This window comes from Pyrobaculum islandicum DSM 4184, assembly GCF_000015205.1.
Taxonomy (GTDB): domain Archaea; phylum Thermoproteota; class Thermoprotei; order Thermoproteales; family Thermoproteaceae; genus Pyrobaculum; species Pyrobaculum islandicum.
Genome location: NC_008701.1, coordinates 779,508 through 893,059 on the forward strand (window position 1 = coordinate 779,508; position 113,552 = coordinate 893,059).

Sequence of the window (113,552 nt, forward strand, 5' to 3'; positions counted from 1 at the left end):
ATATGGCTATTATGTGCCTTCTCGTTATTTTGTATTAGCTAAGGCGATGTATAAAGCCATAGTAGAGGCTGGGGGTTCAACAGCTATTAAATCAGTTGAATACATACAGTCGATAATTGACATAGAGACTACATCTATTAGACGTATGGCAAGGCTATCTTCTGCATATTTCGCCTTATTTATTGTGGCAGTAATAATTCTCTCTATGGCTGTGTCATCTGCTGTAAAACACTTGGCAAGTATAGACGTAAGTTACAACCCGTTTTTCCTCCCACCCCCCTACGACGAAGTAAGACAAGTATTGACAACTGCAATGTCTCTCATTGCCGCCAGCTACATCTCTGTGTTCTTACTGCCTCTTGGTATACACTATTCGACAATGTTGGGAGGCGCTGTAGGCGTCGTATTACAACATATCATAGCTCTCTTAATCTAAAGTTTTTCCACTATTGTCGCAAAGGTCTTTATGCAAGCTAGAGGACTTACGACCGTTGAGTCTCTGCTTATCGCAGCCGCGTTTATAATCGTCGGCGTCATAGGCGTGTTGACATTTCAAGGTATAGGCAAATCTGCTGCCGAGTCGTTAAGAGCAAATGCCATTGTTACGGCAGACAGAGGGGGGTTTGACGTAACAGTAGAAGTTCTTAACGGCAAAGTGTCTGCAGTATACGTTAGATATGGGCCCTCGGGCGGACAATTAAGCGCGCCTATCGTCGGCTCTTGTATTGTTGCACAAAACAGCCAAATACAAACAAATGTCCCCTCTACCAATTTGCTCCTAGTCGCAGGCCAATCGGCTACTTGTAGATTTACAGCTACGTTACAGTCAGGTGTCCAATATACATACGTGGTCTATGCAATAGATGCAAATAGCGGAAAATCTATCCAAATAGCTAAGGGAGTTGTAACAGTAGGAATATCCTAAGGTTTTTCCACTAACTTCCTCTCTTTTTTCATGGACAAGATCTACATACTCTTGTTATTGACGGTAGCGACGTGGGGTCAGATAGTGAGTTGGCTTCCGCCTTATGCACAATTAAGCCAAGCCTATGTTTACAACGCTACACACTTTCTAGTGTATTTAGATGGAGACACTATATATGTGACACAGATCGGCGTAGTTTTTAATGGCACTAGCGCCGAGAGTAAAGCGGCTTATCAATACCTAATTGAACAGTGTAAATATATTGCTTTAGATGTAAGAAACGTCACTGCAAATGGAAAGCTATGGCTAGCCGATGTCTATTGTTCTAAAGATGGCACTCTGTGGATGTGGCTAGGGTGGCTCCCACTGAGGTTTATGGCGTATAGAGGCTATGTCGAATTTATGAATGCAGATAATATCACTGTTATAACGCCGGTTGGAACGTACGCCGGCTACATCCCGGCTGGGTGGTATTTAGATAGGAGGACGAAGACCGTTTTCAAATTCCCCAGCTTCAACTTAACGTTAATTGAGGAGATATACAGACTTGACAAGATAATAGAGGAGATGAAAATACAACTTAGTCAATACTCAGTAAAATATAACAAAACGAGTACTCTACTAGCTCAACTTGAGAACCAGATAGATGTATTAAGTATACAAAAACAAAAACTAGAGGAGTTGCTTAGACAGAGAGAAAACATGGTAACAGCCCTATCTACAAATTTACAGATGTGTATTTCTGAAAATGAGATATTAAAGAGAAAATTGGCAGAACTAGAGGAGTTAAATAAAGCTCTTTCATTAAAACTAACAAACTTAAGTAAAGCGTATCTTCAACTAAGTCAGAACACTCTAGAAAAACAAGAAGGGGGGAACTCCACAATCTATCTGCTTGTAATCGCGCTTACGGCAATAGTGATATTTCTCTTCATCTATAGGCGTCGTTTAGAGGGTTAAGACTATGGAAGATTTTATTGCCGCATACGTCTTTGTAATTGCCCTCTCTATATTAGTCGTGTATACGGCAGCGGTGCTAAAGCCGTTTATATTTACAAATGTCGTCGAAGTGCCAATAGCGCCGTCAAAAGAATTGCCGACGAGACATATCTACGTTTATAGCTCAGTCTCTGGACTATATGCGGTAGAGTATGAGGGGCTGGATGTAGAGGAATTTAGAAAAGCCATGGGTGTACCCGGCGCTCTAGTTGCAATATTTGAAGTATATCCTGGTGGATATCGTTGCGTAAATTATGCCAACTATACGGTTAAGCTTGGCCCAGACCCATATACGGGGCTTTGGTGTCCACCGCCTTTTAAAACAGAGACAAAGCCCTATTGTATACCAATAGGAATCACCTCACGCGGACGTTGGCTATTGGTACAATACCGTTGTCCATAACATGCATTTTGTAAGAGATGTCTTGGTTTTTGTAGGTCTTGCCGTCTTAACTACGGCAGTTATCTCGTCTCTCCTCCCTTTAAGAGAGGGCGTTGTTACACTACCTGCCTGTTCTAGTTGTGAATTAAAGCTAAGGGGCGGGTATGTAATAGTTCAGGAGAATGACTCAGCTGTACTTTACTTAGGCACTAAAGCTGTTGTAAAATTTGGATGGGCTTATTACAGAGGAGAGCCTCTTGAAGTAGGACAAAAGATTGTGTGTGACCCAATGTATATCTATGTAGTGGGAGGAATTGTCTACGTAAGTTGTGACGACGAAATGCCAAAGATAGGCAAGTGGTGATATGTGGTCAACAGCTTTTGGAATAATTACGTCGGCTTTTGTGGTTTTTGCTATTGTATATGCCACGCTACATGTGCCACATATATCTAATATAGATGTTATAGATCAACTATATAATGTAAAACTTTACCTCAATCAAAGCCTTAATTCATTAAATTATACCCAAAATATAGAAATATTTAGAGAGTATGTAAATATTACAAGAGTTAGAGTAGTAAATATAACAGTTAGCTACAACGGGTCTGTTGTCAAATATCCATTGTTGTTTCCACTTGGCCATAAGGTGTTAGGACGGGAGAGAAATGTGGTCTACCAACTATATGTAGATATCAAATGGTGTAGACCTACTCTCTTGCCAAGTGGCACATTGGCGTATCTGTACGAAATTAAAATAAGACATTCGATAGACATATTGCCTTGGCTAGAGACTAAGGCGCTTGTGCCAATTAGTGATAGTCTCTTCCGGCATTATTATGACGTGTGGAAATCTACTAACAAACCGCCTGTGTTAGGTCTCTCTCCGCCCCCAAATACGACATATGTTAGAGTAGCAAAGGCGTTAATTTACAGCACTAGAGAGGACGATGTAAAGCTCTACGTAGTAGCGCCATCTCCAGTGATATATATCATTGATTATCCGCTCGAACTCCCACTGGCTTGTCCCAACGCATTTTCCCAAAACTAAAGTTTTTCCTATCTTCGATATTGTTTACTATGCGTATTGTAATATTACTACTCCTCTCTATATTAGTATATTCGCAAGTTGTAACTTCTGTAACATGTAAGAAAGAGTTTGAATTTCAACTAGACACTTCCTCAGTTGTTACAATTTCTTTTTCATTTAGTGCGTTAGCTCCGCTTGGAATGGGAGGTCAGACTGTAGTTTTTACAGAGGGTCAACAATGGGTTGAAGTATGGGGAGAGAGGTTTCTCAACTTATCTAAGTTATTAGTCGCATCTACTGCCACATCTGGACTATGGGATAGAGATCTGACCTACTCTCTCACTCTAGAATACTTTAAGCCGGGAGACAGTTGGGTTATTGGAGAGTACTTCTGTAAAGCTAGGTATGACAACGGCTTGGAGGTTATACAGATTTACTACAAGGTAGAGAAAGAGCCGGCGCGTGAAGTTAGACAAATATCATTCGTCGTGTTGCAGACACAAGTTCTATATAGAACAGAGGAGAGAATTTATGTCTCTCTACGCCCAGATGTCTACTACTCATGGCTTACGTCCCTTTGTAAAGAACTGCCAGACAGTCTGACGTGGCCCCGGTGTACGCCCTACACGAGGGATAACTACGTAGTCAGCGCCTCCTCGCCTAGGGTTTGGAAGGCGTTAGAAATAAATAGTAAGAAGCCTGGCGAGATAGTCGTATTGAGAAATGTCTACGCCGTTGTTCCAAACCCGTGGCTGTATGGAGAGTGTTATCTAGGGAGATGCTCAGCGTCTATATCTACAGACAGGGGGATTGTTGTCTATATAGGCGATGTATATAACATACCGTTTTCTAAGAGAGTAGACATCTCTATAATTGCAGCGCCTATTGGATGGGGCGAAATTGAGGTTAGGCCGCCGAGACAAATTCCGCTGTATGTCTCACGTGTAGTACAAATGGGGGGTTTTTCATGCAGACCGCCCGACTGCTTTGTAGTAGATGAAGTTGGCAATGCAACATGGATAGGCAAAAATTGGGTTTGGAACTGGACGTTGGCGTCTATCGCAGTTAAAACGCCGCACATCTTGGTGCCATATGTAGCCGTGGGACTTGTCCAAGATGGACAATATTCTGCGATAGGTAGAGGCGTGTCGGTGTATATGCCTTTAGGCTCAGTCGCCGTTTTAAAAACTACAGTATTATGGCGTTTAGAGATGGGAAATAAGTCTGTTTGGATAGGCTCAACTCCTGGCACATACCTCCGCGTAGTAGATGATAGAGGCAATATCGTAGATTATGAAGAAGCTGCCTCGCGTGGCAAATTAGAATATCGTGTGACGAATATGCCGCTTTCCAATACCAAATGGGCTGTCTTTGAGACTGCTGTAGATGAGACATTTCGGAAAGTCTATACTGCATGGTATTCGCCACCAAATCCATGTAGCCAATGGCCTAGGCAGTTGCTCAACTGTGTACACCTACAACATGTATATACAAAAGTAAATGGCACTTTCCTAAGTTACACCAGGGTCGGGACAACAAATAAATGGCCGGTCACACACCTAGCGCTTATCGATTGGCTAATTCCAAAAATCCCACGTATATGCGGACGTGACAGGTTTAGCGACTTTATGAGCTTAGTTGTAGGAGATCCAGCTCTGTACTTCTGGCATACATACCGACTTAGGACTTACGAATTTAACCCGTCGACTGGTGATTGGGATATACCAAGAGAGTGTGAGTACCCACCGCCGCATCAAGTATCTATGTTAAGTTCAGTTTACAACACGGCCTCCTACCGTAACACAACACGTGGATTTGAGAAGTTGTACTTCGAAACAGCTGAAGGAAACGGTACATTTTACAACTATGTTTTTGAAGGCGTAAATGGGTATGAATACCCGGCGGGCTGGACCGACGTGTTGCCACTGGGGATACCGTCTATGACAACAAATACGACAAGTCCCTGGCTTGTGTTTCTAGTGCCAACTACGGCGTGCAGATCTATCATATGTACAAGCCTAGATGTAACTCTCTGGGGGCCTACGCCGGGGCCTACTCCAGATCTAGCTCTCCCTGGTGCTGGTTACTCTTTTCTAATTATATATACAGGCACTATTAAAAATATAACTATACGTATATTTATAGAAAAAGGATTTGTAGCATATATACAGAAAGGTGTGATATATAAACCAGTGGAAAACTATATGTTAACAGAGGTTAAAAAACTCTGGAAACCCTTGGACGGCGTATACGTAGGTCCAGGCTGGTGGACAGAGTATAAACCTCTTGTTTCATGTCAATACTTATCGTTAGGTGAAAAGTCGATATATGTCACTCCAACAGATTGGGCGGGTCCCCTGATCTTGACGATTGAGGAGTTTTCAGAGGGCGCGTCTAAACGCTATAGTTACGTCTTCTTCATTTCTAACAACGTCTCGTATAGAATAGACGTAACTTCGACAACGCCGCAAAACTTCACCACGTTATACCTCAACGTGTCGTTATCGCTATACGTAAACAGAATTCCCTATTTCCACGGCTATGTTGTAATAGGAGAGGGAGGGAGAGTCAGGCCATATATTTGTAAAACTGTAGATATATTGTCACATTCGTTTTTTGGCGGCGTTGGACAAACTTCGCAACTTACAACAAATGGTGAATTCTGGGGAGAAGTTGATATAGTGGACAGAATTAGGTTAGTCGATAAATTTGTTATACCGAGCTTTGAAATAGTATATTTTTCAAGAGGAGTTGTAAAAATAAACGCAGAGGGACCTGTCATAGGTTTTGCGTTCTACTTAATGCGTAATGGTATATGGACAAAAGTAGGAGAGGCGCTGGGGTCGTGCGTATTAATTAACGCTACTTTAATATATCCCTGGGATCCACTACTCGTATTGCCTATAGTTAAATACCACATAGAGGCACGGGCTGGAGATGTTGTAGTGCTATGGCGTCCAAAACCGTCGCTTTTCTTTAAAACTTGGGCTGACTCAATGGGATATTCTATTGGCGTGTCTAGTACATTAGAAGTACTAGGCAAATGTTAACGCTTAGGTATTTACTATCGCTTATAGCAGCTGTATTAGCCACAGCTATTGTGTCTCTTGTGGCGGCGTATGCGCTACAACATGCAGACCCCTTGATAAAGAGCGTTGCAACGTCGTTGGCAAGCGGGAAGTCTGCCAAGTCGGAAATTCCTATTTCGCTACGTAAATATAAGGTGGACTATACATATAGTGAAGGCCGCTGGGTTTTAACAAATAGAGGCGGCATACCGCTCTATGCAGTTGGCGTAGGCGTATGTCCAGACTCTATAAATGTCTTCTTTAACAAAACTTACAGCTCTACTAATAACACAGTACATATATCTAAGTGTTCTATTATCTTGCCGTCTATCGAAATGATACATAACTCAGTTGTATTTACACATGTAGTACCTCTCTGTCTCACAGGCACAGATTTTAAGACAGAGGTTGTAGAACAGAAATACATCTATGCGAATTTCACAATTAGGGTCAGAGCCGTTGTGGTAAATTGCTAAAGTTTTTCCCGAGAGATAGAGACGGCTATATGCGGCTTGAATTAGCGTTAATCCCTATCATATTTGCCTTGGCAACGGCCGCTCTGACATTTCTAAAACCTGTAGAATTTCACTCAATAGACTTGACATCGATATTTGTCTACTGGCCGGAGTCTCTATACTATGCAGAGAGGGGAGATCCAACAGCTATATATCGTATTACAGGGCTTGTTACATGTCTCTCTAAAGGCGTAATCGAGGCGCCTCCCGGCATTTCCTTTAAAGTACTCAAGCTTATCTGCCGCTTTAACACATGGTAGAAGATATTCTAGAGGTTATAGCAGTTAACACTCTTGCCCTATTTACTCTAGCAATATTTTTAACACTCTATACATACTCTACGCCTAACGTATGTCAAGTAGCTGAGACAGTGTTAAAATTTCCCGGTTCTGAAATTCACGTCTATGGGCGTTTTAAGGTGTGGAACGATACAAAACACGTCTATTTATCGTGCGGCTTGGCGTTGTCTCGAGATAAAGTTCTCCAGATAAACAGAACAGAAGGCTTACTAAGAATAGGTAGTACGGCAGAAGGTAAGTTATATATATCTTAGATGTCAATAAGCTCTGGAAGTAATTCTTATGGTGTCTTTCTTTGGGATGTCATTTCTATCCCAACCTCTCAAGTGGTAGTAGTTGAGCAAGGAGTTGACGGGACAAGAAGAACTCAAAGCTCACGACTGAAGAACTCAACGCTCTATCGACTAGAGACAAGCGGGGGTTGGTGCACGAGGTAATCGAGGAGACATTTTAGAGATATTAATGTGTATGGGGACGACGTCTTGATGGCGTGGGTGTGGGAGAGGTGTCGAGAGTTGGTAGAGAAGGTGTGACAAGCCGCCTCTCCGGCGGCCTCTCTACTACACATAAACGACGTCCAGCCCCCTAAGGCGGCAGACAGAGATAAAACAATCAGACGTCCAACCCCACACAAGCCCCACCCCAAGACAGACCCCCAAACCCCCCAAAAAGAGGCCAAGAAAGAGATAGGGGGACGTACCTAGAGTCTGTGTATTAGCTCTCTCTACTGTTTATGGTATTACGTTCTCAAGAGCTTGAGCTAAGTCGTTGATTATATCATTCACATCTTCAAGTCCTACGGAAAGTCTGACTAGATCTTCTGTTATCCCTAGGATTTTTCTATCTTCTTCGGGAATAGGCGAGGCCGCGCTTGCCACAGGGTATGTGGCAATACTTTCCACGCCCCCAAGACTCGGGCCTGGCGTTATTAATCTTAACGACTTAAAGAATTTAATAACTGTCTCCTTGCCGCCCTTTACCCTAAAGGAAACTACGGCGCCAAATTTATCGCCAAAAAGTTTTTTTGCGATAGCATGATCTGGATGGCTGGACAAGCCTGGGTATATAACTTCGCTTACCTTGCTATGCTCAGATAAAAACTCTGCGACTGCCTTTGCGGATCTACATTGCTGTTCAAATCTTACAAATAGCGTTTTAAGACCGCGTAGCGTGAGAAATGCCTCAAACGGCTGCATAATGCCGCCAAGCATAGCTCTCCAGACCCACAACTCCTCAAGTAGCTCTCGTTTAGATACCACAGCCACACCGCCTATTACATCGTTATGGCCAGCGATATATTTAGACGTAGAATGTACAACAAAGTCCGCGCCGTGAGATATAGGCTGTATTAATACAGGCGTTGCAAAAGTGTTGTCAACAACTACGGTAGCCCCCAGATCTTTTGCTGCTTTAATAACTTCTGGAGTGTCTAAAACTCTCAACGTAGGATTTGTAATTGTTTCAAAAAATACAACATTCGGTCTGCTCTCCTTTAGAAATTCAATATATACGTCTGTGCTTGGATACGCCTTTTGCATCTTTACGCCAAATTTACTTAGAGAACTTAAAAGCCGTAATGTCGCGCCGTAGGCCTCCATCGTTACTAATATTTTTGCGTCTGAACGCAGTAGAGATAAAAACACAGAAGATAGGGCAGCCATGCCGCTATTAAAAGCAAGTGAGTCTACGCCTCCTTCAAGAGAAGCTAAAGCCTCTTCAAGAGGACGTAGAGTGGGATTTTCTTCTCTGCTATATTTGAGGTCAAATCCCCTGTCTGACTTCTGGGCCTCTCCCTCCATTCTAAATAATGCAGTCTGATAAATAGGAGGCTGAAGCGAGCCGTAAGGGTCGGAGTTTCTGTAACCCCTTACGGCTATAGTCGCCCTGCGCATTCTGTCTCTTTATCAATTTGCTATATAAATTTTTATAGCTCTATATCATCATTTTCAATGATCATATATAAAAACTAAGTATTTTCTTTTAGAATTCTATTGTAAGGACACTTAGATTGTTTATTGTTATTATACATATGTACTTAGGCTTAAAATCTATAAACCTTGTGTCATCAAGGTCATGTGGTTAAAGAGGCATTAATACTAGATAGCAATGACGACTTAGGCCCTCAATTAGCTAGAGTACTTGTAGAAAATGGGTATATAGTGAGAGTACTAGCGACACCAGAGCGAGGGAAAGCCTATGAGAGAGAACCGGTTTATATACACAACTTGACAGAAAACTACGAGAAAATAATCAGAGAGTTAGATTTTTCTCGTGTCGAAATAGCGATTTTTCCATCTCCAAATGATATGTTTAACCTAACATTTGCAAAAGTAGCTAAGTCCCAGGGAGTGCCTATCGTTGTTATAACCACTAGAAGTGACGCCATTGCAACAACAGCGGAAGAGGAGGGTATAATTGCCATTGTTACATACCACTGCGTGTTATCTAGGCTATTTAGACTACTCAATCTAAAATTTGTAAGATTGCTACAAATCAGAGGAGATGTTGCTATGTTAGAGATCTTAGTTACGTCAGATTCCAAGCTACTTGGAAAAACAATAGGCGAAATAGAAGAAGATACAGGGGCCAAGGTAGCGGTTATACGAGATGGCGAGTTTGTAGTTGCAAAAGATGCAGAGATACAAGAGGGTGATTATCTCATCGCAATAGGCCCGCGGGCGTATTTACAAGAACTCACAGAATAGAAAATTGCATCGTAAATATCAACGTAGGCCTAACTCTGTATACACTCTATCTAGTATTGCATACTTTAGTTCATCCTCTTGTCGCGGATCTCTCAAAAGTCCTCGTACAACTAAAACTATGCCCTTCACGCCTATTTTTTCGACATCTACACTCAGTCGCTCTAGTCCATACTCTTTAGCAACTTCGTTTACAAGTTCTCTAACTCTTTTCAACTCCTGCCGACGGGGTATAAATAGTCTTATTCTAACTTCATGACCCTCAGGAGCTTTTACACGTCTAAATGGCGTCTGTAATAACACTGTATATGGTATGTAGACATACTCTCTTCGTGGATCTCTCAAAACTATATACACATCTTCAAGTGCAGTTATGTAACCGCGTATATTGTCGAGTTCTATATAGTCTCCGATATGAAGATCTAATACTTTGGCAATAAACAGCCCTGTAAGATATTGTTCTAATATACGCCTAGTTCCAAGAGTTAAAACTCCCATGGCAACTATAAAAACAACTAACACTAAGTAGAAAAGATAGTGTAATTGTGTCATTGGGGAAACAATTGCGAGAAAAAGCGAAATAGAAAATAAAACTATTAGAAATTTAACTAAATAAAACTGTTCACTTGAAATAACTTTTAGAAATAATCTCCTTATAGAATATAAAAGTAAGAAGAATGACAAAATAGTGACAATAGTTGCAGTCAATAAGGTAGTAATAGTAATTGAGAAATCCATGAGATAGAAAGCCGTTAATTATTTAAGCGTTGAAAAAGAAGCCATTGTTTTTATTTGTAATCCTAGTTGCTCACTAGTGATGATAAATACGTGGGGCCTACGAAAGATGAGTAAGGTCTGGAGCTCTGAAGATTACGTTACTTTACTCTGCAACTCTAGAACTTTCCTCCTTAGTCACCATATATAGTCTTGCGTTTGGAACCGCGTCTTTTATCACATCTGCAAAATCGCCAGACTGTGTAGCTACTACGATCTGATAACGTGAAGAAAGAGATCTAACTAATTCTGCGAAAGCTCTCCTGATATTTACATCAACATATGGAATAGGTTCGTCAAATATTATAAAGCCAATTTGTATATTGGATATTTCCCTAAGCGCGAGAGCTAGGGCTAGAGCTATCGAAAGTCTTTGTCCATCGCTTAGCTTTGAAATACCGTATCTCTCGCCAGTGGGAGATATCGCATAGAAGTCGTAGTAGCCCTTACGTTGTTCTAGATCTACATTTACTTTTGAAATATCGCCATATCTATAGAGCGTTAGAAATACTTCGTTAAAGCGAGATTTTGCAATCTCCACTAACCGAGCTCTCGCGTTGACTTTGACAAGTTCAAACTTTGCCTTAACTTCTTGTAGCTTGCTATAGGCATAAAGCGTGTTATCTAGTGCCTTTTTCAAATTTTCCGCATCTCCCCCCACTTCTCTTACAATCTCTTCTAATACAGCCTTCTCTCTGTATAATTCTGCTAAACGGCTAGAAGTTCTCTCTAGCTCTTCGGTAATCTCCCTCCAGCGCATTTCCACATCTAAGATTTCTCTAACGACGCCGGCTTTGTTTAACATTTCCTCAAGCTCTTTAAGGCGGCGTTTTAGCTCTCGAACTCTAAGCATCTTTCCATATTTAGAAAGCGCATCTAAAATCGTGCGTTTGTCAACCCTAGTTATCAAAGAGTGTAATTTTTCAACACGTCTCTCTAGTTGTTTAAGTGCTTTTTCAGCCTGTATCATTTTCTTAATGATTTCTTCTCTCTCAAGTTTTAACTCCTCTAGTCTATTCTTTGTGGATAAATACTCTGCAACCTCGCCGCTTAATATTTCCATTTCGTCTACAGCTTTTTCATACTCTCTAATCCTCTCCTTTAGATTTTCTACTTCGTGTATTAACTCGCCAAATTTGCTCTCTACCTCTCTAGCTATGTTTAACGCAACCTCCCGACTTATGGGAGAGCCGCATATAGGACATCTATTGACGCCTATTTCCGCAATATAGAGAGATACCGTCTTAAGAGCCGAAATATATGCCATAGATTTCTCAGTTTCTTCGAGCCTCCTCTTCAACTCGTTGAGGGCAGCTTTAGCCGTTTCTAGAGATTGAAACGACTTCTGAAGCTCTTTAAACCGTATATATGACCTTTCAAGTCTCCTCAGTTTAGTCTCAACTTCTTTAATTTCGTCTTCAAGCTTCTTCACCCTAGCTAGATACTGTTCGTATGTCTTTCGTACTTCAGAAATCTGACTCTCTAAATCTTTTGATAATCTAACAAGGGCCTCATAAGCTTCAACCATGGCAGCCGATAAAGATTCTAGGTCTCTAGTTGTGAGTTTTTCAAGAAGCTCATGCCCCAGTATATGTTCATACTCCTCTAAGGCCTCTTGCAGAGCGTCTCTAATTTTCTCAACGGCGTCTAAACCAACATCTTCGCCTGTAGTTGATTCCAAGATCTCTAATTCAGATCTCGTTTTGTAATACTCCAATAAAATGTTCTCGTTCTCTCTGATTTTCTCCAAATAGCCGGCTCTTCTCTTGGCTAACTCTTCTACTGTTTTAGTAAGATTTACCTCGCGCTCTTTTAACGCCGCCAGCTCACCTTCTATAGTCTCTAACCTAGTTACAACGCCTTTATAGCCACCATATTTCTTAATTATATCTCTATATTTTTCATATGTAGAAAGTCTTTTTCTCAAATTTTCGGCTTTCTCCAACAGATATTTCTCTATAGATGACACAACTCTTAAAATGTTGTCAATTATGTCAATACCAAATAGACGGTCTACTGAAAGCGTTCTCTTTTGTGCTGTGCCGTATATAAAACCCTCTAGAGTCCTATGCGAAATATATACAAGTCGTTCATATATGTCTTCGTCGGCTCCTATGAGTTCAACTAGTCTTTCTTCAGCATCTCTATCTCTTAGTTTAATGCCGTTATAAAGTACAACAAGCTTCTCAGATCCCCGCCGCCCTAGTCTTCTTTCTATACGAAGTTTGTCGTTGCCTCTGCGTAATTCTAGCGCTACATTGGCTTCCTGAGCGTCTACATTAATCAGATCTACAAGTTTTGCTACTCTCTCTCTTACCTCAAGCTGTTTTCCAAAGAGGGCATATTCTATGGCATATAGGAGAGAGGTCTTCCCAGCCCCGATTCTTCCCAATAAAATTGTAACATCCCCTAGGCTTACCTCATGTCTCCCCTTGTATGACCTGAAATTTTCTAGTTCAATCTTTTCTATCCTCCACATCGATGCCTAATCTCCTGAGATATTCTACTAACGTGTTTTTAGCAGCTTTTACGCCGCCCTGCCTATACGCAACTATTAGAGACTCCGCAAGTCTCCCCTCTTCTGTATTTCCAAATACTCTTCTAACTTCTTCAAGCAGTACATCCACAGTATATAATGCTATAAAGACACTTATATTATTAACTCCCACTCTTTCCTCTAGACCTTAAAATTCTAACCCACTCGTTCTCCACCACAGAACCTGGTGTAACTTGGGTCTCTCTAGGAGGTTGTCCACCGGTCTGTCGTCTTACTTCTTCGATTCTCTGATCTATATACCTCTTTAATTTTTCATAAAGCGTTTCCTCTAGTTTTTTCAATTGAGAATTTATATACTCAAGCATAGTCGACTTTAGAATTTCGAACTTGTTAGTATCAGCCACAGTAGTAGCTGTTAATCGCGGTTTTGCAAATATCTTAATCTCGACGCCCTCAAGCCCTCTAGATGGATCAACTACAACCACCCCAACTCCTTGGTTTTTAAAGTACCGTGGATCTATAAATAGAGTAGCCTCTGGCAGAATAGCAAGATATATCTTTGAGACCTCTTTTGTCAATAATTCGCCCACCCGCTTATATATCTCGGCCTCCTCATAGATCTCAGAGAAATAGACCCCTACTGCCACTTTATTTAGTCCTTCTTCAAAAAGAAGAATCCACCCGCTTTCCCCAATATATTTCATCCCAAGAGTTTCAGAAAAGTATCTAATAACTAATAGTTTTGGAAACTCCACACCTACTTAATAAAGTACCAACCCTCTTTTGTTGAATCAGACCATTCAAGCGAGAGAGGCAGGGCATAGCCATATATTACAGCGCCTCTCCAGACAGAATATTGTGGCTCTAAAACAAGGCGCACGTTTACTCGAGACGCCAACACCGGGTTCTTCTCCTCCAGCGCTATTTTCACCCTGGTGACACTATCTACAGCCACATCTTCTAAACCTGGAGGTACACGCCAGCTAAAGGCACCTCCGCTGAGAATTATCTGAGAGGCCACTCTATCCTGTATCTCTACAGAGACGTTTCTAAGTGAAGCGATAATCGCTGTTGCTACATCCATCTCTCCATAGAGAGTAACATCGCCTATAACTGCGTTTTCTATATGGAGACGTGACTGCTCAATGTAGCTCTTTATCTCCTCGTGGTTGGGGTCAAAGACTATTTCGCCAATTAAGAACCTCGTCCATGCGTATTCTTTTGGAAACTCCACTTCTACAACAGGAGACAGTCTGACCTTAGTCACAAATCTATCTGGGTCAGACTTTGCCGTTTTAATAGCTTCTTTTAAATTCCTAGGGACTAGGCCAACAGCCCTCTTCACTACTTCAACCGCATATTCTTCTCTAGCGATGTCACTGTAGCCTATATCTTTTAAAATCTCCCTAGTTATCGCGTTGGCCTCCGCTCCTCCTCTGTTCAACGCCACAAGCCCCTCTCTAATGAGCGCGAAGCTAATTGGCGCTATTTGTATATTGCCATGCCCCCCCTCTACAATTATGCAGTTAACAGCGTTTTCTGCAATAGCGACTGCCAATGGTTGAGGTAATATCGTCACCGCATATATTTTAAATTCGTTTGCAAGCTCTGTATATATGTCAAAAAAAGATTTATACATATAATCGGGCGCTAGGGCGGATAGTGCAATAGAGATAAGCCAACCTCTGAATTCTGGATCAGATACTGGAAACTGCGCCAGAGTATACCTTGCAAGCTCTTTTAAAACTCTCCAAGCGTCTTCATCATCTCTCCTAGCTATGCCGTCTTTTAGAGGATACTTAAGATTACGCTGTACATCTCTAACACTAGAGAGGTACTTACGTACTTCTTCATCTCCAACTACAAGACCCCTCGACAATACTTCTGGGGGTATCCGCATTTTTACAGACTCTGGAAGATCTCTAAGAAAGAGACCTCTCGTCTGTGTAATCTTCGGTTCGTTAAGTGTAATTGGGCCATATTTAATATAACTAGTACCATAGTCAACGCCGAAGGTATATTTGAGCCTATACGCGTCTGAAATCACAGAAGAAGCCCTATATAGCTATTTTAACTTTCTGGCTTTATCCTAATTTCCCCACCCTCTATAATTATTAAAACTATATCGCCGACATCAACATCTCCAAACATCTCAGCTTCATCATCTGCTAACCACAGCGTAACTCTCGGGACAGCAATTTTACCTCCGCCAAACGGGAGTGATCGCACTATCTGCGTTACAAGAGGCATGACCTCTCGCATCAACTGCGCCGTTTGTTCGTCTTGTGTGGAAAAAGCCGCAACAGGCCCTGGTAGTTCTTTCTCTTCTATAATATCGATTTTTATATACCTTGCACCAGTGGGGTCATAGACAAGTTGTTTAGAAATAACTACGCCCTTAATTGTGGCCATATCGCCTAGACCTATCCTATATATAAAAACTTTCAGATAAAGTCAAGTTCTTTAAGAAGCGTTTCTAATGTTGTACCACGGCTATCGAAATATCCGCCTCTCCCTGCATATTTAATCAATAGTCTTAGCCAATTGCCGCTCTTTGAGACTCTTGACATCTCTGTAAAAGCATTTTTTAACTCTGCCTCTGTATATCTCCTGTATTCATTTAGGTGAAACAACATGTCTAGTGGTAGACGAGGCCGCGGTGGTGGGTATTCGTCAGGAACGCCAATTACAAGCCCAAAGAGAGGATAGGTGAGTTTAGGTAAATTCAGAATTTTTATAAGCTCACGTGGTGCATTCTGTACAGCGCCGATGAAACAAGAGCCATATCCAAGCGCTGTCGCTGCTAAAGCCATGTTTTCAGCTGCTAACGCAGCGTCTATAGCGGCGAAGACGAACAACGCAAGTCTATGTTCAACTATGTCGTTGCCTCGATACCTCAGAAGCTCCCCTAAGCGGTATAGATCCGCTAGAAATACGAAAAATTCCGCACCTTCCTCAACATGTGGCTGCTCTATTAAACGGGCTATCTCGGCCCTCTTTGTCTCATCTACTACCCTTATGGCGCTCCAGAGGTGGAGAGTGGCATCGGTAGGCGCGGCTCTACCGGCCTCCATGATTTTTACAACGTCTTCTTCTGGTATCTTAACCCTCTTAAACCTCCTAATTGATCTTCTCCTTTGGACAACTTCGAAAAAGTCCACGTCTTCTAAAGAAAATTATATATAAGGCTATCAACTCGGAGACTATGGTCGCTCAAGAATTTCCCGAAGATTGGGAATATTCAGGAGGTGAACTTGAAAAGACTCTGAAAGTGAGAGTGACATGTCCATATTGTAAACACAAGTTTGAGATAGAGATAGGAGAGAGTTGGTATAATATCGGCTTTAGTATTACATGTCCCAAATGCGGCCGTTCATTTCCGGTCAACGCGTACGGCGAAGTAATCGGCGTGGTGCAACCAAAATAATTCGGATAATACTAGGCTCTGTTTTTTAGCTAGGTGCGTTATTAATTTATGGAGCCTGTCAAAAAAATCGAAGAGGGACTAAAAGAGTTATACGATACTAACGTCGGCAAAGTGGAGAGACAACCTGATGTAGACATATACGACTTAGGAGACAACATCGTCATATATGTCGATTTACCTGGGGTGAAGAAAGAAAACATAAAGGTGAGGATATATGATAGAGCAGTAGAAATAGTAGCCTCTCCGACACAAGACGGGGGAGGGAAGCCTGTAAGAAGAGAAAGAATTTCTAACTTTCCAGTATCTAGAAAAATAGAGCTACCCTACAGACTAAGGGTAGACAGCGCGCGGGCCATCTACCGGGAGGGCGTTTTACAAATAGTAGTGACAAAAGCGGGAGAATACGGAGTAGCAGAATTAAAAATAGACTAATTATTCGGGCGGCGGCAGGCTTATCGACAGCAATTTTGCATGTTCTGAGGTAATATCAACCTCTCTATATTTTTCTAACTTTGCAACGTTACCCTCAATCTTCACCCTGTGGAAAAAGAACTTGCGGTTTGGAACGTCGGCTGTGAAGAGTCGTATCTCCTTTAGCGATGCGAGATAGTCTGCAAGCTTCTTATCTGCCAACACGGCGGACAATTGCTTGGTAGCTAGCCACACTCTCACGTGGATACCTATGGCGCCCTTATAGCCGGCTTGCGATAGAGCTGATAGAATCTTCTTCGTGATCTCGGCGACGTAGCTGAGCTTCTGCTCGCCTCCGAAAGATAGATATACTATATCCGGCTTGTAGTCTATTACCTTCTTAGCCACTTCAGCCTCCTTTCCGTCTTCGTATGTGAGGACGATTGCAACCTCGTCTCTGTAATTGTCTTTTGCAACATAAGACGTAATGAGTGCGGCAGCCATCGCGCTACATATCCTATCTGGATATGTTATCACTGCCACTCTCCTATACCCTTCCAACATATGTTGACCAACTAGATATCCTGTTAGAGACCTTAGGTATATTTCTTGTTCTAGTGCCGCTCTACTTGCCGTTATCATGAACCAATTTCGAATTCCACTTTTAAAGTTTAGCCCAAGAGAAACCAAGTAGCACTACTTCTCCAGTTTGTTTAGACACTGTTGCTAGAGTAAAGGTCTTTTTAACACTATGGCTCAGCCTGCCCCCTCTTGTTATATCGGTGGCAGAAATCCCTCTGTCAGGTTCTAGAAACACTACAACCATAGGAGCGTGGTCTATGCCTGGGCCTCTCTCGTAGACGGAAAAGAGAGCGCCGAATTTAAGTCCACTTTTAACAACATATCCAAGATCTCGGAAATACTTATAGATCTTGTATATATCATCAAAATTTTTTATCTTCTCTCTGCCTAATTCTATTAATTTTTCCGGCAGTACTTCTGTGCCGTTTTTTGACACTACCTTTAGCTTACCTCTCTCAGCTAGATAAAGAGCTTCATACAGCGCCAATATCAAAGGAGCGGATATCTTGTCAACTTCCTCTCTTCTTACTTTATCATAACCTAAGAACCTGCCGTAGAAACCTTCTTTGTATAATTTCCTAGCAAATTCTACATCTTCTACTACTACTGCAAGCCCCTTTAGCACGCCCTTCATTTCTTCCTTATAGTTACCACAGTGCCATCGGCAACGCCAAGTGTCCTAAGAACGTCTATAGATATATGAACCTCGCCCTTTGGCACTTTTTCGTCGTGAACAACTTTGAAAACTCTCTTTTTTTCATGTGCAGAACCCCCGGGCGCCACGATTTCAACCTCTTCTGGCCTGCCAAGCTCCTCGTATACATCAGTAGGTAATTTAGCCACACCCTCCTCTACGCCCTCTGCCGCCTTTACTCTAACTCTACGTTCTCCCTTTTTCTGTTCCTTTTTCTCTTGTTGCGGCGTCAAATAAGGCGGTATAAGTAACCTCCTCCCTCTCTCTATATCTTTATTCTCTGCCATAATAATAACTGTTTATAGCCTTTAAAACTCTTAATACCAGAAGTCTTATCTCTTAGACAGAGATATAGGGATAACGGCTACAATAAGCCGTCTGTCCCTAGGCTATTGCGCCTAGGGACTTTCTCCTCGTCTGCACCTTCACCGGCGTCTAAGATACCTCGGATGTGGGGCCGGGTGGCCATCCTTGAGTGCCCGCCTTTCGATGTTTATGACGGCCGCCACGTCTCTCCCCCCACTCCCGCCCGCAGCGTGAGCACCGGCGGAGCCTCGGGGCGTTGCCCCTCACGAGTTTCTTCTCGCACCGTGGGCAGGGGGTGCCCCTCGGATTCACCTTCACAACCAGAACGCCGTGTATTGGTCAACAGCTTTAACGGCGGCTTTTTTATGATACGATTGATATTTGGCATGATTGTCGCGTTAGCCCTCTTCACGGCCCTCGGCATTACTACGATGAAATCCGTTGTAGCGTCAGCGCTAGTTCTGGCGTCTATTTCTGCCTTAGGGCTGATGATTTCATAGAGATGTCAAAATCGCCGTGTTGGTTTAGCCATCATAGCTGCCGACCTGCTGAAGAAGGCCGTCGCATGCGATTTAACGCCAATCGTGTGGCTTGGCATCTATATCACAACGTTTACTATCGTTATGCCTGGCTTTCTAGCCGAAAGCCCCGCCCTATGGGGCGGGCGGACGTCTCCCAACAGACGCTGTGAGGAAAATGGATTGAATACAGACGCGTTTTGCGAATTGGAGTCTCAGGGGGCCGGGCTGTCAGTGAAAGCACAAGCAGGGAAAGACTTCGTCTCTAAGGGCGGCGCGTAAGTAGGCTTTAGTTATGCTTCTTCAAAATATCAACCTGCTTAATACCAAGCTGTTATACTGGGTGTGCTCCCAGCGTCTCTGCAACATCTTGAAATGTCATACCTCTTTTAACCATTGCGACAAAAGTGGGAACTTTCTCCAATTTTATTCTTACTTGTCTCTTGGTATCGCGGTCGCGAATTGTAACTGTCTCATCAACTGGAGTTTTTTCATCTATAGTAACAGCCAAGGGGGTACCAATTTCATCACAATAGGCGTATCTACTGCCTATCGTACCCTCGTCTTCATATATGACTGTAAACCCCTCGTCTCCCAATCTCCGCATTAGCCTCCTCCCTATTTCAACATAGTCTGCCCTCTTTACAATGGGCAAGATACATACAGCCACTGGCGCTATGTCGGGAGGTAGCCTTAGATATACTCTTCCATTTTCTATAGCTACGGCGTGTTCTAAAACTACGTAGAGAATTCTGTCAAGACCAAAGGATGGCTCTACGACGTGTGGTACGAATTTCTCTATATCTGTCTTTCTCTTCTCAATCTTTATGAAGACCATGTCACGTGTAATCACATACTGACCTAGGACAACCTCTTGTCTTCCTGTTCTAAAAGCCTCTAATACCATATTTTCATTTTCTTTTAACGCTTTGATTACCTCGCCGGTCTTTTCACCATATTTCTCTCTTATTGCTACTGGATTTGGATAGAGCCGGGCTACTTCTACTTCTCTCGGCGTTGGAAGCCGTCTCTCCAAGACTAGCTCCTGTCCGCTGTATTTACTATGGCCAGAGAGGTCGTAGTCTGTACGGTAGGCGTGTCCTGACACTTCTATCCAGCCGAATCTCTCTGTGAGAACCATCTGGTCGTAAGACTTGGCTGAGTAGTGGGCTCGCTCGTGGGGTAGCTTGCCTAAGAACTTCTGTCTCTCTACCGGGACGCCTAATTCTTTTAGAAACTTTGTTGCAAGAGCCATGAAAAAGGCCATCCACTCGTTAGCGTAGCCGCGTTCTACTATCTGTTTTGCTGTGAGATATAGAGGCTCTGTACGGCCCTTAGCTACAAACTCCTCTGGAACAATTGGTACTTCTAGGTTTTCCACATCTGAAAAATAGGGACATTTAGGATTTTGTGGATCAAAGAATAGCTCTATCTCCATCTGTGTAAATTCTCTTAGTCTCACTAAGCCGCCTCTTGGCGATATTTCGTTTCTCGCCACTCTACCAATTTGTGCAACTCCAAACGGGTGTCTACGACCAACGTATTCAGCCAGGCGTGGGAAAGCCACGAAAATTCCTTGTGCAGTCTCCGGCCTTAAATATCCGACGTTTTCACTATAGGGACCTATAGTGGTTTTAAACAATAGGTTAAATCTCTCCACATGGCCTAGCGGCCCTCCACATGCCGGACACACGATCCTATACTCCTCTATTAGACGTTGTAGCTCGGGCGTAGAGAGGCCCTCGGTAGATATCTTTATTCCCTTTTTCGCCAGCTCCTCCTCTACTAAATGGTCAGCTCTATACTTCCTGCCACATTTTGTACACGTCACTACATAGTCTGTAAAATGGTCTAAGTGTCCAGACGCCTTAAAAACAAGCTCGGGCATTATAATTGGCGTCTCTACTTCTATAATAAGGTCCTGATAAGGAGTGACAAAAGTCCTTCTCCACTTATCAATAATGTTACGTCTAAGTTGAACTGCGAGAGGGCCGTAGTCGTAAAATCCGCTGACGCCTCCATAGATTTCAGACGACGGCCAGTATAAAAGCCGCCTTTTTACTATTTCCTCTAGTATCTCAGCGTTGCGCATTAACAAGAGAAAAATCCGGTATTTTTAACTAGATTGGCGTTTAGACACAAGCAGGTGCCACATATATTAACACTCTCTGTAAAAACTTTGTGAGACCTTCCGTAAGGCTGTGGCTTGCATCTCTTTACCTCTTTATCATGGGCACCATCTCGTTGGCGTATACACTAGTGGAGTTGCTACTTGGCATAATGTACAGCAGTCTTTTAGTCACTAGCGACGCTTTCCACGGCTTTATAGATGCCGCTATAGCATATGTTTCTGGCTTTGGACTTTACTACGCATCAAAAAGAGGAAGATCTTTCCCCTGGGAGATCTACCGGCTGGAAAGCTTGCTTACTCTACTCTCTGCGTTTGTAGTACTCGGCTTTTATACATATATGTTAGTCACCTCGATAAGATTCGACAGCGAGCCGACGCCGCTGTGGATGACCACCTTATTACTAATTGGGGGAGCTCTTACATACCTCATGTATCTATGGGAGAGGCGCAACTATGACATGCTCAAACTTGAAATACTCCGGGCAGATGCGCTTCACGCCAAAATAGATGCCGCGTTGTCTATTGCGTCAACTATAGCTGTAGTTATAAGCAATATGTTCCACCTCATAGTTGCTGAAGTTATAGCAATTATTGTGATATATGGATATGTGATCTATGAACTTGCTAGACTTTCAAAAGAGGCAATGTATGGAATCTTAGGCGCGTTGTATAGAGACCCAGTCCTTGAGGAAAAAATCAGAGAAATACTCATAGAGTTGGGGAAGCCTCTCGTTGTAAAAATTAGGAGGGCAGGCAGTTTTCTCGTTGTATATTCACTAGTTGCAGTAAGTTCTGACATGACTGTGGGGAAACTCCACATGTTGAGAACCAGAGCTATTAAGGCAATCTCGAGAACGCATCCGCTTATTGTCCATGTGGATGTAAAAATCGTGCCGAGGAGATATAAACGTATTGAGAAGAGTCGGTATGCTTAAAAACGTCTGTACGCCACGCGACGTTAAGCTATTTGGCGCACCTATGGAAGATACCGTAAGCTTTAGACCTGGAACGCGGTTTGCTCCCCAGAAAATACGTGTGATAATGCCATATCTAGAATACACCACAGTTTTTGGAAATATGGCAAAACCTATATGTGACTTAGGTGACGTGGAATTACTCCAGGGGGCCCCTGCGGAAAATATAGCGAGGATAGAACAGTTTATACAGAAGGTGGAGCCTCCGTTTATTATGCTCGGCGGAGAGCACACAGCCACGCTGGCTGTATTAAACGTAATAAGACCAGACACCTATGTCCATGTCGATGCACATTTTGATCTTAGAGACGAGTGGCCACCCGGCCAAAAGCTGTCGCACGCTACGTTTGTAAGAAGAGCACATGAGAAATTGGGTTTCTACGCTATATATATAGGCGTCCGGGCATATGACGACGAAGAGTATAAATACGCTGAAGAGACTCAGTCGTTTATAATAGAGGGGTCTGATTTTACTAGAAGCGACGTGGCTAATGCAATATCTACAGCCTCTGGCAGAGTATACCTCAGCCTTGACATAGATGTATTAGATCCTTCCGAAGCGCCAGGCGTGGGAACTCCCGAGGCCGGGGGGTTGAGTTTTCGAAAACTCGAATATTTACTAGCCGACCTTATACTTACGTTAAAACCTGTGGCTGTCGACATAATGGAGTACTCTCCTCCCTATGATGTTTCAGATGTCACCGCGGTTAAAGTTATACGACTTCTCATGCATATAGCAACGCTTTTGGGAAGAGAATAAAAATCAGCCAGTATGCCTCTCCTCATACTCAGCCGCGAGCTACTACATCACACACTCATAGAAACCACAGATTAAAAAACAAATCTTCTCTTAGCTATGAGAGCTCTCTTCATAGGACGTTTTCAGCCGCTACACTGGGGGCATGTAAAAGTAGTAGAGTGGCTTTTGACACATTATGATGAAGTTATTGTGGCGGTTGGCTCGGCAGACAAGGCGTTTACCCAAGATAATCCATTTACGCCAGGGGAGAGACTTGAAATGTTTAGGAGACACTTCGGCGCAAATTGTAGACTCCTCTACTGTACAGTGCCAGACACCGGAGGTTCTTCCAGCCTGTGGGGGGCCTACTTACGCCACTGGTGTCCTCCGCACCATGTGGTATATTCAAACAACCCTTGGGTTGTCGCAACGCTAAAACACTGGAATATCGACGTCAGAAGCCACCCCCAGTTTGGGAATTACTCAGCTACTGTAGTTCGCCAGTTGATGTCTCAGGGAGATAAAAAGTGGAGAGATCTCGTCCCCCCAGCTGTGGCCGAGTATATAGATGAGATAGGTGGAGTTGAAAGAGTACAGCTTCTATATGGCAAAGTTTATAAAGATGGTCGTTAAAAACGCCGTGGCTGAAGAAAGAAAGATATACGTTTGTATGAGATGCGGCAGAGTGTTTTCTAAGTCTGAAATGGAGATCCTCCCTGGAATTAGATGCCCCTATTGCAACTTCAAAATTATCATGAAGGTCAGGAGCCCAATGGTTAAGAGAATCCCCGCTATCTGATGGCGACGGACTTCTCACAGGCGGCAGAGCAGTTTAGAAAATCAAAGCTTGCAGAAGCGTTAAGAGTAGATGTAGTCGGAAATAGACTCATAGTCGACGTGGAGACAGGCAGAGTAAGAGGCTATATAATTGCCGTAAGAAAGGGGAGGGTAAGAATGAGGGTAGATGGCTATACCGTCGTGTGGGACCCCGAGACAGACACCGTTACGTGGGCCGGGGGTAGAGGGCTATAGCTCTGCTCCCCATTTCCCCACACGTCGGTATTTACTCAACGCAGATCTAGCCGCATAGATAGAAGACATATAAAATGTCGCAGTAATTAAAACGCCTACTAAAAGCATAAGAATCGGATCTAAAAGCCAAATCCCCGTGGCGGAGTATACAAGTGGCGCAACCACGTAGTGAAATGGAGAGTACAAGAACCAACGGGCGACCTCGGGAGACATCGCTGTGGGCGGGATCATGCCGCCAGAAAGCGGAATGCCCCACTGGATGACGTTAGCCGCCACAACTGGGTTTCTCAACTTAATAAAAAACAGAATTGATAGCGACGTTATACATGCTGAGGCGAATATAAAGACGGCGAGAGATACGGCAAAATACATAGGTTGCGCAGGCAGTGGTATTTCTCCAAATACAAGGTAGTATACGGCATATTGAACTGTTATGCCAGGCGCCGCCGCGGCCGCCATAGCTACCGACGTCGAAATTAAAAAAACGTGAAGTCTCTCTGGGGTGACAGCCACGTAGTCCATAATCCCGCTTCTGACATAGTTACTAAACATAGCCGCTCCCCATGTCTGTGTTGAAAACATCATCAATGCCAGAGACCCCCAGAACAAGAGACGTGCTGTCTCAACTATACTCCCCCCGTACCAAGCCACAGCTAGTATAACAACCAGGAACCACATTGCATCTGCCACGGCGTTTGTGGCAAGGAAAAGCGGCGATTTAAAATTGAAAAGGAAAACGCGCCAAAGTTCGTGTATTAAGCTACCAAACATGGTAACGCCCAGACCTCTGAAGACTTCTGACGTAGAAGTTCCACACGACGACTCCTAGTGCAAAGTAGGCCATATAGCCTAACAATGGGCCGAGGAGACGTATAGGCAATTCAAGGGCCAGCGCTAAAGATCTAACGGCCTCGGCCCAAGTGGCGAAGGGAAGTAGATGAGATATAGCTTGGAGCGCCCCCGGGAGGATAGACGCTGGATATAACGCGCCGCCGAAAAACATCACAGCGGCATTCAAAACTGAAGAGAGGGGGCCAGGGTTCCGTACATATGGCAGTAGATACGTCAGCGCTAAGGCGATCCCGAGAAGTGGCAGTGAGAAGATTGCTGCTGTCAACACTGCAAGAGTCATGGCGGCGGCGTATACAGGCCCTTTAATCACAGCCAAAACAACAGCTGCAGTTACTGCAACCCCCAGCCCAAAAAACATAAACTGTGTGACATAGAAGGCCATTAACACCGCCAGAGGATAGGATGGCGAAGCTATTAAATACTCCAGTTGGCCGCCGGACATAAAGATATACAAATCCCAAAGCGCTTCACTTGTGGCTATCTGTGCAATTACCGCTATCACAACGCCGACAAGCTGATACACGAACTTCTCAATGTCCGCCTTCCCCCTTGACACTACCCAGCCTGCGGCGTAGAATAACAAGGCGAAAAAAGGCATAAGCAGAGAAACTGAGAGAGACAGCGCGTAGAGACGGAGGTAGAGCCTAACCGCTAGATATAAGCCGGCTCTCATGCCCCACCCAATGTCTTTACCAAGACCTCCTCTAGAGGAGGCTCATGAACTCTTGCCTCTACTACTTCGCAACCTTCATCGAGAACCTCCCTTATGAGGATCCCAAGCTCTCTTCCGCCAGCGCTGTCTCTAATGAAAATTCTCTCTTCGCCGTTGCAAATCGCCTTTACGACAGCTACAGGTCGGAAGCCCAAGCGGCTTTTAAGTTCTATGGGAGTCCCCCTGGCTATTATTCGACCGTCTACAATCACAGCAACTTCGTCAGAAAGCTCTTCGACCTCGTAGAGGTTGTGTGAAGTGAGTAACACAGCCCTTCCCTCATTCTTCAAGCTCTTTATCACCTCTCTTATCTTCCTAGCGCCTACGGGGTCTATGCCCACCGTGGGCTCATCAAGTAGTAGGAACTCTGGGTTATTTATAAGCGCCTTTGCAAGACCTAGCCTCGCCTTCATCCCGGCGCTATACTCCTCGTAAGGCCTATCCCGCGCTTCCCAAAGACCCACTAGTTCAATAAGCTCAAGAGCGCGGCGGCGCGCCTCTCTTCTACTAAAGCCATACAACATTCCGTAGTACACTAGATTCTCCAAGCCGGACAGTCTGCCAAAGAAGCCCTTGTCTGGATAAAGCATTAGTCCTATAATCCGTCTTACCCTATGGGCATCTTTAACTACATCATAACCGCCTATATACACCTCACCTCTGTCAGGCACTAACAAAGTCGCAAATATACGAACCAACGTGGTTTTGCCAGCGCCGTTCGGCCCCACTAAAGAAAGAAGTCGCCCCCTATCTACAGCTATATCCACCCCTCTCAAGGCCTCTACTATCCTCCGTCTACTTCTAAGGAGGCCAAGACGTTCTCTTGTAATAAACCTTTTATATATGCCGACGCCAATAGCGAAGCTCATGGCTAGCTCTTCGGCGTTAGATAAAAGTCTTCTTGTCAAACTCTCTATATATAAAGGGTGAACTTTGTAAAGTCTATTTTACATGGCGTCAAGTTTTTAAAACCCTTCTAAAAAGATGTGAGAGGGCCCGTAGTCTAGCGGTATGATGCCCGCCTTACAAGGCACACCCGCAACAGCCTAGGAGCGCGGGTGGTCCCGTCAACCCCCCGCCGGGGGGTTGGGATAAGGTTCGAATCCCGGCGGGCCCACCAAATCTTTCGTCTATGTAAAATAGCGGAACCTCCCTAGAAAGCTTAAATATAGTGTCTAATAGTGGAAGTAGGGGCCGTAGTCTAGCCTGGTAGGATTGGGTCTCGCCCCCTGAGGCGTGGCTTGGGACCGATGTCGGCGAGAGCCCACGTGATCCCGGGTTCGCGGCGGAGCCGGCCTAAAAATCCCGGCGGCCCCACCATTAGTTTTTAAAATCCACACCTTTACAACAACATGTATGTATTTGACCTAGATGGGACGTTAGTTGAATCTGTCAACGCTCACATAGCCGCTTGGTTAGAAGCTCTTAAACTCCTTGGAGTTGAGAAGAGATATGAAGAGGTTAGGCCTCTGATGGGGTTGCCGGCGCGAGATATCGCCACCGCGCTTTTACCAAATCGCGCATTTGAGCTCGTGGCGTTAAAAAACAAACTCTTCTTGGAAAAGTATCTGTCTCTAGTGCGCCCTTACGACGATGTATACATTCTGGAGAAGTTGCCTAGACCTATAGCGATTGTTACTTCGTCAAGCGGCTATGTGGCACGACGAGTGATAGAAGTAGTAGGTCTAGCACGTCTCATAGATTTTGTCCTAGGCGGCGATGAAGTTCCAAGAGGAAAACCCGCGCCAGATCCCCTCTATGTTATAAGTCGGCGTTTTTCTGTCGACACCAGAGATATAATCGTTATAGGAGACTCCGATTACGATATGGAGATGGCTAGGAGGGCAGGCGCCTATGGGGTCTGTATAGCAAGATATAATGTTTGCAACGGCGCAAGGAAAGTCATATACAGTCTTTACGAACTTCTTACACCTCTATCACTATAAGACGATAGTGGCGGGCCCGGTGGGATTCGAACCCACGACCTACGGGTTAAAAGCCTCGGCAGACCTAGCCGGGTCCTCCGCCGCTCTAACCGGGCTGAGCTACGGGCCCCGCAATGTTCTATGGCCAACTTTTTAAATTTTTTGCCGTTGATACAACAAGCGTTTAAACTCTACGGCGTCTTCATACATATATACATTGTTAAACATTATGTATACGCTCTCTCCGCTTAAACGTCTCACTATGGTAGCGAGTCTCTCTAGATCTTCAGAACTGTATTTATACCGGTAATTAACCTCGCCCTTGCCGAGCCCATGTAGCCGAAAATAGTAAAAATGTCCATGTATAGGATCTCTCTTTAGGGGATCTACTGCAATTACAACTCCTAATTCTGCTATTTTTTGTATAAGCGCTAGGTCTTTATAGGTCTCTCCCCTAGGCTCCCATGCAATTTTCCACTTGCCAACTATAGAGGCGAAGAAATCGTAGATATACGGCTCCGGTTTTAAACTCGGTGGCGTTTGAACAACAAGTACCTCTGGCCTAAGCGGCGCTATAGCGTCTACAAACTGTTGCCACAGCTCTAGGTTTTCTTTCGTGGGTTTTAAAACGCCATGTTTATCAGTGGGTTTAAACCCCCTCGTTCTCTTAAAAGTTGGGCTATTTGGGGGATGCGTAATACCTTGGAACACCTTAGCTGTAAAGTGAAACTCGGGCGCCTCTTCCCGTAACTTCGCCATTTTCTCAGGGTCTGGCATATTGTAGAAAGTATCTTGTAGTTCTACCGCATCTAATGTGTTGTATATGTATCGTCTAGATTTTGGAAATCCGCAAGTACCGACGAAAAATTGCATGTAATGAAGTTATAAGTCTATTAAAAATTGAGACTGTGGAGAAGAGATCGATATATTCAGGGCCGCAGAGCTGTTATGCTATTGCCGAGGGAATCTACGTAGAAGGCGGCAGAATGGATTTAGCGAAAGCCGCCGCGCACCTATACCTACATATGAGAGACTTGGAAAGGGGGTTCACCTACGATCACGAATGTAGACGTATAAAGATGACACCGGAGCTTTTTGAGGCGAGATCTAAGTTTCTAGTTAAACTCTGTAGAGAGCAAGGCGGCTCCGACTGTGACGAAATAGAGAAGTTGGTAAATTACGTATTGAAAAACTACGAACTACCGACGTGGGCGCTTGAACAAGCTAGAAGAAAAATCGTTAAAGTAACTCGTCTAATGTAGTATAAACCTTTATATACTACGTCTCTAAGGCTGTAATGGACGGAAAAGAGGAAAAGAGACAGGGCGTCGAAGAGCTTCTCCGCAGACTGCCTGTGGATTATAGAGAGGAGGAGGGCGAAATAGTGGTAAAAGTAGGCAAAGGTAAGAGGTTGCCGGAGTCGCAGTTTAGAGAGACTATAAATGAGTTAAAGAAGATGGGATTTAAGTTTGATCCCGATACAAAAACCTGGAGGAAGAAGGTCTAGAGGTCTACATAAATTTCACCTGGTTTTCCCCAGCCTCTCGCCATCGCCCTCGTATTATATGCATACGCTGGGTTGCCTCTAGCGTCTATCCCAATGATTCCCACAGTGCCAGAGCCGTAGATTTCGGTGGTTTGTTTTACAACATTCTCTACGGCCTTTGTTATATCGCCTGTTTTTATAAGCTCGTCTCGCGCTCTGAGACAAAGATGCGACATTATAATTACCTCGCCTATCCCCGTGGCGCTAAATGCCCCAACGCCGTTTTCAGCCCAATAACCAGCCCCAGGTATAGGGCTGTCTCCCACCCTGCCCGGCCACTTAAGCCATACGCCACCTGTAGACGTCGCTGCCGCTAGATTGCCGTCTCTATCAAGTGCAACAGCGCCTACAGTATCGCCAAGAAGACTAAGTACTTTTTTATAAGGCCACCTCCCCTGTCTAGCCTCGTTGATAACCTCTAGAAACCTTTTGTTTTTCTCCTCTGTATAGAACTTGTGCCGCGCCTCTAGTAGGCCCACTCTCGCTGCGAGAAGTCTAGCGCCCTCTCCTGCCAAAATTATGTGGTCAGTAAGCTCCATCACATAACGAGCTAATCTCACGGCACTTTTAACGCCTTCAACTGCAGCAACGGCGCCGGCGCGTTTTGTCTTTCCGTCCATCACGCCAGCGTCTAAATATATACCTCCATCTATCGCATATGCGGCCCCATAGCCTGCATTAAAAACACCGCTACTCTCCATATATTCCACTGATACAATTACTGCATCTAGTGCAGAGCCTCTCTGCGCAGCGAGGATACCCTCCTCGATAGCCCCCCTGAGTGTCTTTTTTACTCTCTCTTTCTCGTCTTCGCCTATTTTCCAGAGACCGGCGCCGCCGTGTACTGCGACAATCACTCTATTAACGTAATTTTGTCTTCTAAATCTCGTGGAACTAAAAACCCAGGGGAGGTGACCCTCCTCCCGGCTACAGCCACATGGCCATGCACTACTAGTTGTCTTGCGTGATAGATAGATTTCGCAAGCCCCTTTCTATATACGATTGTTTGAAGTCTCCTCTCTAGTATTGCCCTTACGTCTAGTGAAAGTATTCTATCAAGTGGGACGTTGGGATCCTCTATAAAGCCCATTTTGTATAGTTTCTCCTTAAATGGCAATTCTAAAGGAGCTCTCTCTTCTGGCGTCATCGAAAGCAATGAACGCGCGCGTCTAACTATCCACTTGAGATGGGCCCTGGCGAGCCAGAGCTCTTTCTTATTTCTCAAGCCGTATTCGCCCACAAGCTGTAGCTCTTCAAGCAACAATTGCTTATTCCAGATTTTCTTCGGTTTGCCCTCTAGGTACTTCTTCTTAGGCTTTTTTAAACCGCCCATACCGTCGCTTTATATATACCGCTTTTTAAATTTTTACTTACCGCCGGCTGCCGCCTTCTTTTTAGTGACGCCAGCCACAGGGCCGAGTCTACCCGTAGTCACAGTCCTCTGGCCTCTGACTTTAAGACCTAGCGAGTGTCTTACGCCTTTCCAACTCTTTAACTTCTTCATAAGATCTACATCTCTTTTAGCCGCTAGTACTAACTCTGCGCCAATCAAGTGTAAGTCTTTACCTGTCTCTGGATCTTTCCTTCTGTTTAAAAACCAAGCGGGGGCCAGCTCGTGTAGATTTCTAACAGCCCAGTCAAGTTTATTTATCTGCTCCTCGCTTAAAGCGCCTAATATGGCGTGTGGATCTATGCCAAGTTTTCTACAAATGGCGTAAGCCGTGGCGATGCCTATGCCTCTTATCTTAGTCAATGAATAAGCTACTTGTTTATTACCATCTAAATCCGTATCCCCTATACGTACTATAGCGCGTATCTCTTGAGACACGAATGCTTAAAAGAGACGCTTTTTAAATTTACTGTCTCTTAAGCCTCGGGTTTACAAGCGGCTCAAGAGCAAAAAACACAAGAACAAAGCCCACCGCTGTTAAAACAATAAGAAAGCCCGGCGGAAGAATCCACCACCAGGCGAAGTTTTGTAAAGCGCCGTTATCAAACGCCTGTTGTAATATCTGACCCCACGTGGGGATCGAGGGGTCTCCTAACCCAAGAAAACTTAGGCCAGCTTCAGACAAAATGGCGCCTGGAATGTTAAATATTATTAAAGCAAATGAATAGGGAAGTACTGGTGGCAGTATATGTTTTCTCATTATCCATAGTCTCCCTGCGCCAGCTAATTTAGCGGCTTCAACAAATTGACTACTCTTTATACTTAAGACCATAGATCTTACTATTATAGTAACACCCGCCCAACCAAATAAGACAAGCACAAAAATTATATTAAAGAGACTCCTCCCCAACACAAAGACAAACAGTATCAAGAGGGGGAGTGTCGGCAAATTATTCATAACATCTGCAAATCTTTGAACAGCTTCATCTACTCTACCACCTATATACCCACTTACTATCCCAAGAGTTACGCCTATTAAAGTAGCCAACATAGCTACGACACCTCCTATAAAAAGCGCGACTGGAAAGCCAAAAAGTAAACCTTGGGCCAAATCGCGGCCTAGGTAATCTGTGCCCATTGCGCCATATACAGCACCTTGTATAACAAGTCTAACGAGCCCTATGTTGTCTCTCTTATCACCGACCAACTCGACCTCGAAGACGTATATGCCCCTAAGCGGCTTAAAAGACTCAGCGACGCATTTATTAGACACAGCTCTCCCAAATATTATATATGGGAGTAGGCCGGCATCTCTTACATCTGAAGTTGTACAATTAACACCTAGGGTATTGGCAAACGCTGTGACTTTTCTAATGACTTGTGGCTCGGCTCCTAACACTATAGTTCTCGGGCTTTCTACAAATCTAACATAAGGCGGTTGTTCGCCGGAGCGAGGAGGCGGTATCCCGCCGTCGTAATCCATTAACACAATCTCTACGCCATCTGGCCTCTTTACTTTTAAAGAGATAATTGGAATATCTCTATAGAAGGTCAAGTTTACATATTTAAGGATTATTCCAGTTGGGAACTTATCTGCATCAAAATTGTATATAAAGACCCATTTCTTTATATTCTCTACTTCTTCACTAGGTTTATCTAAGTCATTTACATAATGCCGCGGTAATTTATAAGGCACAAAATAGTTGAACCACTCCGGCGGCACCAACTTTGGGTAATCCTCCCAATATTTAGGATTGGACCAATATCTAGTTCCATAATCAAGTGGGAAACTAATTATTACATAAACTGAGACTAGAGAGAATACCAAAAGGATTAGAGTCCCGGCAAGGCCTGCGGGGCTTCTTATAAATTCTTTAAACATCATGTCAACCTAATTCTTGGATCTACAATCACGTACAGAATCTCTAGTATAAATCTAGCAATGATATAAACCAGTGTAAATATATAGGTCAAGGCAAAAATAACTGGCTCGTCTAACGCAGTAATTGCAGAATAATAAAGCGAACCCATGCCGGGCCAGTTAAAAACTCTCTCAGTTATGATATAGCCAGAGATAGAAAAAGCCAAGCTAAGAATTAAATTTGTCAAAATAGGCGGCAACGAGGGGCGGAGGATATAGCGTCTCCTCACCAAACCCTCAGGCAAGCCCTTAGCTCTTGCAAAAGCGACAAAGTCCTCTTGTGAAACACTGAGCACAATATTTCTAGTGCCATATGCCCAACTCCCAAAAAACACGATGAAAGATGCCAACAGAGGCAATGAAAGATGCCATAATACGTCTAATACATAAGCCAGGGGGTCTGAGGGGGGCGGCGTGGAGACCATACCCCCTGGCGGAAATATTTGGATACCCCAGAGGATCTTTGGCGCGTATGCCAAAACGAGGATTAATACTAGGCTCACAAACCAAAGAGGTAAGGCGTATGAGGCAGCTGAGAGTATTGAGATTATTCTATCTGCCCTACTGCCCACATTAGATCCTATATAAAGCCCTAGCCATATCCCCACGAGAGCTGTAAGAGAGATCCCTGTCGTCGTTAGAATTATCGTATTAGGCAGACGGTCTAGAATGAGGTCTGAGATTCTGTTTGACCCCCAAGAAGATTGTAGAGTTCTCGACGTACCGAGATCTAGAAGTAACAAACGCTGTATTAACTGAGGTAGTCTAACAAACCAAGGTTTGTCAAGCCCAAGCGCCTCCGCCCTTGTTTTGTTATACTCTGCAACAGCCTTCTCTATGTACGCAGGGTCGAAGCCTTGTCTAATAAGCTGTTGCTTATACTCCTGTACCTCGGCGACGAGTATAGACTTTAATAATTTATCCGAGAGGCCAGTCGCTCCGAGAATCACTGCCAGTAGCACCAATACCCCAATTAGGACTATTACAAGAGTTATAGCTTTGACAATAAGCGTTTTTACAAGAGAGGCCATAGAAAGATAAAAAACAGTATTTAAAAAGACTTTTGACGTCTTTATATAGCTATCTATAGACTTTAGTCTCTTGCTTAGTCTCGCCGCTCTTCTTCCTCAAGGCGAAGGCCAACGCAACGAGTACAGCCAATATGCCTACAATAGCCGCCGCCAAAGCCTCGGTGGTGCCTGTGGCTGGCGCAGTTGTAGTCACTACAGTGGGTTGGGGCGGTGTTGGCGTAGTTGCTGGAGGTGGCGTAGTTGGAGTTGGCGTTGGAGTCGTAGCTGGGGCGGCGGCCTTCGGTATGAATACTTGCGTAGCCTCTGATACTATGGGCACATTCTCAGCATATGTGAGAACCCAGAACTTATACGCCCTATTTGCAGTTAGTTTTGAAGACACATCAGCTGGTACATTTATGTTAATTGGCGCGGCGGCTGTCGTACCTTCCTCAGACATATAGAGAAATCTGCCAGTGGTGGGATCTACGATACCCCACTTATAGTATATTCTGCCAGCGCCGCTGGGCACCTCTAGAGAGACTGAAATCGTGGCCGGCTGGCCCACGACAACGGTAGGCACGTTTATTGCTTTCACAGACACTGGCGTAGCTACACCAAAGTAGAATGCGCCTGGCTTATATGGATAGCTCGGATCTCTGTAGGCGCGTAGCTCTATATACTGTTTAGCCGTATCTATCGCATATAGGTAGAACGGTCCTTGCGATATTATCATATGGCTGTACTTATTAAACCAATCGACGGCCGCTCTATATCTTGCCAAAGCCTCGTCCTTTGTCAATAACGTTTTATCCCCTATCTTAAACCAACTCTCTGGGTATATGCCTTTGTTTAAAGCGTCTTGGAGCACGTCAGCGGCTGCTTTGGCGTGATCCTTCAGTATTAGTGACAGCCAGGGCACGTTATATTTCGTTGCAGATGCTCTAGAAGCGGCATATGTCTGTTTTACATAGACAAGTTGATCCACTGCGTAATAGACCTCCCATGGCATGTCTGGTGTTGTCACAGCCATAGCCGCAATGTAGTTAGGGTCGAAATGCCAGTAGTCTATGTACACCTCTATGGATGTGTCATTTATAATACGTATACCCTTGATTAAGTTCATGGTAGAGTTGACATACGACGCAACACCAGACTCGCGGGCAACCTTCTGCGGATCATTTGCAATGTCCCATAGGAATGCGTAAATGAACAACACGTCAGCTAGCTTGATAGGCTGGCCGTGGTGCCACTTGGCGCCTATATACTTGGCGTAGTTAAACACTACTTTTGACTTCGCCTTGGCTCCCCCGGCGCTCACCCAAGCCTTCTGTTTGGCGTCCCACCTATATGCGTCTGCAGGAACATCGAAGTAGCCAGCTGGGCCTTTGGTTTCTACGACATATGTCGCTCTAAATGGCATGGGCTCGCCGGTGAATGGGTGATTCCACACGGCGGGGTCGTACATCATTCTGAACCAGTCAACAGAGTAGACATCTGTAAAACCGCCTTGTGGCACGGGGTTCCATGCGCTGGAGGCTGTCCAGACCCATAGGTGTCCTACGTTTACCACGTCTTTACCTGGGACATACCAATTGCGCGCGTTATAGACAGAAGCTCTCAAGCCAGCGCCTAAGTCGACAGTGACTCCCTTAAGCTGTGGAGATGCCACAAACGCGTTGAGGTTTGTATTAACAAAGACTCTCACAGACTCCTGTATACACATCAAGGTGGCCTTTCTATATAGCTCTATATATTCCTGGAACGAGGCATATTTGCCTTTGTATAATTTATCTGTTATCTCGTCAATTGTCGCATTTGCAAAATTATACCAGCCCGTAGTGCCCCAGCCCGGCATATAGCCGAACCAAGAGGCACAGTACTGCGCTATGGAGCTTGTATCCCATCTGTCGATACCGCTCTTGCCCCAGCCCTCTGTGTAGAAGTGCCACTGGAACTGGGCTGGGTCTGTGCCGTAGACCGTCTGGATAGCTACGTCGAATGTTACATATTTCCTGTCTACAGTAAAGCCCAGTTGCTCAAGCGCAGAGGCGAAGGCGTCGCCGATGTCCTTACGCTCGTCTTCTACACGGATTAGGCCTATTACTGTAACAAGTTTGCCCTTACAGTACCATTTGCCATCTGGACCCTTAGTGGCGCCGAGCTTAGGCATCTCGCTCTCCACTATTGTCTTTGCGTAGTCTAGGTCGTATCTAATGCCGAGTTGCGAAATAATGTCCGCAACTATCGAGTAGGTAGGGTCATACTGGGAGAGCCATATGTACATAGGGACGGCAAAGCCTTTGAAAATCTCATTTGCGACGTAGTCTCTGTCTATTACGAACTGCATCGCGTATCTAATCGCCCGGCTTGAGAACGGATTAGCACAAGGCGGATTTGAAGGCGCTGGGTTTAGGATTATGTCGTTAAAACCAGCCGCAGCCGTGTAGAGAACTACCGAGGGGTCTCCCTTGAGGGGGGCCGCTTGAGCTGCTCTCATACCGAATATATAGACGTCTATATCGCCTGCCTTAGCTGCCGCTCCCGCTTGTGCTATGGGGACTGACTTGCCAACTATTCTATCAGTTGCAGGACCTGGGTTTGTATGAGGCGGGGTATATTGGGCAAATAGGACTATCCCCAATAGCATTGCTAATAGAACTGTTCTGAGTCTCATACGTTAAATATTCTGCCTCCTTTTTAAATTTTCCTCTATTTTTACATTTATAAAGAGCGTGACCGAGTAGAATAAGACTGTAGCACCTGCTATTAATAGTAGAAGTGCCACTAGAACTAACAAAGGATCTAGACACCTGCCCTCAATACAATGGGCTTGTACATAAGATTGTTGCAAAGCTATAGAAAAAGAGAGAGCCAGTAAGAAAAAGCCTAGGGCGATTAATTTTTTACTTACGTCTAGCGGCTGCAAGAGCTCCCACTATCCCCGCGAGCACTCCTATCCCAAGGACGACATAGCTCATGGGATCAACATACGGCACATAAATTTGTTGTGTTTGTGTAACATAAGAAGTCGCCGTTGTTGTCACGTATTTTGTCGCAGTTACTGTCTCTGTTACAGTTAGGGTGTCTGTTTTTGTGACTGTCACTGGGATCATTCTATTGACTGTCGATGTAGTGTAGGCTAGCGGGAAGTTGCCCCAGCTTAATGCCTGCGGTTCTAAAGTTGTCGGCGAGTCTTTTGAAAACGCCCTTAACTGGGCGTTAGAACCTAAGACGTCGAGAACTCTAGGCAATGTGCCAGCTAGAATAGCCGAGGCGTTGGCAGCGCCGACGCCAACAGTCCACTCTTGCGCCAACGGCCCAAATGGCCTTATTCTACCTGGCCCAAAGCCGTCGTAAGACGTGACTAACACGTAATATCTCCACGTAGGTTGTGGAAAGTCACTCATAAGTCTCGTAGTTGGCGGTATTAGCTTTCTGGGTACCACGGCTATGATAGAGTTGCCTTGGGCATATACACGTGGCAGTGGAGATACGCTTATCGTGCCGCCTGTGACGTCGGCCACGGCGACAAAATTGACAGTTTCGTTACCCCACTTTGGCCCTATGAAGATTGCTACATCCCAGGGAGCAGAGCTTGAGAATTTAACCCCCGGCGTGTATTTAAACTGAGTTAGATTTGCCGGATCTGGGCAGAAGAAGCGCGTAGCCGTATCAAAAAAGGCGTTGCCCACTGCGGGGTTGCCGTCGTCTGGCCTTAGTATACTACAAGATACTGTGCCCCAGGGATTGCCGGGGAACCCTCTGCTGATGTATATCTGCACATACTGGAGCGAAAAGCCTGTCTCAGAATTCCAGGGATTTCCCCCTAGATCTGCAAAAGTCACTCTAAATATAAGGGCGTCTGCCGTAGCGTTATAAAGAACTTCAAACTTTGTGAGATCAAACACGGTGCCGTTTTTAAACACTGGGTTTTGTGGCAGGACGTACCAACCAGGGCCTTTGAAATCTCCTGCAAGGTCTGTAGCTGTTTGGACAGTAAATATCCCTTGTGCATATATTAATACAGCCAATATAACTGTCAGAACTACGTGTTTGGAATTCATAAATAAATAGAAAATAGTTCTATTTATAGATTACTCTTCGCCTTAGTTAATGCACAGATGTTGAGAATGGTTACGGAAGAGAAAGAATCTAAACCCACGGCAGAGGAGATAGACGCCTACCGACTGGAGATTGGAGAGAGTCTGCTGTTATTAGAGAGGCGTTTCCTAAGTGTGGTTTGGCGGTTTATGTATGTCAAGTGCCTCTCTGATGATAAGAAAACTGACGTGGCTGTAAAATTATTTGAGTATAGTTGTGTATTTTCTCATATGTCTGTATTACTCAAGTTTTGGAAGTACGCCTTTAGCAAATAGTCTAACAAGTGTTGTTTTGTTTACTTTATACACCGCAGTGGCCACTTCGGCTATTAATTTGTCAGATGGTTTACACTTTTGAAAGCCGAGTTTTAGGCAATATGCATATTTCTGTATTTTTAGGTCTTCAGGGCTTCTTATTTTGCCAAGAGCTATATCTTCGGCTATTTTATACGCGCTGTAAAATGCTGCATAGTTGATAAGACGTTCGGAGAGCTCTGGATATGCTATTTCATATGTCTTTATAGCTTTTACAAGCAACATCTCTGGGTAATACCCAAGAATCGTTCCCGTAAATACCAGCCGTAAAACTCTAAATACTTTATCTTCCCACGACTTGCCCTTTATGTCTTCTGTCTTTTTCCTAAGCAACTCTTTCAACTCTGGAGACAGAATCTCTGTGACAGACTTTACTATCTCTAATGCTTCCATAGATCTGTTCTCGATGTAGAATATATTATCGAAATCCCCTGGCGAGAGAACTCCCACGCCGTGGACTCCTACTAGATATACAGTAGCTATCTCTTTGTCATAAATCCCTTCTCTGGAGAGACCGCGGAATGGTTCAATACCTCTTTCTCTATATAGTGTCTGTAGCTCGGCTACTAGGTCAGAGCGGGAGGTTATAACGCCTGTGAGAACCCGCTCAAGTAGGACTAGGGCTGTCTCAATTCTACTTTTGTGTAAATGTTTTACCACCTCCATCGTCCTTAGTCTCTATAACTATGCGTGTTGGCAACGGTAATTTAGAAGCGGCGCGTCTCAAAGCCTCTTTTATATGGGCTATATGCTCCGGCCTAAATTCTGCATAAAATATCACCTGCCCTGGCTCTACTCTTGCGGCCCTCCCTGCGGGAGAGCCAAAGGCTAGTCTCATCCCCTCCTGTAGACGGTCGGCGCCGGCCATGGCCAACATTCTGTTTTCTCTTAGCACATGGTGTGGAACTACATTGAGCCTGAGGTAGTAATTGGCGTCTCCAACATACTTAGAGAGGTATTTATATGCCATCTGTCTAGCAGCCTCTAATGCCTGCATTCTGATCTGCCCCCTCTCCTCTACTACCAGTTTTGCAACCATTGAAAACGCCGCCCTGGCGGCCGCGCTTGTGACACCCATATCGAACTTAGGTATCTGGATCATTGGGGCACCATGTATATACTCCTCCCTCGTATAGGGGGGTCCCTTTATCCGCCTATAACAACGTGCAGGTCTAACTGGCATGCCGTAAAAATAGAGGTGTATTATAAATTTAGCCCTTGTTCTATCTAGATTTTATTAACCTCCCGTTTTTTAGAGAGGAGTTTCATCGTTGCTTGTACTAAATCGCCTTTTGTCTCAATTAGCGCCTTTATCACTTCTTCACGGGATGCGCCAGTCTGTTCCATAACTAGTGAGATATCCTCTTCGTTTGGTTGATATCCGGCTGGCTGTTGTTGAGACGTGGGTTGTATTCTCTCCACAGCACCCTCAGAAGCTTGTATCTGATACAACAGGATCTTATTAGGCATTTTCATAAGGGCCACGGTTGGGCTGTTTATCCTAATCACATCGCCGTTTTTCAACCTCAATTCTACATATGCCACATCTATCTCTTCAACTTTTATGCCCATCCTCTTCAAGATTTTCTCTAGCTCTCTGATATTTGTAGGAATCATGACAACGCCTTCTTTAAAGCCTCTTTTAAAGTCTGTATATCGCCCTTGTAAAGACCTTGAGCAAAAGTCTTAGAGCCGCCGCCTCTAAACCCCGCCTCTCTTAGCGTTTTAACTACCGGCGTAACGTCCACGCCTCCTGTATATATAGTCACGCGGTCGCCGCCGACAAAAACTAGCACGAGGTCTTTGTCGCGACGTGTAGCCGCTAGGGCTATATGTTTAGCCAACTCGTCATCGTTAAGCTCCACAACGGCCACTCTGTATTTCCCTATTTGCTCTGCCCTTAGATTTTCGGCTACTACCGCAGCGTAAAGCTCTGCATAGTGTTTAGCCCTTCTCTCTGCCTCTTCGGCTCTCTGAAGAAGTTTTTTCACAGATTCCACGAACTCCTCCCGGCTACCGCCTATTATATGGGCGGCTTCGGCTAGTTTGCGCTCTAGTTCTTGTATATAGGCAAGGGCGTGCATCCCTGTTGTAAACACAAACCGTACTACGCCGTCTGCAATACGCTCGACCTTTTGGATTTTTATAAGGCCTATTTCCCCCGTAGATCTCAAATGTGTCCCTCCGCACGCCTGTATGTCGAAGGGTTCTTCGTCAGGTCCGATCTGCAATACTCTAATTTCTCTTGTTGGCACAACGCCTCCCTGGTATAGTATAAAGCCGTATTTAGCCTCAGCCTCATTCCTAGGCATAATTTTGACATAAACCGGCAGATTTTCCTGAACTACTTTATTGGCTAACTCTTCAATCTTGGCAATTTCCTCAGCTGTCGGCAATTTGTAATGCGTTACATCTAGCCTGCTGGAGGGTATATCCTTTTGAGCACCTGCTTGCCATATGTGAGGGCCGAGCACCCTCCTTATGCTCTGTATCAAGACGTGAGTTCCCGTGTGCATCTTCATCAAGCTGTATCTCCTCTCCCAGTCTATTTCTCCGACGACCTCAGCCCCCTCGGGAGGCAACTGCCCCTCCACCACGTGTACAACGACGTGGCCGACCCTCTGCACGTCGACTACCTTGGCCTCGCCGCCTTGGAACTTCAAGACGCCTCTGTCCGCCGGTTGGCCGCCGCCCTCTGGATAAAACGCCGTCTGGTCCAGAACCACATATCTCCCGTCTATGACCCGGAGCACCCTGGCCTTGAAGCTCCTCATGTAGGAGTCCTCGTAGAAGAGCTCCCGCGTCCTGGGGAGGTCAGCCACCTTGCTCATCTCCACCAAGGGGGACTCCGGCTTCTTCTCCCTCTTGGCGTGTCTCGCCGCGAGCTTGGTGTAGAAGTCGTCGGGCACCTTCACCTCTGCCCCCAGCGACTTGGCCACCTCGGCCACGATCTCAGGCGGTATGCCTTGGCTGTCGTAAAGCGCCACGAGGTCATCTGTGTCTAACCCAGCGCGGCCGCGGCGTCTGGCCTCCTCCAGGGCCTTCTTCACCGCCGCGGGGGCGGACTTGAGGACCTCTCTGTACTTCTTCTCCTCTAGGTCTACAAGCTCTAGAATTAGGTCTCTGGCAGCCCAGATCTCGGGATATTCCCTCTTGAGCTCGGCTAGGTGCATGTCGAAGAGCTCCACAAGGGGGGCGTCTATCCCGACCACTCTGAGGTTTTTGAGTATCCTCCGTATCAACAGCCTCGCCAGGTAGCCGGCGCCTGTGTTAGAGGGGATCACCCCATCTGCGATCATCCAGGAGACCGTCCTGCTGTGGTCCGCCAGAACATAGAGCGCTTCTTGGGGTCTCACCACCTCTCTCAACCATTTGGGGTCTACGCCTATTTTCTCTGCAATAATGTCATAGGCCTTATCTAAGCCTATAACCTCGGGATCCATCTGACCAAAATATATAGAGGCTCTACCCATTATGTCCGCCGGCGGCTCTGGAATACCTACTTTTTGTCTTACTTTGGCAAGGTAGTGGCTAAAGACTGCATCGTATATAGTTGGCGTTCCTTTTAAAAGCCAGTATATTCTCTCAAGTCCATATCCCGTATCTACGATCTTTAGCGGTAACTCGACGTATTTTCCGTCTTTTACCTCGTAGTGCATAAAGACTAACGTAGCCACTTCTAGACCTCTTACCAATACTTCAAAACACTCTCCAGCATTGCCGCCGCCTTCCCACATAGACTCCTTAAAAGTTATCTCGTCTTGGGGGATCCCCAACTCCTTTGTGAAAAACTCGTAGGCATATTGAGTGGTCTCGTCTATCCAATACACATATTTGTCTGGGTAGTTGAATGCATGGTGGGCCATCATTTCAAAACCGGTTAAATGGCGTCCACTACGGCCAACTTTATCAACGTCTGTTAACCTAATGGAGGGTTGAGAAATGACAAGAGGATTGGCAGGCGGAGGTACTGCGCCACTGGTAACCCACGGTTGGAAGTCGTATATTGAGGCGCCGACGAGATATACGTCATCACGCCATCTCGCCACTACGGGATACCGCTTTATTCTAACATGGCCGTTTCTCTCAAAAAATCTTAGGAATCTCTCCCGTAGCTCCGCCGGCGATTCTATCGACGTCTTAGTCGGCGGATTACCTATGAAGCCGTAAGGAACACAAGGTTGATCTCCGCAATATATTTGGTCTGCCCGGCGAGTCCAGAAATAGGATTTGCAGAGGGGGCATTGCTTCCTTAGGAAGTTCGAATTGAGTAGAACTTTGGCAGACAGCATCTCCTAGCGTTGTTGTTTTATTTATAAGTTTGTTCATCACCGTATGGAATTAGAAGATGCCATATTCTTGCTTAATGAAAAACTTAGAAGCAAGTCATTCCGCAAAGCCGTAGGCATTAGAGTTGTTGAAGCAATAGAGACGTTAGTAAAGGCGTTCCAATGTGGCTCTTGTATCTCAGAACGAGAGGCTAAAGAGATGTTAAATAATTACTATATCTTTGAGTCCAGACTTAGACGTCTTATCGAACTCTATGATAAAATCAGTAGAGGGTCTCTGAGGGCTGTGATTAGAGAAGTTCTGGGAGAAGATCTTCCAGCAGAGCCGTTGGAATACGACTTATTAATGAGAGAGCTAGAGCTCTATAGGAAATACGTTTTTTCTATTGCTGAGCGTGTTTTACGGTGTCACTCTTCGACGAGTTCTAAGGCGTAGATCCCTGGCTTGTCAATGCCTAGTCTCTTCGCTATGCAAGACTTTGCCGGGTCTATGACTGCTATCATACCTCGCCATTTGTATACAAACTCTTCCGAGCCGCAGTTGGGACATTGTTTTGCATCTTCTGGCACTACAAACTTACACTGTTTACAGGCCTTGTACCCCGCAAGCGTTCTCTTTCTCGTACTCATGTCTTTTTGACAGCCGGTTTTTTCTCCTTAATCCATTCCATCTTGCCAAGCCCCGGCATGCGCATTGTTAATGTAACACGGAGAAGTAGGTCTGTCCCCTCTCTAGGCGTTGTAAAGCTAACACCAGTGATACGCGCCCTTACTATGTCGCCAACACTTATCTTTCTTTTACTCCTCTCTCCGATGTAGCTCTTTGTACTTGCGTCAAAGAAAATGTTAGGTTCGTCCATGACATGTATTTTGTTTATAAAACCAAGAATAGGCCCTATCCTCACTAACATCCCCATCTCTCTGACGTTTTCTACGACACCCTCTATAATTTCGCCATCTAGGGGCATATATGCAAGCATTGTAAAAACGGCCCTATGGTAGGTTCCCCCATCGCCAAATACTATCCTTCCCTCGCGGCCTACTTTTGCCGTGAGAACCGCTACGACATAACCCACCTCTCTTAATACCCTCCCCTCGTACTTACTCCTTAGCTGTTGTAATGCAATATCTTCCAGAGGTTTGCCAAATTCTGTCGGCGGAATTCTAACATAGTCCTCAGCCTCAACTAATCTAAATGGCACGATGTTTGGCATATTGCAGTTTATATACTTTACCTAATAGACGACTAGCTGACCTTTGTGAAATTTTGCCACAGGAATACCAAGAGCTCTCGCCTTTTTTACAAGTGCAGAATCTCCCGTCACTAAAACTGCCCCAAGCTCTTGGGCTGTTTCTAACACAGCTCTGTCGGCAGGTCTCTCTTTGTTATATCGCTTTGGCCTAAGAAGCTGTAGAAGTTCTAAGGCGACACGCGCTTTTCTATTTCTAGTTGCTAAAAGCCTTAGCTCCTCTTCAACAGCTGTCGGTATATAGACTTCGTGTTCTAGTAGCTGTTCTACATCAATTCTTTGTTCTATTATGTATATTAGGGCGGAGGTATCAAGTACAAGTTTCACAGAGCTGTCGTTTGAACGCCAAGCTTATGCGCAATTTTTGCAAAGGCTGGATCTCTGGCTGCCATAACTAACTGGAGTTTTCGTTTCTTAGCTATCTCTAGCACTGTAGATACTAAAGGCTCGGCTTTATCACTGGGAACTGCCAAATCTATATCGTCGATAAACACAACGGAGCCTTCGTTTGCTAAAATTAACTGGAGGAGAATTGGAAACACTGCCTTGGTATAATTTCCAGCGTTGTAGACATTTGTCCAAAGACCGCCCTTTTTTACATACATAGCTATTCTCCCGCTTTTTACAAGCCCAACTCGTACATCTTCTACATCTGCAATATGTAGATAAGTATAAAGCTCTTCTCTAGTTCTCTCATAGGACGATTGCGTCAAAATACGAGATATATGGTGTGGAGTAAACTGACCCTCCGGACCAACGCTTGTAGCCGGCATCAAGTCTACATGTGTTTCATATGTATACTTCCACGCCGCCAGTCTCCTCCCACTGATAAAGTAGAACTTGTCTTTTACCCCTATCCGGAGACTTAAGAGCGCTCTTTCAGCCGCACGGACGCGCTCGTCCTCCACGGCGCCACATGTGATTAATACGTCTTCGTTCATAACGGCATATGGCGCTGTACAAAGATCTATCTCTACAGGATATAAGAGAGCGCCTCTTTCACCTTTTTTTGCCATCTTAGCCAAAAGTTTATTGTCTCTGCCAACCCACTGTTCTACATAATTTGTTGCCGTGGCGTATTTATAACCGTAAATTATATCGCCTTCTTCTAATCCGACAGTAATCTCTATAACAAAGGGAATCCTTAAATCGCCGCCGTGGTGTATATCCTCGGGCTCATGGATAATTAAGAGGGGGCCCTCTAACGCTAGCCACTGTTCTCCACGGCTTTGTAGTAAAAGCGCTACGGCTTCCATAAATGTAGTCTTGCCAGAGTTGGGAGGGCCAAAGAGTAAAGTGTATTGCCCCAATTCGATGCATTTGTTGACTACGGCGCGGAATTTTTCTAAACATATACGCTTAATCATAACGTCTCTCTCAACTCTCTAGTAAGTTTAACAAGAGCCTGAGATAGCTCCTCAACCTCCACCATCTTATCTCGGGGGATTATGTGGAGGTGTAGATGGCCCTCTAACCCAGCGCCTGCTGCTCTGCCGATGTTTAGCCCAATTATAAAGTCTCTAGCCCCTACGACTTTTCTCAGGGCGTGCACCAATTTCTTCGCCATCTGAATCATCTCAACCCACTCGTTGTAGTCCAGTTCTTCAAATTGTGAAATATGTCTATACGGCGCCACCATCACATGGCCCCAAGTGTAGGGGTATTTATTGAGTATAGCAAAGACGTGTCTCCCTCTCGCTGGTACTAAATTTTCGTCGTCTCTTTCGATTTCTTTAGCCGCTTTACATAGGAAACATTCGTCCCTTCCTAAATTCTGTATGTACCTATAGCGCCAGGGAGCGTATATCACCTGGAAATCCACACAGTAAAGCTCCAAAGGTTATTTTAATGATTTATCCTACGTATCAGAATTTTTCCTGACACCGCATGGTATACCGCCTCTATATCTTCCATGTTTTGTACGAGCGTTATCTTATCTATCCAAGACATTTCAACGCCAATAGATTCTAATATTTTATCCAAGTCCACTGGCTCTTCTCCCACTTTAGAGGCTACTAGTTTAGCCAGCACACGGATATCCACAGACATATAAGCAGTTACATATATCAAACCAACGTGCAAAATCCCCGCCGCGAGATACGAGATATGTTAAAATTTTAGTCGTGATATGGGGCCGTGGCCACATTTAATACGCCTTGTGTAGTGGCTCTAGGAATATCTTCAGGAAAGGCAATTTACCTAGAGGTAGAAAGTGGAAAGAGAGTAGAGGAGTATGTAGGCGTTTCCATAGATTCTGTTGAGCCAGGAGTACATGGCGAATTCCTAAGCGGCCACATGGCATTTGCCTCTTTTTCTACAACTATCGTTAAAGCCGTAGCCATAGGCAAACCTGCCTATGTGCTTGACTTAAGCGGATTTAAGCCTCTTCCACAAAAAGTTGTTACACTTAACAGCATTAAGTCTAGAGAGTTCGGAAAGTGGGAGTCCGTATGGAATAAACCGATATACCTCTCCACCTCTGGGCTAACTGTAGCAATTGGCGCGTCAAGAGCCGGATCGCTACTCCATATAAATGCGGTTCCTTCAGACGTAGAGCTAGCTAAGAAGGTGTTGGCAACTGCCGGCGTTCTCCAAAGAGCTGGAGAGTTAAGTATGAGCTGTACTTGTAGATTGGGGCTTATGCCATATGAAATTTTTGTGACAAAAGGAAATAGGTATATTGTGGCAAAGTTTTACCTAAACGCTACATCTGACCGTAGTAAGAAGGTTTTCTTCATAGCTGGCGAAGGGGGGAATGTCATACGCCGTAGAGAGGCCGAAGTAGCTGAGGCGGAAATCGTGGCCTATGAATTTATAAGATCGTTGTAATTTCTACGTGGCTGAGAGTGGCATTATTTTAGCCGGTGGTTTTGCCACTAGATTGAGACCGCTCAGTTATACAAAGCCTAAACCGCTTTTCCCCGTCCTGGGGAGGCCCGTGCTTGACTGGGTAATTGAGAAAGTTGCCGAAGTTACAGAGCCTGTGATATCTGCAAGATATCTGTCTAACATAATCAAAAACTACGTGGCCGCCAGATGGGGAGATAGAGTGAGAGTTATAGAGGAGGATAAGCCGTTGGGCGATGGCGGTGCTGTTATAAATGTAGTTAAAAGTCTCGGCTTAAGAGGCCCTATTATTGTGGCTAATGGCGATGTTTTTACAGACCTCTCTGTAAAAAGCCTATGGGAATATCATAAGAGGTCTGGCGCCGCGGTGACTATAGCACTAATTGAGGTACCTCCCGATGAAATAAGCAGATTTGGCATAGCGGTATTAGATGAGAGAGGCCACATCAAGAGATTTGTAGAGAAGCCCAGAGAGCCTATTGGAAGCAACTTAGCTAATGCCGGCTTTTACATCTTCGAGCCCGAGGCAGTGAAAGAATTTCCCGAGTCAAACTCCGGAGAGGTGAAAATAGCCAAACACATAATTCCACGCCTCATGGAAAAATTCGACATATATGGTTATATACACCGGGGGTTGTGGTTTGACATTGGAACTTACAACGACTATCTAAAGGCTAATTTCGCAGCGCTTGACAATTGTAAATTCTGTAGTCCAGAGGTGCCCGGTGTGAAAATTATACCGCCTGTCTATATGGGAGAAGGCGTTGTAATAGGGCCTGGAAGCGTGATAGGGCCTTACGCAGTTATTGGAGCCAGGAGTAAGTTAGGGCCCTATGTCCGTGTTAAGGAAAGTGTTCTAATGGAGGGGGTTGTGGCCGAAGCGGGGGCGTATATCTACCGCTCTATTGTAGGTGAAGGCGTTGTTTTAGGCAAGTGGGTGCGCTTAATAGAGGCTGTAGTAGCGGACGGCGTTTATGTCAAAGACGAAGTATATGTAGGCCGGGGCGCTGCGGTGGGGCCGAATAGAGAGGTAGAACAGGATGTAAAAGATGGAGAGATTTTACCCTAGCAATAGCGGTCTCTTAGGTTTTAGTACCGCCCTGGCGTTCTGAACAAACTTTTTGGCCTTCTCTAGATCCACCTCCTTCCCCTCTTTTAGACAAGTCCCCACTATTGCTCCATCTACAATTTTCAATAGGGCTAATGTATTAAAACAGATGCCGCTACCAGCTAACACTGGAAGGTCGGTGTAAGCTCTTGCAGTCGCAAGCTCCACAGGGTCTGGCGGTTCGCCTGTTTTTCTGCCAGTTATTACAATAGCGTCAGGCTTCGCTCTTGTCGACGCTACTTCTACGGCTTCTGCTAGTGTCGGAGGATACAGCGACACGCCGTGTTTTACGTGTACATCAGCCAGCGTTTTTACTCCTTTAACATAAGGGGCCTCTGGGAGTAATATGCCAGATTCGGAGAGAACTATGTCTGTATAGGCGTTGCAACGTATAAAGCGGGCACCTGTGTATCTAGCTATAACCGCTGCCTTGCGACAAGCGTTTCTCAGAAGATTCACCCCGACGGGGACTGATACCGTATGTATCACATCTCTTATAGCTACTGTCACAGCAATAGCGGTTTTGAAGTCTGCCTTGGGTTTAAATGGGGCGTCATAGAAATTTTCAACTAATATGGCGTCTACCCCAGCCTCCTCTAACCTCCTGGCGTTTCTAACTGCGTGATCTAAATAATTGGGGTCGTCTACTGGAAGTAGGTGTAAGACTCCTATTAGCATATTAATCTTTTTAAACCAAGTTTAATTTTCCTCGCCTATGGTATATCCGCCAAAGACTTTAATGATAGGTAGGTGTTCTAGATGCGGAAAAAGACTTTATCTATTTGAGGATAGGTACATCTGTAGAAGAGGCAATTATGTATTTTGTGAAGTTTGTGCAAGAAAACTCCAGTATAAATGTCCCGACGGCGTGACTCCCCTTGAACGCGTCTAAACTTCTGCTCTCTATCACAGCAAGTCCGGGGGTAAAAGCTCTTACAATTACTGCAGGAGATAAAGCCCTCGCAGTACATATGTATGCAAAGTCTTCTTACGTCGCCGTGGTGACGCGTAATACCGAATGTAAGATTGATGATGAGACATTGAGAAAAGTCGCATGGCTACTTGTCAAGCTTATGGATAGAGTTGGTAAAGCTGTGAAATCTAGGTATTATACATACACAGGGCCTCTTGAGATAAAGGGCGACGTAATTAAGTACACACCCTATATCTCTCCCACCTCTACTGCAGAGATTGTAATGAGTGGAGGTAGGGCAATTGTGATAGTCGGCGAGTTTAGAAAAAAGTATAGAACGGGGGTGGAGGTGGCTGAGATATTAAAAAAATATATAGAATATCTTGAAATGTGCTAGATGACGAGACCAGGCTGGGTGAGCAGTGAGCGAGGTTAATAGCGCTGAAAACAAGCGTAGTCTAGAATCTTCGCAATGTACTTTATCAGCGTTCTGAAGGATTTTAATCGCCAACCTATACTTTTGGCTTGATGTATATTTCGCCATTTCTAAGCTCTATCTGTGCCACATCTGTTCCTAATAAATAAGATATGACTTTATTTGGGTCGTACCCTTCTTTTTTAAGTCTCTCTAGGTATTCTGATAGTTTCTCCGGCTGTTGCGGCGCCTCTATGTAAAGACCCGGCTCTAGTCTCAGATCTGTCTTAATCAATAAGTCCAGCTCTGAATATACACTGTATATTTTCTCCAGTATATTAACCACAACTGTCAACTGTCTATAGAGGTCGGCTACTAGAGATCTAAGATCTTCATCTCCACATTTCTGAGAAACTCTTTCCAACTGCTCTATTGTCCTAACGAGTCTAGTTAGGAAGCGCATTTAACTTCCTAATTCTATCTATCGTAAGAGGGTGTGTCCTAGCTAGAAGTGTCAATCGAGCCGCAAGTGGGTTAATTACAGATTCAACAATTCCATTCCAGTCTAGTTTTACCAACGCGGCAATTAGGCGGTTCCTATCTTTCATGGCTGCATGTCTATCTGCTTCAAATTCAAAAGCTTGTAATAATGCGGTAAATAAAAATGTTGCGCCTATCATATGGACAGCTAATAAAAGAATTGAGTATTTAGCATATACTAAATGTACCAAGGGGAGTCTTAGAGTGTACTCAGCTGCTAAAAAAGCCAGTAACTTATATGTATGTTTATACTTTATATGTCCCATTTCATGTTCCAGCACCGCTTGAAGCTCCTCTGGCTCGAGTCTTGCAAAAAGGCCAGTGGTAAAATACATAATCGGCCCTCCTGGGCCATCTAAAGTGAAGGCGTTTGCCTTTTTATCACGTGTTACACATACATTTGGCCGCACGTAGTATATCTCATAATCGTCTGACAACAGAGAGGGGTTTTCTAATATCTCTAGCTTATTTCTCCGAAGATACTCTACATCTCCATGGTTAGTCTTCAAAACTCTAACTTCATCAGGTACAAAACAGCCTCTCCTTAGGTATATATATAGAGCTAAATACGTCAGGATTATGATAGTAATGCCTGCGATCCACTGCGATATTATCTCTTTTGTTAGGAAAATTGGAAATATTGACAATGCCAACGGGACAAACAACAAGTATGCATCTGTTCTCAACAAGGGAGGGTCAACATATCTACCCTCTTTATAAGTGCCTACCAGTGCTGTCTTAAAGCTACTGCTTTTATACTTGTTACGCAGGAAGTACAGTATTTCAACCGCATCCACTTTGAAAAGTCTTTGAGACAATATAAAGGTAGTAATTATGCTATATCTAACTTTTCCGATTCGATAAGTTCTAGAATTTTCTCGGGCTCATAAACCATTAACACATCCCAGAACTTGTTATTTTTATAAAGGCCGTATACTTTTCCTCTGGCACTCCGTTTTATTATTGTAATGTAACCTCTCTGAACTAAGTCGTCAAGAAAAGCTCTGATTAGGACAGTTTTTGCACGGAGGTCTTGTCTATCATATATGTGAAGGTCTTGTGCAACTTTGGAAGGTCTAAATGTGATTAGGTTTCCTCTTGCATTTTGTACCTGTTCTCTAAGGAATTTTATTGTTATTAACTTGATACGGACAGAATCGATTTTATCGCTATAAGTACGTGAGAGAGTTCGGATATCAGCCATACATTTACAGAAAGACTAGCTATTTATTCGTTTCTTTGATGTTTGAGAACATCTCTCTTCTAGGTATTCCAATTTATTTTTTATATCAAAAATTTCTCTTTCAATATTTGCAATATATTGCATAAAGTAGTTTATGTAAATATCGCAATTAGTTATCTCATCTATTTTTAAACCTAAAATCTTTAGTATCTTTTCTATGCTATTCCGTTTATCCATATCCGACCCCTGTTGTATAAGTATCTGTAGCATACAGAAGCAATCACATTTACAACTACTAAATATAACCGCCTTAAGGCCGAAGAGTTTGCGAAAGATACCGAGGAAGTAGATGTTTGTATTTAATATATCTATCGTCTATAAAGAGAATGTATTTTCTCTCTCTGTTTAAATCTCTTAATACCCTCCCAACTGCTTGTACTATGTGGTTTACCGCAGTGAATAATATGCCATATTTATACCCATTAAAACCAAGTCGGTATAGTATTTTTATCTTTAACCACAATTCTCTAGACTTAATATTAGGTATTGGGAAACCAACAAAAACACCAGCCTTGACATTTAGATTTATACCTTCTGAAATTGGGCTACCGTAATATGTTACTATGACGTGGTTTATATCGCCAAGAGGTTGGTCAGACACTGGCAAGTCGCTCATTTTTGAAAGATAATACATGGCGAGTTCTTTATTAGGGAAAAATACGATAACTTGACCATATTCCTGATATACACGTTTCACCTCTCTTGTCACTAATTCTACGTATCTGCTCTTTGTTCTTGTGTTATAACGTATTTTAGCTGGTATAAGGTCTATCTCTAAGTTTTCAATACCTGGAATTTTTTCTATTTCAACAAAGCGTGCATTGAGAAAATATGTAAAAATTTGAGAAAAGTGCCGTAGAACTGAAGCACTGGCAGCTAATAGACTTTTAGTCTTTTTTACAAGTTCGCCTATTAAAGGCAAGACAAGACATATTGGTGTCTCGTCAGCTACACAATACTGCTTTGAATACAGTTCGTCGTCTTGTACAGACACTGTTGTAAGTAAATTATGCACTTCATCGAGAGCTACGAAGTCTACCTCTTCGAATAAATCGCTTATAGCTACAATATTAGAGATCTTCGAAATATAGGCAATGGGAAGGATAATTACGTTATTGTGTCTACCTGAGACATGTAAAACCTCATAGGGACATGCCCCCTGTTTATAAATTTCGTCTATGTCAAAAGCTGGTTTTTCAAGTCTCCGCGACTTAGCCCTACATACGCCCACCTCTCTTAGTTTTAAACATTGCAGTAGGTTCTCAGCCCCAAATGGACAAAGAGTCTTTCTGCCAAATAGTAGCCCAGCACTACCGCCGTATTCTTCGACATATCTAGCCATCTGGAGCCCTTCTAGATGGCTTCTAACAAATATCAAGGCCCGCCGTTTCTGCGCTGCAATTTTCGCTATAGCTCTAGATTTGCCGTAGCCAGGCGGCGCATTGAGAAGTATCCTCACTTATGAAAAAGTAGTTATAAGCTCCTTAACAACTCCTCTAAGTACTCTTTAATCTTTGAATTTGTTATCTCATCAAGTTCTAGACAATTCTCTACTATTTTCTTTACAAAAGATTTTAATAATGCAGGATCGCGGTCTTTTAAAATCTTTAGTTTCTCTGGGAGATCTACTCTTAGCACCTTTATAATAGATTCCAAAGATGTGAAATACTTCTCTAAGTCTCTTATCTGATTTACAACATCGTCAAAAACGTTTAGCACCTCTGCCGGAATCCCCTGTAGATCCATTGTAGCGTATGCTCTATTAACGCAGTATCTGGTAAATTTGTACCTCATTACTTTTACTACATCCACACGGCACTATAGCTAGCAGTATATTTGTTTTGCTCCTATCTTAGTTCCAAGTTCTCTCCCAAAGTTTCCCACATCCGCAACACCTGATTCCGAAATCCCCAGTACTGTCACTCCTCTTTCAACATAGAAGTAGTATGCGTCTGTATCTGGCTCAAAACTCTCAGAACGCGGACCCCAACGCCAATAGAACCTCTCCCCCCTGGGATCTATTCCTTCGTAAAGCTTTTCTTTATAGACTGTCCTTGCTATTTTTCTAACGCAGTATAGCCCGCCTCTCCACTTGCTAGGTATGTTTATACTTATTGCCAGCACATCTCTTGGTATTAAAGCCGATGTCTCTACCATTTCTACAGCAACTTTTGTGGCAAATTTAACATCGCCACCCAATTCCATTGAAATAGCTAGTGAGCGTACGCCGAGCACACCCCCTTGTATAGCCGCCCCCACTGTGCCACTGCCATATGTTGCCTCTATTCCTATATTTTCACCAGTATTTATACCGGAGAGTATTAGATCTGCGTCAGGAGTTATAAGTTTAAGTGCGAGAAATACGGCGTCTGCAGGAAAGCCATTGACTACATAGTAGTTGCCAAATTTTCTAACCCTAAGAGGCTTGTGGTATGTCCTGGCTAAACCGGCAGCAGACCTAGGCCGCTCTGGCACTACTACAACAACAGAATGTCCAGCTGATTTTAATGCCTCTACTAACAACTCTAGGAGAGAGGTATTAGGTCCGTCGTCATTTGTAACCACGATTTTCACAGAAAGAGACACAGCTGATTATTTAACTTATTGGCCGCCTTGAATCTCACTACAGCAGGGCTATGCACAGCGTTCTTGCCGTCTAGCCTAGTGAGGTACACGTAGTACCCTCTGTCTCAAGTCGGCCGCCGCGTTGAGCGACATCATTCCTATGATTGAGGTGTCCAGTTGGTACTTTGCTATTTCCTCTACCGGCGTTTGCTTCTGTCCGGTACCACCACCTCTGTCCCCGGCAAGATGGAGACGATTAACTCTGCGGTTTGTTTGTGGTTTGTGTATATTATTACTTTTGGAGTTTGGCTCATGAGTTAGTGTCAATGTTGGGAAGAAGAGCGTGTTGGTTCCGAGGTGGCGCCCGTCGCATTTTCTAACAGTGACATCGTTGGCGTTGTCAACAATCGCCATAGAGATATCTAGTGAAACTTCGCTTCCACTTGCCGCTCCAGTATTTGAATCCAAGCGTCGCGAGTTGTCTACTAAGCGACAGGAACTCCTCTCTGCTGAGTCACCTCGCCGGCTTGACTACGACAGTGTAGTAGAGCAACGCCGGCGCGAAGCCCCTCGCGCCTCTCTTCACAGAGACACTCACGCCGTCTAGCATCTTTACGGCGAATAACGTTTTCAGCGTACTGTCTCATGACTTCGCGCTCTCCCCGCCGCCTCTCTACACCGTTGAATCTTGTTCTCTAGAACGGCTTCTGCCACGGGCGCCAACTCAACTACGTCGCGGACGTAGCGCATGAGACGGCGGAAAGACGCAAGCAGAAGACGCCCCGCCGCGCCTCTTCAACTCTCTGATTCGCCTCTTCAATTCCTTCTTGCCTAAAGACAGAAGTTCAACGACGGCTTCGCCCATGGAGGAGGGTGCAGACGGGGAGAAATACGTGGAAAAGGTTATTTCCATATCGCATCAACGGTAATGGCGACTAATGGGATCGCGAATAGAAACGCGGCGTGTGACGTCAACAGCGGTGTGTCTACGGCGCCGAGGAGGTGGAGCACGTTGTTGACGGCGGCGAGAGCGCGCGCCGAAGCGGCGATCAGCAGAGTTGCGGCGAGGTGGCGCACAACAGCGTGTAATTAGTGTATGTATCTCTCCGCTATGTGGACCAGGGCGACGACCAACACAACGTTAAACGCTATGCCGAGCCACGGCGCGCCGGCAAAGAGCGGGTTCAACTCGACAAAGCCCATGGTTAGTCCAACCGCCGTTGTCAAAACGTCGAGAGCGGCCGACGCGGCGAAGACATATGCCATCGTCTTAATCCGCCACACGCCCCATGGGTTCAGAGCACGAAAAGCGAGAAACACATCACACTTGCCTTACGGCGCCGCCGTAAGGCAGGTGTGTCGAGGGAGTAGAAAGAAAGTCGAGATATGTCTTCTCAGCTAGTTTTTCTCCCCCACGCCATATGCGCCCATGAGCCAAACGTGCAGGACGTTGAAGATCACGATCCCATGGCGTCTTGTGGAGAAGCGTCCAGACGTCCTCGACCTCGTCACGAGGATGCACTCGGCGGTGGAGGAGTACGTCAAAAGGCTGTTGAAAGAATTGACAGGAAAGGAGGAGTCCAAGCTGACTGCGGAGGAGCTAGACGCTCTGTTGATGCCAGACAAGCGCGAATTGGCGCATCGGATTATTGATGAGACGTTTCCAAAGTGCGGGTTGGGGAAGTACTTCATAAAGCAAGGAAAGATGTTCTGGCGCGACATGGCGTTCTTTAGAGCAGCCTCCTTGACGTCCAGTTGAGAGTGGGTGCCGTTGATATGGGCCAAAAAGCGCTATTGGGAGCTACTCCAGAAGACAAAACAACCCACTTTCTCCCTCTCGGTGGCCATCTTACTTTTAATCTCGTAAAAACTCTCTCTCATGAGCCACATCCCCGGCCTTGGGTCTCGGCGACTGGGGGCACAGCCAGCCCCCAACGACCCGAGCCCCCTCGCCCGCGGCCGCCGAAAGGCGTATCTGCGAGCGGGCCCCGAGCCCCCCGGGGAGGGCCGGGCGCCACAAAGGGGGCTAGTTCAGACAATTTTGACATTTTAAAATCACATATTTTCAAAACCTCATGGTTGAGAAATTTGACATTGTAATTGCCGGCGCCGGCACTGCGGGAGCTTACGCATCTTACCTTCTTGCAAAAAGCGGATTTAGAGTGGCCTTGTTAGAATCTAAAAGTGGCAATGAGATAGGAGTTAAGACTTGCGGCGATGGGCTAGGTCTTCACCATGTGGAAAGGATGTCAAGATACCTTACTCCGAACTCCAAGGTTTTTCAGAACAAAATAGAGGGCGTGGAGCTTATAAGCCCTGATGAAAAGACTAAACTGATAATTAAAGGAGAAGGCTACGTCTTAGATAGATTTGCCTGGGGTAGGTGGCTTGTGGAAGAGGCTATTAGAGCTGGTGCAACACTTTATGAGGGGCACACGGCAACATCTCCCATAGTTGAAAACGGCTCTGTAGTTGGAGTAAAGGCGGTAGAGAGGAAAAGCGGCATTGTTAAAGAATTTAGAGCTAAGGTTACTATAGACGCCACAGGAGCTGCCGCCGTTTTAAGAACTAAACTTTCAGGTTGGGCAGTCTCAGAGCCGTTGCACCCAGAGGATGTCTCACACGCATATAGAGAGATTGTGTATGTAGAAGAGCCTTTGGAAAATCCACAGTATATAAAGATATACCTAGATATGGCAGTAGCTCCAGGCGGTTATTGGTGGATCTTCCCCCGTAACGCTACAATGTTGAACATCGGGCTGGGGATCTGGGGGGTTTTGAGACGAAACCCTAGAGTTAACTATGAACAATACATATTGCCGCGGTTTAAAATTAGAGGCAAATACCACATAGGCGGCGGCTTTATCCCAACTAGGAGACCATTAAAGACTTTAGTTGGCAATGGAATTGTAGTACTAGGCGACGCCGCTGCCGCAGTTAATCCAATACATGGTGGCGGAATAGGGCAAGCTTTGCTCACTGCTGAGTTGGCCTCAAAAGCGATAACAAAGGCTTTTGAAACCGGCGATTTTTCTGAAGAAACGCTGTGGGAGTACAACTTGCTCTACATGAAGGAGTGGGGCTTTAGACAGGCACAACTTGACGTGCTACGGCTTATGCTTCAGACATTAGACAACGACGACCTTAACTTCGGACTTTCACGTAAAATATTAAACGAAGACGAAATTTACCACCTAGCCGCCAGGGGTACCGATCTGTCACTGATTGACAAATTTAAAGTGTTGATGCAATTTGTCGGCAGACCTGCACTATTGAGAAAACTTACTCTATCTATTCAATATGCTAAGGAGATCGGAGATTTATACCTAGCATATCCAAGAGAGAAAGCAGAATTAGATAGATGGTATACACAAGTAGTTAATAAATACAACGAATACCGTAAAAAGATAGGGCTTGGGCCCTTGCCGACGGCGTAAATGGAGATAGAGGAGGAGTTTCTAAGGTACGTACGCCTACTTTACGAAAGAGGTCACTTAACTCTCTTGTCAGGCAATGTCTCGGTTCGTGCGGGAAATAGAGTATTAGTGACGCCTACGTCACGTCCAAAGCCGTTTCTCACAGTCGACGACTTAGTCTGGATAGACTTAGAGGGCAGAGTTATTAAAGGTCGTCTAATGCCGACAAGCGAGTGGCGAATGCATGTGGCAGTATATAAGAGACGGGGCGATGTAAACGCCGTAGTGCATACACACGACGTCTTACCTATAATTCTCGCCGATAAGTTAGACAGTTCGCTTCTTTCAGAAGCTGAGATATATCTCGGCTCAGAAATAGCTATAGTGGAGTATTTCCAACCTGGCACCGTAGAGTTGGCAGAAAGTGTTGCAAAAGCACTAGAAAGAAATAATGTAGCTATTTTAAAACGCCACGGAGTAGTAGCTGTAGGTAGAGACTTAGCTGAGGCAGTAAATAGAGTAGAGACCCTAGTAGACTTAGCCAAGGCTGTGTTTTACAAACAACTTTTGGAGTTATGAAGTGTATAGATCGTAGACTTATCGGCGATTTAATAGCTCTCTCAACTGTAGAGGGGCTCTCTGTGACAGACGCCGCAGAAAAACTTTGTCTCACTAGACAGGGACTATACAAACTACTCCGCCACCTCAAAAAAGAGGGTTATGTAGCGGAGGGACCCGCCATTAGGCTCACCCAGAAGGGCAAAGACACATTGGGCATTGTACTTAAGGATTTACTGCGTTACTTTAACATACTCTCTATAAGACTCTCTGGGCGTGTAGTTAGCGGACTTGGCGAAGGCGCGTTTTACATGTCGCTAGAGGGCTATAGACGAGCTATAGAACAAAAACTTGGGTTTACGCCATATCCAGGTACGCTAAATATAAAATTAGACCCCCCCTCGGTAGTATACAAGAGATATCTAGATAGTCTCCCTGGCATACTTATACCAGGTTTTTCGAACGGGTTGAGGACTTACGGCGCTGTAAAGGCCTTTAGAGCAAAACTAAGAGATATAGAGGGCGCTATTGTAATGCCAGAGAGAACACATCACCCCACCGACGTAATTGAGGTAATAGCTCCTTTTAAACTCCGCGAAATACTTGGCCTTAGAGACGGCGATAGAGTAGAGATAGAAATTTATCTCGAATGAAAGTAGGAGATGTGAAAGAGCTTGGAATTGTCGTCAGTGGAGCTACTATTGGAGCCATCCCGGTGCAAATATACCGTTCTGCCGAGCGTTATGCAGTAGAAGAGCAATTGGTTGGCGTTGTCGATAGAGAAAACCCAGGAGAGATGGTAATTGGCTTCCTACGGAGGGTGACAAAACTTGAACCTGTCATAAAAGATAGAGTTAGAACGCCATACGTGGACAGGCCAGACATGGTAGATCATGGCATTTTATTGCCATACACATCTGCTATCGTGAAACCGTATGTGGCTGTTAGAGATGGAAAAATTAGCGAAGTAACTAATATCGTAACCCCGGGCTCTAAGGTCTATCTAATTGACGCTTCTATTCTCGAGGGGCTTTTCAAAGGCGAGTACATCTACATCGGGACACATAAGTACTCAGGGTGGGCGTTACCCCTAGATGTTAGATATATAACTCACCACGTTGGTGTCTTCGGCGCCACTGGTATGGGTAAATCACGACTTGTGAGAGCGCTTATAAATGAGCTAGCAACGAGAGGGTACAAGGTCGTGGTATTTGACCACACGGGAGTTGATTACGCCCCCTATTATCAAACAGTTATAAAATCTACAGAAGTGAAAATACCACCAAATATACTGGCCTCGGTTATAGCAAGAGTTGCACAACTGCAATGGCAGACACATGGAGAGTATCTAGAGATTGCGACTATGACTTACGAGGGGAAGTGGTCAAAAGAGACTTTTATAGCCCATGTAAAGAGAGTAATGAAAAGGTTAAACGCCAGAGACTCAACCATTGAGAAAGTCGAACTTTACATCAAACAGCTTGTAGATAATACATTTTTTGAAGAGTTAAACGCCAGAGTGAAATTGCCTGGAGATATACTCTCTATCGACGTCTCGCCTATAGTAGTTGATCTAAGCTATGACACCGATCTCTCAGTTAAACAAGCAATTGTGGCGTCTGTAATTGAGGCAGCATGGAACAAGGTTAAGAGAGAGAAGACTTCCACAAATGTGGTGTTTGTAGTAGATGAAGCTCAAAACTACGCCCCTCAGACATGGACAATATCTAAGGACGCCATAGAGACGACTGTCAGAGAGGGGAGGAAATGGGGACTCTCTATCGTGCTTGCAAGCCAGCGAATTGTCGGAGATATAGACCCCTCTATTAGGGCTAACTTGGGAACCATATTTTTCTCTAGACTTACAGCGCCTACAGACATAAGAGAGATCTCCATGTATCTAGATCTAGCAGATGTAAACGAAAGCATCTTAGCGCAGTTACAGCCCAGGGAGTTTTTCGTCGCGGGACTTATGAACCCCTTACGTAAACCCGTTTTAATAAAGACACGCGAAGTTTAGTAATGGAAACGCTAGACTATTGGATTGAGCCTGATTTAATAATCGCGCTTAGACATGACATTGAAAAATATTCAGAAAAAATTATGCAACTCCACAAGATAATAGATGAACTCGTCTCACTTAGGGAAAAAGTCGTAGTAAAAGAAATCGTATCCCCTCGTAATTTTAATGTCTACGCAGTGGATTCGTCATATGGCACTCCACCATTGGAGTTAGTCGGCGGCGTATTTACAGTCATTGCATATGGGTATGTTGGAGTTTCCTATGGCATACAAGACAGGTATGTATCTGGTGCTATATACTTCAGTGACAGCAGAGAAGCCGATCTTTCAAGATTCTCCGCCATCTTAGAGAAACGTCTGGCGGCGAGACTCCTTGAGACTAAGCTCGAAGGTAGAAAAAACATAGACTTATTGGTGCTTGACGGCGAAATCGCAATACATCCGCTCCCATATAATCTTGCTGTGAAAGGCGGGAAATATGAGGAGATAAACCGTGTGGTAAATAGGATGTTAAAAGCGGCGGCACAAAGTAGAACAACTATAGTGGGAGTAGCCAAAAGAGTTAGATCAAAATATCTGTCTGTGCTAGCTAACAAGTGTCTTCCTGTTAATGACAAAATAACTGCATCTACAATGATAAAACCTGGCGAATATTTCAGTCTCGGCAAACTACGAGATATTTTACCCAAATGGGTGTTGATACATTACGCCGATTGTGAGGGTAACAGAGAGAGGGATTCTATCCTCATGTGTTACAGTGGTAAGTCTACAAAGTTGTCTGAGAAAGGCGAAAGACTTTGCCGTAGGCTCAAGGAATTTGATAAAAATTTTAAAAGTGTATTAGAAACACATGAATATCCATACCTCCGCCATCTCGGAGATATAGAAGTCGTGTACTACATGCCTCCTGGCCATAGGACGGCTGTCCGCGTTGAGGTCTTAGACTTTGGAAACTTAGGCGTGGAAAACATTGTATCTTATCTAGCAGCGACAACTTCTACAGTGACAGGATATCCGCAGATTTTAGATGCTGTAGATCAATACGTCAGAGTCAGCCCAGATCTTGTAGAAGCTGTATTAACTTCACTATTAACAAAAACTCCAGAATCTCTCGCATATATTATGTGGCCTACTAATATGCAGAAAAGACTTAGCCGCTTTTAACGTCCTCTTTAAATAACGCTATAGCTGCTCTCCTTAAAACTCGCCTAATGACCCCCCTCTTTTCAACAGTTCCAAAAAGCTTGAGAGCCGCCTTACGTATACTCCCTGTTTCAACAACTGCCTTTAGTATCTGTTGCTCGCGGTTACTGAGCTTGAGCTTGTTTAATGCCAAAGTTGCGATTTCTACAGGTGTCAATCCCCCATATTGTAAATCCTCTGGCATATCTGTTCTCTCAATGTTTTTAAAACGTATGATAGTCACTATAGCGCTGTCTTTAATACCTGGATATCTCCTCCTTAGATACTCTATCAACTCTTCTCTTGACTTGAAACCGTCGAGTATTGCGTCTTCGTCTGTCAATTCAGAGAGACGTTTATACGATACTTGTTCAACTTCGGCAATAGCAACGATTTTACCTCTGCTGTGGATGTATACTCTGTCTGCAACTCGTAGTAAACCAGGTCTGACAGTACTCTTTTTCTCTCCCCTGAATAAGAGCCTTACGTATTTAGGGGAAAGCATTATATGACGTATCACGTTTTGTAAAACACACTGCCTAATTTAATTTATCCAAGGACTAGCGCTGGAGTGTTTCCGAAGCCTTCTATGTAATACTCGTCTGTATCTACAGGGAAAATCCTCACGCCAATTGGCCGTTTCTTTACCTCGGCTATTGCCAGTAAGTCGTATAACAGTCGTCTCAACCTATCCCACTGGCTTATCTTTATCGGCGCCATATCAAGACCAGGCACACACACCGAGATATAGCTAATAAGCTTGGAAAGATCAAGAACACCCTCTCTTATAAGTCGCTTAAGCTCCTCGTCCTCGGCAAGAGGGAGCATGACTTCATTAAAGCCGACCTTTTTAACCTCCGCTTCTTTAATCGCCTTGTTTAGTCTGTAGATTGCATAATGTGAACCCACATTGCCAAGCCTCATACCAAAAATCCTCTCTACGGCTTTTGCCACACTCTCCTCTCCCCAAGGCGATAGTGAGCCGTCTAACCCTAGGAACTTGACGCCAATTAGTTCGGCGATGTATCTACCCACCTCCTCTCCTTTTTTTAAAATAAAGCTAATATCATCTACGTTCTCTATATCGTTTGGATATAAAAGAGATACCGAAAGTCCGCGCTCGGTTGATAAAGATGCTGGAAAATACGGCGAATTATAAACATGTCCCCCTATTATGAGAGAGATGTAGCGAGAGAGATGTATCTCCCCTTTAGAATATATGTTCTTTAAAAATTTCACATATTCTAATACATCGTTTAGAGTGCCAAAGACTTCGTACTGAGAAACAAGCCTATAGATATCCTCCGCATTGTAATACAAATGTAGAGCCGAAATATACTTTACGCCGCGGTCTCTAAGAGTTTTTATAACTTTTTCAACTTGTCCAGGAGGCGGCGGTGATACAGATATACGGATAGTTAAAGCGTTAATGTCTTTTGTAACTTGGAGAAACTTATCTACAATAGAGAAGTCGTCATCCCACCTTACATGAAGAGTGACCGCCCTAATTCTCATACTAGTAATACCACGTGATTGTATGTAAATGTTCTGGCGGAAATCTCGACAGAGAATAAGCTTTACAAACCTCCTTAAGTGGACAAATATCGCATTTAGGAGATTCACGAATACAAATCTTTCTGCCAAAGGACCATAGGTAGTCGTCTAGGGCGAATGGGTGTATGTCTGCAAATTTTGCAACTATTCTCCATGCCGTTTTGACAGCCTCCCTAAGTCTAATGTCTTCCTCCCGCGTTACCTCAACGCCACTTTCTAAAAAATCGTAGTTGATATCAACTATGCCTAATCTATAGGCCACTCTGGAGAGGTGGTTATCAACTGGAACATCTGCTTCGTTTAAATCTCTGAAATCGGCTAACCTTCTCCCATCTAGAAACTTGGCAAGTAACATAACCTTCTTCCCTACCGGATCCTCATATGCTCGGAGGTCTTTTAGCGACTTTTGAAGATCTGAAATTCTCTCTCTTGAGACTAGTTTTTCAAAACCGCCACGTAACATAGCTTTACGTCCCACATCTCTAAGTAGTAACACTCTAGTGTGGAAGTCCCACACCCTTTTCCCCCCAAGCGAAAGGAGAAGCTCTGCCTCAGACGGTGTAAGTCTGGCGAGTTTTTCAGCTTTGAAAAAACCCTTGTCGTAGGCTATTCTCCCAAGTCTATAAAGCGCGTCTGCTCCGTGGAAGAATTCCCCCTCTATCTCCCCTTCAAATGGCTCCCAGAGACTAGTTCTATGGTCTATGGCGACCATAGATACAAAGTATGCCAATTGACTCTCCAAGGGATCGTCGGGCGGAGGATAGAGGCGTTGGTCTAGATATTGTTCACGTTTTATCTCTAGTCTTCTTATTACACTAGCGACAGCCTCGGCTCTATCTACATCTATAACTTCCACATTTGGCAAAATATGAAGGTTAAAAAGCGTATAGCGTGTTGTAGATATGCGTACATGTGTTGAACTTAGGGGTAGTATATCGGTCGCACATAATCCCTCTTTTTCTCCAAAGTGGGCACGGATTCATGGCCACGACTACGTAATCACCGTAGGTATATGTAGAGACGGATACACAGATGTTGTAGTCGATGCAGCAGAAGTTAGCGAAAAATTTAGGAAAGTCTTGACATCTATGGACGGGAGGTATTTGGCATCGCCATTTGAAAAACTGCCGCCCGATATAAAAGATGTATATATAGTGCCGTGTAGCCTATCTGGCGTCAGTGGCGAGTGTTTAGCAAGACATATAGCAGAACTTATGAGGGCTTCTTGGGTCAGGATATGTGAAAGTGGGTTTGGATCTCCCTGTTTTTACTACGAGAGTTAAAGAAAAATAGTGAGTTGGAGTATATTATGTGAAGATCAGAGTTAAGTTTTTGGCGTCTCTATACGAGTTAACAGGAGTTTTAAAAACGGAACTCGACGTCCCCGACGGAATTTCAATAAAGGAACTCATAAGTCTCTTGAGTATGCGCTATCGAAATCTAGAGACAGAGATTTTAGACGAAACTGGTAATTTAAAACCTATGTATAACATCTTAGTCAACGGAAGAGCTATAGAGTGGCTTAATGGTCTAGCTACAAAATTAAAAGATGGCGACGAAGTGGTTTTTATACCGCCGGCAGCTGGAGGTTAGCGCAGGGATCCCACATTGTGAATTTGCCACATCCATAACTTGCCACAGCACTGCAGAGGACTACTACATGATCTTTTATCCCAAACTCCCCTCGGTATATACACTCTATTACTCTTGACGCATCTCCCAAAGCGTAACAAGGCGCAACTTTACAATTAACGACATTGCCCCATTTCTCAAGTTTTTTCTCGCCTGGCTTACCAAATATCTCAACAGCCCTCTGAGCGTCATTTACGAGATTTATAGAAAACGCTTTTTTCTGTCTTATAAGTGCCAGAGTCTTTCGGTCTTTATAAAACGGCAGTGCGATAAGCGTGGTCTCTCCAGGTATTACGAGGGGCCATCCGACTACCGCACCGTGATTCTCCACTACTATTATTAGAATTGGAGTTGGAAGCGGCGCTTTCTCGCACATACATTTTTAAGATTGACTTAGAGTAAAAAATGTGGAATACGAAAAGTCTGTAGTTACCACGGTGATTTTGCCAAAACACTTAGTGAGGAAGATAGATCGGCTAGTTACAAGAGGCTATTTCAGAAGCCGGGGGGATGTGATAAAATATGCTATAGAAAACTTGCTTAAAAAATATGCCGTCTAGATAAACTCATACCTCCCGTCTGAATATACTCTGGCACCTGCTCTACGGGTTGCCCAACAGGAGAATACTATTCCAATAGAGAAGGTGGCAGGATGTCGATAGACGTATTCTATGTGTACATCAAGGGCTGTAACTCTGCCGCCAACTCCGTGAACTCCCATGCCGAGTTTATTTATAGCCTTTAACAACTCCTCTTCCATTTTGGCTATCTCTGGCTCTGGGTGTCTAGATCCCACAGGCCTGAGTGTTGCAGCTTTCTTAGCTAGTTTTGCTGCTATATCTACCGAGGGGCCTATACCTATGCCGACAATTACAGGGGGGCAAGGCATGGGGCCTGCGTCAATTACAGCCTCTAACACTAGGCGGGGTAGCTCTTTCATCGCAATGCCGGGCGGCAGCGTAAAGGCTTTACTTGGTAATTCAGTGCCTCCTCCCTTTGGCACATAGTAGAACTCTAGGTAGTCGCCGTCGAAAAGCTCTACCTCAAACCAGGGGGCGCCTACTCCAGTATTGTCGCCTGGGTTCTTCTCTGTAAACGGGTGGACAGTGTTTGGCCTTAGCGGTAGTTCTTTTGTAACTTCACGTACAGCTTGTGTTAATATATCATATATCTTGCTTCTCAGCGGAAATCGATCGCCAAGTTTGATGAAAAAGTTGGGAAATCCTGTGTCTTGACACACCGCCGCCTTCTCTGTTGTTGAAAGTTCTATGTTTTTTAATATAGCGCCTAATTGGACCTTAGCAGCTTCATTTTCTTCGGTTTCTTGTGCTTTTTTCAATGCCGAAGTAACGTCAAGAGCAGGTCCTATGCTTGCGCGTACAATGACTTCTTTAGCAACTTTAAGGACGGTTTGGTCAAGCATACAACCTTCTTTGTTGTGTTAAAAATCTGTTTCTCGTACCGATGTCTAAGGCCTTTGCATATTAGGTCGTATAACATGTTTAAAAATAAGCTTATGGAGTTAAACATGCCGACGTATTACCTTAAGACGCCGCTTTCTACAGAAGATATTGCAAAGCTACGCATAGGCGATACAGTATATATAAGCGGCGTAATTGTCAGTGCTAGAGATTCAGCTCATAAGAGAATGCTAGAATATGTAGAACGCGGGGAAAAGTTGCCAGTGGACTTAAAAGGCGGCGTCATCTACCACGCAGGGCCTGTCGCTAAAAAAACCGATAGAGGTTGGGAAATTATTAGCATGGGTCCAACAACGTCGGCTAGAATGGAGACTTTTGAAGCTGATGTTATTGAGAAACTTGGCGTAAAGTTAGTTGTTGGCAAAGGCGGCATGGGAAAGAGGACCGCAGAGGCTATGAAAAAACACGTAGCAGCATACGCAATTTTTACAGGCGGCGCTGGAGTTCTCGCAGCAAAGGCTATAAAGAGGGTGATCGACGTCTATTGGCTAGACTTGGGGATTGCAGAGGCTATGTGGGTTCTCGAAGTCGAGAATTTTGGGCCGTTGACCATAATGATAGATCCAACAGGCAGGAATTACTACGATGAGCAAAGAGAGGAGGCGAGGAGGAGAGTACCAGAGATTCTAAAGTTGATGGAGTGGCCTTATTAATTTTTTAATCTGCATAGGCCTGTCTTTTGTGGTTTTTCATCTACTTCACCCCAAGTTACAAAAGGCGATAAAAGAATTGGGATATCTAACGCCTACGCCTATACAAACAGAAGGCATCCCCAGAATACTTTCTGGTTCTCATGTCCTCCTAATCGCTCCCACAGGTTTCGGCAAAACAGAGGCGGCTCTCTTCCCCATAATTTCAAAAATGATAGAAACAAGCAACGTTAGTGGTATTAGATGTATTTACATTACACCATTGAGGTCTTTAAATCGTGACCTACTGCGACGGCTTTACGCGTTGGCGGATGCCGTTGGTCTCTCCATAGCCATAAGACATGGCGATACAACACAGAAAGAAAGAAAGGCCATTGCCGTACGACCTCCCGACATCCTTATCACAACTCCGGAATCTCTACAAATATTACTATTGCATCGTAAACTTAGAGAGCATTTAAGAAATGTACGTTTTGTAATTGTCGACGAAATTCACGAACTTATCAATAGTAAGAGAGGTGTGCAACTAGCTATTGGACTAGAACGCTTGGTCGAACTTGCAGGGGAGTTCCAGAGAGTGGGGCTTTCTGCAACAGTAGGAGCCCCCCAGCTTGTGGCCGATTTTCTTGGTGGCGTTGGTAGAAAAGTAGAAATAGTCGATGTGTCGGGAGAGAAGAGACTTGAGATCGATACAGTACTCCCAATGCCGTCAGAGGAGGATCATATAGACGCTGAGAAATTTGACGTAACGCCAGAGACTTTAGCTAGAATTAGAAAAATCGCTGAATACCTAAGGTCTTCAAAAGGCGCCGTGTTAATCTTTACAAATACTAGAGACGGCGCAGAGTTTCTCGCGTCAAAACTAAGGAGTATTTTAGGCGATAGCGTAGAAGTACATCATTCGTCTCTCTCTAGAGAGCATAGAATTTCTGTTGAAGAACGTCTTAAAAAAGGTAGGTTAAAAGCTGTCGTAGCCACTTCAAGTCTAGAGCTTGGGATAGATGTAGGACACATCGATCTGGTTATACAATATGGTTCGCCAAGACAAGTTTCGAAACTAGTCCAGAGAGTTGGCAGAAGCGGACACGGACTAGACAAAATCTCCCGCGGCATAATTGTGGCGTCTGATTTTGAAGACTTGTTAGAGGCCGAAGTAATTGTAGAAAGAGCGTTAAAAGGTAGACTTGAGGAAGAGGTAGAATACCACGAAAATGCGCTTGATATATTACTTCACCAAATAGTTGGAATCGCTCTGGAGGCTAAAGTTGATGGTAAAGAGATAAACCTAGACTACATACTTAAGGTAGTAAGAAGAGCACATCCTTATAGAAACTTGACCGAAGAGGACATACGGCTTGTGCTAGATTTTGCAGAGCGACACAAACTCTTAAGGGGTTTAAAGCCGAGGAGACATAGTATACGATATTATTTTGAGAACGTATCTACAATACCTGATGAGAAGAGTTATAAAGCTCTTGATGAAACCACTGGGAGGATAGTTGGCGAGTTAGACAGCGAGTTTGTCTACTCAATAGAGCCGGGTACAAAGATTGTACTTTCTGGCAGAGTCTGGGTTTTTTCCAGAAAGGAAAATGACGCTGTGTACTTATACCCCGATTTCGATGTCAAAGGTGCTTTGCCTGCGTGGCTAGGCGAACAGATACCCGTCCCATATGAGGTAGCTCAAGAGGTCTGTATAAGGCGAGCCGAGGTTTTGCAAAAGGCGTTGGCGGGGGAAAACGAGCTGGGGTTGGATTTAGAGGGTTTAGAGGCCGAGCTTGTGCCAACCCCTGAAAGGTTGCATATACATGTATTGGGTAATAAGTATGCAGTAATACACAGTTGTTTAGGAACCAAGGGCAATGAGGCATTGGGTCTCTATCTTTCTCACGCACTTTCTGGATATGTAGGGCCTGTTGGTTATAGATCAGATGCGTATAGAGTTCTCCTCATTTTTAGAGATTACGTTCCTATAAACGCAATAGAAGAAGTCTTTAGAAAGCCTCAGGAGTTTGTATACAGGACTTTACGAAACGCTATAAAAAATTCTAAAATATTTAGATATAGATTTTTGCAAGTAGCTAGGAGAGTTGGAATTGTGTCAAAAGATGCACAAGAAATCCCTACGAAACTAATCGAGATCTACCTAGATGATTTGCCAGGGCTTGAAACTCTAAATGAGATGTTTGTAGAAAGAGTAGATGTTAAAGCAATGATATCTTTAATTGAGAAATTATCCAATGGACGCATCCCTATTGTAGTTAGGAAGTTGCAGAGACCTACGTTGTTAGAAAAGCCCATATTAGAAGAGGCGTTACGTCTAGATTTCTCATTTAGAGGACTTTCTAGGGAGTCTCTTGCCGATATTGTTAGGAGGCGTATTTTGAATAAATACGTCACTTTATTATGCCTTAACTGTGGTTGGACACTTATGACAAGAGCAGCCGCGCTTCCAGACGATATCCACTGCCAAAAGTGTGGCGTTAGAGCATTAGCTGTAATAAAAGGAGTCGATCTAGAGAAGGCAAGAAATATACTGAATAAGTTTAGGCTTAAGCAGAGACTAAGTGTAGACGAGAGGAAGATCTTGGAAAATCTACAACAGAGTGCGGCTATAGTGCTTGAACATGGAAAAGTTGGCGTTATTATACAACTTGCTCATGGAATAGGGCCAAAAACTGCTATAAAGGTGTTAAACAAGGTTTTTGAAGGCGAAGACCTCTGGCTCGCCATATTAGATGCAGAGAGGCAGTATGCGACAACTAAAGCATTTTGGGATTAGCTTATTCGATACCCTTCGACTTTAGAAATTCTTCAAAAAGTCTCTTGACGCGTTCGGCAACCGGCCCTACACCTTCAACACCAATTTCACTAACACGAACTTTGTCGCCTATGATGACGGTGTTTGTCTCTTCAAGATATTTCACCATCCCTGGAAATATTTTTTCTGCTTGTTTTGCAAACTCCCGTAAGTCAATTCTCTTTTCTATGCTGTCTATATGGACAATATATCTATACATAATGAATACTCTTGTATACCTCTCCCCAGTCTTACTAATAGCATTTGCAAGGACTATATTAAGCTGGTTATCTACTGCATGTAGTATGCCTTTATATACCTCCCCGTTAGAAAGGACAACTTGTACCTCTCTACCTATGACGTTATTGAGCTCAGCTACAAACCTCTTGCTAGCTTCTGCTAAAGTTGTTGCCATATTGAGGAGGCGTTGAACGGGCTTAAAAATTTATATGATGCCAATGTAAACTTTCTCACCAACTTTTAGCGGAAGTTCTTTCATAATATCTAGTTGCAGACCACCGATAGATATCCGCGTTATATTATTCCCCACGTAATATACTATGCCCCATGCATATACCTTGTACTTATGTAATTCTTTATCCTTTTCTTGCTGTAATACTAATTTTACATTTTCACCTTTAGATAACTTTATGCCAAGTATGTTAAGTGGTAGCTCTATAGTTATATCTACGTCGCCCTTCAGTTTTATAGTGTTTGGAAAGTCATTTGATATTTCTTCAACCTTTAGCAAAAATTCCATAGCGCCACTTTTGTATATAGTATAAAAACGTTTATAGGCGGTGTTATGAAACTTTTAGTTAACTCTCTCTCAATAGAAATAGATATAACTACATATTTTAAAATATTGAAATGTCCATGGACACATGATTTGTCCATATTGTAGATCTGACAAAATTATATTAAAAGACGGCGAATACATCTGTACAGAATGCGGAACAGTACTTGGTTTTGAAGTAGTCGCGCCCGTATCAAAGCAGAATATGTCAGTTATAAGAAGACGTACTATATTTCTAAGTCTTGAAAAAGAAAACAAAAAAACTATCAATATGAAATATAGCGATATAGTAAAATTTTATATTAATAAAATTTCTACAGAACTAGCTATAGAAAATATTAGAGAGGTAGCATGGGATCTATTTCAAAAGCTAGATAAAAGGGTCTATCAGGGCAAAAACCCTAGGGTGATAGCCGCCTCGGTTGTCTACCTAGCCGCAGAGGCTATGGGGGTTCAGATATACAAACAGACTATTGCAAAGATAGTAAATATAAGTAAATTTACTATTAGAGATACAGTTTCGAAATTAAGGAGACATGTTTCTACTACTCACTAAGATCCTAGAGTGTATAGCATGTAAATACTCTTGTCAAGAGAAGGGACTTTGTAGTTTTAATAAACATGAACTTTATTCAGTCATAGAACTGGCATCAAGAATCTTTTCAAGAGACATAGATGCTACTTTAGATCTCAGATATAAATTATTTGAGAAAATAGACAGAAAAATTGCCATAAGAGCCACGCTGGCCACTATTGGATTGTTAAAGATCGCCGAATTTGTAGAAAGCAACGACGTAGAAGATATCCTTGTAATTCCCGGGCGTCCTATATACATAACAAAGCATGCTGAAAAACTTAGAACTTCTAAAATTGCTGATATTACACTAGTAAAGAATATGTTAAAACTGGCACATATGAAGGGGATAGAACTAACTACGGCAAACCCATCGATTAGATATGGCGTGAGATTTGGCCCAATTAGAATGAGAATTTCGCTAGATCTGCCCCCAGTGGTTCCAAATCCACAAGCCTATCTTAGGATACATAAGTCTAAAATCACTATAGATAAACTATTAGATTCTAGGTTTATAACTATTGAACAATTACGTGAAATTTATAGATTGATAAAAGAGGGGAAACATATTGTAATCACAGGGCCGCCCGGCTCTGGAAAAACAACATTTCTTGTGGCGTTAGATGATTTAATACCACCAAACCTACAGCGAGTCTACATAGACGAGGCTGATGAATTTGATGAAGATCCAAAAAAGAACCAAATAAAGATAAGAAATGTAGACAAGATAAAAGAAGTATATGCATCACTAAATAGAAATATAGATGTCATATTTATCGGAGAGTTACAATATGAGAATCATTTTCACGCATTTAAAACTGCAACAGAGATAGGTATACAGACTTTAGCAACTATGCATTCTACATCTGTAAATGATGCAATAGAGAGACTAGAGAAATATGTTAAATTGAAAAATATTGCCATAATACAGCTTGCCAAACAACCTAAGGAGGCAGTCAAGAGAAAAGTCGTAGAAGTATATGTTAAATGAGTATATAGCCTATAAGATCCAAGAGATTCAGGAGAAAACGTATGTAAAAACTGTACTGATTTTATCATCTATGTCTACTATTAGTGTCATAACTAGTGGAATAGCCTTAGTAACAAACCCGTTGCTAAAATACTTAGCTATAGTAACTCTAACAATCGGCATAGCTATGTCATATATAACACTAAGACAAGGCGAAAACAAAATTAGGAAAGTTCTCATAAATTTTACAAGAGAGCCGTTAGTTCAGAGATATTTTGCAGTGCTTAAAGATCTGTATAGCCCGAGAAACTACTTTGACAAGCTGATTTCAGAGCCTCTTATTGACGATATCGTAGTAAGAGCTGAAAGAAAAAACATAGAGGCATCAACGCCGCTTTTTAGAGCAAAATATAGAGCTTTAAAAAACAGAGCAAGGATTGTAATTTTTGCAACATCTTTTGCAGTTACAGTACCACATATAATGGTGACAAAAGACTTTATCTTTGGAATTATTATACTTATAGTTTTACTACTAGGAAAAAATAAGTTAAGTTAATGACCCGCTAACGGCGGAGCCCGCAGTGTGGAGGCCTTGGACGTTATCCCTCGCAAAGGTTAATAGGTTGGCCGACATGGGGTGGTTCACCTCGTTCCACAGCTTAGCGGCGGCGTATGCAAGACAGTGTAGCTTCCACTTTTAGACCTTAGTGGGAGAAGGCGGATAGTCCGCACGGGGGCATCTTGATAGGGCTGGATCTCCGCCAGAGTCATCTGAGCACCGTCTAGCGGATGCTACATACTGCATATAAACTGAGAAATAAACCTCAATGTACAATAACAAAGACTGTCAAAATATGTGAAAAATATGATAAAACTTGGTATATATATATGACAGACGTGACAGTTGTAAGTTATGCGTCCCCCACAGCGATTATACTAAAATTGCAAAAATATTACTCTAAATAGTTTATCTATACTAGGGGAAAAACTTGAAAAAATTTAGTCAAATTCCTTCTTTTCTTCCTTCTTCTCTTCCTCTCCCTTCTTCTCCTCTTTCTCCTTCTCTAATTTAGATGCCGCGATTATCTCGTCTATTCTCAAAATCATAGACGCGGCTTCAACAGCTACTTTAAGCGCGTTAAGCTTTACAGTCAACGGCTCAATTAAGCCGAGAGCCATCATGTCTACAACCTTGCCTTGATATACGTCAAGGCCGTATCTCCAACCGTCTGGCTGCTCGTGTTTGTGCGTCAACTCAGTCAGTATGTCTATGGGGTCTAGCCCGGCGTTTTCGGCGAGAGCCTTAGGTATGGCTTCAAGAGCTCTTGCAAACGCCTCTACAGCATATTGTTCTCTTCCGCCCACTTTTGTTGCAAAGGCTCTAACAGCTTTCGCAGCCTCTATCTCAGCCGCACCGCCCGCAGGAAGTATATAGGGCTCCTCAACTACATCGGCAACAACAGATAGAGCATCGTCAAGATTACGCTCGGCTTCGTCGACAAGTCTCTCAAAGCCTCCACGTACTAGAATCGAGACTGCTCTTGGGTTTTTACATTGTTCTACAAACACCATCTTCTCGTCGCCTACACGTCTCTCCTCAACAAGTCCCGCAAAGCCGAGGTCGGCTTCTGTTAAGTCTTCAATATTTGTCACTAGTCTCCCGCCTGTAGCTCTCACTAATTTTTCTATGTCACTACGTTTTACTCTCCTCACGGCTAATATGCCAGCTTTAGCTAAGTAGTACTGAGCAATGTCGTCAATGCCCTTTGTAGTGAATAACGCAGTTACGCCAAGCGATTTAAGCTTGTCGACATAGCCCTTGAGGATTTTCTCTTCCTCTTCTAAAAACGCTCTCATCTGTTGTGGATCGCTAATTCTAATTTCAGCATCGATTTCCGGCTTCTCTACCTCCAATGGCGCATCAAGTAACGCTATTTTGGCATTTATAACACGCTTAGGCATTGCTGCGTGAACGACTTCTTTATCAACTATTACACCATAAACAAGTTGTGTATCTAGGAGAGATGCGCCATGCTTCTTAACTATCTGGATGTTGTCAAGATCGACGTAGTATTTCCCATTTCTCTCCTCTGCCACTTGTAACACCGCTTTTACAGCTAAGTCAGCGAAATACTCCTTTACAGTTTCAGAAATCTTCCCACCCATTGATGTCATAGCTATTTTTTTCAGCGTATCTACATCTGTCCTACTTACAGGAACGGCAACTTTACGTAGATGCTCTGTGGCCACATCTAGCGCCTTCTTAAAACCGCTTACTATTACAGTTGGATGGATGTTTTTCTCAAGTAGTTTCTCGGCTTCCTCAAGTAAAGCGCCGGCTAGCACAACCGCTGTAGTAGTACCGTCGCCAGCCTCCTCTTCCTGAGATTTAGAAATTTCTACTAGTAACTTAGCTATGGGGTGTTGAACATCCATTTCATCAAGAATAGTGGCACCATCATTTGTTATTGTTATATCGCCGAGAGAGTCAATAAGCATTTTGTCCATGCCCTTTGGCCCTAGTGTCGTCCTCATAACTTCGGCTATAGCTCTTGCAATCATTATATTTAGCCTAAGCGCCTCTTTGCCAAAAGCCCTCTGCGTACCTTCCTTTAATACAAGCACTGGCACTCCTCCTATTTGAGTCAATACAGCTTGACTCATGGCTTGACAAAAATTGTGTCTATAAAAACTTTTCGCAGAAAGATATTTCGTCGTTACTATATCAAGTCTAGTGTCTGTGCCAAAGGTATAGCGCCGTCTTCAGCTACATATACAGTGTCCTCAAACTGTGCAACAAACCCCTTTGATCTCTCTATCAAAACCTCATACCCATGTAGAATACCATTTCTGTACGCTGTCTCTATCTCTACATCTGATATCTGTGGAAACCAACGTGGAGAAAAGGGCAAGGGTCCCGCTTCTGCGCTTATTATATTTATTATATATTGGTAAGTCTTATGTCGCATACGGGCTAGGCGATATATCGTTACTTCTCCTCTGTCAGCAACATATCCCTCCCCATTTGTGACAAAAGGCTCTATTGCATACACATCGCCAGGCGCAAAGGCTTGGGATGCAGATTTGTCTGAGTAATTTGGTACTACATATCCAGCGTGTAAAATATAACGCTCAATTTTGTGGCCAGTTAAGTTATATATGGGATTGAAGCCAAAGCTCTTGATAGTCTTTTCTATAGTTTCTCCTATCTGCCACGCTCTTACCCCAGGTTTTATAGCTCCTAGGGCAGATTCTAAAGCTTTTTTGGCAGCTTTCTCTAGGTTTGAAAAAATGGGGCTTAAAGCCACAGACACTGCGGCATCTACAATATAGCCGTCACGTTGTGCGCCTATGTCAATTTTGACAATACCTGTCTTTGGAAGCCTAAGAGTGTCGTTTCTTTTCGCCGTATAATGAGCCGCCACCTCATTTATACTTACATTAACAGGAAATGCCGGTCTCATACCGTTAGCTCTTATAAAAGCCTCGACTTTTTCACAAATTTCTAGCACAGGTGTATCCGGCTGTGCTAGATCTAGCGCATATTTAAGTGCTTTATACACTATGTCGCCTATTTGACGTAAAGTCTTTAGCATTGAAACATAGGGCTACGGAGTTTAAATACGTGAAGAAGAAAGAATTTATAACCTGAAGAAGAGAAAGACCCCTATGGGAGCTTTAACCATTGTAGCCAAATACATGATAGTAGCACAGATAGAGGTAAACGGCAGTGTGGATAAATCCGATATAATTGGCGCTTTATTTTCCCAAACAGAAGGGTTGTTAGGCAAAGATATGGATTTAAGAGAACTCCAAATGATGGGACGTATAGGTAGGATAGAAGTCGAAATATCTGAGAAAAATAGCAAGACAAAAGCCAGGATATACATACCGAGTAATTTAGATCGTTACGAAACTGCATTAGTTGCCGCGCTTATAGAGAGCGTAGAGAGAGTAGGGCCGTATCTTGCCAGCGTCAAAGTACTTGAGATAAAGGATCTCCGTGAAGAGAAAAGAAGGAAAATAATCGAAAGGGCTAAAGAACTTGTAAAATTAATAGAAGAAGAGATATTACCAGATACTAAAGAGATTATTGAGAGACTAAAGGAAGATGTGGCAAAGGCTGAGATAATTGAATATGGCCCAGAAAAACTCCCAGCGGGACCCGATGTAGATAAATCAGATTCTATAATAGTGGTGGAGGGCAGAGCCGACGTAGTTAACCTAGTAAAACATGGATATAGAAATGTCATCGCAATAGAGGGTATAAGCAAGGGAGTTCCCCAAACTATAATAGACCTGAGTAAAAAGAAGTCTGTAACTGTGTTTATTGACGGCGATAAAGGCGGCGAGATAGTACTAAGAGAGTTAATAAAAGTCGCGCACATAGACTATATAGCCCGGGCGCCGCCAGGGAAAGAAGTAGAACAGTTGACAGCTAAGGAAATAGCGAAAGCGCTTAGGAATAAAATAACGCTGGAAGAATGGCTTGCACAACAAAAAGCGGCTGGAGAGAAAACAGAGTCCCAAATGTCGCCTCAACAACCTCAGCTTACGCAGACACAGCCAACGACTGCTGAGGTGCAAGCTCCCTTTGACCTATCCAAGAAGATAGAAGAGATGCTAGGTACTTTAGAAGCCGAGATATATGATGCAAATTGGACACTATTGAAGAGATTACCAGTTAGAGAGTTGCCCGATTTTCTCGCCAACTCAAATGATTCTATATACGCTGTGGTAATGGATGGCATTGTCACACAAAGAATTGTGGACTTAGCCACGAAAAGGGGAGTCAAAGTCATTATAACTGCTAGAGTTGGCCCTCTTACAAAAGTGCCTGAAGATATGAAGATAGTGACTTTTGATCAAATAACGCAGAAAACGTAGTTTTCTAACTTAGAAAATCAAGAAGCGACCTTTCCATTCTCCCCGTTTTAAGATCCGACTCTTTCACCCCTATAACCTCTGCTATTCTCAACGCCGCTGGTATTATCTGTCTCTCTATGTAGTAGTCGATATCTATCTTTTTTATATCGTCAAGGAGTATATACGGCAACGCCCTCTCAGATACTTTTTCGCCTCCTTTAACTATGACATAGCCTATCGTAGTGCCTTTGCCCACTCGATAGCCGTGTCTCTTGAGAATTTGCGCAGCGTGAACATGAGGCGGATACGCCTTATATTCGTCTAACTCTTTGTCTAGAGTTTTCCATATTATTAAATCATCAATGTTAAACTTGTAATTTTTCAGTCGTTCTATTATTTCTCTAATATATTTTATAACGCCATGTCTAGCTTCCACAATATCTCTTGACTTAAGTATAATCTCTATAACTCTTAGCTGAACGTCTTTGGCAAGTTCACTCCAGTCTCCCCTCACGACCTCGAATCCCACAATATCTATACGCCCATCTCTCAATAAGCCAGCGTACCTCTTCTTAGCCTCCGTGAAAAGCACCTTGGCGTAATCCTTGTCCACCTTTATGTCTATGCCGTACTTCTCCTCCACGTACTTGATCAGTTTGTCCACGTCTCCATGTTTTTTGACAAATAGGCTGTCTGTATCGCCATATACAACCACAATGCCCAACCTTCTAGCTTGTTCAATAACGTCTTTTAGAATCGCTCTGGCAAAAGCCGTCACAGACTCGGCTACCTCCCGCTTATACCACCGGGCCCCCACCCAGCCCAAGTATCCATAAATGGCATTGGCCATAACCTTGAGGGCACGTTGTCTCTCGTCTAAGATCTTAAACTCTGGCGAATCTGGGGGGTATTTCTTCGCCTCCTCTCTTACCGCCTTTCTAAGCTCCACCAAGCTCTTCAACACCTGAGGGACGAAGCCTGGTGGGCTTCTCCTAAACCTATGCCCCACCTCGGGGGCCACGTTTACACCCTCGGGCGGATCCGGCTCGCCGGGCTCTAGGTACGTATCCGGCGATAGGTTGTACTTCATCATGATGTTAGGGTACATGGAAGAGAAGTCAAGTACAAGCACGTCTTCGTACATCCCGGGCTTTGGCTCAAGCACGATGGCCCCCTTATATGGTTCGTACTCCCTCTCCTCTCTGTTCGGAGCTACCTCGCCCAGGCGGTACGCGTACCTAAGAAGCATCCACTCTACCCTGTTGCCCACGCTCGCCGCTGCCACCTGATCCAGCGGTAGCCCAGATACAGAAGACAGTTGTATTAAAAACGGTAGGAGCTTGTCGGCAAGTCCTAGAGTGGATCGTACGTCGTCTAGAACATACCGCTTAAGTAGAGGTCTTTTATTGGGGTCTTTCCAGTATTCATAAATCTTGTGGCCTGGGATCAACACCCTCTCTTCTCTTTTCATTACACCAAAATATTCAGCAACACGGTCAAGAGTCTTTAGCTTAATCTCCGGGAACTCTTCCACGATGTTATAGAGATCTACATTTGCTCTACCAACGATAGACCAGTGTCCATACACGCTCTGTTGAGGGGGATTGCTCAGTCTATCAACCTTGAGCGGCACGCCGACGGCTTTCGCACGCTCTACTAAATAAGGCCAATCAAAGCCGTTGGAATTATAGCCAACAATTACATCGGGGTCATAACTTCTGATAAAATCCACAAAAGCGCGCACAACCCCCCTATCGTCTTTCCCACTAGCTTCAAAAACCTCCTCGTGCCCATCGTTTGTCTTTATGGCTAACATAACCACGGGATCTCTGATAGGATCGGGAGAGCCGCGCTCGTTATAAACCTCGATATCAAACGCCATAACTTTCAATGAAGGGGGAAAGCCTTCGTCAATCCCGTACCACTGAGAGACAACGTATGTGGGAATCCCGCCAAGTCTACCCCCCTCTTCTACCTCTGCCACATTCCAACTACAGGGCACTACCCCCATGTCTATCATATATCGCATGTAAAAACGAATATCTGCTTCATAAACGCCAGAAACCCTTGGTATCGACATTGCGGCTTCTCTAAGTTTCCTGACATCCTCAGGAATTTTAGCAATAACTTTCAAAAACTTCTTAGACCTTCCGAGGAACCTCCTTTCAACTATTTGTACATCGTCTATTGGCGCAACTCGCGACAACGCAGTCTTTAGAGCAGCTGGTTCACAAACGGCACAATCGACGTAGAAATACGGCTTAAAAGATCTATCGATAAGTACAACACGCTCACCGCTGCTTAAAATACCGAAAATCCTAATCTCAGGAACACTACCAACTACGGCATATGTAATGTCGAGAGGCCAAACTTTTAGTTCCACAATGCTTGAAACAAATATAAAAATAAATTGATTTACAGTATATGAACGCTGTGGCGGAATGCTTAAAACAATTACCTCGCAAACCGGGCACGGCGCACAACTATGTAATCGAGTGGCTACTTAAAAAGCTAGAAGAGGTATGAAACTATACCTCTCCTTAGCTGTATTAACGGCGATATATATTATCGCTCTTACCCTTGGCGTTACCACAGCTCCTTCATCTCTGTTATGGAACGGGGTAATAGGATTTATGCTATCTATTTCACTTGTACTCTCCGTAATACCTCTGATAGGCCTTCTGTTTTATGAAACAGCTTTGCAAATACTGACAAGCTCTCTAAACCCCCCTGTGGATATAAGCCTATTGACGTGGATTTTAAAAATAGCCTCATTTATAATAAATATCTTATTTACCATCGCTTTGGTACTCTACGTCTTACAGAAAAAGAGGGCATACGCTAGAAGAGTTATCAAGACATTGTTGTTCTAAGCCGTCTGTCCCTACGCCTAGGGACTTTCTCTAGCTCACGCCTTCGTTGGTAGTTGAGATGTTTCGGGTGTGGTCGTCGGATATAGGACTACCCCTTCTCTATAGTGAATTTAAGCCGCGTGTCAAGCATAACGACAGCATGAGTCTGTGTGTATACACCTTTATCTTTCTCAATCTTCTGCCGAATATCTCGGCGACATCTCCTCTTCTATATCCCTTTAGAAAGTGTTAAAGAGTGGCTTAGGAGGTCTAGAGTTAAGACATGTGGCGTCTTAAGCGTGGAGTCACTGGACTATAACCGTTGGGAAATGCCTACATAATTACGCCGTCTATAACTCAACGCTTTCTTTACTAGCACATAATTTTTCAGGAAAACTCACCAATACAATGATTTTCTCTCATCGAATTTCAAGAATTTACGTCAACCCTAGCGCGGATCTCAAAACATGCCATTTAGAAGTCTTCTTGAGAATATTTAGCGAAAAACTGAGAGATAGTTTGGGAATAATAGAATAATATAACACCGGCGCATATGGCTGCGACAAAATAAAAAATGACGAAGCCCCGGCCGGGATTCGAACCCGGGACCTCCCGCTGTCTCGCTGACAGATACGAGGCATACGCGGGGCGTTACCCCAGGGCGCTCCGACCGGGCTGAGCTACCGGGGCTTAAACTAAATATCCTCTATGTTAATAAAGTTTTAGCCATTAATAGCGACTATTTGCAGAAAAGTTTTAAAATGCGTCAGAAGCAAGGGCTGTATGGTTCGACGCTTTAAACCCGCTGTTAAATATAGACGCGGTAGCAGGACACACGGCTGGGGCAGAGTAGGCCAACATAGAAAAAGCGGGAGCTCTGGCGGTAAAGGCATGGTTGGCTTCCACAAACACAAGTGGTCTCTAGTTATGAAATACGGCGAAAGTGGCACAGGATGGCCCTTCTACGGAAAACACGGCTTTAAACAACCACCCACTATCGCCATCGAGTGGAGGCCTATAAATGTTGGCAGTCTCTCCGACATAATCAAAGAGCTTAAAAAAGAGGGAAAAATCGCAGAGGAGGGGGGCAAATACGTCATTAGACTCTTGGAACTTGGGTACAACAAGCTCCTAGGCGGGGGCCATATAGATGTGCCAGTTATAGTTTATACTCCAGCCGCCAGTAGAACAGCAGTTGAAAAAATTGAAAAAGCTGGCGGAGAGGTGAGAATAATTCCACTCATACACAAATAAATGGATTTTCTAACATTTATACCAACGGTCTCAAGGCCGCCGGGTAGAGTACCTCTTTCTAGAAGACTTTTCTGGACTGCAGTAGTAGCCGCAGTATATATCCTAATGACGATCACGCCACTCTACGGAGTACAACATCAACCTCAGCAGGGAACTCAACAAGCACAACAACTACTTTCCATAATATTCGGCACAGCATATGGCACGCTTGCCCACTTGGGCATAGGCCCTATAGTTATTGCAGGAATCTTACTGGAGGTATTTGCTTTCTCAGGCATATTAGGATTAGATTTAAACAAACGTGAAGACCGGCTTAAGTTTACGCTGTTATTAAAATGGACAGCCTTAGGCATAGCGGCAGTTGAGGCAGTGGCATATGTACTAGGAGGACAATTCGGCCCAGTGTCGCCGCTAGTTGGAGCTTTTATCGTAATTCAGCTACTAATAGCGACAGTGATTATAATTCTCCTAGATGACCTAATGTCTAAGGGCTGGGGTATCGGTAGCGCTATAAGTCTTATAATATTCTTAGGCGTTGCTCGCCAGATATTTCTCAGTTTGTTCTCTTGGGATGTCGTAGTAGATGTCAACGGCCAGGCGCATGTTGTAGGGCTAATACCAGCTCTCGGCGCCGCGTTTTATGATCTATTCGCTCACGGAAATGTAGCTCCGCTAATTAGTTTAATAAATAGGCCGGTAGTGCTACAGGGACAACAATCCGTCACCTATCTCCCAGATATCTTAGGACTACTCTCTACCGTCCTTCTGGGGTATATAATCTTATATCTTGAAATGATGAAGGTAAATATTCCAGTAACAGCTGGACAATATAGGGGGATAAAGTTTAGCATCCCACTTAGGTTCGTCTACGTCTCAGTTTTACCAATAATCTTTACAACGTATTCCCTCCTCTTGCTTGGCCAATTATTATTCCCCTTCAGCCAGTATAACCCCGCAATTTATTACATCGTACGAGTCATATTTCTGCCGCACCGAGATTTCTTTGACATGCCGTTGCTAATTATACACTACTTAATTTACGTAACGCTTGCTATAGCCTTTGCTTGGGTCTGGGTTCAGCTGGCTGGTCTCAGCGCAGAGGACCAGGCAAAACAGTTTACCCAGTCGCAATTGCATGTCCCTGGCTTTAGACAAAGTGAAAAAATACTGGCAAAAATCTTAGAGAGACCTATAAATGCGCTTACAATAATAAGCGGGTTTATTGCTGGATCTTTCGCCGCACTTGGCAACATCCTCGGCGTATGGGGTAGCGGGACCGGACTTATACTTCTCGTCGAAATCGCACTACAATACTATGCATTAGTTATGCGCGAACAGATCCTCGAGATGTATCCAGGTCTAAAGGAGGTATTAGGCAGATAATTTTTAAAACTACAGATTATCGGAATGCTATGGGAGGACGGCAAAGGACAACACTATTTATGACTAGTGAAGAAGAGGCAAAGAAGTTAGGCTTGGAAACAGGAGAGGAGGAAAAAGAAAAGAAGAAAAAAGAGGAGAAAAAAAGTTCTGAAAAACAGAAAAAGAAGTGAGTTTTTCAATAGCAGTACCCCACGACTTTCTTTCAGAAGCCCCCGACGAGGCTAGCAAAGTGCGCAAACTAGGTTACTTAGCTAGAGCTGCGGCTATATTTAACGTTGAGACAATAATAATATATTACTACGGTAGTCCACTTAGGGAAGAGATCGATTTCGCCAAAACAATCCTAGAATATGTCGTAACACCACCATATCTTAGGAAGAGACTTTTTAAACTAGATCAACGGCTTAAGTTGGCAGGACTTCTCCCCCCTTTGAAGATACCGAGCCATACCGTGTCTCTTGAGCCAAGAGTTGGCGAAATACGCGAAGGTGTGGTCGAGCGATGGGACGGTTACTTTTCGCTGGTGTATATAGGCGGTGGGAAGTATGCAAAAATTCCAAAGCCTTATCCGGTGGGCTCACGTCTCCTGGTAAAAATAGAGGCGCCAACGGAAAGACCTGATACCTATAGAGCCTCTGTGTATAGAGGCACCCCTCCTGCGTATTGGGGCTACAAAGTTGAGGTAAGGCCTTTACAGAGTTTAACCGAGGGATTTGATGCCATAATTTTGACAGGAAAGGAGGGGAGGTCTGTATGTGAAGCTAAGCCAAAGGTAGGGAAGAAGACGTTGGTTGTATTCGGAGGCCCGAGAAAGGGGGTTGATGAGATATACAAAGAAGCTGGCATTGAACCGCCTGGCGAGCTTATAAATTTCGTCCCACGTCAAGGCGTTGAAAGTATTAGAACAGAAGAGGCAGTTTTTATCGTCCTCTCAATTCTTAACTTGTCAAAGTGCTAAATCAGCGAAAACCCCTCTAGCCTAACACCTCTTTCAATAGTTCTATGCGGCCACACCTTTACATTTTTTAAATAGGCGCCCTCCCCCACAGAAACGTTATCGGCAATTACCGAATCTTCTATCACTACACCATCCCCTATATAGACATGTCTACCAATAATTGAGCGTCTTATTGAAACTCCACGGCCTACGTATGTACGATCCATTATTACAGACTCTTCAATAGAGCTTTTTTCTCCGATAATTACGTAGTTATCTATAACAGACTCCTTTAAATACGTCTCAGCGCCTATCTGTACGTGTCTTCCTATCAATAAGGGCCCCTCTGCTCTAATTATATTACTTCTGATGTTATCACCGATTTTCTCCTTTAGAGCCTTTGATTGTAAACTTGATCCTTGTATATATACATGCGACACTACCTCCTCGGCTTCTAACTCGCTAGAGTTCAAATGTCTCAACAAGTATCGCACTGCTTTGAGATAACGCTCTGGAGTTCCTATGTCAAACCAATAGCCCTTGGTAACATAGCCATATACAGGCAATCCGCTTTCAATACAAGTTGGTATAACGTCTTTTCCAAAATCCATTCTACCCTCTACGTAAAGTCTCTGTCCTACCTCCCCTCTGAAGAAGTTTCTAAAGTCTTCAGAAAGTATATAAAGTCCTGTATTTACTAAATTACTTGGAGCTTCCTCTCTCTTCTTTGGCTTCTCTACAAATTTTAATATGCGCATGTCCTCATCTACCGCAACGACGCCGAACTCTTCCAAGTTTTCTATCTCTTCCTTCAGCGCTATTGTTAAAAACGCCTTTTTAGACGCATGGAAGTTATACATATTTTGTATATCTAGTCTAAAGATGTTGTCACCCTGTACTACAAGCACAGGCTCGTTAATATCGTAGTATTCTAGAGTCGTAAGAACCGCCTCCGCATTGCCTCTAGTCTCCACCCTAGGCATATATCTAATCCTTATTCCTTTACCATATCTTATATAAAACCACTCCCCCTCACGAAAGTAATCGTATATATCGCGGTAGTTGTGATAACCCCGTACACCGAAGTAGAACTCTTCTACGCCTTGTTGCGCTAAGTGTAAAATTGAAAGCTCGATAAGCGGTCTGTTGAGAAAACGCACCATAGCTTTTGATGTCTCCACAGTTAGAGGCTTGAGCCTAACGGCCTCGCCTCCTACTGGTATCACAGCGATTTTTACCATGTATTATTTTGCCCCTCCTTTTAAATTTTCTACAGAAAACCGCACTAGCTAAGAGCTCTAAAAAATGCAAATTGTCTAGCCTTCTCGTAACATTGTTCCAACATCTCTACCGTATGTTCAATTCTAAATTTCCTATTTACATAGTTCACTATGTAGTGCCGCGGCGGCGGTTTGTAACGACCGACGGCTATCGCTTCTATAGCTCTTCCCAAGTTTTCAACATCCTCTGGCTCAACTAAGAGACCCATTCCGTCTACAATTTCGGGTAGCCCGCCGGTTTTTGTCGCTATAACTGGCGTGCCAAGCGCCATAGCTTCTATTGCCGAAATACCGAAGGGCTCCCATCTAGATGGCATAATTAGTGCCTTTGCTACATAATGTAATGCTTTATAAAGTCTCGGCGGTATCTTTGCCACAGAAAGAGCCGCCCTTCCCCGTCTTTCCCAGACCAAACTTTTTATATATTCTTCATAATCCCGCTCTCCCGCTGGAAGACCTAGTATAAGTAGCCGGGCACTGGGGGCGTAATCTAGGGCTTTCAGAGCCAAGTCTATGCCCTTTTGATATGTTAGTCTCCCCACTGTGAGAAAGAGGGCGCCGGCTTTTTCCAGACCGCCTATTACGCCCATACGTTCTACCTCCTCCACAAGACGCCATGTGTCCTCCTCAGAAATCCCCTCGACGTCTTTAAGAGACCAATCTGTGGCGTTATATACAACACAAGTTTTTGGACGTAGCCACCCTCCATACTTACGTAGAAGCTCCTCTAAGTAGCCGTAGCTAACTGTAGACACTGCATCTGCTTCCACTACGCCAAATCTCTCGACGCTTCCCCACCCCTCGTCCCATACTGCGTTGTAATACTCCCAGCTGTGGCAACAAACTCTCCAAACTGGGTGTTGTCTATTGTACAGCCCGCTCCACTCAGCGTAGTGCCAGGGAAATCTATAATCCCAAGATAGGTGAATTGTGAAGAAAAGCGGCAACGCCAAGCCCCTTCTCTCCGCTAGGTCTTTTAGAGCTACTCCCGCCAATACTGTAGGCCAGTCGTTGATATGTATTAAGTCGGGTAATCCAAAGCGTTCTGCAAACGCCGTAACTGCCCTGGTTAATAGAGATGCTTTCTCCTCTGTATATTCATAAACACCCCATTTGTCAAATATATGGCCTGTGGCATAGTCAAGGCCTTTAAACATCACTACTTTCACGCCTTCTATAAACGTCATCTCTGCGCCTAGGCAATAGGGGTATAGCTTACCGTCTAACCCTCTGCGCTCTCCACATGTTTTAAAGTCTAGAGGGTATAGTTCAAAACCTCTCTTGGGATCTAAATGTCTGCCGTGGCTAGGCATTAGTACTGTTACGTCATAGCCTTTTCTCGCCAAACCAACAGCATACTGTCTAACAGCCTCTCCAAGACCCCCCACTTTTACCAATCCGCTAAACTCCATTGTCAGGATATAGACACGTTTTATCTGCTCTGGCGCGTACATATCAGCTAAGTATCCTCCTAGCCTCGTCTGGCGTAAGAAGAAATATGTCGACAAGCCATTTCAATAAGTCTTCATAGTTACGTCTCTTGAAATTCGTATCTACAGACTTTAGCTCTTTCAACGAGCATATCCTTACGCCTTGGCCATAGAAACATCTCTCATCGTTAAACACAAGTCTCTCTGCTGCTTCGACATTCCACCTCTCTCTTATTTCTATCAAAAGCGCAACTAGAGCAGCCATATAGACATCATGCGCCTTATATGCAGAGCCATATGGGCTGAAGTAAGAGTGTACCTCTCCTGCAGGCCCTGTCTTTGTGGCTTGGTAATAAAAGTGGTCGCTCGTAGAGAGCTCTCTCCAAAGCCTCAGCGTCTCACCACCGAGAGCCTTGGCGTATGGGTAAAGCCATGCAAGGAGGGCAAAGGCGTTGCGTTGAATTTCGTTGCCCAACCACGCAGATAGGTCTCTCTCGTCTGCCCAACTGATGGTGGCCCAAGGGGGCACGTCGTATACGTCGCGAGGCGGATGGCGAGACGCCGCCTCAGAAACTGTAGCGAACCTGAGCCGCGGTCTTTTCGCTATCTCTCTCGGGAGCCACCTGAGAAACTCGTAAATGCCTGACTCTGGCCAGTGGTGTTCTCCAAAGGTTTCGTAGTCGACGGCTATAAACACTACATCGCCTGGAGTGGCCTCTAGCCAAGTTGCGTATTTATCTGCTGTGAGTGGCCACTGGTCCCACCACCGTGCCCCAAATCTAAACCCTATGTCGTCGCTAAGTCTGTAATTACGAACTAGAACTCTTACGTCGCAACCCCATGCTTTATAGACGTAGTTGGGAGAGCGCCATCCCAAAACCCAGTCTACCCCCTCTGTAACCACAGTCTCAAAACCCATTGAGTATAGAAAGCACGCGATGTCGTTGTTATAAATAAACTCTGTATTTTCAGCAGCCCTCGGTCTTATGCCAACTAACTCCTCCACAGTTTTTGCCTGTAACTCTATCTGTTCTCTAAATTCTTCCCTATCTATAAACCATACAAGACTATGGTAATAAGTCTGTGCAATAAATTCAGCCGCCTCATGTGAGACAAGTTCGCGAAATAGCTCTAAAACATCTGGGGCGTGCCTCCGGAACTGTTCAAGGGCTAGGCCGCTTAAGCTGAAGGTTACTTTGAAACCCGGCGTTTCCAACGCCGCTTCATATATGATCTTGGTGGCCTTCCGGTAGACTCTCTCAACGACCCTCTTAAGAATTGACATATTTAGCTCATCATAGAAAATTTCTATATCGCTAGGCTTCCTCGGGTAAATTCGGTAGATGTCTGGCCTTATACGGCGGGGCTGGTGAACTTCGAAAAAGAGCACCACATCCATAGAATCATCAACGCATATCGCTAAATATTTAACAATGAAGTTCTTTAGGCAATGTAACAGGCAGATTTATGTAGAATGGCAATGTTTTTTAACTCTAGCCAAAGCCAACAACATGGCCGGATGGCAGGGAAGAGTCCTAAGAATTGATCTTACTAAAAAGAAAGTTGTTGTACAAGAGCTAGACGCCTCTGTTGCAAAGGCTTTCATAGGCGGGCGGGGTCTTGCAATAAAGTTACTATGGGACGAATTGCCTCCTGGCGTTGACCCGCTGTCACCATATAACAAATTAATATTTGCCGCAGGCCCCCTTGTCGGATTGCCAGGGCCTAACTTTGGGAAACTTGTCGTCGCCGCAAAAAGCCCTCTCACAGGGGGTTATGGCGACGGTAATATAGGCAGTTGGGCTGCTGTAAATTTGAGAAAAGCTGGATATGATGCATTGGTAATAGAAGGCAGGGCAGAAAAGCCGTCCTATATATACATAGAGGGCGAAAAAGTAGAGATATTAGACGCTAGAGACTACTGGGGGCTTAACACTTGGTCTGTGGAAGACAAATTACAAAAGATACATGGGAAAGACGCCGCGGTGATTACAATCGGCCCTGCCGGAGAGAACTTAGTACGCTATGCCACTGTAATTTCACACAAGGGGCGTTCAGGAGGTAGACCAGGCATAGGCGCCGTTATGGGGTCTAAGAGATTAAAGGCCGTGGTCATAAAGGGCAAGGGCGAAATACCTCTGGCAGATAAGGCATTGTATCAAAAGGCAGCCATTGAAGCAGTGAAAGAGGGTATGGCAAGCCCGAGCTACAGCTTTTGGATGAGACAGGGAACTACCTCAACTGTAGAGTGGGCACAAGAGGCGAGCGTCTTGCCCACATACAACTACTCCGAGGGGCAGTTTGATGAATTTTCTAAAATCGGCGGCAATATGGTGGAGAAGTTTGAGACAGATCTCAAGTCTTGTCCACTTTGTTTTATGGCATGCGGCCACTGGGTTCCTGCCGAATCTGGCACTGTAGAAGTAGATTATGAGAACTTAGCTATGTTAGGCTCTAACATAGGCATTGGCGACCTGTATAAAGTTGGTGAACTTAACAGAATTGCAGATACTATGGGCATAGATACTATTTCTCTTGGAAATGTCTTGGGTTATGTCATGGAGGCTTCTGAGAAAGGCTATGGTGACAAACTTGGTTTTATAATCGAATGGGGCGATTACGAGGTTGCAAAGCAGCTAACATATGATATAGCGTATAGGAGAGGATTTGGCGATTTATTAGCAGAGGGCGTAAAGAAAATCGCTGAGAGGATAGGCGGCGAGGAATTCGCCATGCACGTCAAGGGACTTGAGGTCTCCGCGTACGACTGCCACGCTGCGCCTGCAATGGCATTATCATATGCCACATCACCCATAGGGGCTCATCATAAAGACGCTTGGGTAATAGCTTGGGAGGTTAAGACAGATAGATTTGGCTACACCAGAGAGAAGGCGGCAAAAGTTATAGAACTACAGCGGATAAGAGGAGGGTGGTTTGAGACTTTTGTCGGATGTCGACTACCTTGGGTAGAAGTTGGGCTCTCCCTAGATTGGTATCCCAAACTTTTTAAAGCTGCGACAGGCATAGACGCAACACCGGAGTATTTCAACAAGGTGGGAGATAGAATTTATACGCTTATCCGGGCGTTTTGGATAAGAGAATACGGGTGGTGGAGCAGAGAGCTAGATATGCCGCCAGTTAAGTGGTTTAAACAACCGCTTAATAAAGGTCCTCTGAAAGGTTCACGCCTAGATTACGAGGGGTATAATAAGCTTCTAGACTATTACTATGAGATACGCGGATGGGATAAACGCGGCGTGCCTACAAAAGAGACTTTGACGAGTTTGGGTCTAGAATATGTAATACCGCAGCTTGAAAGAGTAATAGATCTTCAATAGTTTTAAAGGGGGGTTTCCCCAGCAATGTGATTATTTCAATTACGCCAGAGCTTGGAATAGAGGTTGTAAAAAATTTCGCGGGAGGACTCGGCGTCTTAGAGGGCGACAAATTCTATGCAGCTGCAAGGCTCGGGGTGCCATATACAGTCATTACACTTTACTACCTAGAGGGATATGTGAAATATAGAGAGGAAAACGGAGAGTTAATCCCAACTGCCGAAGGTAATACATTGGATAAACTGTCATTTTTAGACAACTCTGAAGTAGAGATTAGAGGAGACAAAGTTGTAGTCAGTTACTATACATATCGGCTAAACAGTGCAACAGCGGTATTTATAAAAGTTGAAAAGCCTGACTGGGCTGTTAAAGCAACTAGGAGACTATATTATGAAGATACGGAAGCTGAGCGTTTTTATAAGTACGTTATTTTGGCTAAAGCCGCAGTTGATTATATAGAGCGCTTCGTGGGGTGGGACAACGTCAAATATCTAGACTTGCAGGAGGCATACACAGTATTTACCCTACTCTACAAGAGACATCCAAAGGCCAGGCTTATAATTCATACACCAGCCCCCTGGGGCCACCCGACGTTTAACAAGAGGTTTTTCCAAGAGGAATTTGGATATGATATGGCTATGAATCCTGTCGTTTTAACAGAGGTAGGACTTGCGATGGTTTCAGAGGGCATCGTTGTGTCAAAAAAGATGAAGAAAGTGACGTGTAACACATTTCCCCACCATTGTCATAAAATCAAGCCGGTTACAAACGCCATCGAAATTACGAGGTGGGAACACCCCAGTATTACAAATGTAGATAGCCCCGAGCAATTAAGAAAGGCTAGAGAGGTTGTAAAAAGAGAGGCGCTGAAAGCTTTGGGAATAAATGTACATGACAAAGTAGTAATTTCGTGGGCTAGACGTATTACACATTATAAAAGGCCACATTTCGTGCTTCAGCTTATAGAAGACATAAATAAAGATGTCGTATTTATACTAGGGGGTCGCGCACATCCCAATGACAAATATGGCGTTGAAATGATGAACCAGTTTAAAAAAGCCGCAGAAAACATGGACAACGTATACTACTTCCCAGACCTAGACATCGACACTGCCAAAAAGATAATATGGGCCTCAGACATATGGCTATTTACGCCATTTAGCGGCTGGGAGGCGTCAGGCACCTCCTTTATGAAGGCCGGCGTAAATGGAGTGCCGTCTGTAGCGTCTCGCGATGGCGCAGTTATAGAAGTTATAAGAGATGGATACAACGGGTGGCTCTTTGGCGAAGATAGAGATAGACTGTTGCCGCTAGACAGCCCAGATATAGACCGGGGAGAGTACCACGAGTTTAGAAAAAAGGTAGAAGAGGTGTTAAATGTCTACAACAGTGGGAAGTATTGGGAAGTTGCATACAACACATACGCAACGTTTAGACAGTATTTCTCTATGGACCGTCTTTTTAAAGAATACAGCTACATATAGCTTTTATCCTATACAACAAAGTCTACTGTGGAACGTGTCTTAATAGTGAGGGTAGGCGAGCTAACCATCAAGAGAGGCAAGACACGTGTAGAAATGGAAAGACTTTTGCTAAGAGCCGCCAAAGAGGCGGCAACAGAATGCGGCAACGTTAGATTTGTCAGAGAACCCGGGAGGATATATGCACTCGGCGATATCGACTGTTTAAGAAATAAGCTCTCGAGAGTATTTGGCGTAAAGTCTGTAAGTCCGGCGTATGTAATTATTTTCGAAAAGATAGAGGATATTGTAGATGCAGCGTTAAAACTCTGGGGTAGCGCGGTGGCGGGGAGAAAGTTCGCCGTGAGAGTGCATAGAGTTGGTGAGCATAGCTTTACGTCTAGAGATATAGCTATTGCAGTAGGCGCCGTGTTAACAAAAGCAGGAGGCAAAGTGGATTTGGAAAATCCAGAAGTTGAGCTTTTTATAGAAGTGCGTAATAACCGCGCGTTTCTATACACAGAAGTTATAGAAGGGCCTGGCGGCCTTCCCATAGGCTCAGAGGGAAAGGTCTTGGCGTTGGTATCAGGCGGAATAGACTCGCCTGTCGCCGCGTGGATGATGATGAGGAGGGGGGCTCATGTCGATGTCTTTTACTGTAACCTAGGCGGTACATTTGTCGCCAGGCTTGTCGTAGAAGTTATAAAGAGACTTCTCTCTTGGTCCTACGGCTATAACGCCCGCGTAGTTATTACAGACTGTGCACCTATAGGCCGCACGATACGTAGAAATGTTAAAGAAGAGCTGTGGAATATCGCTTTTAAGCGCGCGTTATATCTCACAGCCCGCAAAGTGGCAGACATAGTTAGGGCAACTGCACTAGTGACGGGCGAATCGTTAGGGCAAGTATCGTCGCAAACTTTACAAGCCCTAGCTGCGGTTGAGAGAGGGCTAGATATTCCAGTTATGAGACCCCTAGTAGGGATGGATAAAGATGAAATTATACAACTGGCCAGGAAGATAGGCACATACGAGCTGTCTATAAAGATACCGGAGTATTGTGCCATATTTAGCAAGAGACCTAAGAAGTGGGCCACTAGAGAGGAGATAGAGGAGATAGACTTAGCGATATACGACGCAGTAATAGAGGTTGTGAAAAATATAAAAATTGTCAAGAAACGAGAGCTAGATAGCTATATAGCGTCTCTATCCCCCCCGCAAGACATAGAGATAGAAAGCTTGCCTCCAGACGCCGTTTTGATAGACTTACGAGACCAAAAGTCTTTTCAAAAATGGCATCTCCCAGGAGCTTTAAGAGCCGACCCAGACGACGTACTAACATTAGTAGATAGACTGGGGCACGATAAAACCTACGTCTTTTACTGCTACAGCGGAGGTCTTAGCCTAGACGTCGCCGAGAGTCTCCGCAAATTTGGAGTAAAGGCGTATTCGCTTAAACTACGTAAATAGACTATTGAAATCCCCTATATGGTGTCTGGTTTTCCCAGATAGCCAGCCCGCGGATACGCCTTTTGGCAACCGCAGACGAGGCGGTTGAATCATTGGAGCCCGGCAACGACCCTCTGCAGTGCGCCAGACCTCAGAGTCGGAGAAGTCGTTCATAAAGATGGTTGATAATGAGAGTGAAAGTTGTTGTTTAGTCTTTTCCGTCCCCGATATAGCCCTCTTGCCTATATGTGTAGCACATTGTTGCGACCGTCGTTAGATTATGAACAGAGTAGAGCATCCTCCTGTTTCTCTCTTGGTGTTGTAAGTTCATCACATCATTGAACCATCACCGTCACACCGTCCAAACATAATGATCCTTTCCCCAGCTCTCTAGACAGTCGGTCTCCGATCGCGACGAGACAAATCATTTTTACCATTCATCGCAGAGATACGACTTATCGCAAGTCTGATTTTTCAGACTGTGGCGTACCTCGTCACACAGTCGGCAAAGGGACACGACATCACATATCGCATATAATTGACGTATATAAGTTCTCATAATTTATGCAATGTGAATATTTACTACGACAGCGGTATATATGTTGAAGGCCGTAAAACTAGGTTTGTTGTAGATCCAACAGGGCCGATAAAGAGAGATGTAGATTTTGTATTAGTTACACATGGTCATAGCGACCATATATCTCGTTATGTCTTAAGACAGTTGGTAGTCGCAACTCAAGAAACTTTCGTTGCCATGTATATCCGTTTGGGCAGTCTACCTACAAGGCGTATAACTGTCGCACCAGGCAAATTCTTAGAGTTAGACGGTGTACATATAGCAGTGTTAGAGGCAGGACATATATTGGGCAGTGTTATGTATCTTGTAGAGATAGACGATTTACAAGTGCTTTTTACAGGCGATTTCAATACCACAGGCACAATTTTAACAGATGCAGCTGAGCCCGTGGATAAGCCAGATATACTCGTCATGGACGCCACATATGGAGACCCAGCCTATATATTTCCAAATAGAGCCGAGGTATACAATGAGTTACTAGATGTAGTTGAGAGATATACTACTAGCGGCAAAGTGGCTATAGTCGCATATCCGTTAGGCAAAGCACAGGAAGTCGCAAAGTTATTTGGAACCAGAGCTGGAGCACACATCACGGTGGCAAGATATAATAGAGCCTTAGGTATTCCAACTGGCATGGAAAAAAATGTGGTAATAGTACCAAGCCTAAGGTCTGCGCCAACTGGGTATTTCAAGGTAGAGGTTAGTGGTTGGTATGCAGAAGAAACTACAAAGAGAGAAGCAGCTAAAAGGGGAGTATATGGAATCCCTTTAAGCGACCATAGCGATTTTCCCAGCCTAGTGGAATTTGTAACAGAGACGTCTCCTAAATTAATATATACCGTTTATGGCTTCACGGAGAGATTTGCAAAACATCTTAGAAGACTTGGTTATAGGGCGTATACAATACCTGGCATTATGGGACTTGCGAAATTTTTCTAATGTAACTATCTAAAACAGTCAAAATAACTGCAATAGAGGAGGTTCGTCACTAGGGAGGTGGAGAGCCTTGGCACCGCCGCCCGACGTGTAGAAACGGGGGTGTAGAATCGCGGTCAGAAATCTGACCAGGAGGTCAAAGGACATGACGTAGACGATCCGGAGCTTAGAGATAGAATATACCGAGCCGGTTTTAGGAACGTGCTTAGGGAGATCGTACAAAAGGCGAGGGAGGGGATGCCGGTGGTGGGGTGGACTCAGGGGAACCTCCTCTCTCTGCCCGCGGTGCGGGAGGCTTGTGAGGAGTAATGTCCCCGGCGCCCACGCCCGAGACATCTCAAATGTCGATGAGAGAGTAGGCGAGAAGAAAGTCCCTAGGCGTAGAGACAGACGATAACAGATATAATCTTCTGTTTCAGCAACTTCGTGATGAGAATCATGCCCAAAGGCAAAATGCCTGATCCTGGGGTAGCTGATCTTTAATAGTTTACTTAATAAAGCTAAGAGACGCCGATAGGAAAGCTTATATATGGAATTAACTTTATGACTCATGGCTACCAATAGAAGAGATTGGTTAAAAATTGTGGCTTCTTTCGTGGTAGGCGCCGTCTTAGGCTCCGGAGGCACATATTTGGCGCTACAAAGTATTAAGTCTACAGTTGAAAGAAGTACCGCCAGTGCTACTACAACCAACGTTAGGGAAGCTGCACGTACGACAACAGGACTTCCCAAGATGAAGATACACTTTATATACGTAGGACCCATCGGCGATTACGGCTGGACTTATGCACATGAAATGGGCAGGAGGTATCTCGAGAAGAAGCTGTGTCCAAATCCAAACAAATTATGTATCGTAGAAACAGCGTATACCGAGAACGTCCCTGAAGACCAAGCATATGTCTATATAAAGAGAGCTGTCTCTGACGGCGCCCATATGGTATTTACCACCTCTTACGGTTTTATGGATGCCACAAAAAAGGCGGCAAGAGAATATCCAGATCGCTTCTTTGCCCATTGTTCTGGCTTCTTCAAAGACCAAGACGAGTGGGCTGCTCTCCCTAACTTTGCCGAATATTTCATAGACCTCTACGAGGCTTACTACTTAAACGGGATTGTTGCAGGGAAGATGACAAAGACAAATAAATTGGGTTACGTTGCCGCGTTTTTAATTCCAGAGGTAATACGTCACATGAACGCCTTTTTAATAGGCGCTAGAGAGGTGAATCCAAAAGTGACCATGGACGTTATACAACTTGGTTCGTGGTATAATCCCCAGGGCGCGAAAAAAGCCGCAATAACGTTAGTCGAGTCTAACGGCGCAGATGTCTTAGCATTTACGGAAGATTCGCCCACTGTATTACAAACAGCTGAGGACTATCAAAAACAGGGGAGGACTGTGTGGTCTTTTTCACACTACAGCGATATGTCACAATATGGGCCAAAGGCCCATTTGACAGGCCAAATCGTAAACTGGGGACCTCTATATGTAGAGATGGCTATAAGAGCGTATCTCGCATGGGTCTCAGGCGAGATGTCTATATGGTCAGAGTGGCCGCCTGAGAGACCACGGGACTACTGGTGGAGTATGAAGAATTCTTATACATACTACGATTACAGGAGAAATCCTGCAGATATTATTCTTCCGCTTAACTCAGCAGTACCCGACGATGTAAAAACCTATGTTGAACAGAAGAGGAAAGAAATTATTGAAGGGGTCTGGGACCCCTTCACAGGCCCCGTTAGAGACATTAAGGGGGTAGTTAGAGTTCCAGATAGAAAACGGTTAAGCAAAGACGAGCTTTATAACATGGACTGGTTTGTAGAAGGCTACGGACAGCTACCGACCTAATTAATGGTCTCTTTAAGGGCTATAGGAATTAGGAAGGTTTTCCCCGGTGTTATAGCACTAGACAACGTAGATTTTGAAGTTAAGAACGGCGAAGTCCATTGTCTCCTCGGCGAAAATGGAGCTGGAAAGTCCACTCTGTTGGCGATTCTCTATGGTGTGTACCTTCCCGATAGAGGTGAAATATATATTGACAATAGGAGAGTTGTTATAAAATCGCCACGTCACGCAACCGAGCTTGGAATTACGCTTATTTCTCAACACTTTGCGCTAGTGGAAACACTTACAGTAAGAGAAAACTTGAAATTGGCCGGCATAGACGTCTCAAAAGCTGAAAAAATAAGCAAAGAATTTGGCATTGAAGTTCCTTTTGATAAATATATAGAAGAACTTACAGTTGGAGAGAGACAGAAAGTAGAAATAATTAAAGCGTTAGCTCGTAATAGCAAAATTCTGCTTATGGATGAGCCAACATCGCTCTTAAGCCCCAAGGAGACGAAAACGTTTCTGAAGACAATTAGGAAACTCGCCAACATGGGTAAAGCAGTTGTATTTGTGACTCATAAGATTAGAGAAGCTGTAGAAGTTGCAGATAGGATAACAGTCTTAAGAAGGGGGCAGAAGGTGGGAACATACGAAAAACCGTTTGACGAAACGTCTCTTCTAGAAGCTATGTTTCAGGGTGTAGTAAAGAGGCGGTTGGATAAGCCGTCGGTCTCTGGTGAGGTGATATATAAAGCCGAAAGGCTGACAGGGGAGAAAGTACGTGAGGCCACAATAGAGTTAAGACGTGGCGAGCTTGTGGCTATTCTCGGCGTAGCAGGAAACGGACAAGAGGAGCTCATGGAGCTTCTCTCAGGGTTTAAAAAACCGAGGAGTGGAGACATATATATAGACGGAAGGAAGATAACTGGTATGCCGTTTTCGGAATTTCTAAAAAATGGAATATCTTATCTACCTGAGGAGCGAAGTCGTGCATTAGCTAAAGACTTAAGTATACTAGATAATTTCAAAATTAGATGCATAGATCGTTGTATTGAAAAATTGTTAGAAGCAAAGGAGATTCTGGATATAGATTTTTCAGACCCTCATGCGAGGGCAGCTACATTATCCGGCGGCAACCAACAGAAGATGCTAATTGCGCGGGAGGTCTGGCTTAGGAGACCTTATATATTGGTAGCTTCATATCCTACACGTGGGCTTGACGTAGAAACGGCAGAAAAATTCTACTCATTTATAAGAGAGTATGTCAGAGGCGGCACAATTATAACTCTTGAAGATATAGAAGAGGCCGTGGAGAGAGCCGATAGAATTTACATAATCTCACGCGGCGAAATTGTTTCATCTTTCACGCCGCCCTTTGATATTGATGATATAGCTGAAGCCATGGCGACATGAGATTAATACAAAGGCCGTCCCCCTCTCCTATTTATTACGGAGTCGCAACTTTGGGCTCTTTAGCATTTATATTAGCTATAGTGTTGGCGTTTACAAGAGACGTGGGACAAACTATAAACGCCTTAACAACCATAGATCCTTATTACATCTCTAGAGTTTTCCTAGTGGTAAATATCATCGGTATATCCGGCGTTGTCTCATATCGAGCCGGCCTATGGAATATCGGCCAGGAGGGACAAGCAATCGTAGGAGCTTTGGCGGCCATAGCCGCAAGAGATCCCGCAATAGCGCTTATGTCTGCGCCAGCCAGCGCGGCGGCATGGACGTTACTGCCAGCGGCCCTGAGAACATTCGCTAATGTAAATGAGGCAGTTACCACATTTTTAATGTCTATAGTTGCCATATACGTCGCTCGCTACTTTGTAGAGGATATACTACGAGATCCTGCTAAAAAAGGCTTTATTGTCACTGTGGAAGCCCCAGGTCTCGACATCTTTTCTGCTATGTTAACTACTACCGCAGTTATAACCTCTGTGATGTTCCTATATAAAACAAGGCTGGGTCTTGTCTTACGTCTTCTATCATCGGGAGAGGAGATTGTCAAATACGCGGGTAAATCGCCTAGATTCTACAGTTTTTTTGCACTTATTCTTAGCGGAGCGATCGCAGGAGTGGGGGGCGCTGTTGAAATAATGACAAGAGAAACAGGCCACTATATGACACTACAACAGGTAAGCACAGGATTTGGCCTCTATGGAATATCGGCGGCTTGGCTCGGCGGTCTCAACCCGCTGGGCGTTGTGGTAGCATCACTGTATATCGCATGGCTTTGCCAAATTGCGGTCAATCTAAAAACTATGGGTTTTTCCGCGCTTGTGGCCAATGCGCTAGTTGGTATTGCAATGGCTTGGGGTATCGCTGGATATGTTATGCATAAGTATAAGATAGTATGGCGCTAGAGCAGACTATTTCAATAACATACGAAGCTTTAAAAAGCGCAACGCCTATGTTATTAGCTACACTCGGCGCCATCGTCGGCCAGAGGGCTGGGGTTTTAAACCTAGGTCTTGAGGGCGTGGTTTATCTCTCGGCGGCGGTTGCTGTAATTACGGGACCGCCCTGGGGCTTCCTAACAGCAGTTATAGTAGGTGCTCTATATAACCTCCTTTATTACGTGCTTTCAAATGACTTAGCTATGAATCAAATATTGTTAGGCTTTGCATTTACAATGGTGGGATATGGAGTGGGTTCGCAAATAGCTAAAGGCATGGTGGGAAAGCCTATAGAGAAGCCTATAGTTTCTGGAGTAGAGACTTATCTAGCTGCAGTAGCTGTGGCTGTGGCACTACACGTGTTTCTAAAGTCGAGAATAGGACTTGCCATAAGAGCCTCGGGCGACGATCCCGTCTCGTTGGACTTGATGGGCGTAGACGTTTATAAGGTAAGAAAAATGGTTGGATTTTTAGAGGGCGTATTGGCCTCTTTAGCTGGGGCATATCTAGTGTTGTTGTATTACGGTAGTTGGACAGAGCAATTAGTTATGGGATGGGGTTCTCTTGCTGTTGCGACCGCCATGATCTCGCTATGGTCACCTCTTTTAGCAACGGCATCCTCAATAATACCCTCGTTTTTTATCTCATTGACATATATAATGCAGAGGTATATCTCTATTTCGCCACATATATTAAACACAGTTCCTTACGTTGTCTCCATAGCTGTTTTAGTTATCGCACAAAAAGCTGTAGGAAAGGCCAAAGCACCGCGGTGGCTTGCGAAACCGTACATAAGAGAAGAGAGAGCATGATTTTACTAGTCCCTCTTACGCAACGCCCAACTCTTCCGAGGGCTAAGACTGGGAAGAGGCCGTAATGGGGTATCCGAACTTCTTTAAAGTATCAGGTGTTTTATAGGCTAAAGCAGCTGCACCTACAGCTACTTCATCATCTCCAAAAGAGGCCTTTAAAATTTCTGGCTCTCGTAGGCTTAGATAATCCCTTAGCCTAGCGGGGAGTTCACGCGATATTATGTCCCAATTGTTCAACGCTATAGAGCCCCCTACTATGAGCAATTCGGGGTCGTAGGCAGCTACGACAGTAGCAATTCCGGCGGCTAACGCGTCTAGCCATAGATTTATAAACTTTCTGGCTTTTTCGTCGCCATGTCTATACCTTCTAAATATTTCCTCTGGGCTTGCCGGAGCGTCGCCAGTAGCCTCTTGATAAACCCTAGGTATATGCGCGCCGCCCACATAAGCTTCAAAATGGCCACGCCCCCCACAGCCGCATCTCCTCGCCGATTTAAAGTCTATAACCGCATGTCCAAGCTCATGGGCATTACCATCTTTGCCCAATAGCAAATTACCATTTACTATAGCGCCTACGCCAACTCCAGTAGATAGCGTTATATAAACCATATTTTCAACATTATACTTAAACACGTATTCGCCCCATACAGCTGCTACACAATCGTTGGCAACTACTATAGGTTTTCCAAGCTCTTTTAAAGGTTCCACCAGTGGAAATCTACGCGTTGGGGAGTTTGGCGAATTTACAACCCACCCGCTCTTAAGATCCAGCGGCCCTATAGACCCTACTCCCACGGCGTGAAATTGCCATCGCTTTACTATATCAACAACATCAGCAATAGGATTTACACTAGTTTTAACTTTAACTCTATTTATTATATCACCATGTTCGTCTATTAATAAAGCCCTAGTCCAAGTAGCTCCTATATCTATTCCAAGAAATAGACGCACATATACTTGTTTCAGCGCTGAATAAAAAAATTTGCCCACCGGTATATATAGATCTACATTTTAACTATGTAAATAAATTTTTTAAATAGGGAAGAAAAATATACCTATGGTCTACATAACTGGTTCTTACATAATAAATGCGTTTCTTGAAAATACACTTATAACCATAAGACGCGGCGTAGAATTGGCGGGATTGCCTGTAGAACTATATGAGATCTTGTCTAGGCCTAGGCGTGTTTTGATTGTTAATATTCCTGTGAGGTTGGATGGTGGTGGTTTTGAGGTGTTTGAGGGTTATCGTGTGCAGCATTGTGATGTTCTCGGCCCGTATAAGGGTGGGGTTCGTTTTCATCCTGAGGTTACTCTTGCCGACGACGTCGCCTTGGCTATTTTAATGACGTTGAAAAATAGCCTAGCTGGCTTGCCGTATGGCGGCGCTAAAGGCGCAGTACGTGTAGACCCTAAGAAACTCTCGCAGAGAGAACTTGAAGAGCTCTCTAGAGGATATGCCAGAGCCATAGCCCCCCTCATAGGCGACGTAGTCGACATCCCAGCGCCTGACGTTGGGACAAACGCCCAAATCATGGCGTGGATGGTAGACGAATATTCAAAAATAAAGGGCTACAACGTGCCCGGGGTATTCACCTCAAAACCACCAGAGCTATGGGGAAACCCAGTGAGAGAATACGCCACAGGCTTTGGAGTAGCAGTAGCGACAAGAGAAATGGCAAAAAAACTATGGGGCGGAATAGAAGGAAAAACAGTAGCGATACAGGGTATGGGTAATGTGGGGAGGTGGACAGCGTATTGGCTAGAAAAAATGGGCGCTAAGGTGATAGCTGTGTCTGATATAAATGGCGTAGCTTATAGAAAGGAGGGACTTAATGTTGAATTGATACAAAAAAACAAGGGACTTACAGGGCCTGCTCTCGTAGAACTGTTTACGACAAAAGACAATGCCGAATTTGTTAAAAACCCAGATGCCATATTTAAACTAGACGTCGACATTTTCGTCCCCGCCGCTATTGAGAATGTCATTAGGGGTGATAATGCTGGGCTTGTGAAGGCTAGGCTTGTTGTTGAGGGTGCTAATGGCCCTACTACTCCTGAGGCTGAGAGGATTTTGTATGAGAGGGGGGTTGTCGTAGTTCCTGATATCCTCGCCAACGCCGGCGGCGTGATTATGTCGTATTTAGAGTGGGTGGAGAATCTCCAGTGGTATATCTGGGACGAGGAGGAGACTAGAAAGAGACTTGAAAACATAATGGTAAACAACGTCGAGAGAGTATACAAGAGATGGCAGAGAGAAAAAGGATGGACAATGAGAGACGCAGCAATAGTAACCGCATTAGAAAGAATATACAACGCCATGAAAATAAGAGGGTGGATTTAGTAGCCTGAAACCTTTAACTGTTGCATTTATCAGTCTTCTGCGAAACGTGGGTTTTTCATCATATAGGGTCTTCGCGCAAGCCTTGTATATAGCCAGAAATCTAAGATTCTGTTAAAAGCTAGGACTATAAGAACTCCGTCCTTTAAATCACCTAAAGGTCTCTATAGCATGTTCTATCGCTTTTTCCACGTTAACGCTTATTCCTAAATCTCTTAGAGACGCGGCAATTACGGAAATTTCCGCATTGCTTGTCTAGCTACATGATGCCTTTGATATACAGAATCGAGACCTTCCTCGTATATTCTCCTTTATTATAATGATGTTATAAAAACGTCCGGCATTGTGCAGGGAAAACCACCTTTACCCAACCATTCCTTCCAGACTATGTAATTCATAAGAAACAGTTTTTTCAGGAGTATCAAGAGACTGTTAGTATGTTAAAGCATTTGATTAACGCTTCGCAGAGCCAGGTTTATATTTGGGCCGGCGAGGCGATGTTGGAGTTAGAAGCCACAGTTGCGAATTCTGTAAAGTCTGGTACAAAAGTTCTTGTTATTGATAACGGGGTCTGTGGCTCAGGGTCTGCGGAGTTTGTGAGAATGTATGGCGGGATCCTCAATAGGGGCTGACGAAATAAAGTTTGACCAGCGGGGAATTGGCGTATTAATAGGAGGGTCTCAAAAGGCCTTAAATTCGCCACCGGGATTGACAATAATGGCTGTCAGTAGGGACGCTTTAGATAGAGCGAAAGAGGTAGACAGGAAAAGTTGATCTAGGTCTAGGTTTGTAGTTTCCCTTACCAGAGCGACCTTGACGGCATGAGATATCTCAGAGGAGCCCGGGGTTGAAATTCTATGTTCGCTAAATCTCCTATACATTATCTCCTCTTTCTTGCCAGCATAAAAAGTATTAATGACATAGCAAACATCGCCACGCCGAGGAAAGCCAAGATTATGCTACGAAAGTCTATCTCTCTTATAAGTACCGTTTCTGTGTAGGCGCGTGTTGTTGTAATAGTCGCAGTTACAACCTCCCTCTCTGTAACAGTTTGTACCACTGTGTAGGTATACGTAGTAGTTACCGGGACGCTCACAGTTATTGTAGAGGTAGCGGTTTCAGTCTTTGTCACAGTTATCGCCGGCGTGTAGTTTCCAACAGCAGTAATTCTCCAGGGGGGATATACGCCATAGTAATACAGCCTTATTACATAGTCATCACAGGGATTGAGATTTCGTATAGATATGACCCTCTCAACGCTGTAGTTGTATGCCTGGAAGTATACAGCGATGTTATTCATCATTGTACTCTTTAGAGAGACGACAGCCATGGGAGGCTCTATAGACGATGTACGATTTATAACTCGGAGACTTGGCGTCACAACACAAGAGACGTTTGCAGGTCCTATGCCCCAGATCTCTATCCTATCCACCTCCCTGTCGCCTTGGATGAGAGAAAGCGCTATGGCTTTTACACCATATGGCACAGAACATATATTATAGACCTCTACGCCGTTGCCAACGTTGCAAAAGCCCTTCCAACTGTCGTCATACCAATACAGTTTGAGGCCGACTGGCGGCTCGGCGTTTATATGAGCCCAGATATCTAGGTAGAGCCACTGTGGCGCCATACACAGACACTGTCTTAACGATATTGATAATTTATCAATATATCCAGCTGATAACAAAAGGGAAAGAAGGAGTAGGAGAATAAACTTGCGCATTAAAGTACACAATAGTTAGTTCTTATAAATTTGAAAAACTTCTTTTATTTGGTCTTCTAAAAACCACTCCAGCACGTAGTCAAGCCTACTAGCTATATACAGAGCTTTTTTATACGCCTTTTCCCATGACGTGTGTTTCGCTATAAGTACCCAGCCGTCTTCAATAATTCTTTGTTTTGTCACAAGGACCCTCTCCTCCTTAGGGTTTAGATATACTCGGAACATATACGTATACGTACACAGGTTTATAACCCCCAGGTATTACAGCTTACAATTATCCCCTAAGTATGTTGAAACTTTTTGTGAACTCTTGTCACGCCTTTTCAATATCGGTTATCTCATAGAGAGCCTCCGCCAGCGCTTTATAACTAGGGGATACTACGGCTAGGTCTTTAGCTACATGAGCCGCCATAGAGAGAAGACCGGTTTCAATATAGTGTAGCAACTCTTGTTTCAGGGCGTTTACGTCGTTGTTTATTAACCATCTCACAAGTGGAGAATCTCTCCATTTAACTACTTGATCTTGGGTATAAACCCTGTGTCTCACCACGGGCGCAGTCTCTGAAAGGTCGGCGGACCTGTTGATGTTTTTTAACCAGACGGGATCTATCCCATGTCTCTCAGTAGATAAAAACGTTGTGTGTCCCAGCCTAAATATATCATCTATACGACTTCTCCTGACTCGCGCCAAAAAATCTAGTATTGTCTTCAACTCCGCAGGCGATGCCTTAAATACCGCAGATTCTACTCTCCCGTTGGGAAAAACCCATACTGAAAATGGCGTGTCTACCGTCAGTAGCTCTTCAAACACCTTTGGTTTTAGAAATGGCATATCGCAAGGCGCAAACAGAAGCTCATCGTCAAACAAATGCGTCGCAGAGTCTACAGCTGCTAGAGGCCCCGAGAATCTAGTGCTATCTGGTAGGACGGTTTCGCCGGGATAGAGATTTGCGTTACGGCCAGCTGCTATAACAACGCGGTCTGCCACTTGTCGACCAACTTCAATAACGTAATCTATTAGGCGACGCTCTCTATATACAAACGTACATTTATCTCTACCAAATCTCGAAGAAAGGCCGCCGGCGAATATAACAAACAAAACCATACAACTCATAGCATCTATCTTTAAAATATGCTACATGGCCTACTACATGAGGCGGATAATTTTGTTTCTAGTCTTAGCTTTATTTCTGTTAGCCCAGCCAATGAATATAATATTTGTATTTCATAACCACCAGCCTTGGTATATAGACCTAGAAAAAGGCGAGTTACTACTGCCATGGGTGAGAATACATTCTGTTGGAAATTATCTAAAAGTGCCCCTTCTTGTAAACCAAAGCGGCGTTTCCGTTGCATATACTCTTTCTGGGAGTTTAATTGAACAGATAAATTGGTACGCTAACAGAACTTACGTCGACGCTAGATATAAGATATCGCAAAAGATCGCAGAGGGGAAGCCTTTGACTCTGGAGGAGAAATACTCCATGTTGTTAGTGCCCGGGGGATTCTTTGATATAAATTGGCAAAATATTGTGTATAAACACCCAAGATACACTGTATTGTTAGGGATAAGAAATGATGCATTTAGTAAATGTCCACCTGGAAATATAACATGCATCGTATCTAGGTTCAGCGAGCAAGACTTTATTGACCTAGCCACGCTTTTTAACCTTCTCTGGATAGACCCATACATAGCACGACAATACCCAGACGTTTGGGCTATGAGAAATAAAACCTCCTTTACGCGCAACGACCTTAAGAGAGTCTTAGAGGTACACATGGACCTAATCTCAAAAGTTTTGCCTTTATATAGAGCTTTGGCACAACAGAAGAGGGTAGAGCTCGTGCTAGTGCCATACTCACATCCTCTAATGCCTCTTTTGGCAGACATGGGAGCTTTAGAAGACTTAAAAGTTCACATAAGACTCTCGCAGAATCTCTTTGAAAGATATTTAGGAGTTTCGCCCACGGGTGTTTGGCCTCCTGAACAAGCAGTTAACGATGATGTGCTCAGACTTTTTACAGAATCCGGCTTTTTATGGACTATAACAGACGAGGACGTATTGAAGGCAACCATGCCCGGAGCTAGCCACTTCGGTCTTTACTATGTAGATTATGGAGGACGACGTATATACGTTTTCTTTAGAGATAAAACACTGTCTGACGGCCTAGGTTTTAGATACGCCTCTATGAAGCCAGAAGAGGCCTTGGCCGACTTTATGAATTATCTAAAGAGGGTGCCACGAGACGAGTGTTCAGTAGTCGTAGTTGCATTAGATGGCGAAAATCCGTGGGAAAACTATCCAAATTTTGGAGATGATTTTCTTATTAAATTCTTTGGAGGACTCGCACAGTTGGAGAAAAACGGCACCATCAAGCTATGGAAACCTACAGACTTTGTAAAGAGATGTAGCGAAAAAGCTACGCCATTACCACAACGTGAATTTGAATATTTCAACCTAAAAGTAGATATATCCGTATATACCTCTATACGTGATCTACCAACCCGTATTGTCCAGGGTAGAATTGCAGAAGGCTCGTGGTCTAGTGGGGGTAGTTTAGCCATTTGGATTGGCGATGTAGACGAAAATGTTTGGTGGATGTGGCTAAAGAAGGCTAGAGAAGATGTAGGTCTAAATTTGAAGTGGGATGTACTTTTCCCATTGTTAGTAGCTGAAGCCAGTGACTGGCCGTTTTGGTACGGCGGCGAAATGGGTTCACCACAGACCTTTGACCCTGTTGCAAAATCTGCACTGATAGCATTTTACCGACGGGCTGGTTTACAGCCGCCTATGTATCTTTTCTCCTTGGCGTATCCCGGCGGGACTCCCCGCGAAATAGTTGGAAGGGGCGATGGAAAAGTAGCTCTCTACGAAGGGCTTACGGTTTATGTAAATACGACACATATATGGATAGAGGGCGCGGGGTGTGGCGTAGTCTATTTCTCAAATCCAACACTTCCGAGGTCGCCATATTTCTTCAGAGGCGCTGTATATGGAATACATGGCGAGAAATTACACATATATGCCGATATGGCTATCGATAGCTGTAATAACACAGTATATCTCTCAGACGGCGGTAAGTTCTATCCAGTTGGGAAAGCGGCTAGATCGTACTTTATAGGCGCGCAACCTGGCGACAAACTCTACGTAGAGTTTAATGGCCTTGTATATGTGCTCACAATACCTGAAAGCCCAGTACAACAAAAATTGTTAATGGAAGTAGCTGATCCGCCTGGAGACGACTTTGGCACTGGTAAATACCGCTATCCTAAGAACCCCGTCTTCAAGCCCGGGGTTTTTGACCTATTAGGATTTACGCTATACGACCTGGGCGATAGGCTAAGGTTCATGTTTAGAGTGAGAGAATTTGGTGGAAACCCATGGAGCGGGCCTGCAGGATTTTCGTTACAGTTTTTCCACGTCTATATTAATAGAGGACGTGGAGAGAGAAATGACACACTTGGTCTAGGAGTGACTCTTTGTAAAGAGGCGATGTGGGATGTGGCCTTATTAATAGGCCCTGGTTGGAGCGGCGGTAATCGTATAGTTTATTCAGATGGCTCATTTATAGATGATGCTATGGCTATAAGGCCAGGCCCTAATAATACAATTGTCGCAGATGTTCCCAAGAAGTACATTGGCGAGTTTGAAAAAAGTTGGAAATTAACTGTGTTTCTCACATCGTGGGACGGCTACGGCCCAGACAATATACGGAGATTTGGCGTAGTAGAAGATGAGTGGACTGTCGGCGGCGCAGATGCCGCCGCGGTGTTGGCAGGAGTGGCCCCGAGAGTGTTTGATGTGTTAGCGCCTACTGTAGATGCCCAGGTTAGGGCACTAACTTCCTACAAAGTGTCCAGACTGCCTAATGGCACATACGTAGGCGCACCAGCCTCTGTGTGTATATTTTACACACAAGAAAAGCCAGCCGCGACAATTACTGCAACAATCACCACTACAGTAACACAGACAAGCCGTGAGACAGTTACTACAACACAGTACTTAACGGAAACTCAGAAAGAAACTGTAAGAGAAGTTAATTGGGTAGCTACAGCTATAGTCTCAGTGTTAGCTTTTATACTTGGTTTAACACCTAGCCTATTGGCAAAAAGAGAGCGGTAACATATAAAAACTAAATATATCTCTTTAGATATGAATAGAAACTTGCTAATTGGTGTCGTAGCGATTGTAATCATTCTCTTGGGAATAGCCACTTATTATACAACTCAACCACCGCAAGTAACGCCTACGACTACGTCTGCGCCGCCGACTACTACGCAAACTACGACACAAACAACACCTCAACAGATTACAACACCGACGTATACTCCTCCGCCAGAGACAACTACAAAAACAACGACTGTACCGCCGACTACTACGCCATCACCTACACAAACCACTCCTGTTAAGAAAGTGATAGTTAGAATATGGCACGCTCTAACGCCAGAAGAAGAGGCCGTCTTTAAAGAGGTGGCTAGACTTTATATACAAAATCACCCAGACGTTCAGATAGTGTTTGAAAATAAATCTCCAGATCTCCAAACCGCTGTTCTTGCGGCTATATCTACAGGCGAGAAATTCGACTTGTTTATATGGGCACACGACTGGATAGGCCTTATGGTAGAGGCCGGAGTTTTGAAACCTGTCGATAATGAGGTTGCAGACGTAATACAGAGGTTCGCAGTGCCTATACCGCAGTATAAAGGACATATTTACGGCCTACCATTTACTGCCGAAACTGTCGCCCTTATATGCAATAGAAAAATAATACAAACGCCGCCCAAAACTTTTGCAGACTTGGTCAAGATAATGCAACAGTTCTATAATCCTCCAAAGACATATGGCATAGCATATTTTGTAGACCCCTACTTCATCTCTGCTTGGGTTCACGGGGCGGGTGGTTATTATTTTGATGATGCTACAGAAAAGCAAGGGTTGACAAATCCAAAAACAATTGCTGGTTTTGAGTTTTTCAAGAAGAACATAATGCCTTATATAGGGCCGAATCCCACCGATTATAATACTCAGATAAGTATCTTTCTTGCCGAGCAAGCCCCATGTATGGTAAACGGCCCCTGGAGTATAGGTACTGTGAAAAAAGCGGGTATAGACTTCTTCGTGACGCCATTACCGCCAGTTAACGACACATATGTGCCTAAGCCATACGGAGGCTTAAAGATGTTTTACGTCACTATATACGCCTCTAAGGAGGCTATAGACTTCATAAAGTGGTTTACCACAGATCCCCAAGTGGCCAAGGTATTAGTGGCAAAACTAGGCTATATCCCCGTGATAAAAAACATAGATGTCCAAGACCCCGTAGTCCAAGGCTTTTATGAAGCTATTAAAAACGTACGCCTTATGCCAGTTTCTCCAAAAATGCAACCAGTGTGGGGAGCTGTCACTCTTGTAATACAGAACTCTATAGTGTCAGACCAAAAGACGATTAGGCAGGCTGCAGAAGACGCAGCAAAAGACCTTTGTGCAAGAGGGCTTTGTTAATGCGGCCGCTATTATTAATACTCCCAGGCCTTTTTCTATTTCTCTTTTTCAACCTCTGGCCAATAATATACTCAATTTACATATCTTTTACAAATGCCAATATCCGTAATTTTCCACCCCCACCGCCGTGGGCCCCTGAAGAGTTAAAACAAGCCCGGCCACCTCCAGATTTTGTCGGTCTAGCGAATTATGTTTCAATTTTTATAGGGCCGGCATCTCCTGGATTTCTAAACGCAATTATCTGGACTTTAATCTTCACAGCCATTTCTGTCCCTACAAAAATAGCCCTAGGCGTCTTTCTAGGTCTTTTGATGTCTTCTGAAAAAGTGTTAGGCAAATCTATAATGAGGACGCTGTTAATAGTGCCGTGGGCGTTGCCCCTAATACTCTCTGTAGTGGCTTGGCGCTATATTTTTGACCCGACATACGGTGTTGTAAACCAAATACTTTATACAATAGGAGTTTCTAAACCCCCCGACTGGTTTGTAGATAAAGACTATGCATATATGGCAATGGTAGTGATAGAGACGTGGCTAGCTTATCCATTTATAATGACCGTTGTAATGGGAGCCCTTGCAAACATTCCTAGGGCGGCTTTCGAAGCTGCAGAAATAGACGGCGCTGGAAGATGGGCTATTTTTACAAAAATAACACTTCCGCTAATAAAAAGACCTCTTATCTATGCTACTGTTATGACCACGGCGGCGTCATTACAATTTTTCCTAGTGGCATTTCTATGGAACTTTATACAGCTATATGACCGCTTCATGCTTACATATGGCTACTACTGGGCGTTCGGTTCACCATTTAGAGAATACGGATTAGCTGCAGCTATATTGACAATATCTGCGTTTTTAATCTCTATCTTTATGGTATTAGCTATAAGAATTTCTGGATTAATGAGAGGCATGTATGAAAGTTAAACTTTTCTATACTTTAACCGCCGCAACAGCCACATTTCTCTTGTTTTACCCAGTACTTCAGATAGTGTTGCTTTCTTTAAACAAAATACCATATCTTAGGATAGGGGGTGAATTTATACCAACTATAGAGTCATTTCAATGGGTACTTCAACAACCAGACTTTTGGCGGGGGTTGCTCAATAGTATAATAGTTGCAGGAACCACTGTTGTAATCGTTATAGCCTTGGCATTACCTGCAGCATATGCATTTAGCCGCTATAGTTTTAAAGGCCGTAACTCGCTTCTCTCGTTTTATGTGGTATTTACACAAGTTTCGGGAGGTTTGGGAATAGCTGGACTAATCGCGCTTTTTGCAATAGTATCAGCCTTAGGACTTAGAAATAATCTACTGGCGCTTGCGTTAATATATGCCGCCGGGGCAATTCCGTATCACACATGGTTGCTAAAGACGTATATTGACACCGTGCCAAAATCTGCCGAAGAGGCGGCAATTATAGACGGTGCCGGCGTAATTACGCTACTTACCAGAGTTGTTTTTCCAATAATGGCGCCAGCCCTAGCAGTTTCTGCGATTCTGACCTTTATAGGGGCGTGGGGCGAATTAATACTTGCTAATCTCTTTCTGTCTGGCGAAAATAGGACGTTAATACTGTGGATATATTCTCTCATGCCAAATGTCTATTCTGTACAATGGAATAGATTCGCTGCAGCGGCACTTCTCTATGCTATTCCGCCTGTTGTACTCTATGTGCTACTCCAGAGATTTCTCAAACGTGGCCTTACATACGTTTATTGAAAAAATTAAATTTGTAGTTGGTCGAGAAATCTAAGTCTCTTTGGAATGGGTGGATGTGTGGAAAATATCTCTTGGATTACTGAATAGCTAGACCGCTTAATTTCCTCTATCTCGCTTCTTGTCACAGTTATAAATGGATTAGCTACTGCATTTACAAGAGCATATATAAAGAGCGCTCTAAACTTGTCTCCGCTGATAATTTCATGAGCCTCCGGGTTAGAGAAGTAGAACTTATGGATCTTGGCTAGTGCAAATTGCATAGCCTCCTTGCCCGCTGCTTTTGCTCCAGCTGTGTCTGCGTAATACTCTCTTAGTCTACTAAAGGCGAGGACTAACAATTGCACTAAGAATGAGACGACAACTGCTAAAATGCCTACGGCTGCCAATAACATTGTGTTGTTATTTCTGTTGTTTGAAGAAGACAATGCAATACGTACAGAAGATACACCTAGGTAATACAGTATAGACGGCAATACTCCAAAGAGTAGCATTAGCGCATTATCTCTGTGAAGGTGATGGCCAATCTCATGCCCTATCACTGCCTCAAGCTCTCTCTTGTCTGTTAGAGCCAACATACTACTTGTGACCGCCACATATCTTCCAGTTAAGAAGTTGCCATATGCAAACGCGTTTGGGGGACCGTCTACTACCACAGCTTTTATTCTAAACGGGGCGCCGAGTCTTGAAGCCACCGCATCTACGATTTCTTGTAATCTTGGGTCAGGCCTAGCGCCATATGTGACATTTATTAAAAACGGAGACGCAATATACGTGATTAAGTTCATGAGCACAACAAAGAAGATCATACCTAAGATAAACCCCCAGCCGTATTCTGCCAACGCAGGAGCCGCCACTATTGCAATTAGGTATATAACAAACGCTGTGGTTAGTACTATAAGTACAGCAGTAAGTGCCATGGCGCCGTATAGAGTAAAACGTCCAGATATAGATGAAGCAACCTTAGGCGCGATAACCACAGCAACAATAATCATAACTATATAGCCTAGGAGGTATAAACCAAAGGCTATTGGGTCAAATATTGGAAACATGTTCCGCTTATCACGTTCAGCTTAAAAACTTTTCAGCCGGTACGTGAAGTCTTCACGCATCAGAAACGGGGACTTTCGTCACGGGCTGTCTGGACTATACAGTTTAATAAATGCAACTAAATGTGAAATACTATGACTTGTGTAGATGAGCAGACTGCAGAAAAAGTTGCTAAAAGAAAGGCGTTAGGCAAGCTTGGCGTCCTTAGACGCTCGGTAAAAGTCTTTAGAATTAGAGTTGGCGACGATTGGATTTTTGGTTTTGTAAAACACAAATTTAGAGAGGGGGGCTTTCAAATAGCTGTAAAGCTTGTATATATCGACTGTAAGGGGTCTGCGCTTGAGAAAATACCACTTGATCTAGAGGAGAAGATTAGGAGATATATAGAGGAGGGCACCGCAGCGCTTTTAGAAAGAGAGCTGTCGAACATAGTTAGATGAGGATAATCTTCCACAACCTGGTTACACTTGAACAAGCTATCGAGAGACTTTTGAAATTTGCAAAGCCTTTAGGAAGCGAGGAGGTAGATATTACAGAGGCCTATGGCAGAGTCTTAGCAACCGACATAGTCGCGCCTGTAGATGTACCTCCATTTGACAGATCTACTGTAGATGGTTACGCCGTAATTGCCGAATCTACATATGGCGCATCAGAGCTTACGCCAGTAGAGCTAGAGCTTGTGGGGCGGGTAGAGGCTGGCGAGTGGCCAAGTGTCGAAGTACATATGGGAGAGGCTGTAGAAATCGCCACAGGGGCGCCATTGCCGCGGGGAGCAAACGCCGTCGTTATGGTTGAGTATTCACAGGAGAGAGACGGCAAAGTCCGTGTCTTCCGCTCTGTGGCGCCAGGAGAGAATGTTATGTCTGCTGGATCTGACATATCGGCAGGAGAAGTTGTTTTAAAAAAATGTACAAGACTAACGGCTAGAGAGATAGGCGTTTTAGCCGCCTTAGGCATTAGAAGAGTCTCTGTAATTAAGAAGCCACGTGTCTCTATTATATCTACAGGCAACGAACTGATACCCCCCGGCGCGACGCTTAGCTTTGGTAAACTATACGATGTAAATAGCTATTCTCTTGCAGCTGCTGTAAGAGAGGCTGGCGGTATACCGATTTTACACGGCATCGTTAAAGACGACGAAAAAGAGTATAGAACTGCATTACAAAAAGCTCTTTTAACAAGCGACGTTGTTTTAATAAGCGGGGGTACCTCGGCGGGAGTCGCAGATCTAACATATAGAGTGTTGGGAGAGCTTGGCGAAGTGCTTTTTCACGGGATTATGGTTAAACCTGGAAAACCGACTCTGGCGGCTGTTGTTAACGATAAGGTAGTAGTGGGGTTGCCTGGGTATCCCTCCTCTGCTTTAATGATCTTCCATATAATAGTACGGCCATATCTCTTACAATTACAATGTCTAGAGCCAGAGTCGGCGATGGTAGTGAGGGCAAAACTCGCATATAGTATAGAGGGTGCCAAAGGTAGACGTGCACTTTACCCCGTAGTGTTAGTTATGAGGGACAATGAATATAGAGCATACCCTCTATATGCTGAATCTGGAGCCATATCTGTCCTAGCTAGATCTGATGGATATATTACAGTGCCAGAAAATGTAGAGTTTCTACAAGAGGGCGAAGAAGTAGAGGTATATCTATTCGAGCGGTATAAACCAGCAGAGCTATATTTCATAGGTAGCCACGACCCGCTTCTAGATTCTATACTTGCAAAACATAACGTCAAAGCTGTATATGTAGGCTCTATGGGCGGCTTAATGGCGTTAAAACGCGGAGAGGCAGATATTGCCGGTTGCCATATATACGACCCAGAGACGGGAGTTTACAACATCCCGTTTGTAAAAAAATTGGGGATTAGGAATGTGGCTGTTGTAGGCCTTTTCGAACGTGAACAAGGCTTAATATTACAAAAAGGCAATCCCAAGAGTGTTAGGGGTATAGAGGATTTCATACGTCCAGACATAGTAATTGTAAATAGGCCAAGAGGCACAGGCACAAGGGCGTTATTAGACGCTCTATTAGACAGCCTAGCCAAGAAATTAAACATGCCACTTGAAGAACTTACGAAAAAGATAAAGGGTTATACGTATGAAGTTAAAACACATACAGCTGTAGCTGCCGCTGTAGCGCAGGGTAGAGCGGATGTAGGCATAGGCGTAAGATTTGCTGCTGAGCTTTACGGCCTTGAGTTTATGCCGTTGGGTTGGGAGCAATACGACTTGGTCGTAAAGAGAGATGTCTTAGATAAAACTCTTGATATAGTAGAGGAAGTGTTACAAAATCTACCGCCTGGCTATAGGAGATACGAATGGTCAAACAAAATAAAGTTTGAAAATTAGTCCACTAGCTCCCCTTTTGTCACGCCGGCCTTCCCCGGGGAGCTCGGGACATGTCCGGAGCCGTGGCCCCGGCCTTGGGGACCCGGCCGGTTGCTACATTTGACGCGCCCGTACGCCCGGGCACGGCCGTGCCCCTCTCGTCTCCGCCCCGCCCGTTAAGGGCGTCTGGCGGAGGCGGGCTAAACCCTTGCCCCCGGGAGAGGGCCGGGCGTTGCCGCTAAAAGGGGGCACAAAGGAGCGCGGACTAAATAACCCCTTTTTAATCCACTGGGCCGAGAAGTATTACCTCTACTTCTTCACCCTCGTCATATCCCTCACGGTTCTCTGGCACGATTAATAACGCATTACCTTTTGTCAGGGTTGACAATATTCCGCTTCCTGTAACTGCCAGAGGCTCTGCGTAAAGACGCCCGCCCTCTTTGTATACTCTCACACGTACAAAACTTCTGACGTTAATTGGAGTTGTTACTCTTCTAGTAAGTACAGCTCTTGCCGTTGGGAGAGGTTCTTCTCTTGCGCCAACCATTTTTAAAATTATGGGCTTTACAAAAACCTCAAACCCGACAATAGATGCCACTGGGAATCCAGACAACATAACTATGGGCTTCCCGCCTACAACTGCGGCACTGTTGGGTCTGCCCGGCCTAGCCGCTATGCCATGTATTAACACCTCAGGCTTTAGATGAGACACCGCCTTTATTACATAGTCAGGCTCTCCGACTGATACACCGCCTGTAGTTATGACTATATCAAAGCGGTTTAACGCCTCTTTTATAGCTCTATATATTATCTCTTCGTCATCTGGCACAATGCCCATGTAGTATACGTCAACGCCGAACTCCTTGAGGATTGCTGTTATCACGTGACGAGTGCTATTTATTACTTTGCCAGGAGGAGGAGAGGCCTCTTCTAACTCCACAAGTTCGCTGCCGGTGGATATTAACGCGGCAGTTATCTTATAAACATAGACTTGTCTCACGCCTACTGACGCCAAAACACCTAAATCCCAAGGTTTTATCTTCTTTCCACGTCTTAAGACTACCTCCCCCGCTGCAATATCCTCTCCCCTCCTAGAGACGTAGTAAAAACGTGGGACTGGCCTATACACCTCTAGGTAGCCATCTCTTTTTACCGCCTCTTCATATGGAACTACCGCATCTGCACCTTCGGGAAGCGGAGCCCCCGTAGCAATTTCTACAGCTTCGCCCGGTTTTAACACGTTTGTATATGGAGAATTAGGCAACGACTTACCCACAATTCTTAATAAAATGGGATTTGTACGAGATGCGCCCAACGTATCTTCAGACCGCACTGCATAGCCGTCAAACGCCGCTCTATCAAACGGAGGTACATCTATGGAAGATATTATATCTCTAGACGCATATAGACCAAGAGACTCCGGAAGCGCAACTAAAGCCTCCTGGGGGACATGTGTTATTGCGTTAAGGACAATTCTCTGCGCCTCTGCGATAGGCGTCA

126 protein-coding genes and 4 tRNA genes (2 of these 130 cut by a window edge) are annotated in these 113,552 nt (G+C 44.2%); 65 read left to right on the forward strand and 65 right to left on the reverse strand.

Features of this window, described 5'->3' with window-relative positions:
• The 10 genes in view from PISL_RS04485 to PISL_RS04530 are tightly spaced (at most 30 nt apart) and all read left to right on the forward strand, a layout consistent with a single transcriptional unit that may run on beyond the window.
• On the forward strand, positions 1–436 hold the 3' portion of the coding sequence (locus PISL_RS04485; RefSeq protein ID WP_011762622.1) for a hypothetical protein. The gene continues 761 nt to the left of window position 1, outside the view; 436 of the gene's 1,197 nt are visible here — the last part of the coding sequence; the start codon falls outside the window, past its left edge; it ends in the stop codon at positions 434–436.
• Positions 437–466: 30 nt separating this feature from the next.
• Positions 467–925, forward strand: a complete 459-nt coding sequence (locus PISL_RS04490) for a hypothetical protein (RefSeq protein ID WP_011762623.1) — start codon at positions 467–469, stop codon at positions 923–925.
• Between the two features lie 30 nt (positions 926–955).
• Complete coding sequence (locus PISL_RS04495; RefSeq protein WP_011762624.1) at positions 956–1,885, forward strand: hypothetical protein; 930 nt, start codon at positions 956–958, stop codon at positions 1,883–1,885.
• Positions 1,886–1,889: 4 nt separating this feature from the next.
• Complete coding sequence (locus PISL_RS04500) at positions 1,890–2,327, forward strand: hypothetical protein (RefSeq protein WP_011762625.1); 438 nt, start codon at positions 1,890–1,892, stop codon at positions 2,325–2,327.
• A 1-nt stretch (position 2,328) separates the two neighbouring features.
• Entirely contained in the window at positions 2,329–2,670 is a 342-nt protein-coding gene (locus PISL_RS04505) for a hypothetical protein (protein ID WP_011762626.1), read from the forward strand.
• Between the two features lies 1 nt (position 2,671).
• Positions 2,672–3,355 carry a hypothetical protein gene (locus tag PISL_RS04510; protein WP_011762627.1) on the forward strand — a complete coding sequence of 228 codons (684 nt, stop codon included), beginning with the start codon at positions 2,672–2,674 and terminating at the stop codon, positions 3,353–3,355.
• 29 nt (positions 3,356–3,384) lie between these two features.
• Positions 3,385–6,384 carry a hypothetical protein gene (locus tag PISL_RS04515; RefSeq protein ID WP_011762628.1) on the forward strand — a complete coding sequence of 1,000 codons (3,000 nt, stop codon included), beginning with the start codon at positions 3,385–3,387 and terminating at the stop codon, positions 6,382–6,384.
• Entirely contained in the window at positions 6,378–6,878 is a 501-nt protein-coding gene (locus PISL_RS04520) for a hypothetical protein (RefSeq protein ID WP_011762629.1), read from the forward strand. The genes PISL_RS04515 and PISL_RS04520 overlap by 7 nt, the downstream gene beginning before the upstream one ends.
• 29 nt (positions 6,879–6,907) lie before the next feature.
• Positions 6,908–7,177, forward strand: coding sequence for a hypothetical protein (locus PISL_RS04525; protein WP_011762630.1), 270 nt, complete (start codon positions 6,908–6,910; stop codon positions 7,175–7,177).
• A complete protein-coding gene (locus PISL_RS04530; protein WP_011762631.1) occupies positions 7,171–7,470 on the forward strand; it encodes a hypothetical protein in 300 nt (99 codons plus the stop codon). The genes PISL_RS04525 and PISL_RS04530 overlap by 7 nt, the downstream gene beginning before the upstream one ends.
• Before the next feature lie 477 nt (positions 7,471–7,947).
• Here the strand turns inward: PISL_RS04530 and PISL_RS04535 are convergent, their stop codons facing one another.
• A complete protein-coding gene (locus PISL_RS04535; protein WP_011762632.1) occupies positions 7,948–9,108 on the reverse strand; it encodes a cystathionine gamma-synthase family protein in 1,161 nt (386 codons plus the stop codon).
• Between the two features lie 183 nt (positions 9,109–9,291).
• Between PISL_RS04535 and PISL_RS04540 the strand changes: the two genes are divergently transcribed.
• A complete protein-coding gene (locus PISL_RS04540; protein ID WP_011762633.1) occupies positions 9,292–9,921 on the forward strand; it encodes a TrkA C-terminal domain-containing protein in 630 nt (209 codons plus the stop codon).
• Positions 9,922–9,939: 18 nt separating this feature from the next.
• On the opposite strand, the gene PISL_RS04545 is transcribed toward PISL_RS04540, so the two are convergent.
• From PISL_RS04545 to PISL_RS04575, 7 genes are all read right to left on the reverse strand, one after another.
• Positions 9,940–10,656: a mechanosensitive ion channel domain-containing protein gene (locus tag PISL_RS04545; protein ID WP_011762634.1), complete on the reverse strand. Its 717-nt coding sequence runs from the start codon at positions 10,654–10,656 to the stop codon at positions 9,940–9,942.
• 142 nt (positions 10,657–10,798) lie between these two features.
• A complete protein-coding gene (gene rkd4 / locus PISL_RS04550; RefSeq protein ID WP_011762635.1) occupies positions 10,799–13,171 on the reverse strand; it encodes an arcadin-4 in 2,373 nt (790 codons plus the stop codon).
• Positions 13,149–13,319 (reverse strand): arcadin-3, encoded by a 171-nt coding sequence (gene rkd3, locus PISL_RS04555; protein ID WP_167827620.1) that lies wholly within the window; start codon positions 13,317–13,319, stop codon positions 13,149–13,151. Before rkd3 ends, rkd4 begins: the two co-directional genes overlap by 23 nt.
• Before the next feature lie 31 nt (positions 13,320–13,350).
• Positions 13,351–13,944 (reverse strand): arcadin-2, encoded by a 594-nt coding sequence (gene rkd2, locus PISL_RS04560; RefSeq protein WP_011762637.1) that lies wholly within the window; start codon positions 13,942–13,944, stop codon positions 13,351–13,353.
• Between the two features lie 2 nt (positions 13,945–13,946).
• A complete protein-coding gene (locus PISL_RS04565; RefSeq protein WP_011762638.1) occupies positions 13,947–15,236 on the reverse strand; it encodes a crenactin in 1,290 nt (429 codons plus the stop codon).
• 23 nt (positions 15,237–15,259) lie between these two features.
• Positions 15,260–15,601, reverse strand: coding sequence for an arcadin 1 (locus PISL_RS04570; protein ID WP_011762639.1), 342 nt, complete (start codon positions 15,599–15,601; stop codon positions 15,260–15,262).
• A 32-nt stretch (positions 15,602–15,633) separates the two neighbouring features.
• Complete coding sequence (locus tag PISL_RS04575) at positions 15,634–16,350, reverse strand: nitroreductase family protein (protein ID WP_011762640.1); 717 nt, start codon at positions 16,348–16,350, stop codon at positions 15,634–15,636.
• A gap of 44 nt (positions 16,351–16,394) precedes the next feature.
• Here PISL_RS04575 and PISL_RS04580 point away from each other — a divergent pair, with 44 nt between their 5' ends.
• Both PISL_RS04580 and PISL_RS04585 read left to right on the forward strand, forming a co-directional pair.
• Positions 16,395–16,616, forward strand: coding sequence for a CpXC domain-containing protein (locus PISL_RS04580; RefSeq protein ID WP_011762641.1), 222 nt, complete (start codon positions 16,395–16,397; stop codon positions 16,614–16,616).
• A gap of 48 nt (positions 16,617–16,664) precedes the next feature.
• Positions 16,665–17,048, forward strand: a complete 384-nt coding sequence (locus PISL_RS04585; protein WP_011762642.1) for an Hsp20/alpha crystallin family protein — start codon at positions 16,665–16,667, stop codon at positions 17,046–17,048.
• Here PISL_RS04585 and PISL_RS04590 read toward each other — a convergent pair whose 3' ends face one another.
• From PISL_RS04590 to glyS, 4 genes are all read right to left on the reverse strand, one after another.
• The gene (locus PISL_RS04590; protein WP_011762643.1) at positions 17,049–17,669 is read right to left on the reverse strand and encodes a hypothetical protein; all 621 of its coding nucleotides are present in this window, start codon (positions 17,667–17,669) and stop codon (positions 17,049–17,051) included.
• A 22-nt stretch (positions 17,670–17,691) separates the two neighbouring features.
• The gene (gene endA / locus PISL_RS04595) at positions 17,692–18,243 is read right to left on the reverse strand and encodes a tRNA-intron lyase (protein WP_011762644.1); all 552 of its coding nucleotides are present in this window, start codon (positions 18,241–18,243) and stop codon (positions 17,692–17,694) included.
• The gene (locus PISL_RS04600) at positions 18,240–18,590 is read right to left on the reverse strand and encodes a hypothetical protein (RefSeq protein ID WP_011762645.1); all 351 of its coding nucleotides are present in this window, start codon (positions 18,588–18,590) and stop codon (positions 18,240–18,242) included. The genes endA and PISL_RS04600 overlap by 4 nt, the downstream gene beginning before the upstream one ends.
• Before the next feature lie 871 nt (positions 18,591–19,461).
• On the reverse strand, positions 19,462–21,219 hold the full coding sequence (gene glyS / locus PISL_RS04610) for a glycine--tRNA ligase (RefSeq protein WP_011762646.1): 1,758 nt from the start codon (positions 21,217–21,219) through the stop codon (positions 19,462–19,464).
• A gap of 89 nt (positions 21,220–21,308) precedes the next feature.
• Between glyS and PISL_RS04615 the strand changes: the two genes are divergently transcribed.
• From PISL_RS04615 to PISL_RS04635, 5 genes are all read left to right on the forward strand, one after another.
• Positions 21,309–22,193, forward strand: a complete 885-nt coding sequence (locus tag PISL_RS04615) for a cation diffusion facilitator family transporter (protein WP_011762647.1) — start codon at positions 21,309–21,311, stop codon at positions 22,191–22,193.
• Complete coding sequence (locus tag PISL_RS04620; RefSeq protein WP_011762648.1) at positions 22,186–22,992, forward strand: agmatinase family protein; 807 nt, start codon at positions 22,186–22,188, stop codon at positions 22,990–22,992. Before PISL_RS04615 ends, PISL_RS04620 begins: the two co-directional genes overlap by 8 nt.
• Before the next feature lie 96 nt (positions 22,993–23,088).
• A complete protein-coding gene (locus tag PISL_RS04625; protein ID WP_011762649.1) occupies positions 23,089–23,604 on the forward strand; it encodes a nicotinamide-nucleotide adenylyltransferase in 516 nt (171 codons plus the stop codon).
• 7 nt (positions 23,605–23,611) lie between these two features.
• A complete protein-coding gene (locus tag PISL_RS04630; RefSeq protein ID WP_053240543.1) occupies positions 23,612–23,770 on the forward strand; it encodes a DNA-directed RNA polymerase subunit P in 159 nt (52 codons plus the stop codon).
• The gene (locus PISL_RS04635; protein ID WP_011762651.1) at positions 23,770–24,003 is read left to right on the forward strand and encodes a hypothetical protein; all 234 of its coding nucleotides are present in this window, start codon (positions 23,770–23,772) and stop codon (positions 24,001–24,003) included. The genes PISL_RS04630 and PISL_RS04635 overlap by 1 nt, the downstream gene beginning before the upstream one ends.
• Here PISL_RS04635 and PISL_RS04640 read toward each other — a convergent pair.
• The 3 genes from PISL_RS04640 to PISL_RS04650 are packed head-to-tail and all read right to left on the reverse strand — an operon-like array spanning position 23,998 to position 26,436.
• A complete protein-coding gene (locus PISL_RS04640) occupies positions 23,998–24,774 on the reverse strand; it encodes a hypothetical protein (protein WP_011762652.1) in 777 nt (258 codons plus the stop codon). The two genes, PISL_RS04635 and PISL_RS04640, sit on opposite strands and share 6 nt — an antisense overlap.
• Entirely contained in the window at positions 24,764–25,528 is a 765-nt protein-coding gene (locus PISL_RS04645; protein WP_011762653.1) for an ABC transporter permease, read from the reverse strand. Before PISL_RS04645 ends, PISL_RS04640 begins: the two co-directional genes overlap by 11 nt.
• On the reverse strand, positions 25,525–26,436 hold the full coding sequence (locus tag PISL_RS04650; protein ID WP_011762654.1) for an ABC transporter ATP-binding protein: 912 nt from the start codon (positions 26,434–26,436) through the stop codon (positions 25,525–25,527). The genes PISL_RS04645 and PISL_RS04650 overlap by 4 nt, the downstream gene beginning before the upstream one ends.
• Positions 26,437–26,559: 123 nt before the next feature.
• Between PISL_RS04650 and PISL_RS10690 the strand changes: the two genes are divergently transcribed.
• The 3 genes from PISL_RS10690 (at position 26,560) to PISL_RS04660 (ending at position 27,513) form a co-directional block, all read left to right on the forward strand.
• Positions 26,560–26,687: transfer RNA gene (locus tag PISL_RS10690), tRNA-Val, on the forward strand.
• Positions 26,688–26,757: 70 nt separating this feature from the next.
• A tRNA-Pro gene (locus PISL_RS04655) sits at positions 26,758–26,887 on the forward strand.
• 32 nt (positions 26,888–26,919) lie between these two features.
• The gene (locus tag PISL_RS04660; RefSeq protein ID WP_011762655.1) at positions 26,920–27,513 is read left to right on the forward strand and encodes an HAD family hydrolase; all 594 of its coding nucleotides are present in this window, start codon (positions 26,920–26,922) and stop codon (positions 27,511–27,513) included.
• Positions 27,514–27,521: 8 nt separating this feature from the next.
• On the opposite strand, the gene PISL_RS04665 is transcribed toward PISL_RS04660, so the two are convergent.
• Both PISL_RS04665 and PISL_RS04670 read right to left on the reverse strand, forming a co-directional pair.
• Positions 27,522–27,622, reverse strand: a tRNA-Lys gene (locus PISL_RS04665).
• Between the two features lie 23 nt (positions 27,623–27,645).
• Positions 27,646–28,365, reverse strand: a complete 720-nt coding sequence (locus tag PISL_RS04670; RefSeq protein ID WP_011762656.1) for a DUF72 domain-containing protein — start codon at positions 28,363–28,365, stop codon at positions 27,646–27,648.
• A gap of 35 nt (positions 28,366–28,400) precedes the next feature.
• On the opposite strand from PISL_RS04670, the gene PISL_RS04675 reads away from it, so the two are divergent.
• Entirely contained in the window at positions 28,401–28,754 is a 354-nt protein-coding gene (locus PISL_RS04675) for a hypothetical protein (protein WP_011762657.1), read from the forward strand.
• 35 nt (positions 28,755–28,789) lie between these two features.
• A complete protein-coding gene (locus tag PISL_RS04680; protein WP_011762658.1) occupies positions 28,790–28,999 on the forward strand; it encodes a hypothetical protein in 210 nt (69 codons plus the stop codon).
• On the opposite strand, the gene PISL_RS04685 is transcribed toward PISL_RS04680, so the two are convergent.
• From PISL_RS04685 to PISL_RS04715, 8 genes are read right to left on the reverse strand one after another with little or no spacing between them, the layout of a single operon-like run.
• Positions 28,996–29,895, reverse strand: coding sequence for an isoaspartyl peptidase/L-asparaginase (locus PISL_RS04685; protein ID WP_011762659.1), 900 nt, complete (start codon positions 29,893–29,895; stop codon positions 28,996–28,998). The two genes, PISL_RS04680 and PISL_RS04685, sit on opposite strands and share 4 nt — an antisense overlap.
• Positions 29,892–30,371, reverse strand: coding sequence for a 30S ribosomal protein S4 (locus PISL_RS04690; RefSeq protein WP_011762660.1), 480 nt, complete (start codon positions 30,369–30,371; stop codon positions 29,892–29,894). The genes PISL_RS04685 and PISL_RS04690 overlap by 4 nt, the downstream gene beginning before the upstream one ends.
• Positions 30,372–30,404: 33 nt before the next feature.
• A complete protein-coding gene (locus PISL_RS04695; RefSeq protein ID WP_011762661.1) occupies positions 30,405–30,866 on the reverse strand; it encodes a 30S ribosomal protein S13 in 462 nt (153 codons plus the stop codon).
• A gap of 28 nt (positions 30,867–30,894) precedes the next feature.
• Positions 30,895–32,310: an ABC transporter permease gene (locus PISL_RS04700; protein WP_053240320.1), complete on the reverse strand. Its 1,416-nt coding sequence runs from the start codon at positions 32,308–32,310 to the stop codon at positions 30,895–30,897.
• Complete coding sequence (locus PISL_RS04705) at positions 32,310–33,380, reverse strand: ABC transporter permease (protein WP_011762663.1); 1,071 nt, start codon at positions 33,378–33,380, stop codon at positions 32,310–32,312. Before PISL_RS04705 ends, PISL_RS04700 begins: the two co-directional genes overlap by 1 nt.
• 49 nt (positions 33,381–33,429) lie before the next feature.
• On the reverse strand, positions 33,430–36,036 hold the full coding sequence (locus tag PISL_RS04710; protein ID WP_011762664.1) for an ABC transporter substrate-binding protein: 2,607 nt from the start codon (positions 36,034–36,036) through the stop codon (positions 33,430–33,432).
• A gap of 3 nt (positions 36,037–36,039) precedes the next feature.
• Positions 36,040–36,288 carry a hypothetical protein gene (locus tag PISL_RS10695; protein ID WP_011762665.1) on the reverse strand — a complete coding sequence of 83 codons (249 nt, stop codon included), beginning with the start codon at positions 36,286–36,288 and terminating at the stop codon, positions 36,040–36,042.
• Complete coding sequence (locus PISL_RS04715) at positions 36,266–37,426, reverse strand: glucodextranase DOMON-like domain-containing protein (protein WP_011762666.1); 1,161 nt, start codon at positions 37,424–37,426, stop codon at positions 36,266–36,268. Before PISL_RS04715 ends, PISL_RS10695 begins: the two co-directional genes overlap by 23 nt.
• A 66-nt stretch (positions 37,427–37,492) precedes the next feature.
• Between PISL_RS04715 and PISL_RS11165 the strand changes: the two genes are divergently transcribed.
• Positions 37,493–37,738 carry a hypothetical protein gene (locus tag PISL_RS11165; protein ID WP_209320007.1) on the forward strand — a complete coding sequence of 82 codons (246 nt, stop codon included), beginning with the start codon at positions 37,493–37,495 and terminating at the stop codon, positions 37,736–37,738.
• On the opposite strand, the gene PISL_RS04725 is transcribed toward PISL_RS11165, so the two are convergent.
• From PISL_RS04725 to alaS, 4 genes are read right to left on the reverse strand one after another with little or no spacing between them, the layout of a single operon-like run.
• Positions 37,703–38,443 carry a DUF2192 domain-containing protein gene (locus tag PISL_RS04725; RefSeq protein ID WP_053240322.1) on the reverse strand — a complete coding sequence of 247 codons (741 nt, stop codon included), beginning with the start codon at positions 38,441–38,443 and terminating at the stop codon, positions 37,703–37,705. The genes PISL_RS11165 and PISL_RS04725 overlap by 36 nt on opposite strands.
• Positions 38,412–38,960: a 50S ribosomal protein L16 gene (locus PISL_RS04730; protein WP_011762668.1), complete on the reverse strand. Its 549-nt coding sequence runs from the start codon at positions 38,958–38,960 to the stop codon at positions 38,412–38,414. The genes PISL_RS04725 and PISL_RS04730 overlap by 32 nt, the downstream gene beginning before the upstream one ends.
• A gap of 44 nt (positions 38,961–39,004) precedes the next feature.
• Positions 39,005–39,394 (reverse strand): nascent polypeptide-associated complex protein, encoded by a 390-nt coding sequence (locus PISL_RS04735; RefSeq protein WP_011762669.1) that lies wholly within the window; start codon positions 39,392–39,394, stop codon positions 39,005–39,007.
• Positions 39,391–42,069 carry an alanine--tRNA ligase gene (gene alaS, locus PISL_RS04740; protein ID WP_011762670.1) on the reverse strand — a complete coding sequence of 893 codons (2,679 nt, stop codon included), beginning with the start codon at positions 42,067–42,069 and terminating at the stop codon, positions 39,391–39,393. Before alaS ends, PISL_RS04735 begins: the two co-directional genes overlap by 4 nt.
• A gap of 43 nt (positions 42,070–42,112) precedes the next feature.
• Here alaS and PISL_RS04745 point away from each other — a divergent pair, with 43 nt between their 5' ends.
• Entirely contained in the window at positions 42,113–42,502 is a 390-nt protein-coding gene (locus tag PISL_RS04745) for a hypothetical protein (protein WP_011762671.1), read from the forward strand.
• Here PISL_RS04745 and spt4 read toward each other — a convergent pair.
• Genes spt4 through PISL_RS04775 form a run of 6 tightly spaced genes read right to left on the reverse strand, consistent with a single transcriptional unit; the run spans position 42,475 to position 45,365 of the window.
• Positions 42,475–42,696 carry a transcription elongation factor subunit Spt4 gene (gene spt4, locus PISL_RS04750; RefSeq protein WP_011762672.1) on the reverse strand — a complete coding sequence of 74 codons (222 nt, stop codon included), beginning with the start codon at positions 42,694–42,696 and terminating at the stop codon, positions 42,475–42,477. The genes PISL_RS04745 and spt4 overlap by 28 nt on opposite strands.
• Entirely contained in the window at positions 42,693–43,268 is a 576-nt protein-coding gene (locus tag PISL_RS04755) for a DNA-directed RNA polymerase (protein WP_053240323.1), read from the reverse strand. Before PISL_RS04755 ends, spt4 begins: the two co-directional genes overlap by 4 nt.
• A gap of 33 nt (positions 43,269–43,301) precedes the next feature.
• On the reverse strand, positions 43,302–43,643 hold the full coding sequence (locus PISL_RS04760; protein ID WP_011762674.1) for a type II toxin-antitoxin system VapC family toxin: 342 nt from the start codon (positions 43,641–43,643) through the stop codon (positions 43,302–43,304).
• Entirely contained in the window at positions 43,640–44,683 is a 1,044-nt protein-coding gene (locus PISL_RS04765; protein ID WP_011762675.1) for an ATP-binding protein, read from the reverse strand. Before PISL_RS04765 ends, PISL_RS04760 begins: the two co-directional genes overlap by 4 nt.
• Positions 44,680–45,138, reverse strand: a complete 459-nt coding sequence (locus PISL_RS04770; RefSeq protein ID WP_011762676.1) for an HIT family protein — start codon at positions 45,136–45,138, stop codon at positions 44,680–44,682. The genes PISL_RS04765 and PISL_RS04770 overlap by 4 nt, the downstream gene beginning before the upstream one ends.
• A gap of 23 nt (positions 45,139–45,161) precedes the next feature.
• The gene (locus tag PISL_RS04775) at positions 45,162–45,365 is read right to left on the reverse strand and encodes a hypothetical protein (RefSeq protein ID WP_011762677.1); all 204 of its coding nucleotides are present in this window, start codon (positions 45,363–45,365) and stop codon (positions 45,162–45,164) included.
• 87 nt (positions 45,366–45,452) lie between these two features.
• Here PISL_RS04775 and PISL_RS04780 point away from each other — a divergent pair, with 87 nt between their 5' ends.
• Together PISL_RS04780 and PISL_RS04785 are read left to right on the forward strand one after the other, a co-directional pair.
• Positions 45,453–46,145, forward strand: coding sequence for a hypothetical protein (locus tag PISL_RS04780; protein ID WP_011762678.1), 693 nt, complete (start codon positions 45,453–45,455; stop codon positions 46,143–46,145).
• A gap of 7 nt (positions 46,146–46,152) precedes the next feature.
• A complete protein-coding gene (locus PISL_RS04785) occupies positions 46,153–47,232 on the forward strand; it encodes a nucleotidyltransferase family protein (protein ID WP_011762679.1) in 1,080 nt (359 codons plus the stop codon).
• On the opposite strand, the gene PISL_RS04790 is transcribed toward PISL_RS04785, so the two are convergent.
• Entirely contained in the window at positions 47,224–47,949 is a 726-nt protein-coding gene (locus tag PISL_RS04790; protein WP_011762680.1) for a BtpA/SgcQ family protein, read from the reverse strand. The genes PISL_RS04785 and PISL_RS04790 overlap by 9 nt on opposite strands.
• A gap of 37 nt (positions 47,950–47,986) precedes the next feature.
• Between PISL_RS04790 and PISL_RS10700 the strand changes: the two genes are divergently transcribed.
• The gene (locus PISL_RS10700) at positions 47,987–48,163 is read left to right on the forward strand and encodes a hypothetical protein (RefSeq protein WP_167827622.1); all 177 of its coding nucleotides are present in this window, start codon (positions 47,987–47,989) and stop codon (positions 48,161–48,163) included.
• A complete protein-coding gene (locus tag PISL_RS04795) occupies positions 48,150–48,581 on the forward strand; it encodes a hypothetical protein (protein WP_011762681.1) in 432 nt (143 codons plus the stop codon). The genes PISL_RS10700 and PISL_RS04795 overlap by 14 nt, the downstream gene beginning before the upstream one ends.
• A gap of 115 nt (positions 48,582–48,696) precedes the next feature.
• On the opposite strand, the gene PISL_RS04800 is transcribed toward PISL_RS04795, so the two are convergent.
• The 8 genes from PISL_RS04800 to PISL_RS04835 all read right to left on the reverse strand — a co-directional run bounded on the left by PISL_RS04800 (position 48,697) and on the right by PISL_RS04835 (position 53,361).
• On the reverse strand, positions 48,697–49,062 hold the full coding sequence (locus PISL_RS04800; RefSeq protein ID WP_011762682.1) for a hypothetical protein: 366 nt from the start codon (positions 49,060–49,062) through the stop codon (positions 48,697–48,699).
• A complete protein-coding gene (locus tag PISL_RS04805; protein ID WP_011762683.1) occupies positions 49,046–49,936 on the reverse strand; it encodes a M48 family metallopeptidase in 891 nt (296 codons plus the stop codon). The genes PISL_RS04800 and PISL_RS04805 overlap by 17 nt, the downstream gene beginning before the upstream one ends.
• Positions 49,937–49,971: 35 nt before the next feature.
• On the reverse strand, positions 49,972–50,343 hold the full coding sequence (locus PISL_RS04810) for a hypothetical protein (RefSeq protein ID WP_011762684.1): 372 nt from the start codon (positions 50,341–50,343) through the stop codon (positions 49,972–49,974).
• A 15-nt stretch (positions 50,344–50,358) separates the two neighbouring features.
• Positions 50,359–50,559, reverse strand: coding sequence for a hypothetical protein (locus PISL_RS04815; protein ID WP_053240544.1), 201 nt, complete (start codon positions 50,557–50,559; stop codon positions 50,359–50,361).
• Between the two features lie 73 nt (positions 50,560–50,632).
• A complete protein-coding gene (locus PISL_RS04820) occupies positions 50,633–51,841 on the reverse strand; it encodes a helicase C-terminal domain-containing protein (RefSeq protein ID WP_011762685.1) in 1,209 nt (402 codons plus the stop codon).
• A 14-nt stretch (positions 51,842–51,855) separates the two neighbouring features.
• Entirely contained in the window at positions 51,856–52,194 is a 339-nt protein-coding gene (locus PISL_RS04825; RefSeq protein WP_011762686.1) for a hypothetical protein, read from the reverse strand.
• A 12-nt stretch (positions 52,195–52,206) separates the two neighbouring features.
• On the reverse strand, positions 52,207–52,956 hold the full coding sequence (gene surE / locus PISL_RS04830; RefSeq protein ID WP_053240324.1) for a 5'/3'-nucleotidase SurE: 750 nt from the start codon (positions 52,954–52,956) through the stop codon (positions 52,207–52,209).
• An 87-nt stretch (positions 52,957–53,043) separates the two neighbouring features.
• Entirely contained in the window at positions 53,044–53,361 is a 318-nt protein-coding gene (locus tag PISL_RS04835; protein WP_053240325.1) for a hypothetical protein, read from the reverse strand.
• 514 nt (positions 53,362–53,875) lie between these two features.
• Between PISL_RS04835 and PISL_RS11285 the strand changes: the two genes are divergently transcribed.
• Complete coding sequence (locus PISL_RS11285) at positions 53,876–54,040, forward strand: hypothetical protein (protein WP_245218469.1); 165 nt, start codon at positions 53,876–53,878, stop codon at positions 54,038–54,040.
• Here PISL_RS11285 and PISL_RS11290 read toward each other — a convergent pair.
• Positions 54,037–54,231, reverse strand: coding sequence for a DUF5658 family protein (locus PISL_RS11290; RefSeq protein ID WP_053240326.1), 195 nt, complete (start codon positions 54,229–54,231; stop codon positions 54,037–54,039). The genes PISL_RS11285 and PISL_RS11290 overlap by 4 nt on opposite strands.
• Positions 54,232–54,376: 145 nt before the next feature.
• On the opposite strand from PISL_RS11290, the gene PISL_RS04845 reads away from it, so the two are divergent.
• The 6 genes from PISL_RS04845 to PISL_RS04870 all read left to right on the forward strand — a co-directional run bounded on the left by PISL_RS04845 (position 54,377) and on the right by PISL_RS04870 (position 60,107).
• On the forward strand, positions 54,377–54,706 hold the full coding sequence (locus tag PISL_RS04845) for a hypothetical protein (protein ID WP_011762688.1): 330 nt from the start codon (positions 54,377–54,379) through the stop codon (positions 54,704–54,706).
• Positions 54,707–55,022: 316 nt separating this feature from the next.
• Positions 55,023–56,384: a digeranylgeranylglycerophospholipid reductase gene (locus PISL_RS04850; protein WP_011762689.1), complete on the forward strand. Its 1,362-nt coding sequence runs from the start codon at positions 55,023–55,025 to the stop codon at positions 56,382–56,384.
• Positions 56,385–56,942: a class II aldolase/adducin family protein gene (locus PISL_RS04855; RefSeq protein WP_011762690.1), complete on the forward strand. Its 558-nt coding sequence runs from the start codon at positions 56,385–56,387 to the stop codon at positions 56,940–56,942.
• Positions 56,939–57,574, forward strand: coding sequence for a DUF120 domain-containing protein (locus PISL_RS04860; protein ID WP_011762691.1), 636 nt, complete (start codon positions 56,939–56,941; stop codon positions 57,572–57,574). The genes PISL_RS04855 and PISL_RS04860 overlap by 4 nt, the downstream gene beginning before the upstream one ends.
• Positions 57,575–57,585: 11 nt before the next feature.
• The gene (locus PISL_RS04865; RefSeq protein ID WP_053240545.1) at positions 57,586–58,941 is read left to right on the forward strand and encodes an ATP-binding protein; all 1,356 of its coding nucleotides are present in this window, start codon (positions 57,586–57,588) and stop codon (positions 58,939–58,941) included.
• A 2-nt stretch (positions 58,942–58,943) separates the two neighbouring features.
• Positions 58,944–60,107: a DNA double-strand break repair nuclease NurA gene (locus PISL_RS04870; RefSeq protein ID WP_011762693.1), complete on the forward strand. Its 1,164-nt coding sequence runs from the start codon at positions 58,944–58,946 to the stop codon at positions 60,105–60,107.
• Here PISL_RS04870 and PISL_RS04875 read toward each other — a convergent pair.
• From PISL_RS04875 to PISL_RS04885, 3 genes are read right to left on the reverse strand one after another with little or no spacing between them, the layout of a single operon-like run.
• Positions 60,094–60,630: an ASCH domain-containing protein gene (locus tag PISL_RS04875; RefSeq protein WP_011762694.1), complete on the reverse strand. Its 537-nt coding sequence runs from the start codon at positions 60,628–60,630 to the stop codon at positions 60,094–60,096. The two genes, PISL_RS04870 and PISL_RS04875, sit on opposite strands and share 14 nt — an antisense overlap.
• A gap of 44 nt (positions 60,631–60,674) precedes the next feature.
• Positions 60,675–61,640, reverse strand: coding sequence for a DUF711 family protein (locus PISL_RS04880; RefSeq protein WP_011762695.1), 966 nt, complete (start codon positions 61,638–61,640; stop codon positions 60,675–60,677).
• Between the two features lies 1 nt (position 61,641).
• Complete coding sequence (locus PISL_RS04885; protein ID WP_011762696.1) at positions 61,642–62,535, reverse strand: N-glycosylase/DNA lyase; 894 nt, start codon at positions 62,533–62,535, stop codon at positions 61,642–61,644.
• Positions 62,536–62,581: 46 nt separating this feature from the next.
• On the opposite strand from PISL_RS04885, the gene PISL_RS04890 reads away from it, so the two are divergent.
• Positions 62,582–62,962, forward strand: coding sequence for a 6-pyruvoyl trahydropterin synthase family protein (locus PISL_RS04890; protein WP_011762697.1), 381 nt, complete (start codon positions 62,582–62,584; stop codon positions 62,960–62,962).
• Positions 62,963–62,990: 28 nt separating this feature from the next.
• Positions 62,991–63,272, forward strand: a complete 282-nt coding sequence (locus PISL_RS04895; protein WP_011762698.1) for a ubiquitin-like small modifier protein 1 — start codon at positions 62,991–62,993, stop codon at positions 63,270–63,272.
• Here PISL_RS04895 and PISL_RS04900 read toward each other — a convergent pair.
• Positions 63,247–63,687 (reverse strand): flavin reductase, encoded by a 441-nt coding sequence (locus tag PISL_RS04900; protein WP_011762699.1) that lies wholly within the window; start codon positions 63,685–63,687, stop codon positions 63,247–63,249. The two genes, PISL_RS04895 and PISL_RS04900, sit on opposite strands and share 26 nt — an antisense overlap.
• 31 nt (positions 63,688–63,718) lie before the next feature.
• On the opposite strand from PISL_RS04900, the gene PISL_RS04905 reads away from it, so the two are divergent.
• Positions 63,719–63,871 (forward strand): ribbon-helix-helix domain-containing protein, encoded by a 153-nt coding sequence (locus tag PISL_RS04905; protein ID WP_011762700.1) that lies wholly within the window; start codon positions 63,719–63,721, stop codon positions 63,869–63,871.
• Here the strand turns inward: PISL_RS04905 and PISL_RS04910 are convergent.
• A complete protein-coding gene (locus tag PISL_RS04910) occupies positions 63,868–64,734 on the reverse strand; it encodes a fumarate hydratase (protein WP_011762701.1) in 867 nt (288 codons plus the stop codon). The two genes, PISL_RS04905 and PISL_RS04910, sit on opposite strands and share 4 nt — an antisense overlap.
• Before the next feature lie 105 nt (positions 64,735–64,839).
• On the opposite strand from PISL_RS04910, the gene PISL_RS04915 reads away from it, so the two are divergent.
• Positions 64,840–65,445 carry a FumA C-terminus/TtdB family hydratase beta subunit gene (locus tag PISL_RS04915; protein ID WP_053240327.1) on the forward strand — a complete coding sequence of 202 codons (606 nt, stop codon included), beginning with the start codon at positions 64,840–64,842 and terminating at the stop codon, positions 65,443–65,445.
• A gap of 28 nt (positions 65,446–65,473) precedes the next feature.
• Positions 65,474–68,224 (forward strand): DEAD/DEAH box helicase, encoded by a 2,751-nt coding sequence (locus tag PISL_RS04920; protein WP_011762703.1) that lies wholly within the window; start codon positions 65,474–65,476, stop codon positions 68,222–68,224.
• 1 nt (position 68,225) lies between these two features.
• On the opposite strand, the gene PISL_RS04925 is transcribed toward PISL_RS04920, so the two are convergent.
• Both PISL_RS04925 and PISL_RS04930 read right to left on the reverse strand, forming a co-directional pair.
• Positions 68,226–68,657 carry an Lsm family RNA-binding protein gene (locus PISL_RS04925; RefSeq protein WP_011762704.1) on the reverse strand — a complete coding sequence of 144 codons (432 nt, stop codon included), beginning with the start codon at positions 68,655–68,657 and terminating at the stop codon, positions 68,226–68,228.
• A gap of 30 nt (positions 68,658–68,687) precedes the next feature.
• Positions 68,688–69,002 carry a hypothetical protein gene (locus PISL_RS04930; RefSeq protein WP_011762705.1) on the reverse strand — a complete coding sequence of 105 codons (315 nt, stop codon included), beginning with the start codon at positions 69,000–69,002 and terminating at the stop codon, positions 68,688–68,690.
• Positions 69,003–69,126: 124 nt separating this feature from the next.
• Between PISL_RS04930 and PISL_RS04935 the strand changes: the two genes are divergently transcribed.
• The 3 genes from PISL_RS04935 to PISL_RS04945 all read left to right on the forward strand — a co-directional run bounded on the left by PISL_RS04935 (position 69,127) and on the right by PISL_RS04945 (position 71,138).
• Positions 69,127–69,594 carry a TFIIB-type zinc ribbon-containing protein gene (locus PISL_RS04935; protein ID WP_011762706.1) on the forward strand — a complete coding sequence of 156 codons (468 nt, stop codon included), beginning with the start codon at positions 69,127–69,129 and terminating at the stop codon, positions 69,592–69,594.
• The gene (locus PISL_RS04940) at positions 69,575–70,603 is read left to right on the forward strand and encodes an ATPase, T2SS/T4P/T4SS family (protein WP_011762707.1); all 1,029 of its coding nucleotides are present in this window, start codon (positions 69,575–69,577) and stop codon (positions 70,601–70,603) included. The genes PISL_RS04935 and PISL_RS04940 overlap by 20 nt, the downstream gene beginning before the upstream one ends.
• Positions 70,604–70,673: 70 nt before the next feature.
• Positions 70,674–71,138, forward strand: coding sequence for a hypothetical protein (locus PISL_RS04945; RefSeq protein WP_167827623.1), 465 nt, complete (start codon positions 70,674–70,676; stop codon positions 71,136–71,138).
• A gap of 443 nt (positions 71,139–71,581) precedes the next feature.
• Here the strand turns inward: PISL_RS04945 and thsB are convergent, their stop codons facing one another.
• On the reverse strand, positions 71,582–73,246 hold the full coding sequence (thsB, locus tag PISL_RS04950) for a thermosome subunit beta (RefSeq protein ID WP_011762709.1): 1,665 nt from the start codon (positions 73,244–73,246) through the stop codon (positions 71,582–71,584).
• A 56-nt stretch (positions 73,247–73,302) separates the two neighbouring features.
• Positions 73,303–74,178 (reverse strand): type II methionyl aminopeptidase, encoded by an 876-nt coding sequence (gene map, locus PISL_RS04955; protein ID WP_011762710.1) that lies wholly within the window; start codon positions 74,176–74,178, stop codon positions 73,303–73,305.
• 73 nt (positions 74,179–74,251) lie between these two features.
• Here map and dnaG point away from each other — a divergent pair, with 73 nt between their 5' ends.
• The gene (dnaG, locus tag PISL_RS04960) at positions 74,252–75,469 is read left to right on the forward strand and encodes a DNA primase DnaG (RefSeq protein ID WP_011762711.1); all 1,218 of its coding nucleotides are present in this window, start codon (positions 74,252–74,254) and stop codon (positions 75,467–75,469) included.
• Positions 75,470–75,473: 4 nt separating this feature from the next.
• Here dnaG and PISL_RS04965 read toward each other — a convergent pair whose 3' ends face one another.
• Entirely contained in the window at positions 75,474–77,831 is a 2,358-nt protein-coding gene (locus tag PISL_RS04965) for a DNA-directed DNA polymerase (protein WP_011762712.1), read from the reverse strand.
• A gap of 139 nt (positions 77,832–77,970) precedes the next feature.
• On the opposite strand from PISL_RS04965, the gene PISL_RS04970 reads away from it, so the two are divergent.
• Complete coding sequence (locus PISL_RS04970; RefSeq protein ID WP_011762713.1) at positions 77,971–78,321, forward strand: hypothetical protein; 351 nt, start codon at positions 77,971–77,973, stop codon at positions 78,319–78,321.
• 560 nt (positions 78,322–78,881) lie between these two features.
• On the opposite strand, the gene PISL_RS04975 is transcribed toward PISL_RS04970, so the two are convergent.
• Positions 78,882–78,990: transfer RNA gene (locus PISL_RS04975), tRNA-Thr, on the reverse strand.
• A gap of 93 nt (positions 78,991–79,083) precedes the next feature.
• Between PISL_RS04975 and PISL_RS04980 the strand changes: the two genes are divergently transcribed.
• The 4 genes from PISL_RS04980 to PISL_RS04990 are packed head-to-tail and all read left to right on the forward strand — an operon-like array spanning position 79,084 to position 81,895.
• Complete coding sequence (locus tag PISL_RS04980) at positions 79,084–79,554, forward strand: uL15 family ribosomal protein (protein WP_011762714.1); 471 nt, start codon at positions 79,084–79,086, stop codon at positions 79,552–79,554.
• Positions 79,555–80,937 (forward strand): preprotein translocase subunit SecY, encoded by a 1,383-nt coding sequence (gene secY / locus PISL_RS04985; RefSeq protein WP_011762715.1) that lies wholly within the window; start codon positions 79,555–79,557, stop codon positions 80,935–80,937. It begins immediately after the preceding gene.
• A gap of 29 nt (positions 80,938–80,966) precedes the next feature.
• Complete coding sequence (locus tag PISL_RS10710; protein WP_011762716.1) at positions 80,967–81,107, forward strand: hypothetical protein; 141 nt, start codon at positions 80,967–80,969, stop codon at positions 81,105–81,107.
• The gene (locus tag PISL_RS04990) at positions 81,104–81,895 is read left to right on the forward strand and encodes a putative RNA uridine N3 methyltransferase (RefSeq protein ID WP_011762717.1); all 792 of its coding nucleotides are present in this window, start codon (positions 81,104–81,106) and stop codon (positions 81,893–81,895) included. Before PISL_RS10710 ends, PISL_RS04990 begins: the two co-directional genes overlap by 4 nt.
• On the opposite strand, the gene PISL_RS04995 is transcribed toward PISL_RS04990, so the two are convergent.
• The 3 genes from PISL_RS04995 to PISL_RS05005 are packed head-to-tail and all read right to left on the reverse strand — an operon-like array spanning position 81,892 to position 85,983.
• Complete coding sequence (locus tag PISL_RS04995) at positions 81,892–83,115, reverse strand: nucleotidyltransferase family protein (protein ID WP_011762718.1); 1,224 nt, start codon at positions 83,113–83,115, stop codon at positions 81,892–81,894. The genes PISL_RS04990 and PISL_RS04995 overlap by 4 nt on opposite strands.
• Before the next feature lie 44 nt (positions 83,116–83,159).
• Entirely contained in the window at positions 83,160–84,608 is a 1,449-nt protein-coding gene (locus PISL_RS05000; RefSeq protein WP_011762719.1) for a glycogen/starch synthase, read from the reverse strand.
• 1 nt (position 84,609) lies between these two features.
• Entirely contained in the window at positions 84,610–85,983 is a 1,374-nt protein-coding gene (locus PISL_RS05005; RefSeq protein WP_011762720.1) for a glycoside hydrolase family 57 protein, read from the reverse strand.
• Between the two features lie 112 nt (positions 85,984–86,095).
• Here PISL_RS05005 and PISL_RS05010 point away from each other — a divergent pair, with 112 nt between their 5' ends.
• The 8 genes from PISL_RS05010 (at position 86,096) to PISL_RS05050 (ending at position 97,389) form a co-directional block, all read left to right on the forward strand.
• Positions 86,096–87,922: an aldehyde ferredoxin oxidoreductase family protein gene (locus PISL_RS05010; protein ID WP_053240328.1), complete on the forward strand. Its 1,827-nt coding sequence runs from the start codon at positions 86,096–86,098 to the stop codon at positions 87,920–87,922.
• A 26-nt stretch (positions 87,923–87,948) separates the two neighbouring features.
• Complete coding sequence (locus PISL_RS05015; protein WP_011762722.1) at positions 87,949–89,403, forward strand: glycogen/starch/alpha-glucan phosphorylase; 1,455 nt, start codon at positions 87,949–87,951, stop codon at positions 89,401–89,403.
• Between the two features lie 27 nt (positions 89,404–89,430).
• Positions 89,431–90,849 (forward strand): tRNA uracil 4-sulfurtransferase ThiI, encoded by a 1,419-nt coding sequence (gene thiI, locus PISL_RS05020; protein ID WP_011762723.1) that lies wholly within the window; start codon positions 89,431–89,433, stop codon positions 90,847–90,849.
• A gap of 550 nt (positions 90,850–91,399) precedes the next feature.
• Complete coding sequence (locus tag PISL_RS05025; protein ID WP_011762724.1) at positions 91,400–92,344, forward strand: MBL fold metallo-hydrolase; 945 nt, start codon at positions 91,400–91,402, stop codon at positions 92,342–92,344.
• 547 nt (positions 92,345–92,891) lie between these two features.
• Positions 92,892–94,190 carry a BMP family ABC transporter substrate-binding protein gene (locus PISL_RS05035; protein ID WP_011762726.1) on the forward strand — a complete coding sequence of 433 codons (1,299 nt, stop codon included), beginning with the start codon at positions 92,892–92,894 and terminating at the stop codon, positions 94,188–94,190.
• A gap of 3 nt (positions 94,191–94,193) precedes the next feature.
• Positions 94,194–95,585 (forward strand): ABC transporter ATP-binding protein, encoded by a 1,392-nt coding sequence (locus tag PISL_RS05040; RefSeq protein WP_011762727.1) that lies wholly within the window; start codon positions 94,194–94,196, stop codon positions 95,583–95,585.
• The gene (locus PISL_RS05045) at positions 95,582–96,544 is read left to right on the forward strand and encodes an ABC transporter permease subunit (protein WP_011762728.1); all 963 of its coding nucleotides are present in this window, start codon (positions 95,582–95,584) and stop codon (positions 96,542–96,544) included. The genes PISL_RS05040 and PISL_RS05045 overlap by 4 nt, the downstream gene beginning before the upstream one ends.
• Positions 96,535–97,389 carry an ABC transporter permease gene (locus tag PISL_RS05050; protein ID WP_011762729.1) on the forward strand — a complete coding sequence of 285 codons (855 nt, stop codon included), beginning with the start codon at positions 96,535–96,537 and terminating at the stop codon, positions 97,387–97,389. The genes PISL_RS05045 and PISL_RS05050 overlap by 10 nt, the downstream gene beginning before the upstream one ends.
• A gap of 42 nt (positions 97,390–97,431) precedes the next feature.
• Here the strand turns inward: PISL_RS05050 and PISL_RS05055 are convergent, their stop codons facing one another.
• Positions 97,432–98,340 carry an ATP-dependent glucokinase gene (locus PISL_RS05055; RefSeq protein ID WP_053240546.1) on the reverse strand — a complete coding sequence of 303 codons (909 nt, stop codon included), beginning with the start codon at positions 98,338–98,340 and terminating at the stop codon, positions 97,432–97,434.
• Positions 98,341–98,446: 106 nt separating this feature from the next.
• On the opposite strand from PISL_RS05055, the gene PISL_RS05060 reads away from it, so the two are divergent.
• The gene (locus PISL_RS05060) at positions 98,447–99,733 is read left to right on the forward strand and encodes a Glu/Leu/Phe/Val family dehydrogenase (protein ID WP_011762731.1); all 1,287 of its coding nucleotides are present in this window, start codon (positions 98,447–98,449) and stop codon (positions 99,731–99,733) included.
• An 877-nt stretch (positions 99,734–100,610) separates the two neighbouring features.
• On the opposite strand, the gene PISL_RS05075 is transcribed toward PISL_RS05060, so the two are convergent.
• The 3 genes from PISL_RS05075 to PISL_RS05085 all read right to left on the reverse strand — a co-directional run bounded on the left by PISL_RS05075 (position 100,611) and on the right by PISL_RS05085 (position 102,558).
• A complete protein-coding gene (locus PISL_RS05075) occupies positions 100,611–101,453 on the reverse strand; it encodes a hypothetical protein (RefSeq protein WP_011762732.1) in 843 nt (280 codons plus the stop codon).
• Between the two features lie 15 nt (positions 101,454–101,468).
• On the reverse strand, positions 101,469–101,678 hold the full coding sequence (locus tag PISL_RS05080) for a hypothetical protein (protein ID WP_011762733.1): 210 nt from the start codon (positions 101,676–101,678) through the stop codon (positions 101,469–101,471).
• Positions 101,679–101,766: 88 nt separating this feature from the next.
• Complete coding sequence (locus tag PISL_RS05085) at positions 101,767–102,558, reverse strand: molybdenum cofactor guanylyltransferase (RefSeq protein WP_053240332.1); 792 nt, start codon at positions 102,556–102,558, stop codon at positions 101,767–101,769.
• Positions 102,559–102,604: 46 nt separating this feature from the next.
• Between PISL_RS05085 and PISL_RS05090 the strand changes: the two genes are divergently transcribed.
• The 4 genes from PISL_RS05090 to PISL_RS05105 are packed head-to-tail and all read left to right on the forward strand — an operon-like array spanning position 102,605 to position 108,676.
• A complete protein-coding gene (locus PISL_RS05090; protein ID WP_053240333.1) occupies positions 102,605–105,577 on the forward strand; it encodes a glucodextranase DOMON-like domain-containing protein in 2,973 nt (990 codons plus the stop codon).
• Between the two features lie 30 nt (positions 105,578–105,607).
• The gene (locus tag PISL_RS05095) at positions 105,608–106,957 is read left to right on the forward strand and encodes an extracellular solute-binding protein (protein ID WP_011762736.1); all 1,350 of its coding nucleotides are present in this window, start codon (positions 105,608–105,610) and stop codon (positions 106,955–106,957) included.
• Positions 106,957–107,880, forward strand: a complete 924-nt coding sequence (locus PISL_RS05100) for a carbohydrate ABC transporter permease (RefSeq protein ID WP_011762737.1) — start codon at positions 106,957–106,959, stop codon at positions 107,878–107,880. The genes PISL_RS05095 and PISL_RS05100 overlap by 1 nt, the downstream gene beginning before the upstream one ends.
• Complete coding sequence (locus PISL_RS05105; protein ID WP_011762738.1) at positions 107,870–108,676, forward strand: ABC transporter permease subunit; 807 nt, start codon at positions 107,870–107,872, stop codon at positions 108,674–108,676. Before PISL_RS05100 ends, PISL_RS05105 begins: the two co-directional genes overlap by 11 nt.
• A 5-nt stretch (positions 108,677–108,681) precedes the next feature.
• Here the strand turns inward: PISL_RS05105 and PISL_RS05110 are convergent, their stop codons facing one another.
• On the reverse strand, positions 108,682–109,725 hold the full coding sequence (locus PISL_RS05110; RefSeq protein WP_011762739.1) for a zinc metalloprotease HtpX: 1,044 nt from the start codon (positions 109,723–109,725) through the stop codon (positions 108,682–108,684).
• A 132-nt stretch (positions 109,726–109,857) separates the two neighbouring features.
• Here PISL_RS05110 and PISL_RS05115 point away from each other — a divergent pair, with 132 nt between their 5' ends.
• Positions 109,858–110,163 (forward strand): hypothetical protein, encoded by a 306-nt coding sequence (locus PISL_RS05115; RefSeq protein ID WP_011762740.1) that lies wholly within the window; start codon positions 109,858–109,860, stop codon positions 110,161–110,163.
• Positions 110,160–112,073, forward strand: a complete 1,914-nt coding sequence (locus PISL_RS05120) for a molybdopterin biosynthesis protein (RefSeq protein ID WP_011762741.1) — start codon at positions 110,160–110,162, stop codon at positions 112,071–112,073. The genes PISL_RS05115 and PISL_RS05120 overlap by 4 nt, the downstream gene beginning before the upstream one ends.
• Before the next feature lie 259 nt (positions 112,074–112,332).
• Here the strand turns inward: PISL_RS05120 and PISL_RS05125 are convergent, their stop codons facing one another.
• Positions 112,333–113,552: the 3' portion of a molybdopterin molybdotransferase MoeA gene (locus tag PISL_RS05125; protein ID WP_011762742.1), read on the reverse strand. The gene runs 19 nt beyond the window's last position; 1,220 of the gene's 1,239 nt are visible here — the last part of the coding sequence; its start codon lies off the right edge, out of view — the gene reads right to left on this strand; its stop codon occupies positions 112,333–112,335.

Coding starts and splice junctions, on each gene's coding strand:
- PISL_RS04490 (WP_011762623.1), top strand. CDS start 467: ATGCAAGCTAGAGGACTTACGACCGTTGAGTCTCTGCTTATCGCAGCC.
- PISL_RS04495 (WP_011762624.1), top strand. CDS start 956: ATGGACAAGATCTACATACTCTTGTTATTGACGGTAGCGACGTGGGGT.
- PISL_RS04500 (WP_011762625.1), top strand. CDS start 1,890: ATGGAAGATTTTATTGCCGCATACGTCTTTGTAATTGCCCTCTCTATA.
- PISL_RS04505 (WP_011762626.1), top strand. CDS start 2,329: ATGCATTTTGTAAGAGATGTCTTGGTTTTTGTAGGTCTTGCCGTCTTA.
- PISL_RS04510 (WP_011762627.1), top strand. CDS start 2,672: ATGTGGTCAACAGCTTTTGGAATAATTACGTCGGCTTTTGTGGTTTTT.
- PISL_RS04515 (WP_011762628.1), top strand. CDS start 3,385: ATGCGTATTGTAATATTACTACTCCTCTCTATATTAGTATATTCGCAA.
- PISL_RS04520 (WP_011762629.1), top strand. CDS start 6,378: ATGTTAACGCTTAGGTATTTACTATCGCTTATAGCAGCTGTATTAGCC.
- PISL_RS04525 (WP_011762630.1), top strand. CDS start 6,908: ATGCGGCTTGAATTAGCGTTAATCCCTATCATATTTGCCTTGGCAACG.
- PISL_RS04530 (WP_011762631.1), top strand. CDS start 7,171: ATGGTAGAAGATATTCTAGAGGTTATAGCAGTTAACACTCTTGCCCTA.
- PISL_RS04535 (WP_011762632.1), bottom strand. CDS start 9,108: ATGCGCAGGGCGACTATAGCCGTAAGGGGTTACAGAAACTCCGACCCT.
- PISL_RS04545 (WP_011762634.1), bottom strand. CDS start 10,656: ATGGATTTCTCAATTACTATTACTACCTTATTGACTGCAACTATTGTC.
- rkd4 (WP_011762635.1), bottom strand. CDS start 13,171: ATGTGGAGGATAGAAAAGATTGAACTAGAAAATTTCAGGTCATACAAG.
- PISL_RS04570 (WP_011762639.1), bottom strand. CDS start 15,601: ATGGCCACAATTAAGGGCGTAGTTATTTCTAAACAACTTGTCTATGAC.
- PISL_RS04580 (WP_011762641.1), top strand. CDS start 16,395: ATGGTCGCTCAAGAATTTCCCGAAGATTGGGAATATTCAGGAGGTGAA.
- PISL_RS04585 (WP_011762642.1), top strand. CDS start 16,665: ATGGAGCCTGTCAAAAAAATCGAAGAGGGACTAAAAGAGTTATACGAT.
- PISL_RS04590 (WP_011762643.1), bottom strand. CDS start 17,669: ATGATAACGGCAAGTAGAGCGGCACTAGAACAAGAAATATACCTAAGG.
- endA (WP_011762644.1), bottom strand. CDS start 18,243: ATGAAGGGCGTGCTAAAGGGGCTTGCAGTAGTAGTAGAAGATGTAGAA.
- PISL_RS04600 (WP_011762645.1), bottom strand. CDS start 18,590: ATGGCAGAGAATAAAGATATAGAGAGAGGGAGGAGGTTACTTATACCG.
- glyS (WP_011762646.1), bottom strand. CDS start 21,219: ATGCGCAACGCTGAGATACTAGAGGAAATAGTAAAAAGGCGGCTTTTA.
- PISL_RS04620 (WP_011762648.1), top strand. CDS start 22,186: ATGCTTAAAAACGTCTGTACGCCACGCGACGTTAAGCTATTTGGCGCA.
- PISL_RS04625 (WP_011762649.1), top strand. CDS start 23,089: ATGAGAGCTCTCTTCATAGGACGTTTTCAGCCGCTACACTGGGGGCAT.
- PISL_RS04635 (WP_011762651.1), top strand. CDS start 23,770: ATGGCGACGGACTTCTCACAGGCGGCAGAGCAGTTTAGAAAATCAAAG.
- PISL_RS04640 (WP_011762652.1), bottom strand. CDS start 24,774: ATGTTTGGTAGCTTAATACACGAACTTTGGCGCGTTTTCCTTTTCAAT.
- PISL_RS04645 (WP_011762653.1), bottom strand. CDS start 25,528: ATGAGAGCCGGCTTATATCTAGCGGTTAGGCTCTACCTCCGTCTCTAC.
- PISL_RS04650 (WP_011762654.1), bottom strand. CDS start 26,436: ATGAGCTTCGCTATTGGCGTCGGCATATATAAAAGGTTTATTACAAGA.
- PISL_RS04660 (WP_011762655.1), top strand. CDS start 26,920: ATGTATGTATTTGACCTAGATGGGACGTTAGTTGAATCTGTCAACGCT.
- PISL_RS04670 (WP_011762656.1), bottom strand. CDS start 28,365: ATGCAATTTTTCGTCGGTACTTGCGGATTTCCAAAATCTAGACGATAC.
- PISL_RS04680 (WP_011762658.1), top strand. CDS start 28,790: ATGGACGGAAAAGAGGAAAAGAGACAGGGCGTCGAAGAGCTTCTCCGC.
- PISL_RS04690 (WP_011762660.1), bottom strand. CDS start 30,371: ATGGGCGGTTTAAAAAAGCCTAAGAAGAAGTACCTAGAGGGCAAACCG.
- PISL_RS04700 (WP_053240320.1), bottom strand. CDS start 32,310: ATGTTTAAAGAATTTATAAGAAGCCCCGCAGGCCTTGCCGGGACTCTA.
- PISL_RS04705 (WP_011762663.1), bottom strand. CDS start 33,380: ATGGCCTCTCTTGTAAAAACGCTTATTGTCAAAGCTATAACTCTTGTA.
- PISL_RS04710 (WP_011762664.1), bottom strand. CDS start 36,036: ATGAGACTCAGAACAGTTCTATTAGCAATGCTATTGGGGATAGTCCTA.
- PISL_RS04715 (WP_011762666.1), bottom strand. CDS start 37,426: ATGAATTCCAAACACGTAGTTCTGACAGTTATATTGGCTGTATTAATA.
- PISL_RS11165 (WP_209320007.1), top strand. CDS start 37,493: ATGGTTACGGAAGAGAAAGAATCTAAACCCACGGCAGAGGAGATAGAC.
- PISL_RS04725 (WP_053240322.1), bottom strand. CDS start 38,443: ATGGAGGTGGTAAAACATTTACACAAAAGTAGAATTGAGACAGCCCTA.
- PISL_RS04730 (WP_011762668.1), bottom strand. CDS start 38,960: ATGCCAGTTAGACCTGCACGTTGTTATAGGCGGATAAAGGGACCCCCC.
- PISL_RS04735 (WP_011762669.1), bottom strand. CDS start 39,394: ATGATTCCTACAAATATCAGAGAGCTAGAGAAAATCTTGAAGAGGATG.
- alaS (WP_011762670.1), bottom strand. CDS start 42,069: ATGCTGTCTGCCAAAGTTCTACTCAATTCGAACTTCCTAAGGAAGCAA.
- PISL_RS04745 (WP_011762671.1), top strand. CDS start 42,113: ATGGAATTAGAAGATGCCATATTCTTGCTTAATGAAAAACTTAGAAGC.
- spt4 (WP_011762672.1), bottom strand. CDS start 42,696: ATGAGTACGAGAAAGAGAACGCTTGCGGGGTACAAGGCCTGTAAACAG.
- PISL_RS04765 (WP_011762675.1), bottom strand. CDS start 44,683: ATGATTAAGCGTATATGTTTAGAAAAATTCCGCGCCGTAGTCAACAAA.
- PISL_RS04775 (WP_011762677.1), bottom strand. CDS start 45,365: ATGTCTGTGGATATCCGTGTGCTGGCTAAACTAGTAGCCTCTAAAGTG.
- PISL_RS04790 (WP_011762680.1), bottom strand. CDS start 47,949: ATGCTAATAGGAGTCTTACACCTACTTCCAGTAGACGACCCCAATTAT.
- PISL_RS10700 (WP_167827622.1), top strand. CDS start 47,987: ATGGTATATCCGCCAAAGACTTTAATGATAGGTAGGTGTTCTAGATGC.
- PISL_RS04800 (WP_011762682.1), bottom strand. CDS start 49,062: ATGCGCTTCCTAACTAGACTCGTTAGGACAATAGAGCAGTTGGAAAGA.
- PISL_RS04810 (WP_011762684.1), bottom strand. CDS start 50,343: ATGGCTGATATCCGAACTCTCTCACGTACTTATAGCGATAAAATCGAT.
- PISL_RS04815 (WP_053240544.1), bottom strand. CDS start 50,559: ATGGATAAACGGAATAGCATAGAAAAGATACTAAAGATTTTAGGTTTA.
- PISL_RS04835 (WP_053240325.1), bottom strand. CDS start 53,361: ATGGCGATTGTTGACAACGCCAACGATGTCACTGTTAGAAAATGCGAC.
- PISL_RS11285 (WP_245218469.1), top strand. CDS start 53,876: ATGGCGACTAATGGGATCGCGAATAGAAACGCGGCGTGTGACGTCAAC.
- PISL_RS04845 (WP_011762688.1), top strand. CDS start 54,377: ATGAGCCAAACGTGCAGGACGTTGAAGATCACGATCCCATGGCGTCTT.
- PISL_RS04850 (WP_011762689.1), top strand. CDS start 55,023: ATGGTTGAGAAATTTGACATTGTAATTGCCGGCGCCGGCACTGCGGGA.
- PISL_RS04855 (WP_011762690.1), top strand. CDS start 56,385: ATGGAGATAGAGGAGGAGTTTCTAAGGTACGTACGCCTACTTTACGAA.
- PISL_RS04860 (WP_011762691.1), top strand. CDS start 56,939: ATGAAGTGTATAGATCGTAGACTTATCGGCGATTTAATAGCTCTCTCA.
- PISL_RS04870 (WP_011762693.1), top strand. CDS start 58,944: ATGGAAACGCTAGACTATTGGATTGAGCCTGATTTAATAATCGCGCTT.
- PISL_RS04875 (WP_011762694.1), bottom strand. CDS start 60,630: ATGCTTTCCCCTAAATACGTAAGGCTCTTATTCAGGGGAGAGAAAAAG.
- PISL_RS04880 (WP_011762695.1), bottom strand. CDS start 61,640: ATGAGAATTAGGGCGGTCACTCTTCATGTAAGGTGGGATGACGACTTC.
- PISL_RS04890 (WP_011762697.1), top strand. CDS start 62,582: ATGCGTACATGTGTTGAACTTAGGGGTAGTATATCGGTCGCACATAAT.
- PISL_RS04900 (WP_011762699.1), bottom strand. CDS start 63,687: ATGTGCGAGAAAGCGCCGCTTCCAACTCCAATTCTAATAATAGTAGTG.
- PISL_RS04910 (WP_011762701.1), bottom strand. CDS start 64,734: ATGCTTGACCAAACCGTCCTTAAAGTTGCTAAAGAAGTCATTGTACGC.
- PISL_RS04915 (WP_053240327.1), top strand. CDS start 64,840: ATGCCGACGTATTACCTTAAGACGCCGCTTTCTACAGAAGATATTGCA.
- PISL_RS04925 (WP_011762704.1), bottom strand. CDS start 68,657: ATGGCAACAACTTTAGCAGAAGCTAGCAAGAGGTTTGTAGCTGAGCTC.
- PISL_RS04930 (WP_011762705.1), bottom strand. CDS start 69,002: ATGGAATTTTTGCTAAAGGTTGAAGAAATATCAAATGACTTTCCAAAC.
- PISL_RS04935 (WP_011762706.1), top strand. CDS start 69,127: ATGATTTGTCCATATTGTAGATCTGACAAAATTATATTAAAAGACGGC.
- PISL_RS04940 (WP_011762707.1), top strand. CDS start 69,575: ATGTTTCTACTACTCACTAAGATCCTAGAGTGTATAGCATGTAAATAC.
- PISL_RS04945 (WP_167827623.1), top strand. CDS start 70,674: ATGTCTACTATTAGTGTCATAACTAGTGGAATAGCCTTAGTAACAAAC.
- thsB (WP_011762709.1), bottom strand. CDS start 73,246: ATGAGTCAAGCTGTATTGACTCAAATAGGAGGAGTGCCAGTGCTTGTA.
- map (WP_011762710.1), bottom strand. CDS start 74,178: ATGCTAAAGACTTTACGTCAAATAGGCGACATAGTGTATAAAGCACTT.
- dnaG (WP_011762711.1), top strand. CDS start 74,252: ATGGGAGCTTTAACCATTGTAGCCAAATACATGATAGTAGCACAGATA.
- PISL_RS04970 (WP_011762713.1), top strand. CDS start 77,971: ATGAAACTATACCTCTCCTTAGCTGTATTAACGGCGATATATATTATC.
- PISL_RS04980 (WP_011762714.1), top strand. CDS start 79,084: ATGGTTCGACGCTTTAAACCCGCTGTTAAATATAGACGCGGTAGCAGG.
- secY (WP_011762715.1), top strand. CDS start 79,555: ATGGATTTTCTAACATTTATACCAACGGTCTCAAGGCCGCCGGGTAGA.
- PISL_RS10710 (WP_011762716.1), top strand. CDS start 80,967: ATGGGAGGACGGCAAAGGACAACACTATTTATGACTAGTGAAGAAGAG.
- PISL_RS04995 (WP_011762718.1), bottom strand. CDS start 83,115: ATGGTAAAAATCGCTGTGATACCAGTAGGAGGCGAGGCCGTTAGGCTC.
- PISL_RS05000 (WP_011762719.1), bottom strand. CDS start 84,608: ATGTACGCGCCAGAGCAGATAAAACGTGTCTATATCCTGACAATGGAG.
- PISL_RS05005 (WP_011762720.1), bottom strand. CDS start 85,983: ATGGATGTGGTGCTCTTTTTCGAAGTTCACCAGCCCCGCCGTATAAGG.
- PISL_RS05010 (WP_053240328.1), top strand. CDS start 86,096: ATGGCCGGATGGCAGGGAAGAGTCCTAAGAATTGATCTTACTAAAAAG.
- PISL_RS05035 (WP_011762726.1), top strand. CDS start 92,892: ATGGCTACCAATAGAAGAGATTGGTTAAAAATTGTGGCTTCTTTCGTG.
- PISL_RS05040 (WP_011762727.1), top strand. CDS start 94,194: ATGGTCTCTTTAAGGGCTATAGGAATTAGGAAGGTTTTCCCCGGTGTT.
- PISL_RS05045 (WP_011762728.1), top strand. CDS start 95,582: ATGAGATTAATACAAAGGCCGTCCCCCTCTCCTATTTATTACGGAGTC.
- PISL_RS05050 (WP_011762729.1), top strand. CDS start 96,535: ATGGCGCTAGAGCAGACTATTTCAATAACATACGAAGCTTTAAAAAGC.
- PISL_RS05060 (WP_011762731.1), top strand. CDS start 98,447: ATGGTCTACATAACTGGTTCTTACATAATAAATGCGTTTCTTGAAAAT.
- PISL_RS05075 (WP_011762732.1), bottom strand. CDS start 101,453: ATGCGCAAGTTTATTCTCCTACTCCTTCTTTCCCTTTTGTTATCAGCT.
- PISL_RS05080 (WP_011762733.1), bottom strand. CDS start 101,678: ATGTTCCGAGTATATCTAAACCCTAAGGAGGAGAGGGTCCTTGTGACA.
- PISL_RS05085 (WP_053240332.1), bottom strand. CDS start 102,558: ATGGTTTTGTTTGTTATATTCGCCGGCGGCCTTTCTTCGAGATTTGGT.
- PISL_RS05090 (WP_053240333.1), top strand. CDS start 102,605: ATGAGGCGGATAATTTTGTTTCTAGTCTTAGCTTTATTTCTGTTAGCC.
- PISL_RS05095 (WP_011762736.1), top strand. CDS start 105,608: ATGAATAGAAACTTGCTAATTGGTGTCGTAGCGATTGTAATCATTCTC.
- PISL_RS05100 (WP_011762737.1), top strand. CDS start 106,957: ATGCGGCCGCTATTATTAATACTCCCAGGCCTTTTTCTATTTCTCTTT.
- PISL_RS05105 (WP_011762738.1), top strand. CDS start 107,870: ATGAAAGTTAAACTTTTCTATACTTTAACCGCCGCAACAGCCACATTT.
- PISL_RS05110 (WP_011762739.1), bottom strand. CDS start 109,725: ATGTTTCCAATATTTGACCCAATAGCCTTTGGTTTATACCTCCTAGGC.
- PISL_RS05115 (WP_011762740.1), top strand. CDS start 109,858: ATGACTTGTGTAGATGAGCAGACTGCAGAAAAAGTTGCTAAAAGAAAG.
- PISL_RS05120 (WP_011762741.1), top strand. CDS start 110,160: ATGAGGATAATCTTCCACAACCTGGTTACACTTGAACAAGCTATCGAG.